The sequence below is a fragment of the Friedmanniella luteola genome (assembly GCF_900105065.1).
In the GTDB taxonomy this organism is placed as follows: domain Bacteria; phylum Actinomycetota; class Actinomycetes; order Propionibacteriales; family Propionibacteriaceae; genus Microlunatus; species Microlunatus luteolus.
In genome coordinates this window covers 2889990-3004586 of record NZ_LT629749.1, presented here as the reverse complement: position 1 = coordinate 3004586, position 114597 = coordinate 2889990, and the positions used below count along the sequence as shown (strand labels likewise).

Annotated in this window: 100 protein-coding genes, 6 pseudogenes and 1 riboswitch (2 of these 107 running past the window's edge); of the genes and pseudogenes, 60 read left to right on the top strand and 46 right to left on the bottom strand. The window is 69.4% G+C overall.

Going from position 1 to position 114597, the window contains the following annotated elements:
- The 3 genes from BLT72_RS14125 to BLT72_RS14115 form a co-directional block, all read right to left on the bottom strand.
- Positions 1 to 604 carry the 5' portion of a cation diffusion facilitator family transporter gene (locus BLT72_RS14125; protein ID WP_091413641.1) on the bottom strand. 503 nt of this gene lie to the left of the window's left edge, so the window shows 604 of its 1107 coding nt (coding positions 1–604); its start codon is at positions 602 to 604; its stop codon lies off the left edge, out of view.
- On the bottom strand, positions 558 to 938 hold the full coding sequence (locus BLT72_RS14120) for an ArsR/SmtB family transcription factor (protein ID WP_091413639.1): 381 nt from the start codon (positions 936 to 938) through the stop codon (positions 558 to 560). Before BLT72_RS14120 ends, BLT72_RS14125 begins: the two co-directional genes overlap by 47 nt.
- Positions 939 to 1006: 68 nt before the next feature.
- Positions 1007 to 1186, bottom strand: a complete 180-nt coding sequence (locus BLT72_RS14115; protein ID WP_091413637.1) for a metal-sensing transcriptional repressor — start codon at positions 1184 to 1186, stop codon at positions 1007 to 1009.
- Here BLT72_RS14115 and BLT72_RS23590 point away from each other — a divergent pair.
- A complete protein-coding gene (locus BLT72_RS23590; RefSeq protein WP_091417481.1) occupies positions 1145 to 1780 on the top strand; it encodes a class I SAM-dependent methyltransferase in 636 nt (211 codons plus the stop codon). The two genes, BLT72_RS14115 and BLT72_RS23590, sit on opposite strands and share 42 nt — an antisense overlap.
- Here BLT72_RS23590 and BLT72_RS14105 read toward each other — a convergent pair.
- The 5 genes from BLT72_RS14105 to BLT72_RS14085 all read right to left on the bottom strand — a co-directional run bounded on the left by BLT72_RS14105 (position 1721) and on the right by BLT72_RS14085 (position 6785).
- Positions 1721 to 2350 carry a maleylpyruvate isomerase family mycothiol-dependent enzyme gene (locus tag BLT72_RS14105; protein ID WP_197677037.1) on the bottom strand — a complete coding sequence of 210 codons (630 nt, stop codon included), beginning with the start codon at positions 2348 to 2350 and terminating at the stop codon, positions 1721 to 1723. The genes BLT72_RS23590 and BLT72_RS14105 overlap by 60 nt on opposite strands.
- A gap of 199 nt (positions 2351 to 2549) precedes the next feature.
- Complete coding sequence (locus tag BLT72_RS14100) at positions 2550 to 2924, bottom strand: site-specific integrase (RefSeq protein ID WP_091413636.1); 375 nt, start codon at positions 2922 to 2924, stop codon at positions 2550 to 2552.
- 530 nt (positions 2925 to 3454) lie between these two features.
- The gene (locus tag BLT72_RS14095) at positions 3455 to 4549 is read right to left on the bottom strand and encodes a hypothetical protein (protein WP_091413634.1); all 1095 of its coding nucleotides are present in this window, start codon (positions 4547 to 4549) and stop codon (positions 3455 to 3457) included.
- A 302-nt stretch (positions 4550 to 4851) separates the two neighbouring features.
- Entirely contained in the window at positions 4852 to 6198 is a 1347-nt protein-coding gene (locus BLT72_RS14090) for a hypothetical protein (RefSeq protein ID WP_091413632.1), read from the bottom strand.
- Positions 6195 to 6785, bottom strand: coding sequence for a recombinase family protein (locus BLT72_RS14085; RefSeq protein ID WP_231930061.1), 591 nt, complete (start codon positions 6783 to 6785; stop codon positions 6195 to 6197). Before BLT72_RS14085 ends, BLT72_RS14090 begins: the two co-directional genes overlap by 4 nt.
- 363 nt (positions 6786 to 7148) lie before the next feature.
- Here BLT72_RS14085 and BLT72_RS14080 point away from each other — a divergent pair, with 363 nt between their 5' ends.
- From BLT72_RS14080 to BLT72_RS14060, 5 genes are all read left to right on the top strand, one after another.
- Positions 7149 to 8108 carry an ABC transporter ATP-binding protein gene (locus tag BLT72_RS14080; protein ID WP_091413578.1) on the top strand — a complete coding sequence of 320 codons (960 nt, stop codon included), beginning with the start codon at positions 7149 to 7151 and terminating at the stop codon, positions 8106 to 8108.
- Entirely contained in the window at positions 8105 to 8995 is an 891-nt protein-coding gene (locus BLT72_RS14075) for an ABC transporter permease (RefSeq protein ID WP_091413580.1), read from the top strand. Before BLT72_RS14080 ends, BLT72_RS14075 begins: the two co-directional genes overlap by 4 nt.
- 2 nt (positions 8996 to 8997) lie before the next feature.
- Positions 8998 to 9495 carry a hypothetical protein gene (locus BLT72_RS14070; RefSeq protein ID WP_091413582.1) on the top strand — a complete coding sequence of 166 codons (498 nt, stop codon included), beginning with the start codon at positions 8998 to 9000 and terminating at the stop codon, positions 9493 to 9495.
- A 71-nt stretch (positions 9496 to 9566) separates the two neighbouring features.
- Positions 9567 to 10250, top strand: coding sequence for a response regulator transcription factor (locus tag BLT72_RS14065; RefSeq protein ID WP_091413584.1), 684 nt, complete (start codon positions 9567 to 9569; stop codon positions 10248 to 10250).
- Positions 10247 to 11728 carry a sensor histidine kinase gene (locus BLT72_RS14060; protein ID WP_091413630.1) on the top strand — a complete coding sequence of 494 codons (1482 nt, stop codon included), beginning with the start codon at positions 10247 to 10249 and terminating at the stop codon, positions 11726 to 11728. Before BLT72_RS14065 ends, BLT72_RS14060 begins: the two co-directional genes overlap by 4 nt.
- 870 nt (positions 11729 to 12598) lie before the next feature.
- On the opposite strand, the gene BLT72_RS23585 is transcribed toward BLT72_RS14060, so the two are convergent.
- From BLT72_RS23585 to BLT72_RS14050, 3 genes and pseudogenes are all read right to left on the bottom strand, one after another.
- On the bottom strand, positions 12599 to 12973 hold the full coding sequence (locus BLT72_RS23585; RefSeq protein ID WP_425349248.1) for a TraM recognition domain-containing protein: 375 nt from the start codon (positions 12971 to 12973) through the stop codon (positions 12599 to 12601).
- A 43-nt stretch (positions 12974 to 13016) separates the two neighbouring features.
- Positions 13017 to 13115 (bottom strand): annotated as a pseudogene (locus tag BLT72_RS23580) (hypothetical protein); the annotation flags it as partial.
- A gap of 652 nt (positions 13116 to 13767) precedes the next feature.
- A complete protein-coding gene (locus BLT72_RS14050) occupies positions 13768 to 14184 on the bottom strand; it encodes a hypothetical protein (protein ID WP_091413627.1) in 417 nt (138 codons plus the stop codon).
- A gap of 556 nt (positions 14185 to 14740) precedes the next feature.
- Here BLT72_RS14050 and BLT72_RS14045 point away from each other — a divergent pair.
- From BLT72_RS14045 to BLT72_RS14005, 9 genes are all read left to right on the top strand, one after another.
- Positions 14741 to 15550, top strand: a complete 810-nt coding sequence (locus tag BLT72_RS14045) for a hypothetical protein (RefSeq protein ID WP_091413625.1) — start codon at positions 14741 to 14743, stop codon at positions 15548 to 15550.
- A 56-nt stretch (positions 15551 to 15606) separates the two neighbouring features.
- Entirely contained in the window at positions 15607 to 15870 is a 264-nt protein-coding gene (locus BLT72_RS14040; protein ID WP_157720504.1) for a hypothetical protein, read from the top strand.
- Positions 15871 to 15950: 80 nt separating this feature from the next.
- On the top strand, positions 15951 to 16736 hold the full coding sequence (locus BLT72_RS14035) for a hypothetical protein (protein ID WP_157720503.1): 786 nt from the start codon (positions 15951 to 15953) through the stop codon (positions 16734 to 16736).
- Positions 16733 to 17062, top strand: a complete 330-nt coding sequence (locus BLT72_RS14030) for a hypothetical protein (RefSeq protein WP_091413620.1) — start codon at positions 16733 to 16735, stop codon at positions 17060 to 17062. The genes BLT72_RS14035 and BLT72_RS14030 overlap by 4 nt, the downstream gene beginning before the upstream one ends.
- Entirely contained in the window at positions 17059 to 17937 is an 879-nt protein-coding gene (locus tag BLT72_RS14025) for a hypothetical protein (RefSeq protein WP_172826077.1), read from the top strand. Before BLT72_RS14030 ends, BLT72_RS14025 begins: the two co-directional genes overlap by 4 nt.
- A gap of 11 nt (positions 17938 to 17948) precedes the next feature.
- Complete coding sequence (locus tag BLT72_RS14020; RefSeq protein ID WP_091413617.1) at positions 17949 to 19427, top strand: hypothetical protein; 1479 nt, start codon at positions 17949 to 17951, stop codon at positions 19425 to 19427.
- Positions 19428 to 19527: 100 nt separating this feature from the next.
- Positions 19528 to 21039 carry an SCO6880 family protein gene (locus BLT72_RS14015; protein ID WP_231930060.1) on the top strand — a complete coding sequence of 504 codons (1512 nt, stop codon included), beginning with the start codon at positions 19528 to 19530 and terminating at the stop codon, positions 21037 to 21039.
- Between the two features lie 248 nt (positions 21040 to 21287).
- Positions 21288 to 22604: an ATP-binding protein gene (locus BLT72_RS14010; protein ID WP_231930059.1), complete on the top strand. Its 1317-nt coding sequence runs from the start codon at positions 21288 to 21290 to the stop codon at positions 22602 to 22604.
- Positions 22605 to 22631: 27 nt separating this feature from the next.
- Positions 22632 to 23789, top strand: coding sequence for a lytic murein transglycosylase (locus BLT72_RS14005; protein WP_091413614.1), 1158 nt, complete (start codon positions 22632 to 22634; stop codon positions 23787 to 23789).
- Positions 23790 to 23913: 124 nt separating this feature from the next.
- On the opposite strand, the gene BLT72_RS14000 is transcribed toward BLT72_RS14005, so the two are convergent.
- A complete protein-coding gene (locus BLT72_RS14000; protein ID WP_091413612.1) occupies positions 23914 to 24348 on the bottom strand; it encodes a GNAT family N-acetyltransferase in 435 nt (144 codons plus the stop codon).
- Positions 24349 to 24645: 297 nt separating this feature from the next.
- Here BLT72_RS14000 and BLT72_RS13995 point away from each other — a divergent pair, with 297 nt between their 5' ends.
- From BLT72_RS13995 to BLT72_RS23110, 4 genes and pseudogenes are all read left to right on the top strand, one after another.
- A complete protein-coding gene (locus BLT72_RS13995) occupies positions 24646 to 25041 on the top strand; it encodes a hypothetical protein (RefSeq protein WP_157720502.1) in 396 nt (131 codons plus the stop codon).
- Positions 25042 to 25075: 34 nt separating this feature from the next.
- On the top strand, positions 25076 to 26539 hold the full coding sequence (locus BLT72_RS13990; RefSeq protein WP_091417471.1) for a type IV secretory system conjugative DNA transfer family protein: 1464 nt from the start codon (positions 25076 to 25078) through the stop codon (positions 26537 to 26539).
- Positions 26536 to 27132, top strand: a complete 597-nt coding sequence (locus tag BLT72_RS13985) for a hypothetical protein (protein ID WP_157720501.1) — start codon at positions 26536 to 26538, stop codon at positions 27130 to 27132. Before BLT72_RS13990 ends, BLT72_RS13985 begins: the two co-directional genes overlap by 4 nt.
- A gap of 575 nt (positions 27133 to 27707) precedes the next feature.
- A pseudogene (locus tag BLT72_RS23110) lies at positions 27708 to 27935 on the top strand (WhiB family transcriptional regulator); the annotation flags it as partial.
- A gap of 220 nt (positions 27936 to 28155) precedes the next feature.
- Here the strand turns inward: BLT72_RS23110 and mobF are convergent.
- A complete protein-coding gene (gene mobF / locus BLT72_RS13975; protein ID WP_091413605.1) occupies positions 28156 to 33753 on the bottom strand; it encodes a MobF family relaxase in 5598 nt (1865 codons plus the stop codon).
- A 756-nt stretch (positions 33754 to 34509) separates the two neighbouring features.
- Between mobF and BLT72_RS23575 the strand changes: the two are divergent.
- A pseudogene (locus BLT72_RS23575) lies at positions 34510 to 34794 on the top strand (response regulator); the annotation flags it as partial.
- 405 nt (positions 34795 to 35199) lie between these two features.
- Here BLT72_RS23575 and BLT72_RS13965 read toward each other — a convergent pair.
- Both BLT72_RS13965 and BLT72_RS13960 read right to left on the bottom strand, forming a co-directional pair.
- Entirely contained in the window at positions 35200 to 35823 is a 624-nt protein-coding gene (locus BLT72_RS13965; protein ID WP_091413601.1) for a response regulator, read from the bottom strand.
- Between the two features lie 493 nt (positions 35824 to 36316).
- Positions 36317 to 36997: a DUF305 domain-containing protein gene (locus BLT72_RS13960; RefSeq protein ID WP_172826076.1), complete on the bottom strand. Its 681-nt coding sequence runs from the start codon at positions 36995 to 36997 to the stop codon at positions 36317 to 36319.
- Positions 36998 to 37703: 706 nt separating this feature from the next.
- Here BLT72_RS13960 and BLT72_RS23570 point away from each other — a divergent pair.
- Positions 37704 to 37912, top strand: a pseudogene (locus tag BLT72_RS23570) (hypothetical protein); the annotation flags it as partial.
- Positions 37913 to 38004: 92 nt separating this feature from the next.
- Here BLT72_RS23570 and BLT72_RS13945 read toward each other — a convergent pair.
- From BLT72_RS13945 to BLT72_RS13935, 3 genes are all read right to left on the bottom strand, one after another.
- A complete protein-coding gene (locus BLT72_RS13945) occupies positions 38005 to 38643 on the bottom strand; it encodes a hypothetical protein (RefSeq protein ID WP_157720500.1) in 639 nt (212 codons plus the stop codon).
- A 406-nt stretch (positions 38644 to 39049) separates the two neighbouring features.
- Entirely contained in the window at positions 39050 to 39556 is a 507-nt protein-coding gene (locus tag BLT72_RS13940; protein WP_091413596.1) for a hypothetical protein, read from the bottom strand.
- 94 nt (positions 39557 to 39650) lie between these two features.
- On the bottom strand, positions 39651 to 41111 hold the full coding sequence (locus tag BLT72_RS13935) for an alkaline phosphatase (RefSeq protein WP_197677036.1): 1461 nt from the start codon (positions 41109 to 41111) through the stop codon (positions 39651 to 39653).
- Positions 41112 to 41877: 766 nt separating this feature from the next.
- On the opposite strand from BLT72_RS13935, the gene BLT72_RS13930 reads away from it, so the two are divergent.
- A complete protein-coding gene (locus BLT72_RS13930) occupies positions 41878 to 42612 on the top strand; it encodes a CHRD domain-containing protein (RefSeq protein WP_197677227.1) in 735 nt (244 codons plus the stop codon).
- A gap of 11 nt (positions 42613 to 42623) precedes the next feature.
- Positions 42624 to 43343: a class F sortase gene (locus BLT72_RS13925; RefSeq protein WP_091413592.1), complete on the top strand. Its 720-nt coding sequence runs from the start codon at positions 42624 to 42626 to the stop codon at positions 43341 to 43343.
- Positions 43344 to 43482: 139 nt separating this feature from the next.
- Here BLT72_RS13925 and BLT72_RS13920 read toward each other — a convergent pair whose 3' ends face one another.
- From BLT72_RS13920 to BLT72_RS13870, 11 genes are all read right to left on the bottom strand, one after another.
- Entirely contained in the window at positions 43483 to 44406 is a 924-nt protein-coding gene (locus tag BLT72_RS13920) for a cation diffusion facilitator family transporter (RefSeq protein ID WP_231930058.1), read from the bottom strand.
- Positions 44407 to 44479: 73 nt separating this feature from the next.
- Positions 44480 to 44920 carry an ArsR/SmtB family transcription factor gene (locus BLT72_RS13915; protein WP_091413588.1) on the bottom strand — a complete coding sequence of 147 codons (441 nt, stop codon included), beginning with the start codon at positions 44918 to 44920 and terminating at the stop codon, positions 44480 to 44482.
- 145 nt (positions 44921 to 45065) lie between these two features.
- A complete protein-coding gene (locus tag BLT72_RS22765; protein WP_197677035.1) occupies positions 45066 to 45326 on the bottom strand; it encodes a hypothetical protein in 261 nt (86 codons plus the stop codon).
- Positions 45327 to 45725: 399 nt separating this feature from the next.
- Positions 45726 to 47171 (bottom strand): ATP-binding protein, encoded by a 1446-nt coding sequence (locus BLT72_RS13905; RefSeq protein ID WP_091413586.1) that lies wholly within the window; start codon positions 47169 to 47171, stop codon positions 45726 to 45728.
- Entirely contained in the window at positions 47168 to 47851 is a 684-nt protein-coding gene (locus tag BLT72_RS13900; RefSeq protein ID WP_091413584.1) for a response regulator transcription factor, read from the bottom strand. Before BLT72_RS13900 ends, BLT72_RS13905 begins: the two co-directional genes overlap by 4 nt.
- A 71-nt stretch (positions 47852 to 47922) precedes the next feature.
- Complete coding sequence (locus tag BLT72_RS13895) at positions 47923 to 48420, bottom strand: hypothetical protein (protein ID WP_091413582.1); 498 nt, start codon at positions 48418 to 48420, stop codon at positions 47923 to 47925.
- Between the two features lie 2 nt (positions 48421 to 48422).
- Positions 48423 to 49313 carry an ABC transporter permease gene (locus BLT72_RS13890; protein ID WP_091413580.1) on the bottom strand — a complete coding sequence of 297 codons (891 nt, stop codon included), beginning with the start codon at positions 49311 to 49313 and terminating at the stop codon, positions 48423 to 48425.
- Entirely contained in the window at positions 49310 to 50269 is a 960-nt protein-coding gene (locus BLT72_RS13885) for an ABC transporter ATP-binding protein (protein ID WP_091413578.1), read from the bottom strand. The genes BLT72_RS13890 and BLT72_RS13885 overlap by 4 nt, the downstream gene beginning before the upstream one ends.
- A 148-nt stretch (positions 50270 to 50417) precedes the next feature.
- The gene (locus BLT72_RS13880) at positions 50418 to 51062 is read right to left on the bottom strand and encodes a DedA family protein (RefSeq protein WP_197677034.1); all 645 of its coding nucleotides are present in this window, start codon (positions 51060 to 51062) and stop codon (positions 50418 to 50420) included.
- On the bottom strand, positions 51056 to 51583 hold the full coding sequence (locus tag BLT72_RS13875; protein WP_091413577.1) for a YkvA family protein: 528 nt from the start codon (positions 51581 to 51583) through the stop codon (positions 51056 to 51058). Before BLT72_RS13875 ends, BLT72_RS13880 begins: the two co-directional genes overlap by 7 nt.
- Positions 51580 to 52170, bottom strand: coding sequence for a Chromate resistance protein ChrB (locus tag BLT72_RS13870; protein WP_197677033.1), 591 nt, complete (start codon positions 52168 to 52170; stop codon positions 51580 to 51582). The genes BLT72_RS13875 and BLT72_RS13870 overlap by 4 nt, the downstream gene beginning before the upstream one ends.
- Positions 52171 to 52255: 85 nt before the next feature.
- Here BLT72_RS13870 and BLT72_RS13865 point away from each other — a divergent pair, with 85 nt between their 5' ends.
- Complete coding sequence (locus BLT72_RS13865; RefSeq protein ID WP_091413575.1) at positions 52256 to 52465, top strand: hypothetical protein; 210 nt, start codon at positions 52256 to 52258, stop codon at positions 52463 to 52465.
- A gap of 154 nt (positions 52466 to 52619) precedes the next feature.
- Here the strand turns inward: BLT72_RS13865 and BLT72_RS13860 are convergent, their stop codons facing one another.
- Positions 52620 to 54593 carry a fibronectin type III domain-containing protein gene (locus BLT72_RS13860; protein ID WP_172826075.1) on the bottom strand — a complete coding sequence of 658 codons (1974 nt, stop codon included), beginning with the start codon at positions 54591 to 54593 and terminating at the stop codon, positions 52620 to 52622.
- A 1375-nt stretch (positions 54594 to 55968) separates the two neighbouring features.
- On the opposite strand from BLT72_RS13860, the gene BLT72_RS23105 reads away from it, so the two are divergent.
- The 4 genes from BLT72_RS23105 to BLT72_RS13845 all read left to right on the top strand — a co-directional run bounded on the left by BLT72_RS23105 (position 55969) and on the right by BLT72_RS13845 (position 59147).
- On the top strand, positions 55969 to 56160 hold the full coding sequence (locus BLT72_RS23105) for a hypothetical protein (RefSeq protein WP_231930057.1): 192 nt from the start codon (positions 55969 to 55971) through the stop codon (positions 56158 to 56160).
- 21 nt (positions 56161 to 56181) lie between these two features.
- Positions 56182 to 57636 carry an APC family permease gene (locus tag BLT72_RS13850; protein WP_231930056.1) on the top strand — a complete coding sequence of 485 codons (1455 nt, stop codon included), beginning with the start codon at positions 56182 to 56184 and terminating at the stop codon, positions 57634 to 57636.
- Between the two features lie 17 nt (positions 57637 to 57653).
- Positions 57654 to 57890: a hypothetical protein gene (locus tag BLT72_RS23100; protein ID WP_231930054.1), complete on the top strand. Its 237-nt coding sequence runs from the start codon at positions 57654 to 57656 to the stop codon at positions 57888 to 57890.
- A 303-nt stretch (positions 57891 to 58193) separates the two neighbouring features.
- Positions 58194 to 59147: a DUF389 domain-containing protein gene (locus BLT72_RS13845; protein WP_231930641.1), complete on the top strand. Its 954-nt coding sequence runs from the start codon at positions 58194 to 58196 to the stop codon at positions 59145 to 59147.
- A gap of 586 nt (positions 59148 to 59733) precedes the next feature.
- Here the strand turns inward: BLT72_RS13845 and BLT72_RS23565 are convergent.
- From BLT72_RS23565 to BLT72_RS13830, 3 genes are all read right to left on the bottom strand, one after another.
- Positions 59734 to 59919: a zinc ribbon-containing protein gene (locus BLT72_RS23565; protein WP_091417457.1), complete on the bottom strand. Its 186-nt coding sequence runs from the start codon at positions 59917 to 59919 to the stop codon at positions 59734 to 59736.
- Between the two features lie 256 nt (positions 59920 to 60175).
- Positions 60176 to 60433: a hypothetical protein gene (locus BLT72_RS13835; RefSeq protein WP_091413572.1), complete on the bottom strand. Its 258-nt coding sequence runs from the start codon at positions 60431 to 60433 to the stop codon at positions 60176 to 60178.
- A gap of 592 nt (positions 60434 to 61025) precedes the next feature.
- Positions 61026 to 61445: an ANTAR domain-containing protein gene (locus tag BLT72_RS13830; RefSeq protein WP_091413570.1), complete on the bottom strand. Its 420-nt coding sequence runs from the start codon at positions 61443 to 61445 to the stop codon at positions 61026 to 61028.
- Positions 61446 to 61572: 127 nt separating this feature from the next.
- Here BLT72_RS13830 and BLT72_RS13825 point away from each other — a divergent pair, with 127 nt between their 5' ends.
- From BLT72_RS13825 to BLT72_RS23090, 3 genes and pseudogenes are all read left to right on the top strand, one after another.
- The gene (locus BLT72_RS13825) at positions 61573 to 62475 is read left to right on the top strand and encodes a MerR family transcriptional regulator (protein WP_091413568.1); all 903 of its coding nucleotides are present in this window, start codon (positions 61573 to 61575) and stop codon (positions 62473 to 62475) included.
- 815 nt (positions 62476 to 63290) lie between these two features.
- Positions 63291 to 63830 (top strand): annotated as a pseudogene (locus BLT72_RS23095) (DNA glycosylase AlkZ-like family protein); the annotation flags it as partial.
- The gene (locus BLT72_RS23090) at positions 63830 to 64429 is read left to right on the top strand and encodes a DNA glycosylase AlkZ-like family protein (RefSeq protein ID WP_091413564.1); all 600 of its coding nucleotides are present in this window, start codon (positions 63830 to 63832) and stop codon (positions 64427 to 64429) included. The pseudogene BLT72_RS23095 and the gene BLT72_RS23090, both read left to right, overlap by 1 nt.
- 189 nt (positions 64430 to 64618) lie before the next feature.
- Here the strand turns inward: BLT72_RS23090 and BLT72_RS13810 are convergent, their stop codons facing one another.
- The 3 genes from BLT72_RS13810 to BLT72_RS13800 all read right to left on the bottom strand — a co-directional run bounded on the left by BLT72_RS13810 (position 64619) and on the right by BLT72_RS13800 (position 69416).
- Positions 64619 to 65260 (bottom strand): NAD(P)-dependent oxidoreductase, encoded by a 642-nt coding sequence (locus BLT72_RS13810; protein ID WP_157720498.1) that lies wholly within the window; start codon positions 65258 to 65260, stop codon positions 64619 to 64621.
- A gap of 736 nt (positions 65261 to 65996) precedes the next feature.
- A complete protein-coding gene (locus BLT72_RS13805; protein WP_172826073.1) occupies positions 65997 to 68087 on the bottom strand; it encodes a putative bifunctional diguanylate cyclase/phosphodiesterase in 2091 nt (696 codons plus the stop codon).
- A gap of 417 nt (positions 68088 to 68504) precedes the next feature.
- A complete protein-coding gene (locus BLT72_RS13800) occupies positions 68505 to 69416 on the bottom strand; it encodes an aminoglycoside phosphotransferase family protein (protein WP_231930640.1) in 912 nt (303 codons plus the stop codon).
- Positions 69417 to 70008: 592 nt separating this feature from the next.
- Here BLT72_RS13800 and BLT72_RS13795 point away from each other — a divergent pair.
- From BLT72_RS13795 to BLT72_RS13785, 3 genes are all read left to right on the top strand, one after another.
- The gene (locus BLT72_RS13795) at positions 70009 to 70719 is read left to right on the top strand and encodes a GAF and ANTAR domain-containing protein (RefSeq protein WP_091413556.1); all 711 of its coding nucleotides are present in this window, start codon (positions 70009 to 70011) and stop codon (positions 70717 to 70719) included.
- Positions 70720 to 70784: 65 nt separating this feature from the next.
- Positions 70785 to 71561 (top strand): GAF and ANTAR domain-containing protein, encoded by a 777-nt coding sequence (locus BLT72_RS13790; RefSeq protein ID WP_091413554.1) that lies wholly within the window; start codon positions 70785 to 70787, stop codon positions 71559 to 71561.
- A 799-nt stretch (positions 71562 to 72360) separates the two neighbouring features.
- Positions 72361 to 72723 (top strand): ANTAR domain-containing protein, encoded by a 363-nt coding sequence (locus BLT72_RS13785; protein WP_091413553.1) that lies wholly within the window; start codon positions 72361 to 72363, stop codon positions 72721 to 72723.
- 822 nt (positions 72724 to 73545) lie between these two features.
- On the opposite strand, the gene BLT72_RS13780 is transcribed toward BLT72_RS13785, so the two are convergent.
- The gene (locus BLT72_RS13780) at positions 73546 to 75012 is read right to left on the bottom strand and encodes a PAS domain S-box protein (RefSeq protein ID WP_157720497.1); all 1467 of its coding nucleotides are present in this window, start codon (positions 75010 to 75012) and stop codon (positions 73546 to 73548) included.
- A 150-nt stretch (positions 75013 to 75162) separates the two neighbouring features.
- Between BLT72_RS13780 and BLT72_RS13775 the strand changes: the two genes are divergently transcribed.
- From BLT72_RS13775 to BLT72_RS23555, 3 genes and pseudogenes are all read left to right on the top strand, one after another.
- Complete coding sequence (locus BLT72_RS13775; RefSeq protein ID WP_091413549.1) at positions 75163 to 76863, top strand: GAF domain-containing protein; 1701 nt, start codon at positions 75163 to 75165, stop codon at positions 76861 to 76863.
- 318 nt (positions 76864 to 77181) lie between these two features.
- Positions 77182 to 77601, top strand: coding sequence for an NUDIX domain-containing protein (locus tag BLT72_RS23560; protein ID WP_091413547.1), 420 nt, complete (start codon positions 77182 to 77184; stop codon positions 77599 to 77601).
- Positions 77602 to 78209: 608 nt separating this feature from the next.
- Positions 78210 to 78377, top strand: a pseudogene (locus BLT72_RS23555) (hypothetical protein); the annotation flags it as partial.
- 273 nt (positions 78378 to 78650) lie between these two features.
- Here the strand turns inward: BLT72_RS23555 and BLT72_RS13765 are convergent.
- Entirely contained in the window at positions 78651 to 79523 is an 873-nt protein-coding gene (locus BLT72_RS13765; RefSeq protein ID WP_091413545.1) for an NAD-dependent epimerase/dehydratase family protein, read from the bottom strand.
- 524 nt (positions 79524 to 80047) lie between these two features.
- Between BLT72_RS13765 and BLT72_RS13760 the strand changes: the two genes are divergently transcribed.
- The 4 genes from BLT72_RS13760 (at position 80048) to BLT72_RS13745 (ending at position 83888) form a co-directional block, all read left to right on the top strand.
- Complete coding sequence (locus BLT72_RS13760) at positions 80048 to 80842, top strand: GNAT family N-acetyltransferase (RefSeq protein WP_091413543.1); 795 nt, start codon at positions 80048 to 80050, stop codon at positions 80840 to 80842.
- A gap of 441 nt (positions 80843 to 81283) precedes the next feature.
- Positions 81284 to 81673 carry a nuclear transport factor 2 family protein gene (locus tag BLT72_RS13755; protein WP_091413541.1) on the top strand — a complete coding sequence of 130 codons (390 nt, stop codon included), beginning with the start codon at positions 81284 to 81286 and terminating at the stop codon, positions 81671 to 81673.
- 321 nt (positions 81674 to 81994) lie between these two features.
- Positions 81995 to 82684: a hypothetical protein gene (locus BLT72_RS13750; protein ID WP_157720495.1), complete on the top strand. Its 690-nt coding sequence runs from the start codon at positions 81995 to 81997 to the stop codon at positions 82682 to 82684.
- 109 nt (positions 82685 to 82793) lie between these two features.
- A complete protein-coding gene (locus BLT72_RS13745; protein WP_157720494.1) occupies positions 82794 to 83888 on the top strand; it encodes a YncE family protein in 1095 nt (364 codons plus the stop codon).
- Between the two features lie 111 nt (positions 83889 to 83999).
- Here BLT72_RS13745 and BLT72_RS13740 read toward each other — a convergent pair whose 3' ends face one another.
- Positions 84000 to 84662: a class I SAM-dependent methyltransferase gene (locus tag BLT72_RS13740; protein WP_157720493.1), complete on the bottom strand. Its 663-nt coding sequence runs from the start codon at positions 84660 to 84662 to the stop codon at positions 84000 to 84002.
- 354 nt (positions 84663 to 85016) lie between these two features.
- Here BLT72_RS13740 and BLT72_RS13735 point away from each other — a divergent pair, with 354 nt between their 5' ends.
- Complete coding sequence (locus tag BLT72_RS13735; protein ID WP_091413533.1) at positions 85017 to 85997, top strand: hypothetical protein; 981 nt, start codon at positions 85017 to 85019, stop codon at positions 85995 to 85997.
- A gap of 37 nt (positions 85998 to 86034) precedes the next feature.
- Here BLT72_RS13735 and BLT72_RS13730 read toward each other — a convergent pair whose 3' ends face one another.
- The 4 genes from BLT72_RS13730 to BLT72_RS13715 form a co-directional block, all read right to left on the bottom strand.
- A complete protein-coding gene (locus BLT72_RS13730; RefSeq protein ID WP_157720492.1) occupies positions 86035 to 86328 on the bottom strand; it encodes a hypothetical protein in 294 nt (97 codons plus the stop codon).
- 171 nt (positions 86329 to 86499) lie between these two features.
- Positions 86500 to 86766: a hypothetical protein gene (locus BLT72_RS13725; RefSeq protein WP_091413529.1), complete on the bottom strand. Its 267-nt coding sequence runs from the start codon at positions 86764 to 86766 to the stop codon at positions 86500 to 86502.
- Positions 86767 to 87180: 414 nt separating this feature from the next.
- Positions 87181 to 88068, bottom strand: a complete 888-nt coding sequence (locus tag BLT72_RS13720; RefSeq protein ID WP_157720491.1) for an excalibur calcium-binding domain-containing protein — start codon at positions 88066 to 88068, stop codon at positions 87181 to 87183.
- A 364-nt stretch (positions 88069 to 88432) separates the two neighbouring features.
- The gene (locus tag BLT72_RS13715) at positions 88433 to 88972 is read right to left on the bottom strand and encodes a hypothetical protein (protein ID WP_091413528.1); all 540 of its coding nucleotides are present in this window, start codon (positions 88970 to 88972) and stop codon (positions 88433 to 88435) included.
- A 610-nt stretch (positions 88973 to 89582) separates the two neighbouring features.
- Here BLT72_RS13715 and BLT72_RS13710 point away from each other — a divergent pair.
- Complete coding sequence (locus BLT72_RS13710; RefSeq protein ID WP_091413526.1) at positions 89583 to 90224, top strand: recombinase family protein; 642 nt, start codon at positions 89583 to 89585, stop codon at positions 90222 to 90224.
- A 107-nt stretch (positions 90225 to 90331) separates the two neighbouring features.
- Here the strand turns inward: BLT72_RS13710 and BLT72_RS13705 are convergent, their stop codons facing one another.
- Positions 90332 to 90679: a histone-like nucleoid-structuring protein Lsr2 gene (locus BLT72_RS13705; protein WP_157720490.1), complete on the bottom strand. Its 348-nt coding sequence runs from the start codon at positions 90677 to 90679 to the stop codon at positions 90332 to 90334.
- Positions 90680 to 91992: 1313 nt separating this feature from the next.
- Between BLT72_RS13705 and BLT72_RS13695 the strand changes: the two genes are divergently transcribed.
- The 6 genes from BLT72_RS13695 (at position 91993) to BLT72_RS13670 (ending at position 99281) form a co-directional block, all read left to right on the top strand.
- Complete coding sequence (locus tag BLT72_RS13695; protein WP_091413524.1) at positions 91993 to 92331, top strand: hypothetical protein; 339 nt, start codon at positions 91993 to 91995, stop codon at positions 92329 to 92331.
- Positions 92318 to 93760, top strand: coding sequence for a hypothetical protein (locus tag BLT72_RS13690; protein WP_157720489.1), 1443 nt, complete (start codon positions 92318 to 92320; stop codon positions 93758 to 93760). The genes BLT72_RS13695 and BLT72_RS13690 overlap by 14 nt, the downstream gene beginning before the upstream one ends.
- Before the next feature lie 1053 nt (positions 93761 to 94813).
- Complete coding sequence (locus tag BLT72_RS13685; RefSeq protein ID WP_091413522.1) at positions 94814 to 95569, top strand: hypothetical protein; 756 nt, start codon at positions 94814 to 94816, stop codon at positions 95567 to 95569.
- Positions 95570 to 95696: 127 nt separating this feature from the next.
- On the top strand, positions 95697 to 96524 hold the full coding sequence (locus tag BLT72_RS13680; RefSeq protein ID WP_091413521.1) for a hypothetical protein: 828 nt from the start codon (positions 95697 to 95699) through the stop codon (positions 96522 to 96524).
- Positions 96525 to 96701: 177 nt separating this feature from the next.
- Positions 96702 to 98114, top strand: coding sequence for a M1 family metallopeptidase (locus tag BLT72_RS13675; RefSeq protein ID WP_091413520.1), 1413 nt, complete (start codon positions 96702 to 96704; stop codon positions 98112 to 98114).
- A gap of 150 nt (positions 98115 to 98264) precedes the next feature.
- Positions 98265 to 99281: a cyclic nucleotide-binding domain-containing protein gene (locus BLT72_RS13670; protein WP_091413519.1), complete on the top strand. Its 1017-nt coding sequence runs from the start codon at positions 98265 to 98267 to the stop codon at positions 99279 to 99281.
- 90 nt (positions 99282 to 99371) lie between these two features.
- Here BLT72_RS13670 and BLT72_RS13665 read toward each other — a convergent pair whose 3' ends face one another.
- Complete coding sequence (locus BLT72_RS13665) at positions 99372 to 100559, bottom strand: lysozyme (RefSeq protein WP_157720488.1); 1188 nt, start codon at positions 100557 to 100559, stop codon at positions 99372 to 99374.
- Positions 100560 to 100810: 251 nt separating this feature from the next.
- Here BLT72_RS13665 and BLT72_RS13660 point away from each other — a divergent pair, with 251 nt between their 5' ends.
- Positions 100811 to 101512: a phosphotransferase family protein gene (locus tag BLT72_RS13660; protein WP_091413517.1), complete on the top strand. Its 702-nt coding sequence runs from the start codon at positions 100811 to 100813 to the stop codon at positions 101510 to 101512.
- A 104-nt stretch (positions 101513 to 101616) separates the two neighbouring features.
- A complete protein-coding gene (locus tag BLT72_RS13655) occupies positions 101617 to 102375 on the top strand; it encodes a class I SAM-dependent methyltransferase (RefSeq protein ID WP_091413516.1) in 759 nt (252 codons plus the stop codon).
- Between the two features lie 19 nt (positions 102376 to 102394).
- Here BLT72_RS13655 and BLT72_RS13650 read toward each other — a convergent pair whose 3' ends face one another.
- Complete coding sequence (locus BLT72_RS13650; protein ID WP_091413514.1) at positions 102395 to 103138, bottom strand: GNAT family N-acetyltransferase; 744 nt, start codon at positions 103136 to 103138, stop codon at positions 102395 to 102397.
- Positions 103139 to 103309: 171 nt separating this feature from the next.
- On the opposite strand from BLT72_RS13650, the gene BLT72_RS13645 reads away from it, so the two are divergent.
- The 9 genes from BLT72_RS13645 to BLT72_RS13605 form a co-directional block, all read left to right on the top strand.
- On the top strand, positions 103310 to 105289 hold the full coding sequence (locus BLT72_RS13645; protein WP_197677031.1) for an FAD/NAD(P)-binding protein: 1980 nt from the start codon (positions 103310 to 103312) through the stop codon (positions 105287 to 105289).
- Position 105290: 1 nt separating this feature from the next.
- Entirely contained in the window at positions 105291 to 106382 is a 1092-nt protein-coding gene (locus BLT72_RS13640; RefSeq protein ID WP_091413512.1) for an LLM class flavin-dependent oxidoreductase, read from the top strand.
- A complete protein-coding gene (locus tag BLT72_RS13635) occupies positions 106379 to 106618 on the top strand; it encodes a hypothetical protein (protein WP_091413510.1) in 240 nt (79 codons plus the stop codon). The genes BLT72_RS13640 and BLT72_RS13635 overlap by 4 nt, the downstream gene beginning before the upstream one ends.
- A 114-nt stretch (positions 106619 to 106732) precedes the next feature.
- A riboswitch (SAM riboswitch) is annotated at positions 106733 to 106847 on the top strand.
- 36 nt (positions 106848 to 106883) lie between these two features.
- The gene (locus BLT72_RS13630) at positions 106884 to 108284 is read left to right on the top strand and encodes an aminotransferase class V-fold PLP-dependent enzyme (protein WP_091413508.1); all 1401 of its coding nucleotides are present in this window, start codon (positions 106884 to 106886) and stop codon (positions 108282 to 108284) included.
- Positions 108281 to 109246, top strand: coding sequence for a glutathione S-transferase C-terminal domain-containing protein (locus BLT72_RS13625; protein WP_091413506.1), 966 nt, complete (start codon positions 108281 to 108283; stop codon positions 109244 to 109246). Before BLT72_RS13630 ends, BLT72_RS13625 begins: the two co-directional genes overlap by 4 nt.
- Positions 109243 to 110466: an LLM class flavin-dependent oxidoreductase gene (locus BLT72_RS13620; RefSeq protein ID WP_091413505.1), complete on the top strand. Its 1224-nt coding sequence runs from the start codon at positions 109243 to 109245 to the stop codon at positions 110464 to 110466. Before BLT72_RS13625 ends, BLT72_RS13620 begins: the two co-directional genes overlap by 4 nt.
- A complete protein-coding gene (locus tag BLT72_RS13615; RefSeq protein ID WP_091413503.1) occupies positions 110463 to 111866 on the top strand; it encodes an NtaA/DmoA family FMN-dependent monooxygenase in 1404 nt (467 codons plus the stop codon). Before BLT72_RS13620 ends, BLT72_RS13615 begins: the two co-directional genes overlap by 4 nt.
- Positions 111863 to 112954 (top strand): LLM class flavin-dependent oxidoreductase, encoded by a 1092-nt coding sequence (locus BLT72_RS13610; protein WP_091413502.1) that lies wholly within the window; start codon positions 111863 to 111865, stop codon positions 112952 to 112954. The genes BLT72_RS13615 and BLT72_RS13610 overlap by 4 nt, the downstream gene beginning before the upstream one ends.
- 136 nt (positions 112955 to 113090) lie before the next feature.
- A protein-coding gene (locus tag BLT72_RS13605; RefSeq protein ID WP_197677030.1) for an ABC transporter substrate-binding protein crosses the window boundary here: on the top strand, positions 113091 to 114597 show its 5' portion. The gene runs 98 nt beyond the window's last position; only the first 1507 of its 1605 coding nucleotides appear in the window; its start codon is at positions 113091 to 113093; its stop codon lies beyond the right edge, outside the window.

The following is a 114597-nucleotide window of genomic DNA, read 5'->3' as shown; positions in this document are numbered from 1 at the left end:
CAGCGAAACCGACCAGGCCGGCCGCGAGGACCCAGCCGAGGTTGGTGACCGGCTGCGGCTCCACGAACCGTCGCACCGCTTCGTAGCCGGCGACCACAGCGGACAGGGCGATCATGGCCACGATGAACAGCCCCGCCAGGTCCTCGACCCGCCCGTAGCCGTAGGTGTAGCGGCGCGACGCAGCCCGCCGCCCGAGGACGAACGCGATCCACAACGGCACCGCCGTCAGTGCATCGGAGGCGTTGTGAATGGTGTCGGCCAGCAGCGCCACCGAGCCGCTGATCACGACGACGATCAGCTGCAGAACCGCGGTCACCCCGAGCCCGAGCAGGCTCAGCTTGACCGCCCGGATGCCGGCCTCGCTGGCCTCCAGGGCGTCGTCGATCGAGTCAGCCGAGTCGTGGCTGTGCGGGACGAACAGGCCGTAGAAGAACCCCTTAACCCCCGCCGGGTGCTCGTGCCCGTGCTCGTGTCCGTGGTCGTGGCCATGGGTGTGCGGTTCGTCGGAGTGGGAGTGCTGGTGAGGATGCGGGTGCTCGTGGTGGGGGGCAGTCACGTCAGCCGCCCCCGTTGATGGTGCGTCGGTGATGACCGGGGTGGTCATCAACGGAGTGCTCGGCCTGGTCGATGGCGTCGGCGACAAGTCGGCGAGCGTGCTCGTTGGCCAGCCGGTAGTAGACGCGATTGGCCTCGTGGCGGGTGGCGACGATACGCGCCAGCCGCAGCTTGGCCAGGTGCTGCGACACCGCCGTCGGTGACTTGCCCACCAGCTCGGCGAGGGTGTTCACCGAGAGCTCGCCGTCCTGGAGTGCCAGCACGATGCGGACGCGGGTGGCATCGGCCAGCATGGTGAACACCTCAACAGCCAGCTCCACGATCTGCTCGTCGGTCCGCTCACTCACCTCCGACAGCGTTCTACTCTTCGTATCTTCAAGCATACGAAGATTCTCTCACATGAACCAGCTGCCGGACGATGCTCCCGTTGTTCGGCCGCGGCGGCAGCGGTTCAGGCGAGGGAGAGGAAGAGCTTCTCCATCTTCTGGGTGTCGAGGCTTTCGGCGCCGTCTTCGGCGAGGCACTGTTTGAGGCCGGTGGCGATGATGGCGAAGCCCGCCCGGTCGAGGGCGCGGCTGACGGCGGCGGGCTGGGTGACGACGGCATCGCAGTCCTGGCCTTCGTCGAGCATCCGGATGACGGCTGGCCCTGGGCAGTCCTCGACGCCGGCGGCGGTGCATCGCAGCTGGTGGACCGCCTTCTAGAGGCAAGCTATGCCGACGTGACCGTGGTCGATATATCGGAGGCGTCGCTAGCCCGGGTCCGCGACCGCCTGCCCGAGAACTCCCCGGTACGGCTGATCCGGGCCGACCTGTTGGACTGGGAGCCGACACGGACGTTCGACGTCTGGCACGACCGGGCTGTCTTCCACTTCCTGGTCGACCCGGCCGCTCGGCTCCGCTGCACCACGCTGGTGGCCCGATCCCTCCGCCCCGGCGGGGCCTTAGTGCTCGGAAGTTTCGAACCGCAGGGGCCCACCACCTGTTCGGGACTCCCCACCGCCCGCTACGACCCTGCCGGGCTCAACCGTGTTTGGACTGACGGATTCGTTCTCGAACACGCCGAGCAGGAAGACCACGCCACCCCTTGGGGAACGACGCAGCAGTTCACCTGGGCTCTATTCCGCCGACGGCAATCTGGACAGCCTTTCGCCACGAGTTTGCGGTCACTCCGACTCGAACAAGTGACGCAAGCCGGGGCCCGAACAGTCGCGGGCCGCTGCTGAGCGACCGGCCACCAACATGAGCAGAGCCTCGGCAGGCCCCAGGACCTTGGGGCCGTGACCAAGGTACCAGTCAGTGTCCGTTGCGACGAGTCGGACCCGCGAAGCTCGCCGACGGCTCGGAAGGGTCGGTGCCCGCAGCGCGATCTGCAGGCTCTTCAGGACGCGCGCCGGCGGGATTACCCGCGGAATCTGCAGGGGGCGACGAATGTCTTGCTGGTGGATCATCCCGTCGGCGAGGGCGATTCCGCCGCCGAGGGCGCTGGTGAGCCCCTGCGGCACTTGGTGTTCACGCATCCGATCCGTCAGCTGCTGCGACGTCGAGGCTTGGAAGGGTTGAAGGGCAAGATCGTTGATCCTGGCGAAGTTGAACCGGCCACGAATGAAGAGGGCAGCGGCAGAGGCCGGGCTGAGCTCCTCATAGCTCAGGACATGGGCGGCAACCTCTCGCACACTCCACCGGCCGCAGAGGGTCGGCGCGTCCCACTGGGCGGGAGTCAACCCCTCGATCAGGCGCAAGAAGTCCGACCGCTCGTTCTTGGCCATGTCCATGGTCGTGTGGTCGTCAGACATCACTACTCCTCCGGGGGTCGGTCGCATGGACACCTTGTCAGACCGGCTTGTGGCTACGTGTGCCGTTGTAACGGCAGAACGCTGGCCCCGCTGGATCAGCGTTGAACAGTGGGGTGGACCCCTCAAGACCGCTCCGCGCCGCTACGCGGTGGACTCCGTCCAGCCTTGACCGACCCACCCCACTGCTCAGGATCGGCAGCTAGCGGGACCGTGACTCGGTGGCGTGGGAGTGTCGGAGGCTGTGCGGGGTGACCCCGGCGGGGAGGCCGGCGGAGCGGCAGAGCCGGGCGATCTGCTCGTTAGCCGTCTTGTAGCTGTAGCGGCTCTCGCCATCGCGGCCAACGAAGATGCGGCCGGTGGTGCGGCCGGCCAGGTAGTCGTCGAGGGCCCGAACGACCGGTGGCGAGGGCGACGCGGGCGGTCTTGCCGCCCTTGCGATGACCTTGAGGACGCGGTGGCCGTGGTCGTGGCCGTAGTTGCGGACCTCAGCGTTGAGCGCTTCGGAGATCCGCAACCCGCAGAAGGTGAGCAGCGAGACCAGCGCCAGCGACCTAGGTGAGTCTGTGCTGCATATATAAGGAGAAGACGGAGCTCATCGGCAGTCAGCCCGACCGCCTGCGACTCGTCCGACACCCGCGGCCGGCGGACCGAGGCGGCGGGGGAGTGAGTGAGGACCTGGGCGTCGTGGACGCCGTAGTCGTAGAACCCGAACAGCGCCGACAGCTTCCGCGCCACCGTCGCCGGCGCCGCCGGTCGGCCGGTCCGGGGCTGCGGGGTGGTGGTGAGGTGACGGACCCACAGGTCGACAGGGTACCGTTCCGCGGCGAGCGGGTGCACCCCGAGATGGGTGCACCACCTCGCCCAGGCCTCGAGGTCGCGGCGGCAGGTGGTCGCGGTGTTCGCCGGGTGCCCGACCAGCCAGCCAGCGGCCAGCCGCAGGAACGGGTCATCGGCGCTCGAGCCGGACAGCCGGTCCAGCGGCTCCGCCCGAACGGGCGGACAGCCAGGTCGAGAGGCACCTCGAGGGGGGGCAGCGTCACCTGCAGCACGCTAGCTGCCGGCACCGACAAGACCGTGAGATAACGTCCTTTATCTGAGGGTGTGCTAGCCGGGTACGTCCTCATCGATGTCGTCTTCGTCCACGTCATCTTGGTCGTCGCGACTTGGTCGGTAGTCGTTGAGCCGCCAACCCGGCAGATCGAGCGCCTCGGATGCTTCGAGTAGTTCTTCCATCGCATCATCCCGCTCAGCATCGTCGCGGGAGCTGGCCAGGACGGCCATCGGGTCGGCGAAGGAGGGGTCGTGGCAGCGGGTACGCCATGTGCTGGCGTAGTGGGCTGCCCACCGGGGGATCGTGGCGGCGAAGGTCTTGATCATTGCCTTGCTCGGTTCTGCTCCCACCTTGAGGTCGATGAACTGCAGTTCCGTGCGGACCTCTCGAGCGTCTCGCTCGTCGACTGTGCCGATGAAGTTGGCCTTGGTCTCGATGACCATGAACCCTAGTTGCTGGCCCATCCATCGGACTTGGGCGTGAGCGCGTCGGCAGACCAGTACCGGGAAGACGTTGAGGCTGGGGTCGTGGAGTTGAAGGCGCTGAGCCTTGCGTAGCACTTGCCACACCTCTGGATCTTTCGCGTAGAGCCAGGTACGCAGGTTCTTCATCTCGATCAGCACTGCGACAGGAACGGGCATGGCTGTCGGACCGGGGGACAGGACGAACCCGCCGCTGTCGAGAGGGCCATCGAAGCGGTACCCGAACTGTTCGGCGACCTCGCCAGCGTCGGCGAAGAACGGGTTGACCTGTTGCGAGCGGATCACAGCCGCCCGCAGGGCGGCCTCACCTGCCGGTCCAATCTGGCCGCGCGGGTACCGGCTGCTGGCCTGCGACCAGCTCCGGAACCGGGCGTAGAGCAGTCGCTTCCTGGCTGCAGCGCGGTTGATGTTGGTAGCTCGCCCCTTGGTCTCCGAGAAGTGGATGGTGGGGATTACGGAGCTTCCGCGGGTCGCACCTTCCTCTGCGACCACTTCACCGGAGTCAGTGAGCTGCCGCAGAGCGGCGGTGGTGATGTGGGGGTAGATGTTGAATCGGTCGCTGCTGCTTTCGAAGTAGTACTCGGCGAGTCGCGCCTCGACCTCGCGCCGGAGGACGGCGTATTCCTGCTCGAGGACATCACGGATCCGCTGGGCGGCCACCGTCACCCAGCCCTGGTGGTTCGTGGGCTTCTGGCCGACCCAGTCGATGGTCCGCTCCCGTCGTCGGAGCAACTTTACGTTTCAGCGCGGGCGCCGTGTCATATACAGATGTCTTTCCACACCCCTCGGGCGGCGGCGACGGGCCGACTCGGGCAGATCCGAGGTCGGCACTAGGTGCTACGGCGCCTGGCGTCGACGTCGGTACTGCCGCTAGCTTCTTAGGGTCGGCATCATCGGCTCCTCCATCGGCAGTCCAACCGGCCAGTCGCGCTAGCGGCGGCAGGCCATCGTCGCAAGGTGGGTCGCCGTCACGGTGATGTCCATCTCGAAGGCGGAGCCGAGCGGCTTTTGTCGCGCAACAGCTCCTGCACCGTCTCGCGCAGCTGCCAGCGGTGCGCCGCGAGTCGGTTGCCGGGGACGGCTGTGCCTGCGACCTCGTTGAGGAGGTCGGCGAGCAGCATCGTCTCGGCCGCCCAGGTGAACCTTCGGACTAGCGTGTAGTCGACCTCGAACTCGGGGTTGTGCTTTAGCCAGTTGTAGTCGTTCCAGATCCGCTGGCTGAACGGCGCTCCGTCACGGACCCACGGCTTGAACGCTGGCTTGAGGTGGCGAATGAGGGCGTGCATCGGATTGACGGGTCCCGTACTCCAGACCTTCGCCCAGTCGGGTCGGCCTTCGTGGCGCTTCACCCAGTACTCGATGGCAGCCATGGCGTTGAGCAGCCTCGTCTCGGCGCTCGCCCCGACGTAGAGACCCTCGGACACTGCTCGCGTAGCTCGGGAGAAGTGTCGGCAGAGGGCTACCCACCGAACAAATGCTCGCGGACCGCCTAGGTCGGGAAGGTGCACTGCGGGGAACGGGTGAGACAGGTCAGCCAGTTGGACGTGGTGGTGCTTGAACAGGCGCTGAGACCAGAAGCGCCCCGGCTCCACCTGGACCGAGTTCACCTTGCTGGCCCCGGGGACGGGAAGGACCCGGCCGCCCCAGCAGTGCCCGATCAGGTCCTGCATCCACTCGAACGCCTCGACTAGTTCGGCCGTTGGCCTGGGTTCGGCGGCCGAGAGCTTCAGGCTCAGAGCTGGATTGATCCGGATCTGTTCGATGTCTCGGTCTGACCACCACGTCGGCCGCACAGTCAGAGTGACTCCATCCCCGATGGCCAGCCTCGTAGCCTCGGCTGTAGGAAGGTCCAGCGATGCGCCTCGTCCAAGCGGCTCGTCCGCATCGCGATAGCGCCAGTCAGGTCGCTCTGACCGGTCCCAGGGGTTCTGGTTCGGGAACAGAATCTCGGCCTCGATGATGCCGTCGGCTTCCACAGTGTTCACGTCGAGGCCTGTGGCAGCGGTCTCGAAGGTCGAACGGACGACATGAATTCGCTGGCCGGACCATAACGAGAAGTCGGTGAGCCGCCGTCGGTCAGATAGGAAGACTGTGCCCTTACCAAGCACTCCCATCATGGAATCCGGGTAGCGCTCGTCGTCGGACTCCGTGCCGTTCTCCATTGAGCGCCAACCCTCGACCTCGACGACCCAGTAGCCGTCCTCGTTCCGGCGGATGTGGCCGTTCGTGGGGGGCTGCTGTGGAACACCGTTGCGTAGCCACCAAAACCGACCTGTCATGCCCGCAGCCATCGTCTCTAGGATGTCGCCGCTCATTTTGGACCTAGCGGCTCGAGACCGGAACCGACTTTGAGTTCTTGCGGAGACGCTCGACGCACTGCCCGATACACCGTGGACCGGGTGACCCGGAACAGCTCGCCGACGGTGTGCTCGCGTGCGTGGTAGAGGCTGACGAGGTGGGCCTCCTGGCGGGGGCTGAGTTTGGGTTGCTTGCCGCGAAGGCGCCCTTTGGCGCGGCCGACCTTCATGCCTTCCCGGGTGCGCATGCGGGCAAGGTCGGCCTCGAACTCCGCGACCATGGCAAGCACGTTGAAGAGGAGCCGGCCAACGGGGTCGGTGGGGTCGTGGACGGAGCCGCCGAGGTTGAGTTTGACCTGGCTGGTTGTGAGTTCGTCGGCGATGGCGCGGGCGTCGGGGAGGGACCGGGCGAGCCGGTCGAGCTTGGTGACGACCAGGGTGTCGCCGTTGCGGCAGGCGGCGAGGGCCTGGCGGAGTCCGGGCCGGTCACGGTTGGTGCCGCTGAGGCCGTGGTCGGCGTAGACCCGGTCGGGTTGAACGCCGAGGTCGGCGAGGGCGTCGCGTTGGGCGGTGAGGTCCTGGCCAGTCAGTGGAGACCCATGCATAGCCGATCAGCACGGCATACCTGCGCCGTAAGTCCTCCGGTAACTGACACGCATCACCGAACCAGTGTTGCGGCACAACGGGCTGAGCGTGGGCGGCACGCCGGGGGAGTGGCTGTTTGGTGTGCCGTTGACGGGTCGGCTTACGGGCCGCTTCACACCTGCGCTGATGTCGGCAGTTGCGAGGCGAGGCGGGTCCTTGAAGGTGCGCGGATGAAGTGCGGCTTAGGTTAAGGTCCTGCGACATGCCATCCCTTGGCTCTGTTGACACGCGTTAGGCCGGGCCGCAGCGCGGCCGAGCCCTAACAGGCCGCCGCAAACTTAATTTCATCGTCCCTTCATGGTGGTCGGCCTAGCGTCCGGGACATGAGTGAACTCCTGGCCGTGCAGGCCGAAGGTCTGACGAAGCGGTACGGCGCCCTGACCGCCGTCGACGGCATCTCCATGCGCGTCGCCCAAGGCGAGGTGTACGGGGTGCTCGGCCCGAACGGGGCCGGGAAGACGACCTTCCTGCGGATGTTGTTCGGGTTGATCCGCCCCGACGCGGGCCAGCTCGAGGTCTTCGGCCGGACCTGGGCGGAGCACGGGACGGCCGCCCTCGACGGCGTGGCCGGATTCATCGAGAGCCCCCGCTTCTATCCCTACCTCAGCGGCCGACGGAACCTTCAGCTGCTGGCCGGTCTGGACGGCGGCTCCGGAGCCGACCGGATCGAGGAGGTCCTCGAGGTGGTCGACCTCACCGGCAGGGAGGGCGACAAGGTCGCCGGCTACTCCTTCGGGATGCGGCAGCGGCTCGGCGTCGCCGCCTCTCTGCTGCGAGACCCACGGCTGCTGGTGCTGGACGAACCGGCCAACGGGTTGGACCCGGCCGGGATCCGGGACATGCGAGCGCTGGTGAAGCGGCTCGCGGCGTCCGGTCTGACGGTGTTGCTAAGCAGCCACGACATGGACGAGGTCGAGGAGATATGCGACAACGTCACGATCATGAAGCGCGGGTCAGTGGCCTACCACGGGACGATCGCCGACCTGCGCCGGCAGGCGCCTCCCCAGGCCCACCTGCTCCGCACCAACGACGACACCGCCGCGCTCGCCCTGGCCGGGCGGGCGGATGTCAGTGTCAGCGCCGCTGACGGCCAGCTGGCGGTACATGGCCAGCAGACGGCGATCGACGCCTACGTCGCTGACGTCGTCGGGTCCGGGCTGGCCATCCGCAGCCTCACCCTCGGCGAGGCACCCCTGGAATCGCTGTTCTTCATGCTCACCGAATCCGCCCCCGCGACCACCGCCACACCGGCCCACACCGACCTCGAGGAGGCGACCCGATGACCACCACCGCCACGGAGCCCAGCACCGCGAACCCCGACTCAAGCCGTCCTCGTCGCGTCGCAGCCAAGCTGCAGCGCGCCGGGACCCGGACTGCCTACCACTGGGAACTCGTCAAGCTCGCCGCCCTGATCCGGGTCCGCGCCATGATCATCGGCTGCCTGATCGCGCCGCCGATCATCGTGTTGATCCTGCGCGGCCAACGACCTCCCGCCGACACGCTCTACGGCAAGCTGATCCACCTCAGCGGCTTCGCGGTCCCACTCCTGCTGCTGGGCTTCATCAGCCAGTGGGTCCTCCCGCTGCTGACCAGCCTGGTGGCGGGCGACATCTTCGCCAGTGAAGACCAACAAGGGACCTGGAAGACCATTCTCACCCGATCGGTCAGCCGTGCCCAGATCTTCCGAGCCAAGACACTCGCGGCGCTCACCTTCGCCGCCGTGGCCTACTCGGCCCTCGCGGTGTCCGCCATCGCCTCCGGCGTCCTGCTCGTCGGCCGGCAGCCGCTGACGGGCCTGACCGGGCAGACCATCACGCCATCGACCGCACTCGGACTCGTCATCGCCGCATGGGCAGCCGCATTCCCAGTGCTCATCGGCTTCACCGCCCTGTCCATCCTGCTGTCGGTCCGCACCCGCAACCCCGCACTCGGGGTCGTCGGGCCCGTGGTGCTCGGTCTGGCGATGAGCCTGCTCGGCTCGGTCGGAGGGATCGGCCTGCTCCGACGCCTCCTGCTCACGACCCCGCTCGACGCCTGGCACGGACTGCTCACCGCCACACCGTTCTACGGACCCCTCGTCCAAGGGCTCGCGGTCTGCGCAGCCTGGACCGCCCTCTGCCTCGTCCTGGCCTACCGCTCGCTGCGCAACCGCGACCTCACCGAAGGATGACCATGTCCAGCACCACCACGGCCCGCCGATGGGCCACCCCTCGACCCGCCACGCTGTTCCGAGCCGCCATAGCCCTCGTCGCCGCGCTAGCCGTCGCTCTGGCCTTGGTCATGCTCGGCAAGCCCGAGATCACCAAGACCCGCGTCGAGAACTCGCTCAACCCCGCCTTCAGCAACCTCTACATCCAGCAGCAGCAGATCCTGGGCCACCCCGGCATCAGCCCCGCTTCCATGAAGACCACCAGCACCTGCGACCGCGGCGGCGCGAACGTGCCCGACGTCGGCGCCGGACCCGACTGGCTCTGCCTCGTCAACTTCGTCGACAGCACCGGCACTCTGCAGGAAGAGGCGAAGTTCGAGCTGCAGGTTCACGCCAACAGCTGCTACACCGCAGGCGCCCCCGCCAAGCTCCTCGGCAGCTTCACCATCACCGACACGAACGGCCGCGAGGTCCCCAACCCGGTCAACGCCTTCGACGTCTGCTTCGACCCCGACGCCTGACCGTGCTGAATGCAGGCCGTCGAGCGGTCCCGCCCGTTACGGTCGTGGCCCGAGAGGAGGTCGGCACCCCGATGAAGATCCTGCTGGCTGAGGACGACATCCGGCTCGCCGACCTGCTCGAGCAGGCCTTCGTCGAGGCGGGCTGGCAGGTCGAGACCCACCACGACGGCCCCTCCGCCTACGAGGCCGCCCTCACCGGCCGCGACCACGACGTGTTGCTGCTCGACTGGATGCTGCCCGGCCTCGACGGAGCCACCATCAGCCGGCGGCTCCGCGAGTACGGGATTCGCACCCCGATCCTGATGCTGACCGCTCGCACCAGCCTCAGTGACCGGGTGGACGGACTGAACGCCGGCGCCGACGACTACCTCGCGAAGCCCTTCGAGCTCGAGGAGCTGCTGGCCCGGATCCGGGCCCTGCACCGCCGCGCGCACCTCGACGACACCGAGCAGCCGTTGCAGGTTGGCGACCTCGCGCTCGATCCGTTGTCCCGCCGGGTCACCCGGGCCGGCCAGGAGATCGAGCTGTCGGCCCGCGAGTTCGCCATCCTGCAGCTGCTGCTGGAACGAGCCGGCCAGGTCGTCAGCCGCTACACCATCCTCGACGAGGTGTGGGACGGCGACACCGACCTACGCAGCAACGTCATCGACGTCCACGTCGCCAGCCTGCGCGCCAAGATCGACCGGCCCTTCGACACCAGCACCATCACCACCCGGCGAGGCGCCGGCTACCGCGTCGAACCGGACCCACGATGACCGCGAGCAGACTGGCTCGGCTGCCCCTGCGAGTGCGACTGGTCGCCGGGTTCTCCGCCACCATGCTGCTGGTCCTGCTCGCCGCTGGCGGCTTCGTCTACTGGCGCGTCCACTTCGCCCTCGACCGACAGGTCAACGAGGACCTCACCGAGATCAGCACCCGGCTCACCCCACTCATCACCGACACCGGTGCCTTCCGCACCGACGCCTCCGCCAGCGACCGCAGCGAGATCTACCAAGTCCTCGACGCACAAGGCCAGGTCCTCACCGCCAGCCCCACCGCCGGCCCGGAACCACTCCTCGATACCGCCGACGCACGCCAGGCCCTGACCGCTCCAGTGCGTCGCGACATCGGCGCCCTGCTCCCGATCAAGAACCACCCGCTCCGCGCCTACGGCGTCCCCCTGCCGAACACTGGCGGACCAGCAAAGGTGCTCGTGGTCGCCGTCCGGCGCGACCACCGCGACGAAGCATTGCTCGAGCTGTTGCTCCAGCTCGGCATCGCCGGCCTCGGCGCGCTCGTCCTCACCTCAGCCGTCGGCTACCTGCTGACACGATCCGCGCTACGTCCCGTGGAGCGCTACCGCGCTCAGGCCGACCAGATCGTCCACGGAGTCCCCGGCGTCCGGCTCGGGATTTCCGAGCAGCGCGACGACGAGGTCACCCGACTCGGCCGCACCCTCAACACCATGCTCGACGCCCTCGAAACCGCCCTCGAACGGGAACGCGACTTCGTCCGCGACGCCAGCCACGAGCTCCGCACCCCGCTCACCCTGCTCACCACCCGCGTCCAGCTCGCGCTCCGCAGACCACGCACCGTCACTGAGCACGAAGAGATTCTGCGCGAGGTCCGGACGGACCTGGACCGGCTGACCCGGCTGGCGGAGCAGCTGCTCCGCGCGGAGACCCATGGCCTCTACGAGGACAGGAGTGTCGACCTGGCGCACGTCGCCGGGCAGGCGGTTCACGAGCGCAACCGCACCGCCGACGGCGAGCCGCCGCGCCCGGAGCCCCGCTTTCATCTCCAGGCTCCGGCGCCCGTTGAGGTGGCCGTGGGCGAGGTCGAGCTCGCGCAAGTTGTCGGGAACCTGCTGGATAACGCCCTGCTGCACGGGCAGCCGCCGGTGCACGTGCACGTCGACCGGGTCGGGGCGGTCGGGCGGCTGCAGGTGCAGGACGCGGGTCCCGGCATGGACGCCCAGCTGCTCGCCACCGCCACTCGGCGGTTCAGCCGCGCCGCCGAGTCCCGCTCTCGCCCTGGGTTCGGCCTTGGGCTGGCCCTGGTGGCGGCCGCCGTGACGCGCGCCGGCGGCGAGCTCCGGCTCTGCTCCGCCGGTCACCACCAGAGCTCCGGAGTGCCCACCCCATCGACCTGCGAGCACGGACCCGCGATGACCGTGACCGTCCTACTTCCTACGACGCAGAGCGCCAGCGGTGACTCAAGTCGCCTGACAGGGTCTCGGCATCTTCATGTATGAGTAGAGCCAAGCACTACAGCGGCCGCTCGTCGAGTCGAGAATGCTTCCTTGCGATCAAGCTCTCCGACACCCGCCAGGTGCCGCGTCTCGCTCAACGTTCCTCTACGGCACACCCATCCGACCCCATAGCCTGCCCTCAAGCGGAAACCATATCGGGTTCTCGATGTGCCCCGCCGCGTCGAGTGTTGGACAGGCTGGTGGGCTCCTCAAGGGCGGCTGCGCCGTCGCTGCGCGATGCCTGCGGCACCCTTGACTGGTCCACCATCCTGCTCAGGATCGGCAGCTACGCGGGGTCGGCAGGGGTGTGGTGCCCAGCCACCGGCAGGTGAGGGGCAGCCAAGTTGTCAGCCGGCTCGGCGGCTTGGCCAGGTCTCCTGAGCGGCGCAGGCCTGGACACCTTGTCCGGTTGTTCTAGGGCGTGGGGTCGCTGAACACGCCGGGTGGTGGTGGGTCGAGGACGAGTGGCGGCTGGTTGTGGTGGCGGCCGGGTTTGCAGCGGGCGAACTGTCCGGCCGGGTGGGTGAGCATGGCCATGGTGGGGTCGGCGTGGTCGCGGAGCTAGGTGCTGGCGCCGGTTGTGGGGTCGAGGCGGAGGGTTTCTCAGGCTTTCCAGAGGGCTTCGAGGCGGACGATGGCTTCGGTGTGGAGTCACCAGCGGGAGCACCAGCGGCGTTCGGTGTCTTGGTCGTGCCATCGCGGGCGTAGGTGGGGGCGAGGAACCCGGCCACGAAGGCGGCGACGTCGGGGTAGAAGTCCGCCGGCTTGGCCTGCTCCCGCATCCGGTGCTGCGGCCGCCGCGGCTGCGGCCGCCGTGGCCCGCCGGGCCGGCGGCGGCGGCTCGGCGCCGGTGGGGTGGGGGCGTCGTCGAGGTCAAAGAAGCCGTCGTCCAGGTCGACGCCGGGCTCGGTGGTGGTCACGCCGCTGCCTCGCCGGGTTGGGTGAGTGCGGTGTGGATGGTGGTGGCGTGGCTCCTTCCCGCCAGGGGATGGGGTGGGTGAGGACGGCGGGGGTGCCGGAGGCGAACACGACCGCTCGGCCTTGGGGGAGCTCGCGGAGCTCGGCGGGGGTGAGGATCGGCTTGTCTTGGGTGGTGCGGGTGATGGTGCGCCTGCCGTGGCCGATGCTGGCGGTGCGGTGCAGCCGTTCGGCGGTGCCGATGAGGTCGGAGAGCCGGCGGAGGAAGGCGGGGTCGTCGACACCACCGCCGTAGATGCGGGCGTTCGCGCTCGACCACAGCTTCTCGATGCCCTTCGTCGCGCCACGCTTCGGCGCCTTGGACCCAGGACTGCAGGATCGTGAGCAGGATGATGCCGCGGGACCCGAAGTGGGAGTAAGTAGGCGTCGAGGTGCCGGATCCGGCAGATGTTCGCCGCCTCGTCGAGGACACCGACGAACGGCACCACCAACCGGCCACCAGGTGAGCGGGTCGCTGCGTCTTCGAGGGCGTCCGGCGTCGAGGACGGCCATGGTGAGGGCGGCGACCAGCGGGCCGACCGAGCCCACACCCTCCTTGGTGAGCGCGTACAGGGTGTCAGTCGAGCCGGCGAACGCGACCGGGTCGAACGCCGGCCGGGCGAGGTCGTGGGTGATCCAGGGGTGGACGTCGCGGTTGCGGAGCCAGGACAGCAGTGAGCGGGCGGTCCCGTACACGCCTTCGCGCTGCTTGTCGGGGAGCCGGGTCAGCGCGAACAGCGCTTGGGCCTGCAGGGTGAACCGGTTGGACCGGAGCAGGTCGGTGGCGTCGTCGTCGAGGCTGGTCAGCCAGGAAGTAGACACAGGTCAGCGGTTGCTCGCCGCAGGCGGCGGCGAGCAGCAGGAGGCTGATGAGGTTCTCGGCCTCGGCCTCGGTGTCGAAGTAGGCGTCGACCCGGGCGCCGGCGGGGCGTGCGGAGGTGACCAGCTGCGCGGCGAGCCTGTCCGCCCGGGCCTCCGACGCCACCACCTGTCCCGAGGGCAGCCGGGCCGCCCGACCGGTGGCCGGGTCGGTGGGCGCGATGTAGGTGAGCGGGTTCCACCACCAGCCCGGCCCGGTGGCTGTACTACCAGGCGCGGCTATCGCTTGGGGGTCGAACAGCCACAGTCGGCCGTGCTCGGCGCGGAGGGGTGCGGGTGGTGTCGTACAGGTCCCGCTTGTTGCTGGTAGCTAGAGCGGCGCCGGGTGCGGCCAGCAGCGCAGGGACGGCGTAGGCGGTCGTCTTCTGGGTGCGGGGCTCTGCGACCAGGATGACCATGTCCTCCCAGCTGGTATGCAGCATCCGCCGCCCGGCCACGGCCTTTCCGATGGGCAGGCCTGGGCTCTCGGCGCCCAGTCGTTTCCCGATGCGCGCTGAACCGGCGGCGGTGAGGTGGTCGACGTCGCGGCCGCGGCCCATGTGGCGGGCCGATAGGTCCGGCCGCATCCGCCGTTGGCCCTTCGGCCACACCACGATCGTGCCGACGACCAGGATCACCAGCACGACACCCAGGCCGGGCAGCGGCGAGGGCGCCGCCGCCGGCCGGGAACCAGGTTGTCCCGGTTTCCGGTGTCGTTTACGCCACGTTCTATCAGGCGTTGTCGTCGCGCCCGCGGCTGTTGGTGTCGAACAACATGAGCTCGGTCCGGGTGGGCGGGGCTTGAGGCTGGATTCGACCGGTTCCCCGAGTTCGATCGGCACCTTGCCGGCGCGGCGCTGCGGGTGGGGTGGGGGAACGGGACGGCTAGGGCCGTCCTACTTTGAGGGCCCGCCGGAACCTCCAGCCCGAGGGCAGGGTGACAACCGGAGCCGGGGGGTGCACCCATAACTGGTGCCCTGCCGGTGACGGCAGGCGCAACACCGGGCAGAGCAGGCGCTGACGCCGGAAGCCAGCGTCGACCACGGGAGTGCCCGCTTAGCGTTCGGGGGACATGCTCTGACAAGGCCAGATTGTTTGTTCCCCGCTCTTGCACCCCCTTCCTGAGGTCTTCGGGGGTGCGCGCTCGGTGACGTCTGCTTGCCACCTTTTCGCGTAGCCGAGGGCGGAAGGGGTGGCGAGGTGACTGGTGTCGCGGAGCAACTGGGGTTGGACGGTGTAGACAGCGAGTTGCTGCGGGAGGCGGCGACGCTGTGGCCGGGGTGGGCGACCGAGGACGATCGTCTTCAGGCGGTCGATGGCTTATTGGAGCTGCGGCCGTGGCTCAGGGTGGCTGAGCCTGGCGCGGCGGATCGCGTGTTGCAGGCGTTGGCGCGGTTGGCGTCTACGTCGGGTGGTGACAGCGTGGCAGCTGCCGCGGTGTTGGCGTCGGTGTTGTTGCCCAGTGCCCGCTCGGTGGCCCGGCGGCTGCAGACTCTGTCCCCTCGGATCGATGAGCTGGTGGCAGCGCAGCTGTGGATCGAGGTGCGCACTTTCCCGTGGCAGCGGCTGGGCAAGGTGGCCGCAAACGTTCTGGCGAGTTTGCGGGTGGCGGTGATGCTCGACTGCGGGGTTGCCAGCCAGCTGCAACGGTCGGACCGGACGTGGAGCCGCACCCGATCGCTCGACCCAGCGAGCTACTGCTGGGCGGCCGTCGCCGCGCCGCCCACAGTTACGTCGGCGGAGGAGGAGCTCGCCTCGCTCCTGGCGTGGGCGTGCGAGGCCAACGTGATCACCACGGAGGACCGGTCGCTGCTGCTGTGCCTGGTGGCGACCGCCGATAGTGCTTCGTCGGTGACCCGGCGCAGCCGCTCAGGGCTGATGGGGGACCGGGTGTCGGCGGCGGTGGGGGAGGCGTTCGGTGTGTCGTCGGTGACGGTGCGCCGTCGAGCGCGCCGGACGATGACCGCCCTGAGTGAGGCGTGTGCCGAAGAAGAGTGGTTCGCGGCATGACCGGTGACCACCGAGCAGGTGTGGCGCCCCTTCGGTTGGTGGAGGTGACGCCGAGCGTGACAGATGAGAAGTCGACCGAGCGCCCGATGGTCGGTTCCGGCACGACCGTGACCGAGGACGTGGGGCGGTCGACGGCGGAGATCGCTCGGCTGTTCGAGGTGGCCAGCCGAGAGGACGAGGCGATCTACCGGCTGGACGGCTGCATGACCGAGCTGCGAGAGGTGCAGGCGGCCCGTCGGGCGCTGACGGCGTTCACGCCGGCGGAGCTGCAGGCGGCGCTGGCGTACCGGCGTCGCGCCCTCGACGGGCGTGCCTCATGACCGGCCGGGCTACGCCACCGCTCGAGGGTCGGCGCTCGAGCGGGCGGCGAGGGCACGGCCCTCGGCCGGTGGCAGTGGGGGTGGCGGAGCTGCGCCGCGCCTGGGAGGCGGTCGCGGACGGCCAGTTCCAGATCCCATCGTCGATTGACGCCTCAGCTTCGCCCCAGCAGCGGAAGGCGTTATGGACACCCAAGGATGGGGAGCGGGTGGTCACGGTGGCCGGCTGTGTCGGGTCGTGCGGCGCGTCGACGGTGGCGCTGGCTCTGGCCAGCACCGCCGACGGGCCGGCCCGGGTGGTCGAATGCTGCCCGTCCACCGCGTCGGGTCTGGCGGCCGCCACCACCGCCGAGCTCGGCGTCAAGCCGTCAGGCTGGGCGGAGGGGACCCGCGGCGACGTCATCATCCAGCGCACCAGCAGCGGGGTCATCCGACCAGAGGACGTGCCCTCGCCGCCATCGGGCGACCAGCTTGCGCTGACCGTCCTGGACGCCGGGTGGCGGACGGAGCAGCTGCTGGACACAATCTGCTGGCTGACCGACCAAATTCGTGGCGACGCACCGGCGGTGGCGGTAGCCGTCGCGACGGTGCCGGGGCTGCGTCAGCTGGAGGTGGTGCTGTCGGCTCTGGGTCCGGTCGCGGTCGCGGCGGTTGTCGGCCCCGCCTACCGCAGGTGGCCGACCGCGCTGAAAGGCAGCCGGGGCGCCGGTCTCCGGCGGCTCGAGGCGGCAGGCCGGCTGGTCGTGGTTCCGCACGACCGGCGGCTGGCGCTGCACGGTTTGGACTCCACGCCGCTACCGGCGCCGCTGCTCGAAGCCGCCCGGCAGATCCACTCACTTCTCGCGGCTGGCGAAGGGAATCAGCGATGACTGCCCACATCGGGTTGGTGCCATTGGAGGTGTGTCCGGTGGCGCCGGGTAACGCGCAGGTCTACGTCGACCAGATCACCGGATACGTGCTCTGGGGGGTCGGGATCCTGTTCCTGGTTGCGGTGATCGTGGCGGTGGGGGCGATCGTCGCCGGGCGGCTGTTCAACATGACCCATGCCTCCCGGGTCGGCGTCATCAGCATCGTCGTCGTCTTCATCGCCGCCATCGCCTACCTGGTCCTGCCCGGCATGCTCCAGTCCATCCTCGCCTCCGGCTGCATCAACACCAGCGGAAACCCGCAGCCTTCCGCTGCGGCGCCCCAATGACGCCCCCACCCATCACGCGGCGCCGTCAGCACCGCCGGTTGCTCCTGGCGGCCTTCGCCTTGGCCATCGTCACCGTGGTCCTGGTGGTGGAGCTGGGACCACCGCCGGCTGATGTCGGCCGCGAGCTCACCGAGCAGCAGGTCCTGCCAGCAGCATCGCCGCAGACCAGCAGCAGCACTGCTTCGAGCAGGCGTGACGCCATCGCCGCCGAGCCGATGCCCTCGGTCCGGCCCGCCGATAGCCGACCCACCACGACGGTGCCGCAGACCGCCGGGGTCGTCGAGGTGCCGCCGGCGTCGGTGGTGGGACCGGCGGGGGTGCCCTCGGGGTTCCCGCGCACCCCGGAGGGTGCGGTCGGCCAGCTCGCCGCCCTCGTGGCGAGGGTGCTGGAGCAGATGTCGCTGCCCAGGACAGCTGCCATCCATGAGGCGTGGGTGCTGCCGGGAGCGGTGCCGGCGGAGGGGTGGGAGCTGACCGGGCATGTGCGGGCGTTCCTTACCGCGGCCGGCGCGAGCACGGAGCTCGGCGCAGCCGGTGAGGTGGCGGCGGTCCCGGCGGCGGGGCTGGTGAAGGGGACGGACGGCCCGGACTGGGTGCTGGCCTGCGTCTTGCTCGAGGTGCGCGCCACCGTCGTCGTGGAGGCGCGGATGGGCTTCGGCCACTGTGAACGCCAGCAGTGGCACCCCGACCGGCCGCCGTCGGCCACCGACCGAACCCGTGACGGAACTGCAGAGTTGGGGCGGTGGATGGTTGCCCCCGGTGCGCCGCCGGCGGTGGCGCCGTCGACGTGGCCGGGCAGCGAGGCCAGCCGACGTGCGGGTTGGCGCCCCTGGGCCGAGCTTGTCTGGTCCGATCTTCCGGTCGAGGACCGGTAGAGGGCGCTGGGATGGTTCCGGAGGTGCCTTCACCGTTCGAGTGGCTGGCTGACAGCGCGGGCAAGGTAGCGGCGGACGCGTGGACGACGGCCATGTTGGGGTTGTGGAACGCCGGGCTGTGGGTGCTGCGGCTGGCGCTCCGCTTCGTCGACGGCCTACTCACCCCGGACCTGTCTCCGGACGGGCCCGGCGCGGCGATCTATGCGACCACCTTCTGGCTGGCCGGGGTGCTGGTGTTGGTCATGTTGATGGTCCAGCTCGGTGTGACCGCGCTGCGCCGTGACGGGAAGAGTTTGGCGACCGCCCTGATTGGGTCGGCGAAGTTCGTGGTGGTGTGGGCCGGCTGGCTGGTCTACGGGGCCGCGGTCGTCGCCGCGTGCGGCGGGATCAGCCGGGCCCTGATGCGCAACCTGCTGCGGGTGGACAGCTGGGCGGCGTGGCAGCCGTTCACCGAGCTGGACGTGGCGCACGTCACCGAGGCCACGGTGGCCACCGTCCTCGGGCTGCTTGGACTGCTGCTGTGGCTGGCGGCGATCGGGCACCTGCTGGTGATGATCACCCGGGCGGGAGCGCTGATTGTGCTGGCGGCGATGACCCCGGCGATGGCCGCCGGGCTGGTCGCCGACGCCGGCCGAACTTGGTTCTGGAAGAGCCTGCGCTGGTTCCACGCCGCAGCGTTCACCCCAGTGCTGATGGTGTTGATGCTGGGGGTGGGGGTGCAGATGACCAACGGTGTGGCTTATGGCCGCGCCGACAGCGTCGAACGTGCGGTCGGCACCGCACTGCCGGGGGTGCTGCTGATCGTGGTCGCCTGCTTCGCCCCGCTCGCGCTGTTCAAGCTGCTGGCCTTCGTCGACCCGACCACCAGTTCCGGCGCCGCCTTGCGCGCCGGCCTCGCCTCTGCCGACGGTGTCGGCGGCTTCCTGTCCGGGCGCAGCGGCAGCAGTGCCGGCGACGGCGTCGCCGCCGCCGCTGGTGGGGGTGACGGCCGGTCGTCGGGGGAGGCGGCGTCCGGTGAGGCGACCGACGCCCGGTTCAGCCAAGCCGCCAGCACTTTGGCCCTTGGCGCGGGCGGCGGTGCCGCTGGTCTCGCGGCCGCGGGCCTTGATGCCGCACGGCAGACGGCGGCGTCCGCCACCGCCGTCGGGTCGGACCTGACCAACCAGATGAGCGTTGGCCATCACAGCTACCACCCCAACAATCCGGACGTCTCTAGCGAGTACGACCGGCCCGAGGCCGACGACGGAACGGATGGCGGGTTGGGGCAGGACGAGCCGGGCAGCGCGCCCGACCATCGGGACTCACCAGCGGCCGGCGGAGGTCCTCGGTCGGAGGGGTCGCCCGCTGGACGTGGTGGCAGCGGACCGGGTGGCGGCGGGTCGGCCTCACCACCAAGACGTCCACCAGGTCCGGCCGCTGGCGGAACAGGCGCAGGGGCCGCGGAAGGCGCAGCCGGGGCAGCGGCTTCGGTGCCGATCGTGCCGGTCTGAAAGAGTCCGGCACGCCGCAGGCTCAGGCGCAGCAGACGAAGGCGGGCCAGCCCAGGAACAACGAGTCACGAGAACAAGGCACGAGGACGAAGGAGTGTGAGTGGTGGTGGCGACGTACAGCGAGTACCACCGGGACCGGATTGGCTGGTTCTTCGGTTTGCAGGGTTGGCAGCTGGTGCTGTTGGCGGTGGCCGCGCTGCCGGTGCTCGGGTTGGTGCAGCGCGGCGCCTGGACCGCCGCGCTGGCCGGGGCAGGGGTGTGGGTGTTGACGCTGGTGGTGGTGGCGGTGCCGGTCCGCGGCCGGTCGGCAACGGGCTGGCTGCTGGCCAGCCTGGCGTTCCTGCTGGGCCGTCGGGCCGGGTGGACGCGGTGGCGGAGCCGCGCCGCGACCGGCGCCGCCCAAGATCTGGCGGAGGCGGACCTGCCGGGGGTGCTGCAGGCCGTCCAGATCCACGACGGGCCACCGCACGGCCCCCACCAAGTCCGGGTGGCGGTGGCGCAGAACCACGCGCTCAGCACGTGGGCGGTCACCGCGCAGGTCACCCATCCCGGGATCGGGATGGCCGACAGCGCCGATCGAGACCGTCAAGGCCACGGTCTAGCGGAACTGCTCGACCTAGCCGCCCGGACCGAGCTGATCGAGGAGGTGCTGTTCACTGTCCGGACGGTGCCCGACGACGGCGCCGAACGCGACCTGTGGGTCCGTAAGCACCGCAAGCCCGGCGGACCGGAGCTGTCGCGGCGGGTGAACGACGACCTCCGGCAGAGCCTGACCGGGGCGTCGGTGCGAACCGAGACGTTCGTCACCCTGGTGGTCCCCGAGGCTCGGATGGGCCGGCCGGCGCGGGAGGCCGGCGGCCGGTTGGAGGGTAGGGCGCGGGTGCTGTACGGGCTGATGGGGGAGGTGGAGGCGCAACTGAGCGGTGGTCTCGGCATGACCCAGGTCGCGTGGCTGACGTCCCCGCAGCTCGCCCTGGTCTGCCGGACCGGGTTCGCACCCGGTGACCGGGCCGGGATCGTCGAAGCCCTCGCCGCCCACACACAAGACTCCGGGGTGAACGCGGACGTGCCGTGGGCGCTGGCCGGCCCATCCGGTGCTGACCCGGTCGCCCGGCACTACAGCCACGACGCCTGGAACTCGGTCAGCGTCACCCTCCAGCTGCCCACCAAAGGCGCGGTTCTGGGTGCGTTGGCGCCGGTGCTGACCCCCGGGGAGGCGGGGGAGCGGCGCAGCCTGCTGGTCGCGTTCCCGATCCTCGCCCAGTCGGTGGCTGATCGCCGCACCGCGAACAACGAGTGGGCCGCCGACCTCGGGGAGGAGCTGCGCGCCCGGGCGCGGATGAAGGTGCGGGCCCGGCAGCGCGCCGAGACCGCGAAAGCCCGCGGGGTCGACGTGCAGCTGGCCCGCGGCAGCTGCCTGACCCGCCCCTACGCCGTCGCCACCGTCACCGTCCCCAAGACCGCCCGGGTCGCCGAGTACGGCCGCCGGCTCGACGCCGCCGTCCGCCGGGCCGGGTTCGCCCCGCTGCGGCTGGATCTGGCCCACGACGTCGCGTTCGCCGCTTCCACCGTGCCCCTCGGCGTGAGCCTCACCCGCAAAGCCACCCGATGACCCGCCCCCACCCCCCGTCTACCCGGTCCGTCCGCTCCCAGTCCGCACATCCGCGCCGGGTGTACGCGCCGGGCGCCGGTCGGTCGGTGTCCCGGCTGCTCGCGGACTTCGGCCACACCCTCCCCGCCGCACCCCCGGCCAGCGAGGTGGGGCGGGAGGGTCGGATGTTCAATCCGTTCCCCGCTCGGGGGGCGATGCGGTCGGGTCGGGGGTGGGCGGCGGCGTCGGCGCCGGTGTCGACGTGGCGGATGACCTCGGACCAGGCGCCAGTGTGCTGGCCGTTCATAGCCGCTCCCGGCCTGCCGCCGTCGGGGGCGCAGATGGGTGTCGACCTGCTGTCCGGTGGCTCCTTCTACGCCGACCCGCTCGGCTGGGTCCTCAACGACCACGTGCCGGTCACCAACCCGAACATGTTCGTGTTCGGCAAACCTGGCCGCGGGAAGTCCGCGACGGTGAAGGCGTTCCTGCTGCGGATGATGGACTTCGGCTACCGCGCCCTCATCCTCGGCGACCCGAAGGACGAGTACGAACCGCTCTGCCGGGCCTTCGGAGTCGAACCGTTCACCATCGGTCCCGGCCTGAACGTGCGGATCAACCCGCTCGCCTTCGGCCCCCTCGCCGACGGCTGGGACACCCTGTCCGCAGGGGAGGCGCGGTCGCGGGCGGCGGTGGTGTTCGGCCGCTGGCTCACCCTGGTCCGCGGCCTGGTCGGTTCCCAACGCCTTGGCGAGCATCGGGTCCCGTTCGGGCCCTCCGACGAGGTTGTCGTGCAGACCGCCCTCGCCGACCTGACCGGCTACAACCATGCGGCCACCCGGATGACCGAGACCACCATCCCGCAGCTGTGGCGGCTCCTCGACAACCCGACCCCGCAGCTGGTTCGGGACTGCCGTTACGCGACCGAGCGGCAGTTCCTTGATGAGACCCGGCTGCTGCGGGACTCCCTCGGCCAGCTCGTCTCCGGCGCTCTCGCCGGGCTGTTCGACGGCCCGACCGCCATCGCGGTGGACTGGCAGGCCCCGATTCAGTCGCTCAGCCTGTCCCGGCTCGAACCGCTCGGCGACGAGGCGGTCGGGATCGCGCTGCTGTGTTTGAACAGCTGGGGCCGCGGCATCCGGGAGACGGCCGCACCGGGGGATGTGCGGATTGTGGTGCGGGACGAGTCGTGGAAGCAGCTGCGGCTCGGGGTGGAGGCGGTGAAGAGCTTCGACGCCGACCTGCGGCTGTCCCGCAGCACCGGCGACATCCAGATCGCCGTCGGCCACAAACCCTCCGACCCGCTGTCCGCCGGGGACACCGGCTCCCAGGCCGTCGCCATCGCCAAGGACCTACTCCATTTGGCCGACATCACCGTCCTGCACGGCCAAGACGCCGCGGTCGCCGAAGACCTCGACCGGCTCCTCGGCCTCGGACCGATCGCCCAACAACTGGTCACCGGCTGGGCGATGCAAGGCAAAGGCCGCGCCCTGTGGGGAGTCGGGGACCAGCTGTACAAGGTCCAGACCATCCTCCACCCGCTCGAGCACGCCCTCACCTACACCAACGACGCCCTTCAACACGCCTGAGCCAGAAAGACGAGGAGGGGCAGAGGCATGAAGGTTGCCGGCTGGGTCGGGATCGCGCTGACCGTCCTGTTCCTACTGCCGCTGGCGATGGTCCTCGCCGTTGCGGCCGTCCTCGTCCCCGCCGCGGTCGCCCCCATCTCGTGCGGCGACCGGGCAGCAGCGGCCGGCGCAACCAGCGCGGCGCCGCCCGGGAAGCCGCCGACCGAGTCGCCGCGTCCGGTGCTGCCGCCGTCGGTGGCCCGCGGCGCGGGGGAGGGCGGCATCGGTTTCCCGCTGCCGCCGCCCGGACGGCCGCGGCAGGACTCGCTGCACAACCCTCCACTGCCCATTCCGGCCAGGATCGAGCGGCTGTACCGGGCCGCTGCCAAGAGGTACCGGATCCCGTGGACGCTGCTGGCTGGGGTCGGGATGGCCGAGACCGGCCACGGCCGCAACAACCGGGTGAGCTGGGCGGGGGCTCAGGGGTTGATGCAGTTTCTGCCCGCCACCTTCGCCGCCATGGGTGTTGATGGCAACCGGGACGGGCGGGCGGAGATCGGCAGCGACGCCGACAGCGTGTTCTCGGCCGCGAACTACCTGACCCGATCCGGTGTCAGCGAAGGAGCGGCCGGGGTGCGGCGGGCGTTGCGGGCGTACAACCGGCCGGCCTGGTACACCAACGACGTCCTCTTCTACGCCGCCGCCTACGGCGGCGGCACCGTCTATGGGAACCCCCACCACTGCGGCACCACCACCCGCGCGACCGGCGGTCGGCCGGTGCCGCCGCTCACCGCCGGCCGGGTCGCCGCCGTGCTCAGGTTCGCGACCAGCCGCGCCGGCGGACCCTACGTGATGGGCGCCAACGGCCCACGCGCTTACGACTGCTCCAGCCTCACCCAGACCGCGTACGCCCGCGCCGGCATCCGAATGCCCCGCACCGCCGCCGCCCAACGGAGCTGGCTCGCCGCCGGCAACGGCACCCGCATCCCTCTCGGCCAAGAACAACCCGGCGACCTCGTCTTCTGGGACTCCTACCTCGGATCCAACCAGATCGGCCACGTCATGCTCGTCTGGAACCCCGCCACCAAGACCACCATCGAAGCCCGCAGCACCCGCGACGGCATCGGCCACTTCAGCTACGCCGACGGCCCGTCCCACCACATCTTCGAGATCTGGCGCGCCGCCAACCTCACCTCAGGATCCTGATCGTGCGGTGACCGTCCGGAGCCACGGCACCGCCTTCCCGACTGCAATCGACCGGAGCGCCCGGAGATTCACCGCCTCTTCGGTGACCGGCAGATGGCCCTGTTGCAGGGCCGGCCCCCGAGCGCTATTTCAGCTGCTTGCGGGCTACGATCTCGTCATCCGCGAGTTCGCCCGTCTCCACGAAGCCCATGCTCGCGTAGAGCGACCGAGCCACGGTGTTCTGCTGGTCGTAGCTCAGGCCCGCCTCTCGATGCCCTTCAGCGGCAGCCCGCTCGAGCAGTTGAGCAACTACCGATCGACCGCAACCGCGTCGCTGATGTCGGCGGTCGATGAGCAGTCCCCCGATCCAAAAGCTCTCGTCTTCCGGATCGATGCCCCACATCACGAAACCGACCACCTCCGCCCCGTCCCGGACGGCGAGGGGTCCCCACGGACTTTCCCCGTAGGCACACAAAGCCAGGTAGTAGGCCACCGGCGCAACAATGCGCCGCTGCGACTCATCCACCTCAAGAGCTAGGCATGCCCGCCAGTTCCCGGCGCCGACCTGTTCAAGGGTCACGGTGCGAGGCTAGATCAGGGCTGTGTCAACGGCGCCGTTCCGCAGTGCATTCCGGGTCGACTGGGGGAGGCCGGGTCGCCTGGTCCGCGCGATGTCGGCCGCTTCAGCTGCGCCGCAGGCACGCACCATTACATCTTGAGATCTGAGGGGTCGCCAACCTCTGAAACACACGACCTGCCGGGTGACCGCCGGAGCCTGTGCTGTCGCCTTCAGGGTGCTGTGAGCGGAACCTCCAGCCAACAGGCGCGTCGCCGTGACCCCTACCCGTGGACGTGGGAGCTGCCCCTCGGTGTCGTCGTGGCGGTTCTGCTGATCGCCGCGCTGGCGGCGCACCTGGGCCGGGCGGTCGCCAACCGCATCGCCGGTGCCGGCTGGGCCTTCCCCGACCGGGCCGACCTCTTCACCAGTCTGCCCGGCCTCCTCACCGGCGACGCCGCCGCCGGCCTCCCCGCGACCACCGCCCCGTTGGCCACCGCCGACACTGTCCTGACCTTGATCGTGGTGGTGGAGCTGATGGTTCTCACCGCCGTTTCGGTGGTGCTCAAGGTCGGGCTGGGCCGGTGGGGGCCGGGACGGATGCGGGGCATGGCAAGCCGGTCTGAAGCCAAGCAGCTCCTCGGCCGCACCCGGCTCCGCCGCAACGCCCCCATCATCCGCCCCGACCTGTACCCAACCAGGAGACGCCGTGGCTGACCCGCAGAACCTCTCAGCCAAGTCGAATCTGGAAGTGCGTCGGGGGAGAGCGTTCGACCCGAGCCAGGTGGGGTGGCGGCTCGGCCGCGGGCAGGAGCCGCGGGGTGGGGAGCTGTGGGTGCCGTTCGACCGGACCGCCGGGGTGATCGGACCCCAGGGCAGCGGCAAGACCCTCGACCTGCTCACCCCAGCCCTGCTCGGCGCACCCGGCCCGGCGCTGGTCACCCTGACCAAGGTCGACGACCTCCTCCTCAGCTGGACCAACCGTGCAACTGCCGGCCGGCCGTGTGTGGTGCTCGACCCGTTCGGGCTGGCGCCCGGGCTGCCGGAGCTGGTGTGGGACCCGGTCTCCGGCTGCGTCGACCCGATTGTCGCGGAAAGGCGGGCGAAGGCGTTCACCGCCGGCACCATCCGCAGCTCCGTCGCCGGCGGCCACGGCGACGACGCCGCCCGCTTCTACGCCGGCGAAGCCGCCAAAGTCATCCAGGCCTACTTCCACGCCGCCGCCCTGACCGGCCGCACCCTCGACCACGTGCTCCGCTGGGTCGCGCACCCCACCGCCGCCACCGACCCCGCCGAGATCCTCCGCGAACACCCCCACGCCGCACCGTTCTGGCACGGCCTGCTCAACGGGGCCCTGAACGGCGACCCGCGCACCGCCGGCAACACCACCACCACCGTGCAGCAGGCGCTCGACCTGTTCTTCCAAGCCGACACCCGCCGCCGCTGCACCCCCACGCCCGGTAGGCCGGCCACTGACATCGCCGACCTGCTCCGCCGCGGCGGAACCATCTACCTGCTTGGCCGCGACGACCCCTACGCGTCGGCGTCCCCGCTGATGACCGCCGTCACCGAACACATCCTCGACACCGCTCTCCAGCTGGCCAACACCTCACCATGGGGGCGGCTCTGCCCACCCCTGTTCGCCTGCCTCGACGAACTACCGTCCACCGCGCCTCTGCCCACCTTGCGGACTCGGATGGCCAACGAACGCGCCCTCGGCGTCTCCTTCATCTACGCCTCCCAGACCTGGCGGCAGCTCGCCGCGATCTTCGGCGAACACGAAGCCCGGGCGCTGGTCGGCCTTACCAACGTGCTCGTCGTCTTCGGCGGCTCCAAAGACGTCGGCTTTAACCAGGAGATCTCCGACCTGATCGGCCAAACCCGGGTTCCTCGCACCAGTTGGCAGACCGGACGGACCGGCGGCCGCACCACCTCCGGCGACGACATCGCCATCCTCCGACCAGAGGACATCCGCCAGCTCCCCGAACGCCAAGCCCTCGTCGTCGCCGAGAACGGCCGACCGATCATCGCCCGCCTCACCCGCTGCATCGACGGCCGACACGGACGCACACTCCTCGACCACCAACATCGCCTCCGTCACCAACTGGTCGACCGACAGACCCGAAACCGTGCCCCCGAGGCGCTCGCGGAGGATGCCCTGCTGGAAGCGCAACGGCACGGACTCACGCCCAACCCGACTGACCTCCTCCGATGAGCATGCAGCCGCCCGGCACCCGACCGCGGGATTCGACGCCGATGGTGCTGCCGTTTCCTCGGCCCGGCCGGCTCATCCAGGACGCCTACCAAGACCTCGAAGTGGCCGCCAACAGCAGCCTCCAGCGGCTGTCCACCTTCAGCGGCCTCGACGACCTGCCCCGCCCCTGGGACCCCGCCCGCTGCACCGACCGCGACCTACGGCTCGAACTCTGGGCATGGCTCGACGCCGTCGTCAGCTGGCACAACCATCAACAGGTGTGGGACGCCCACGCGACTATCCCCGCCTGCTGGCCCCACCACCCCCACCTGGTTCACCAGATCGCCGTTCTCGCCGACCAACGCCACCACGCCGGCCAAGCCCTCACCAGCGACCTCCTCGAGGACTGGCACCGCTACACCCTGCCCGCCTTCACCGACCGCATGAACAACCAGCTACGCGAACACTGCGCCGACAGCCACCAACCCTGGCCTGCCCAAGGCCGCCACAGCCGCTACCAAGCCGAATCAAGCCGTGCCGAGCGGCAGGGCCGGTTCGAAAGCGACACCAGCACCTGGACCTTCCCGCAGACTGCCACAGGCGGGCGGCTCTGACCTGAACCTCACAGGCCTGGAGTCACCGATGAGGCCCCGGGCCCCCTTGAGGGCTACCCGCCGCCCATTGGAGCGCGCGGAGTTTACCCACGTGGTGTCTCCAGCGCCGGTCAGTGAACATGCCGCTGTCGTCGACGGTTCACGACCGGGATCAGTGGCCATCTCCAGCCCCGAGGCGACGGAAGAACAGTTGTGAGACGAACGTGACACCACCCAACCTTTGGCCTTGTCCGGAAGCCAGCGTCGGATGTCTGATCCGATGCAGCACCAGACGTAGGGGCAAGGGTCAGGGACGCCAAGAGGCAGCGCGATCGGTTGTTTCGGGGTTCAGCCTTCTTCGGGGTGGGTAGCGCACCCTTCACTAGGCGGGCATCGGGGTTCGCCGTTACCTGCCATGGGCGGGCCATGACCTCCTCCATGCCGTCCCCAGCTGCCAGGGAGGTTCCCCCGTGACCACAGCACCTAGCTCCACTGCGAATGCCGAATCGGCCCGCGCCCGGCTGCCAGGCCAGAGGTCGGGTGGCCTTGGCGAGCCGAAGGCCCCGCGGCTCGCTTCGGCGCATGATGGCGCGACTTGGCACGACCAAGCCGCGTGCCGTTACGAGGACCCGGAGCTCTTCTTCCCCATCGGATCAACCGGTCCGGCGATGCGGCAGGTGGAGGAAGCCCGCAAGGTCTGTCGTGGCTGCCCGGCCAAGGACCCGTGCCTCCAGTGGGCCTTGGAGTCAGGCGTCGACCACGGCGTCTGGGGCGGACTCACCGAGGACGAGAGGCGCAGCCTCAGAAGGCGGCAGTCACGGTAGGAGCCGGCGGTCCGCCTAACCTTCGAGGCTCCGGTAGCCCGCACGGTCACGTATCACCAGCGACGGCTGTGGCGTCCGAGCTGCATCGAACCCGATCGGATAGTGCGGCGCGCTCGGAGGTAGAGCAGCACCCGGTCTAGCGGCTGTTGAACTTGCAGCCTGGCTGGGTCGCTTCGTGGCCGGGGTCATCCGCTCCTCGCATGGGTCGGCTGACGGTATATCAGACGCGGCCCATGGTCGGTGGCGGCGGTGGTTGCGTCCCGGGCCGGGGCGCCGGCATGCGGGTTGTCCTGGTGCCGCTCCCGGAGGAGGCACGGTTTCGAGTGGAGTTGGCAGCCCTGAACCGCGCGGCCGATGGACGAGCGCTGGCACCGGTCGGCGCGCTCAGTTTGGCGCCGACTTGTCGCTGGTCCTGGCCGTTCGAGGCGGCGGGCCTGGCGCTGCTGTGGCGCAGGGTTTGCAGAGCAGCTTCGGAGGCTGCGAGGGGGTCCACGTTTCGGGCTCGAGCCGCGGACAGTAGCTGGCGCGAGAGGTGGTCGACCGGCAAGCCGGACCGAGCTGCTGCACTGCGGACGGCGGGCTCCCACTCTTGGGCGGGTCGGGCGGCGATGATTTGGGCGAGCTCGGCGGCTGCTTCGGAGCCGGTGAGGTGCGCGAGTCGGACGTTGATCATGGTGTCGCCGAGCGGCTGTGCACGCAGCAGAGCTGATCCGAGGGCGGTCGGGCCCCTTTCGGCGAGGAGCTGAGCGGGGTCGGAGTTCGCGGGCAGCTGTGCGTGTCCAGGGTCGAGGTTGTGGGCAGTGAGCAGCCAGTAAGCCCGTCCGGCGGCGGTGCGGCCGGCGGCATCGTTGTCGGTGGCCACGACAGGATCGGCTCCGTAGGTGGCAAGTTGGGCAGCCTGTTCGTGGGTGAGGGCGGTGCCGAGGGGCGCGACGCCGATGCAGCGGGAATTAGTGGCGAGCGTGACGGCGATAGCGTCGAGGGGTCCTTCGACGAGCACCGGGACCGCGCCGTCGTGGAGTGGCTGGTCGAGAGCTCCGTAGAGCTGGTCGCCCTTGTGGAACAGCGGTGTGGTGGGGGTGTTGAGGTACTTCGGCCCGGCGTTGTCGCGGTCGGGGTGGCGGCGGCCGACGAACCCGAGGACTTCCCCGTCGGCGGTGATGGGGAGGAGGGCGCGGTCGCGGAAGCGGTCGATCAGTTGGCCGGTGCTGGCGATGGTGACTAGCCCGGCGGCGGTGAGCTCGTCGTCGGTGACGCCGTGGCGTCTGAGATGGGTGGTGAGGGCGGTCCAGGCGGCGGGGGCGTGGCCGGGTCGGTAGTCGGGGTGGCCGGTCAGGTCGGTGCGGAGCCGTTCGGTGAGGTAGGCCTGGCCCCAGCTGCCGGGTAGCTGGGATTGGTAGAACTGGCAGGCGAGATCGTTGACTGCGACCAGCCGCTCCCGCGTAACAGGGGAGTGGTCCCACGCTAAGGCACGTTGGTAGGCGCGTTCGTGGTCGGCCGCGCTGGGTGGCAGTGGTCCCAGGGTGTCGCGGACCATCGCCGCGACGGCGAGGTCGGCGTCTAGGTAGTCGGCGTTGCTGGTGGCTGCCGCTGGCTCGGCCGGTGCATCAGGGCGGCGAGTGTCGGTGGTCGAGGCGGAGCCAGGAAGCCTGTGGCCGCTGGCAGCGTCGAAGCCGTCCCAGAGGTCGGCGGGCGGCAGGTCCTGAGGGGTCGGAGGATTCTCTTCGGTCGGCGGCGGCGGCGGGGTGGTGAGGGTGGTGGCCCGTCGTAGCAGCGTCAGAGCTTCGGGCTCGCCGGGGAGGCCGGTGCCTAGCCGTTGGGGTGGAAGGAGGTCGTGGAGGGTCCAGCCGCGGTGGAGGCCCCGGTCAATGGTGTTGCTGAGGGCAGGCCACCACGGGCTGCATTGCAGCCCGGCTGCGCGGGTGGCGCCGACATGGCCGGCGAGACGTTCCGCCCAGCCTTCGCTCGATTGCGGGTAGGCGGGGGCCTTGGTGGCTGGAGTGAGGTGGCGAGTAATGCGCCACCAGAGGGCGGCCGCGGCATGGTCGTCGGGTAGCGCGCTACCGGCTGCAGCCTGCCGCAGGAGTTGAACGGCGGGTGTGCCGGTGCGGTTGAGGGCGGCGAGCCGGCCGGCTAGCACACCGGTGAACGGGTCACCAGCGAGTGATGGGTGCAGTTGGGTGAGCAGCGGCGCCCATTCCTTAACGGCGGGGGTGTCGCCAGCGAGCCGCCGGTTGAGCTCGTCCTGCCAGGCCCGGCCAACTCGGTCCTGTCCGCGGGGCCCGGTGGGGCGTCGATCGTCGGGGTCGACGTGGGTGGCGGCCCGCCACACCTGCACCGCGAGCACGAGCTCGGGTGCGAGCCGACCGGGCTGCTGTTCCGCCCACGACGGCGTAGTGATCCCAGGAGTGGTGCGGTCCGGTTCCGTGCTGATCCGTACCTGGTCCGCGAGCTGGGTGACGAGGGCGGCTCGGCGGGTGAGGTAGTTCCCCCATTGGGGGTGCGCGGCGAGCTGGTCGGGGATGCCGGGTAGCCAGGGAAGCGGCCCGGGGGTACGAAGTGGCCGGTCGTCCAGTCGGTCGTCGAGGACCGCCGCCCGGTCGAGCGCACTGCCCAATTCGCGTTGTCCAGCGACGGCGGTGAGCAGTTCGGTGAGGTTGTCGCCGTCGGCGGCGTGCAGGAGGAGGTGGGCTTGGAGGGTTGGCCAGGCGGGTTCGTCGGTGAGGCCGGGCGAGAGGGTCTCGGCGATGTGGTGGAGGGCGGTGAGGGTGTCTGGTCCGGCGAGATGTTCGGCGGCGACGTGGAGGGCGTCGCGGTAGCGGTCGCAGGCGTCCCCGAGCCGGCTCATCGGCTCGGAGTCGACACGGCGAAGGGTGGTCGCGGACAGGGGGGCGGCGTCGCGGGCCAGGATCTGCTCGAGCATATCCGTCGGGGTGAGCGGGTGGGTGGTCCCGGGGCGGATGACGGTGTGGGGGTCGCCGTCGCCGACGACGGGCAGGTAGAGGTGATTGGCGGTGCGGCCGCGGGTGAGCATCGTGTACAGCTGCTGCCGGGACTCCCGTCCGTCGGCAAGTCCATGCGTGGTGTCGGCGGTGACCCCTTGTGCAGCGTGGACTGTGGTGGCGTAGCCGAGCTCAACTGCGGTCTGCACGTAGTCGCGGGGGAGCGTGACGGTGCGGTGGGTCTGGGTGTGCTGGACGGTGAGCCCGCCGGTCGGGGGAAGGTTCAGGACGGTCCACCGGTCGCCGTTCTTCACCCAGTCTGTGGCGGTGACGCGTAGCCGGCGGTCGTTGCTGCGCGTCAGCACCAGGTCGCCGGCCGAGGCCTGGTTGCCGTCCGCCAGCACCACCTCCCGGGTGGGCGGGGTGTCTTGCGTGGTTGCGAGTCGGTGGGTGCGGGCCCGGCTGTTGAGGTCGGCGACGAGGTCGCGGGTGGGGGCGAGCATGACCGCGTCCAGGCCTTTGCTTCGGTCGGTCTGCCAGGCGGTGAAGACTTGGTCGGTCATGGTGGTTTGGTCGCCGACGTGGACGCGGTGCTGGTCGAGGTAGAAGCCGAGGGCTTCGGGTCGGCCGTCGCGGAGGGCGAGGCTGGCGGCGGCTTCGGCGGGGTCGGTGAAGCGGTGTAGCTGGTGCAGTCGGATGGCGCCGTGGGTGGTGGCGATGTCGCGGAGGACGCCGCCGGCGCCGATCGCGGCGAGCTGCTGGTCGTCCCCGACCAGCCGGACACTGCCACCCCGGCCGGTGACGAACGCGACCGCGGTGTCGAGAGAAAGGGTGTCGGCCATCCCGGCCTCGTCGACCAGCACCAACGTGCGTGGCCCGATCCGGGTTGCCCAGTCGGGGAGGTCGGTGTGGTGGTCGATGGCCCAGGTGAGCTTGGCGAGGGTGTCGGTCGGGGCGCCGGTGTGGCCTCGGAGCTGGCCGGCGGCGGCCGCGGACGGCGCGAGCCCGACCACCTGCCCGCCGTCGGCGGTCCACGCCCGGGTGAGCGCGGCCAGCGCGGTGGTCTTCCCAGCCCCGGCCGGCGCGATCGCCAGCTGCAGCCGACAACCCGAGCTGGCCATGGCCCGCACCAGCCCGGCCTGCCCGTCATCCAGGGCAACACCGTCGGCCGTGGACGCGGCGATCGCCTGTTCGACAAGGGCCGGGTCGAGCCGGCGGTGGTCGGTATGGCCGGCGATCGCAACCAGCCGCTGCTCCGCGGCAAGGATCCGGTACGACGTATACAAGGCGGATCCCGCGACTGTGTACACGGAGGCGCCGTCGACGCGGCGCAGCTCCCGCGGCTCCACGACCCCATCGCCCGGTCGGTCCACCCGAACAGAGCCGGTGAGCGAGTGCTGCACGATCCGGTCGACGAGTCGCTCAATCTCGGGTCCGGCGGTGTCGGTGCTGCGGAGACGGCGGTGTGCCTCGGCGCGGAGGTGCCACACCTGCCACGTCGCACGCTGCCCCTCCACCGTCGCCACCACGGCCCGAGCCGTCCGCTCCACCCACTCGGCGTCGGTCTGGACCGATGGCCTGCTGGGCGGGTTCAGGGTGTTGGTGAGCATGCCGTGTAGTTGGCGGGGGCCGCCGAGCACCTGGAGCGCTTGTGCTCGCCAGGTGGCGCGTTGGTCGGCGAGGCTCCGGGGTTCGTGTTTGTTGTCGCGAGTCTCCAAGGTGGCCCGCTGCGCGAGCTGGACGGCTTCAACCGACGTCGGCGGCCGGCCCTGCGCGTGCTGGAAGGCGGCGGCGAGCTCGGCCTGGCGGGATTCGATGGCCTGCCGGCGCGCCGACCACCGGTTGTTGAGTGTCGGGTCGACGCCGACGATCTCGCGGACCGGCCGTTTCCGCGGGTCCGAGTTGGGTCGTTCGGCGAAGCGGACGCCCACCAGGGTGGTGAGGTGGTGTTCGAGGGCGGTGTTGTAGGTCTCCGACGCCACCACGGTCGCCTTGAACAGGATCCGGCCGTCGACGGCCAGCCAGCGTCCGTCGAGGGTTTGCACCTTGTTGGCGACTGCGACATGGGTGTGCAGGTCCGGGTCGCCGGCCCGGCTGTCGCGGTGGGTGAACGCCGCCGCCACCAGGCCGCGGACGTTCACCTGACGTACCCCGTTCGTCCCCTCCCGCGTGAACAGCGCGTGCGATTCCAGGAACCGGAGCGCATCCGCCACTGCCGCCCGATGCGCCTCCTCAACCAGCGCCGCCACCGGCCGGTCGGCGACCGCCCACAGCGTCGACACCGACTTCACCGGGGAGAACGTCAAGTCGAACCCGGCGACCGCGGTCGTCTGCGGCCGCGACAGCTCCGCGATCGTCCCGGCGAGCTCCCGCGGCCCGGCCGGGTTCCGGCCGTGCTCGCGCCGGAAGAACTCGGTCGCCACCTCCGTCCGCACCCGCGCCCGCTCGGGCAACGGGACCGGCCAGTCCCCGGGCAGCCCCGCCGTTTTGTTCACCGCGGCGATGCGGGCGGCGACCTCCCGCCGGAACGGGCTGACGTCGGGGCTGTAGATCCTGAAGGGTGCTCCCAGCCGGGTCACCGCCCGGTAGTCAGCCTCGGTCAGGTCCGGACCGGCCAACCGTTCCCGGTTCTGGTCGGCGAGGGGGTGCAGGCCGTGGCCGAACAGGGCCTGCATCTGCTCCGCCGTCACCGGATCACCGACAGCCAGGCCGTCGATGCCGGCCATCCCGGCGCCCACCCAGACACCGGGCTGCTCACCGCGCTGGCTGTAATACTGAGCCAACCCGGTGTGGCCCTTGTCGGTGGCATCCAGGGCGGCGACCTGCCGGGTCAGGTAGTCATATCCCGACCCCGCCGTCAACTTGTGGATGCTCATCACGCCTACCGAAGGCGGCGGCCGCGGCTGGGCGATCAGCTCAGCCCGGGGGTACTTTCCGGCATGCAAGAGGTGTGTGGCACTGCGATCCTCGGGTCGTACCCCCTCGAAGCCCGGTCGCCCTTAGCGTCGAGGACGCTGGTGGATAGGTCGTCGAGCAGGTCCGGGTCGAGGCAGACCGGCTGCAACCCGTGCGCTGGATGCCAGCTGCGGTGGCCTCGGCGGTTGCTGATTCGTGGTCGGCCCAGCGGTGCAGCTCGATTCCTTCAGTCGGGGGGTAGGCCGACCCCCAGCCGGGTCGACCCCCCCGCTTTCGGGGCGTGGCTTCTCGATCACTCCGCCGAGGAGGATCGGCGCCGGCTTCGCCCGTGAGCAGATCCACGACCCTATCGGCCATGGGGCTGGGGTGTGGCCGTTCGCCGACCAGGTCAGTGGAGCGACTCCGTCCAAGCCGCATCGGGCCGCGTCCAGCACAGTTGAACCCGAACGTCCCCAGGGCCGAGCACGAGTCAGTTGTACGGCGGCAGTTGGGTTCGGGTCGGAGACCCGTGGGCGGTCCGAGGTGGGGGAGGGCCGCATGAGCATGTCGCCTAGTACTTGTGTGCAGGCTTAGTGGACATAGGTCGTAGCACGCCCCATTTGTAGGGGAATAACCCACCCCCACCAAGGGGTGTGAAGCACCGACTGGCCCGGGGAGTCTTCTCTCATGGGACTGGCAGCCGCTGCTTCCTGACGAGCGTGCAGGAGAGTCCACTGATGATCCGAGTCCTGGTCGTCGATGATCACGCGTTCTTCCGCGGCTGTCTGGTGAGCCTGATCGGGGACAGCGCGGACTTCGAAGTGGTGGGGGAGTGTGCCGACGGGGTCGAGGTCGTCGAGGCGGTGGCTGCGCTGCGGCCCGACATCGTCTTGATGGATGTCCAGATGACCACGATGTCGGGGATCGAGGCGATGGCGATGCTGCACCGCGAGGATCCTTCGGTGCGAGTCGTCATGCTGACGAGCGACGTCGCCGACAGCAGCCGGGCCGCCGCTCGTGGTCGCGGGGCTATGGGCTATCTGGTCAAGGGGTGCAGACCTGCCCTGATCCTCGCCGCTCTTCGTCGGGTTGCCCTCGGGGGCACGGCCCGGCCGGAGGACCTCCCCCAGATGAGAGCGGAGATGTCGCTCCAAGGCCCTGAGCGACGGCGTGTCGCGGGCGACCAGAGCAAGCGGGCGTCGTTCGTGCCGTGCATGCCCATGACCGGCGAAGATGATGCACTCCCGCCGCGCACCGAAGGGGACCGGCCGGCGGCGTTGGTGGGCTGGTCAGCACATGGACGAAGACGGCAGGAGCGAGGCTCCACGACTCCCCAGGCACCTCGGTTGCCGGAACATTATGCGGCTGGAGCAGGTCGCGCCTTTCGGTACGCCCGCTTGGCTAGTCGTCGGTCGAAGCCCACAGGCTCAGCCGCGCCGCAGAAGCCGGAGGATGTCCCGTCGTCGCCCTGGCTGCACGATCGCCGCCTTCGTGCTGCGAACGTCTCGCGCTACCTGCTGGTCCCCGGACTGGAGGGGCGAGGCGGGCTGTCGGTCGGCGCGGGTCGGATCGGTGACACGCGACGACGACCATGCTGCCTGAAGTGAGGAGGCGACGGCCATCGGGCCGGGGCGGGCGGCGCTGAGCACCGCGACCATCTCGCTGAGAGACCCGCTCTTGGGGATGTAGGCCGATGCGCCGGCATCCTCGGCGCGGGCGATCCACTCGGGGTCGCTGTGGGCGCTTACCACGGCGACCGCGGTCTCCGGGCTGAGTCGCCGCAGCTCGGTGGTCGCGGCGAGACCGTCGAGGCCGGGCATCATGATGTCCATCACGACGACCGTCGGGGCTAGCTCGACCACTCGCTGGAAGCCTTCGGAAGCGGAGCGGGCGGTGCCCACGCATTCCATGCCGTCGACTGCATCCAGGGCTGCGGACAGCAGGCTGGAGAACGGGGCGTTGTCGTCGACGATCAGCACCCGAACCGGTGCGGTCGGGCCCGTAGTGGGCGCCGCGTTCTGTGGTGTTCGGTCGTCGTTGTTGCTGAGCATGCGTACCCCCGGGAACGGATGCGGGTCGCCATCCGGTGAGAGGTGGCCTCGTCTTCGAGTGGTGACCTTCGGTTGCCAGTTCTTCTGTTTCCGCAGCTGAAGGAGATGCAGTGCGGAGGGCCAGCAGATCTGACCGCCTGATCGAGATCACTCTAGAACGCGCCGAACGGCGGGTGGTTACTGATGGTCACAGACTGGTAGGGCGCGGCTGCCTGTGACTTGCTCGTGGTGTTTTCGAGCCCCGTTTCGGGGGTCGCTCAGGCATCACCTGGTTTCTGCAATGTGTCGGAGCGGGTGCGGCGTCCTTGGCGACTCCCGTCGTCGACGAGAGGGACCCGAGCGGTAGATGGCTCGCAGCCTCGACTGGACGCCAACAGGCCGAAGGGTTCCGCGACCCAAAGGGTGCGCCGCACCGGGATGACGTGCAGGAAAGGGCATCGGCGCCGCCGGGATCAGCGTGTGTCCGATCCCGGCGATGCCTGCTGCTAAGGGCTCAGAGCTGGGTGAGCAGGTCCTTCATGTCTGTGATTTCCTGCTGCTGGGTGGTGACGATGGCCTCGGCGAGCTTGATCGCGTCGGGGTTCTCGCCGTCGGAGACCTCGGCCTGAGCCATCTCGACCGCACCCTCGTGGTGCTTCACCATGCCTTCGAGGAACATCCGCGACGCGTCGGCGCCGCTGGCCGCCTCGAGCTCCTTCATGTCCGTCTCGCTCATCATGCCGTCCATGCCGCTGCCGGCATGGCCGGAGTGGTCCATGTCGTTGTCCATCGGCTGGACCTTGAACCCCCAGCCCTCCAGCCACCCCGTCATCTGGGTGATCTCGGGAGCCTGGGCTGCCTTGATCTGTTGGGCCAGGGTGAGGATGCGCGGGTCGGCGTCGGCTTTGGCCAACATCAGGTCACTCATCTCCACCGCCTGCTGGTGGTGCGGGATCATCATCTGGGCGAACATCACGTCGGCGTCGTTCTGCGGCCCGGACGCCGGCGTCTTGGCCACCGACGGCTCAGGCGAGGAGGGGGCAGCCGTGCTTGAGCTCGGCGCAGCGGAGCTGCTTGCCATACCGCCCATGCCGCCCATACCGCCGGCGTCGGTGTCGTCGGCGCAGGCAGCCAGGCTAAGGGTGGCAGCTAGGGCGAGAGCGCCGAGGCCGGCCTTCATTGCGTGCTTGCTCATCATGAGAAGTCTCTTCTTTCGTACGGGGTCTGTGTGGGACATGCGAGTACTGACCGAGGCCCAGACCTCGCCGTAGCGGGTCTAGCAGGGCTGAGAGTGGCCAGAAGGCGTCAACTACACAGGTCTGCTCACGTTCGCCGCAGCGACAACTCCGTCAAGGAGAGTGAAGGAACCAGCCGTTTGAGGGTTGGCCGGATCGTTGGTGGGGCCAGGCGGGGAAGTAGGAAGGGTGGGAGGTGACGCAGCTGCGGCGGACGCAAGAACCAGCTGAACACGAGCAGCGTCAGAGCCAGCAGGCACGACCCCAACATCATCTCGTGGTCACCACAGGTCAGGCAGCCCTCGTCGACGGCACCCACCCCGCCGGTCCCGGTAGGAGCGGCCAGGTGCGACCCAGTCAGCGCAACTTCGGTAGACCCATGGCCATGAGGGGCGGCCTCGACAGGACCGGCAGCGGCTGTCTCGGTATGAGCGTGCCGGCTGTGCTGGCCTGTTGCGACGTCGTGGCCTACCGACAGTTGGTGCATGCCAACGACGCCTAGCGTCAGTATAACCAGACTCAGGACGTGTAGGAGGTGGCGTAGCCAGCTCTTGCGCGCCTGCCGCAAGAAGCCCAGAAGGGGTCCAGTCCCCGTCCGCTGCATCCCCACCTCACCATCCAATCTGCCGAATTGCCTCGACCCTACCAACCACACCCCAGGGGGGTATCAGGGCCAACCTGTTCTGGGCTTTACCTACAACGTCGCCGCCCTACCCCTGGCCGCCGCCGGTCTGCTCAACCCCATGCTCGCCGGCGCCGCGATGGCCTTCTCCTCGGTGTTCGTCGTGTCCAACAGCCGCCGGCTCCGCGGCTTCAACCCACTCCGGACAACTAGGCCGGGTCAACGCGGACTGCAGGGTTCTCGACCACCGTGAGCAAGTGGAGCAGCAAGAAGCCCGGACCCCCCGAAGGGTGTCCGGGCCGCTTGCTCAGCCGAGCCTGGTGTTCCGTCTGAACAGGACCAAGCTCAGCGCAGGACGCCGCAGACGGCGGGGTCGGTGGCCTCGGCGGGCAGGGCAGCGTTGAGCTCGCTCTTGCCGGCGCCGTCGAAGTCGTACTTGCCGTTGTTGTTGTAGTCGACACCGTGCACGACCAGGACGCCTTCGCCGTTGCGGATGGCGCGGGCGACGTCCTTGCTGGTCTTGATGGTGCGTTCGTAGTTGATGGTGCCCTTCGGTGCGGTGGCGAACCGGTCGACGGCGAGGGCGCTGGCCGGGCTGGTGTCGCCGCTGGTGGTCAGCGAGACCGCGATCGGGCCGTACCGGGGCAGACCTTCGGCGACGTTGAGCCGGAAGTCGCGGTTGGCGTCATCCTTGACCGTCGGGCACTCGTGGCTTGCCTGTGCGCCGTAGTGGATGTGCGCCGCGTGGGGGAGGTTCGGCGCCAGGTGTCTGGCCGTGTAGTCCACCTCGAGCTTCTTGCCTTCGACCTTGACCCGCGCGTCCCCAGTCACGCCGGAGTTGTTGAGGGTGTTCAGCCGACCGGACACCTTGTTGTCGTGGTGGCCTGGGTAGGAACCACTGGCCACGGCTGTGCCGCCGAGAGCGAGGGTGCTGAGCAGGACGGCACCGCTTGCTGCCGTCACCGCTAGGAGCTTGGTCTTCATTGACGTCCTCCGAGTCTGTGCGCGACCACTTCGCGCACTCGTGCTGGTTCGGAGCCCGCGTTCCAGCGGATTGGCCAGCCCTGTCCTTTGTGCTCGCGACTCTCCCGATGGTCGCCGACCCGCGACGGCTCTCCCCTCGGTGTCCGCGGCCCCACCATCCTCCGACTGCGCTGCTCTCGCCGCCTGAACAGCCGAGCCGAGAGCCGGAGCGGCCAGGGCAGCGATCTTATCCGTGGACGACGTCGTCACCGGGAGCCCTGATGAGCAGCAGGACCGCGATGCGAAGGACCACTACCGCCACCAGTGCGACCACCACCACCCGAGCGAACCGCAGGTCCGGCTGATGCGGTAACAGCGCTCAGTCCATCGACTCTGGCGCCAGGGCAACTCGAGCGGGCGCCTCCAGCTACTCGTTGACGAGTACGGGGACGCCGACGGCGGCAGAGACGGCGACGTCGGTCAGGTCCTTCGGCACCTGGATCGTGAAGGGGTGGGCCTCGCTCGGCGTTCCTTCTTCGTGGGCGTGGTCGTTCTTGCTCTCGTCGAGGTGGTAGACGTGGCGGGCGGTGCCGCGCAGCCGACCTTGGCGGTCGTAGAAGCCGGCCAGGGCCTCGAACTCAAGGATCTCGCTGACGTCGCTGGTGATCGTGGCGGTGCCGGTGAGCTTTTTGCCGTCGAAGCGCAGTTTGTCCAGTTCGAAGCGGTTGTCGAACGGGCCTTCAGCCTGGACGACTTCGCCGGCCGAGGGGCTGAGTCCGGCCAGGCTGGGCAGTATCGGGTCGCCCGTGGCGGGGGTGAGGTCGGGGAACGACGTCCGCGCCGCGGCTTGCGGGTCAGCGCTTGCGCCGCGGTTGCCCCAGCGCCACCACGCGCCGGCGGCGAGGACGACCACCACCAGCACCGCGACCAGCATGATCCGACGATTTGGTCTCACAGGAGGCTCCGTTCAGGGTCAGGCATGGCGTCGGGGCCTGCACCGCAGCGGTGCAGGCCCCGATCATCATGGTTTAGCTGTTGAGGCGCAGGGCCTCGGTGACGACGTCGAAGAGATCGGTGTTCTCGATCTCGGCGCCGACCCTGCTGGACCGCGGACCGTACGCGAAGATCGGCACGTCCTGGCCGGTGTGGTTACCGGAGAGGTAACTCAGCCACAGGCTTGCCTCGGCGGTGCCGTCCTTCACCGAGTCGGGGTCGTCGGCGGTGCGGAAGGTGGCGGGGCCGAAGTTCTTGGCGTCGGTCGAACCGGAACCGTTGACCGGGCCCGAGGAGCGGGCGGGGTCCTTGGTGCCACCGGTGGGCCGGCTGGGAGCAGAGTTGTTGGCGGTGTTGCCCGCGTCTACGTTGGCCGGCGGGGTCGTCGCCTCCGCGTTGGTGTAGGTGCCCTTCTCAATGATGTTGAAGCCGGCGCACTCGTGGTCCGCGGTGACGATGACCAGGGTGTGGCCGTCGCGGGCGGCGAAGTCCTTGGCCGCGGCGACTGCGTCGTCGAAGGCCCTCATCTCTTCCAGCGTTTGTGCGGCGTCGTTGGCGTGGGAACGCTTGTCGATCAGCGCGCCCTCGACTTGCAGGTAGAAGCCCTTCTTGTTGCGCCCGGGCCGGTTCAGCAGACTGATGGCTTTGCGGGTCATCTCCGGCAGCGAAGGCTCACGTGCCTCGACTGCAGCACGGTTCTCCCGCTTGTACTTCTCGATGGTCAGGTTGCCCTTGTTGAATAGGCCGAAGACCTTGCGGCTCGAGGTGTTGCGCAGGTCAGCACGGGTGGCCACCGTTTGGTCGGCGGGAGAGCCGAGGACGTCGTAACCCTGCCGCAGCAGGGCCCGCTCGTCGGCGGCGTCGAAGCGCGACAGCCCGCCGCCGAGGATGACGTCTGCGGTCCCGTTCCGGGCGATCTGGTCCGCGATGGGGGTGACCCGCACATCGCTGGTCGGCAGTGCCTCACCGGTGATCGTCAGGTCCTGGCAGGCCGCCGCGGAGTAGGTGGGTCCCTGGCAGCCGCGGGCCAGTGCGTGGCTCATCTGCCCGGCCGGGGTGGCGTCGGTGATCTCTGCGGTGGAGACGTTGCCGGTGCGGTAGCCCTCATCCTTGGCCAGCTCCATCACCGTCGGCACCACCGCGCCCTTCGCGTCGACCCCCAGAGCGGCGTTGTAGGTCTTCACCCCAGACGCCCAGGCGGTCGCCGCCGAGGCCGAGTCGGTGACGTAGTTGGGCTCGAAGTCCGAGTCGCCGGGCTGGCCCGAGTTCTTCTGCACCGCGTAGGTGCGGACCTGCCCGACCACCGGGAGCGACTCCATGTTGAGCTCGCCTGCCGCGCCGTAGTAGCGCTCGCGGGCGGCCGTGACGTGAGAGCGACCCATGCCGTCACCCAGCAGATAGATCACGTTCTTCACCCGCCCGCCTCCAGCGGTCTGCGCCGCCTCGGCCGCCACCACCGTTGTGGCGGTCAACGTCGCTGCGCTCAAGAGCGCCACTACTGCAACTCGTCTGTGTCTCTGCATGCCATGTCTCCGCTCAACAGTCCTTGTGCCACACCGACACACGCTTCACCTAAGACGTCCAGCAGGAACACAGGGGAGCCCACGGATGACGAACAGATGAACACCAACAAGGAACGTAAGAACACTGGGCGACGCCCGGTAGGAGATCAGGCAACGTTTCAGCAGGAACTGGTAGGGGGAGCGGGCCCTCGACCACGCTGCCCCTTCGATCATTAGCAGCGTTCTGCTTGGCGGCGTCAACGCCACCTCACGGGCTCACTTCAGGCCCGCCGAGGACCGATGGAGGGCCGCAGTTGGGCGACCCGATCGCCTGGACTCACCAGCGCCACCAGGTGGAACCACTTCACGAAGCTGTGACCTGCCTCGGAGCTTCCACGCCTGACCCTGGCGCATGATGCCCCCCACCTGCCAGCTGTGACAGAACCAGCCCCAGCGCGCAGGTGCCGCGACTTAGTGCAACTTTAGCCAAGGTCGATCACGACGGCCATCGAGCCAGTGGCGGCGTCTCCAGGGAACGGACGCTGGGCTCACCACCAACGCTCTCACGGTCGGTAGCAACTTCAGCCATCCGCACGGGCGCCCACCGGCGGCTGCTCTGTCATGGGGCCGACCAATCCTTTCCGTGGTCGGTGTCGAACCTATCTCGGTGAGGCCGTGCGGCTCGGAACATCCGGGCGTGACGCCGGAGCCTCCACCCTTTCAAGGAGGAAAGATGCGGAACATTCAGAGACTTGCTGGGGTGGCGTGCGGTGCGGCGGCTCTGGCCGCGTTCGGCGCTGGTCCCGCTCTTGCGGCGACGGGCAGTGTGCACGCGAACCTACGGCCGGTCGCGGAGAACGGCGTCGACGGCAGTGGCACGGCGATGGTGAAGGTGAGCGGCAACTCGATCACCGTGACGATGGCCGCCATGGGTCTGCTGGCCGACGCCCCGCACGCCGCGCACATCCACTTCGGCGCTGACGCCCGGCACGAGTGCCCGACCGCCTCCGACGACAGCGACGGCAACGGCCGCCTGAACACCACCGAGGGTGGCCCGGCCTACGGTGCCATCGTGGTGTCGCTGACCAAGACCGGGGACACCAGCCCCGACAGCGGCCTGGCGGTCGACCGGTTCGACACCGCCAAGGGCGGCAAGATCAGCTACGAGCGGGGCAGCATCAAGGTCTCTGACGACGTGGCCAAGGCCATCACCGACGGCCAGTCGGTGGTCGTCATCCACGGCGTGGACCACAACCACGACGGCAAGTACAGCGGCAAGGCCAAGAGCGACCTCAACCCCGACCTCCCGACCGAGGCCACCGACCCCGCGCTGTGCGGGGTGTTGAGCACCGCCCCCGACGGAGGGATGGCCACGGGTGGTGGCGCGACCGCCGCCGGACCGAACACCACGATGATCGCCCTCGGTGGTGGCGCCCTCCTGGCCGCCGCTGGCAGCGGGTTCGTCGCCGTCCGACGGTTCCGCACCCAGGCCTGAGGGACGCAACCATGGCAGACGGTGGCCGTCGCAGCGGACTGATCGCTGCGGCGGCCGCCGTCGTCCTGCTGCTCGTCGGGATCGTCGTCCTCACCCTCGGGGTGCAGGGCCGGGCTGGACCCCCGCAACCGGCAGCCGCCGAACCCGTCGTCACCGTCAGCCCGACACCGGAACCGACGAGGAGCACACCCAGCCCCAGCCCGGCGAGAAGCGGCGGAGGCCGGACCCCGGCGCGGCCCGCGCCGTCGGCTGAGCCCAAGACCCGGATCGGCGCCTTCCTGCCGGCCTCGGCACCGACGGCCCTCGACATCCCCTCGGTCGGCATCCGCTCCACCAGCTTCGTCGACCTCCAGGTGGCGAAGGACGGCACCCTGAACGTGCCCGGCAGCGCCGACGAGGTCGGCCTGTATGCCGACGGACCCACGCCCGGCCAGCTCGGACCGGCCGTTCTCGGCGCCCACGTCGACAGCAAGAAGGGGCCGGGCGTCTTCTACCGGCTCGGCGCGGTCGAGAAGGGCGACAAGATCCACGTCACCCGAAAGGACAAGACCCGGGTCACCTTCACCGTCGACAAGGTCGCCGTCTACCCCAAGGACGACTTCCCCACCGACGAGGTCTACTACGGCGACTTCGACCAGCCCCAGATCCGGCTCGTCACCTGCGGCGGCCCTTTCGACCCCGTCGACCACTACCTCAGCAACGTCATCGTCTTCGGCCACCGCACCAGCTGACCCATCGTGGTCGGCCACTCGGGCGAGCCCGAGGAGACCAACTTCGATCTGGCTGTCCGCTAGCGACCGCGAAGGCAAGTGCTGCTCCGACGCCGGCTGATGCCGGCTGGCGGGGAGTGCCGTGGAGTCGGCGGCAGCGTTACCGGTCCGAGCCGTGCAGATGCGAGGCCGGCACGAGTCGGAGACTTTGGGCGCTGGACAGCCGTTGGCACAGTGTGTCGGTGAGGTCGTGCTCGAGCTCGTGGAAGCGTCCGACGGGCATGGCGGGGTCCGTGGTGACGGTGGCTTCGCTGTCGAGCCGGTGCCCGACCCAGCGCATCCTCACGGCGGTCACGCCAGCAATACCGGGCGCGGCGGTGATCACATCTTCGGCGATGTGGACCATGGTGGGGTCGACGCCGTCGAGGAGGCGGCGGCCGATGTCGCGGGCGGTACTCCACAGCAGGACGAAGATGGCGACGCTGATGGCTAGGGCTACGAGCGGGTCGGCGAGGGGAAAGCCCAGCCAGATGCCGACCACGCCGAGCACCACCGCGAGGGAGGTGAACCCGTCGGTGCGGGCGTGCACGCCGTCGGCGACCAGGGCGGCGGACCCGATCCGGCGCCCGACGCGGATCCGGTAGACCGCGACCAGTTCGTTGCCGGCGAACCCGATCAGCCCTGCCGCCAGCACCCATCCGAGGTTGGTCACCGGCTGCGGCTCGAAGAACCGGCGGACCGCCTCGTACCCGGCCACCACGGCCGACAGGGCGATCATGGCCACGATGAACAGCCCGGGCAAGTCCTCGACCCGGCCGTACCTGTAGGTGTACCGGCGCGAGGCCGCCCGCCGGCCCAGCACGAACGCGATCCACAACGGCACCGCCGTCAGGGCATCCGAGGCGTTGTGGATCGTGTCGGCCAGCAGCCCGATGGACCCGCTGATCAGATAGATCACCAGCTGTAGCAACGCGGTCACCCCAAGCCCCAGCAGGCTCAGCTTCACCGCCCGGATGCCAGCCTCGCTGGCCTCCAGCGCGTCGTCGATCGAGTCGGCCGCGTCGTGACTGTGCGGGACGAACAAGCCGTAGAAGAACCCCTTGAAGCCCGTCGGATGGACGTGCCCGTGGTCGTGCTCACGCCCATGTTGGTGGCGGTCAGAGTGGGGGCGTGCGTGAGCATGAGGGCGCTCGTGCTCGTGCTGAGGCGCAGTCATGTTCGTCGTCTCTGCTGGTGATGCGTCGGTGGTGTCGGGGGTGATCGTCCACGGAGTGCTCCGCCTGGTCGATGGCGTCCGCGACCAGGCGGCGGGCGTGCTCGTTCGCCAGCCGGTAGTAGACGCGGTTGGCTTCGTGACGGGTGGCGACGATGCGGGCCAGCCGCAGCTTCGCCAGGTGCTGGGACACTGCGGTCGGTGACTTGCCCACCAGCTCGGCAAGGGTGTTTACCGATAGCTCGCCGTCCTGGAGCGCCAGCACGATACGCACCCGGGTTGCATCGGCCAGCATGGTGAACACCTCCACTGCCAGCTCGACGATCTGCTCGTCTGCGCGAACAGAATCCCCCTGTAATGTCTGATCCTGCGAATGTTCAAGCATGCGAAGATTATTGCACGTGCTCGTGTAGTGGTCATGGGAGCCCGCCTGGGACTTTCGCCAGCGCCGTCGCTGGCCGGTGGCGGCTGATCGACAGCGGAGTCCAGTCAGCGAGGGTTGTCGGAAACCCGGTTGTCGTTGCGGTCCCTCAACGGCGCTCGGTGACCTCGTCGAGCTCATGGCGGTTGAGCCGGCTGGGTCGAAAGCAGCTGATGGCGACGAGCGTCGGTTCGGCCGCGAGGGCGGGGCCACCAGCCCGCACCCAATCGATGATGCCCCGGGTGATCTCGGGGTCGTTGACTCCACCGATCCAGAGCGCTTCGCCGCCTGCCTCACGTCCGGGTTGACCGGGAAGGACGACGACCACGTTGGAGCGCTCGCAGGCATCGAGACAGGTGCTGACGAGCACATCTGCGGTGTCGGCGAGGCCGGTGCGAAGATCGCGGAGCTGTGTGGCGTGCTCGGTGTCGGGATGCTTGGTTCTTTACCGCAGTCCCCGCCCCGGCAAGCCACCACCACGGGCTGGGCTGTGTCGGCACTGGGCGAATGCCGGCTACGTGTCGTCAGTTTCCGCTTAGGCATATTCGCTCTCTGGTCGTGACCGATAGTCAGTTCATGGTCGAGGCTTCGCGTTGTAGCAGCGGGAGGCGGACGAAGGTCAACGGTCACGGAGCAAGTCTGGTGAGCAGCTGGCGGGCTTCCCGTCGGTGTCATCGGAGGGAAGTGCAACGGCGGCCGGAGCCGTTCCCTGGGCCGGTGGGAAGTGGTGACCGCTGCTGATTGCTGCGGCTGTCCCAGCGGCTATCGGTCAGCCGTCTGCTAGGTGCGTTATGGGTAGCAGGACGGTGACGGTCATCGCCGGTCCGTGCTGGCACAGTGGCGGCATGGCTGCGCCGTACAGCTCGTGGTGGCCGGCGTAGCAGAGCCGCAGTTCTCCTCCGCGGCGTGCCACGACCGCCGCCACGACGGAGAGGCCGAGGCCGAATCCGGGCTGTGATCGGGACTCGGTGGCTCGGGCGAATCTGCGAGTTGCGGTGGCGAGCAACTTCGGGTCCATGCCGGCACCAGCGTCTTGTACCTGCAGCCGGCCGATCCCCTGAACCCGGTCGACGTTGACCTGCACCGGTGGTTCCCCGTGGAGCAAGGCGTTATCCAGCAGGTTCCCGACGACCTGGCCGAGCTCAACCTCCCCGACAGCCACCTCGACAGGGGCGAGCGCCTCAAGGTGGAGGCGCGGTTCGAGGTCCGATGGCTCACCATGCTCCGGGGTGCGGGCGCGCTCGTGCACAGCCCGCTCGGCTACTCGCGTGAGGTCGACCGTTCCCTCCGCCTCGGGGCCGGGTGTTTCGGCGCGGAGCAGTTGCTCGGCCAGTCGGGTTAGCCGGTCCAGGTCCGTCCGGACCTCGCGCAGAATCTCTTCGTGCTCGGTGACGGTGCGTGGTCTGCGGAGCGCGAGCTGGACGCGGGTGGTGAGCAGGGTGAGCGGGGTGCGGAGCTCGTGGCTGGCGTCGCGGACGAAGTCGCGTTCCCGTTCGAGGGCGGTTTCGAGGGCGTCGAGCATGGTGTTGAGGGTGCGGCCGAGTCGGGTGACCTCGTCGTCGCGCTGCTCGGAAATCCCGAGCCGGACGCCGGGGACTCCGTGGACGATCTGGTCGGCCTGAGCGCGGTAGCGCTCCACGGGACGTAGCGCGGATCGTGTCAGCAGGTAGCCGACGGCTGAGGTGAGGACGAGCGCGCCGAGGCCGGCGATGCCGAGCTGGAGCAACAGCTCGAGCAATGCTTCGTCGCGGTGGTCGCGCCGGACGGCGACCACGAGCACCTTTGCTGGTCCGCCAGTGTTCGGCAGGGGGACGCCGTAGGCGCGGAGCGGGTGGTTCTTGATCGGGAGCAGGGCGCCGATGTCGCGACGCACTGGAGCGGTCAGGGCCTGGCGTGCGTCGGCGGTATCGAGGAGTGGTTCCGGGCCGGCGGTGGGGCTGGCGGTGAGGACCTGGCCTTGTGCGTCGAGGACTTGGTAGATCTCGCTGCGGTCGCTGGCGGAGGCGTCGGTGCGGAAGGCACCGGTGTCGGTGATGAGTGGGGTGAGCCGGGTGCTGATCTCGGTGAGGTCCTCGTTGACCTGTCGGTCGAGGGCGAAGTGGACGCGCCAGTAGACGAAGCCGCCAGCGGCGAGCAGGACCAGCAGCATGGTGGCGGAGAACCCGGCGACCAGTCGCACTCGCAGGGGCAGCCGAGCCAGTCTGCTCGCGGTCATCGTGGGTCCGGTTCGACGCGGTAGCCGGCGCCTCGCCGGGTGGTGATGGTGCTGGTGTCGAAGGGCCGGTCGATCTTGGCGCGCAGGCTGGCGACGTGGACGTCGATGACGTTGCTGCGTAGGTCGGTGTCGCCGTCCCACACCTCGTCGAGGATGGTGTAGCGGCTGACGACCTGGCCGGCTCGTTCCAGCAGCAGCTGCAGGATGGCGAACTCGCGGGCCGACAGCTCGATCTCCTGGCCGGCCCGGGTGACCCGGCGGGACAACGGATCGAGCGCGAGGTCGCCAACCTGCAACGGCTGCTCGGTGTCGTCGAGGTGCGCGCGGCGGTGCAGGGCCCGGATCCGGGCCAGCAGCTCCTCGAGCTCGAAGGGCTTCGCGAGGTAGTCGTCGGCGCCGGCGTTCAGTCCGTCCACCCGGTCACTGAGGCTGGTGCGAGCGGTCAGCATCAGGATCGGGGTGCGAATCCCGTACTCGCGGAGCCGCCGGCTGATGGTGGCTCCGTCGAGGCCGGGCAGCATCCAGTCGAGCAGCAACACGTCGTGGTCGCGGCCGGTGAGGGCGGCCTCGTAGGCGGAGGGGCCGTCGTGGTGGGTCTCGACCTGCCAGCCCGCCTCGACGAAGGCCTGCTCGAGCAGGTCGGCGAGCCGGATGTCGTCCTCAGCCAGCAGGATCTTCATCGGGGTGCCGACCTCCTCTCGGGCCACGACCGTAACGGGCGGGACCGCTCGACGGCCTGCATTCAGCACGGTCAGGCGTCGGGGTCGAAGCAGACGTCGAAGGCGTTGACCGGGTTGGGGACCTCGCGGCCGTTCGTGTCGGTGATGGTGAAGCTGCCGAGGAGCTTGGCGGGGGCGCCTGCGGTGTAGCAGCTGTTGGCGTGAACCTGCAGCTCGAACTTCGCCTCTTCCTGCAGAGTGCCGGTGCTGTCGACGAAGTTGACGAGGCAGAGCCAGTCGGGTCCGGCGCCGACGTCGGGCACGTTCGCGCCGCCGCGGTCGCAGGTGCTGGTGGTCTTCATGGAAGCGGGGCTGATGCCGGGGTGGCCCAGGATCTGCTGCTGCTGGATGTAGAGGTTGCTGAAGGCGGGGTTGAGCGAGTTCTCGACGCGGGTCTTGGTGATCTCGGGCTTGCCGAGCATGACCAAGGCCAGAGCGACGGCTAGCGCGGCGACGAGGGCTATGGCGGCTCGGAACAGCGTGGCGGGTCGAGGGGTGGCCCATCGGCGGGCCGTGGTGGTGCTGGACATGGTCATCCTTCGGTGAGGTCGCGGTTGCGCAGCGAGCGGTAGGCCAGGACGAGGCAGAGGGCGGTCCAGGCTGCGCAGACCGCGAGCCCTTGGACGAGGGGTCCGTAGAACGGTGTGGCGGTGAGCAGTCCGTGCCAGGCGTCGAGCGGGGTCGTGAGCAGGAGGCGTCGGAGCAGGCCGATCCCTCCGACCGAGCCGAGCAGGCTCATCGCCAGACCGAGCACCACGGGCCCGACGACCCCGAGTGCGGGGTTGCGGGTGCGGACCGACAGCAGGATGGACAGGGCGGTGAAGCCGATGAGCACTGGGAATGCGGCTGCCCATGCGGCGATGACGAGTCCGAGTGCGGTCGATGGCGTGATGGTCTGCCCGGTCAGGCCCGTCAGCGGCTGCCGGCCGACGAGCAGGACGCCGGAGGCGATGGCGGACACCGCGAGGGCCGAGTAGGCCACGGCGGCGAAGGTGAGCGCCGCGAGTGTCTTGGCTCGGAAGATCTGGGCACGGCTGACCGATCGGGTGAGAATGGTCTTCCAGGTCCCTTGTTGGTCTTCACTGGCGAAGATGTCGCCCGCCACCAGGCTGGTCAGCAGCGGGAGGACCCACTGGCTGATGAAGCCCAGCAGCAGGAGTGGGACCGCGAAGCCGCTGAGGTGGATCAGCTTGCCGTAGAGCGTGTCGGCGGGAGGTCGTTGGCCGCGCAGGATCAACACGATGATCGGCGGCGCGATCAGGCAGCCGATGATCATGGCGCGGACCCGGATCAGGGCGGCGAGCTTGACGAGTTCCCAGTGGTAGGCAGTCCGGGTCCCGGCGCGCTGCAGCTTGGCTGCGACGCGACGAGGACGGCTTGAGTCGGGGTTCGCGGTGCTGGGCTCCGTGGCGGTGGTGGTCATCGGGTCGCCTCCTCGAGGTCGGTGTGGGCCGGTGTGGCGGTGGTCGCGGGGGCGGATTCGGTGAGCATGAAGAACAGCGATTCCAGGGGTGCCTCGCCGAGGGTGAGGCTGCGGATGGCCAGCCCGGACCCGACGACGTCAGCGACGTAGGCGTCGATCGCCGTCTGCTGGCCATGTACCGCCAGCTGGCCGTCAGCGGCGCTGACACTGACATCCGCCCGCCCGGCCAGGGCGAGCGCGGCGGTGTCGTCGTTGGTGCGGAGCAGGTGGGCCTGGGGAGGCGCCTGCCGGCGCAGGTCGGCGATCGTCCCGTGGTAGGCCACTGACCCGCGCTTCATGATCGTGACGTTGTCGCATATCTCCTCGACCTCGTCCATGTCGTGGCTGCTTAGCAACACCGTCAGACCGGACGCCGCGAGCCGCTTCACCAGCGCTCGCATGTCCCGGATCCCGGCCGGGTCCAACCCGTTGGCCGGTTCGTCCAGCACCAGCAGCCGTGGGTCTCGCAGCAGAGAGGCGGCGACGCCGAGCCGCTGCCGCATCCCGAAGGAGTAGCCGGCGACCTTGTCGCCCTCCCTGCCGGTGAGGTCGACCACCTCGAGGACCTCCTCGATCCGGTCGGCTCCGGAGCCGCCGTCCAGACCGGCCAGCAGCTGAAGGTTCCGTCGGCCGCTGAGGTAGGGATAGAAGCGGGGGCTCTCGATGAATCCGGCCACGCCGTCGAGGGCGGCCGTCCCGTGCTCCGCCCAGGTCCGGCCGAAGACCTCGAGCTGGCCCGCGTCGGGGCGGATCAACCCGAACAACATCCGCAGGAAGGTCGTCTTCCCGGCCCCGTTCGGGCCGAGCACCCCGTACACCTCGCCTTGGGCGACGCGCATGGAGATGCCGTCGACGGCGGTCAGGGCGCCGTACCGCTTCGTCAGACCTTCGGCCTGCACGGCCAGGAGTTCACTCATGTCCCGGACGCTAGGTCGACCATCATGAAGAAACGATGAACCGGTGAGAACTCTTCTTACTGGTCCGGGCGCTTCCGCGCTCAGCCTGGCTGTGGTCCGTGTCCTCGCCGAAACGCGATGAGGGGCTTGTTCACCGAGGGTGCTGACATCAGCGGTCACTTCCGTTCTGCTGTTGGCCGGTCCTTTGTCGGATTCGACGTGCGATCAGCCAGACGAGCAGGCCGGCGATTGCGGCGTAGACTGCGTAGTTGAGGTAGACGGAGTAGCGGTCGACGAGCTCGTACTGGGTGCCTAGGGCGGCGCCGAGGGTGATGAGCAACGTGTTCCAGAGTCCGCTACCGGCGATGGTGGAAGCGCTGAACACAGCCAGGTTCATTCGCTGCGCCCCGGCCGGCAGGGAGATGACGCTGCGGACCCCGGGAATCAGGCGCCCGAAGAAGATCGATGCTCTTCCGTGGCGGGAGAACCACTTGGTGCCGCGGTCGAAGTCTTGACGGTCAACCAGCGGCAGCTTGGCGAGTATCCGTACTGACCGGTCGAGGCCTACAGCGGCGCCGAGTGAGTAGAGCAGCAGCGCGCCGAGGTAGGCGCCCAGGGTGCTGGCAATGATGGCGGCGATGATGTTCATGCGGCCCTGCTGGGACAAGAAGCCGGCGAGCGGCAGGATGACTTCGCTGGGGATGGGCGGGAAGACGGTCTCTAGCAGGGTGAAGAGCCCGACGCCCCAGGCTCCGATCCTGTCCATCAGGTCCGCTGCCCATCCTGTGATCCCGGTGAGTTCCAGCGTCAGCACCGGTTTTCGCCCGCATCGCGTCGAGTCGCCACAGCTGCTGGGTTCGCGGCTGATCCTGGGTCCGCCTGCGTCGGGGCGACATGGCGCCCCTTCGTGTGGCTCGGACCGTCGGGACTGAGGCCGACGAGCCGGCACAAGGCGTGGAACCCGTCCTCGGTGCCGGGCCAGTGGCGGTGCAGCTCGCCTACTCCTGTGCGTCGGGCGACGCTTCGAAGCGTCATCGTCACGATGATCGCGTCATCGGCGTAGCCGAGGACGGGAATGAAGTCAGGGATCAAGTCGATCGGCATGGCCAGGTAGACCAGCAGCAGGCCGAGCCGGACACGCACGCCGGTCGGCTGCGCCCGATCAGCAGCCAACCGTCTGAGCAGGCGAAGAAGGTCGGGTAGAAGCCGCAGCGACTCACTCAACAGCTTGCCCTGAGGTCGGCCGACAGCAAGAGCGATAACCAAGAGGAGCCAGCTGAGAGCGAGCGCGACGGCGGCTCCGAGACCGAGGTCCAGCCAGGGGTGGCCGGTCACAGCTGGTCCTCAACCACTCGGAGCTGCACCACGCTTTCACTGCTGTTGTCGGCGACCGTGTCGGCAGCGAGCGCGGCCCCCTCGAACGCGGCCAGTGCCTCGCGGCACTGCTGCACCGCTGCCCGCGCGTCGGCGCCTCGACCCGCTTGGAAGTAGTCACGGTCAGCGATGCTGGCCAGCCACTTCGCGAACCGTTCGAGGTCCGCTCCAGACTCCTCCACCTCGGCGTAGGTGGCCCGTCCCCGGGCCGTTTCCATCACGATCTCCTCGAGGAACTGCGGTACCCGTTCGACCACCTCGGCGTACTCCTCGTTCCGGTCGTCGCGCTGCTCAGCCACCAAGGCGTCGTGCTCGTCGGCGGGCACGGTGATCGTGAGGGTACGCACGCGCCCTCCCTGGCCGCGGATCCGCGCGGTCACCGGCGCGAGTGCCTCCCGGACCCTGGGCAGGTCCGGCAGCAGGCAGACGGACTGATGGAAGTACACCGCCCCCAGCTTGCGCAGCCGCCGCCAGGCGAAGACCCGCAACGACGCGTCTTTGCTGGTGCTGACACTGAGCAGCACCCACTTACCGCCGTCCTGGTTCATGTAACGAAGGTAGCAGCGGATGTTACGCTCGCGACAGCAAGCATCTCGGGCCGGGCTGGCCCCTCGACTCCAGGAGCATCAGGGCATGAACGACCTAGACGAGTTCGTCGAAGTGGCCCTCGCCATCTTCGTGGCGATCAGTGGGCTCGTCGCGCTGCTCACCCACTTGGAGCGCACCCTATACAGCGACGTCCGCCTCGTTGCGGGCAGCCGGCATCGAATTAGCCAGCCTGAGCAGCCTCCCATCGCCGCCCTCACGCCAGTCAACGGAGAGGATGAGGAACCGCCCGCGTAGCCAAGGGGCTCCGGCAAGCCGATGCGCGACCGGTAGTGGACCAGCTAGCGCCGGCGAGCCGGTCGCACGGCGTGATGTGGTTCCTTACTCGGGAAGAAGATCAGATGTGAAGGGGCGAGCTCGGTCGAGCCCGCCCCTTCCTGGTGCCGTCCCGCTAGCCGGTGGGCAGGGTGAAGGGGGCGCTGGCGCCCAACACCTTGTTCGTGCTGTCGGAGAGGACAGCGACCAGCTTGCCGGGGTTAACGGTGCCCGTCAGGGCTGTAGTGCGGTAGCGGCCGCCGAACGTTGACCCGGTGGCCGGAGCGACGGCCGCGGTTAGTACCTGGCCGAGGGTGCCGCCGTAGGGGCTGGTGGTGTCGGCCTTGCCGTCGGCGGTGGCCTTGTAGAACCGGATGGTGCCGGCGTTCGGGGCCGTGTCGGTCGTGCCGTTGATGGTGGTGTCACCGTTCTTCCACTTGCCAGTGGTGAACGCCACCTTGGCGGTGACCGGGACCGGGGTTGCGGTCGCGGTGTTCGAGGCCACGCTGGTCCGGGTCCCGTCACTGGCGGTGACGGTAAAGGAGTAGGGCGTGCCAGCGGTGAGGCCCGTGACCTTGAGGTTTCGCGCGGTGAGGCTGGCTGGTTGCCCGGCCGCGGGTGTCGGGCTGACGGTCACCTGGTATGACGTGGCTCCGGTGACCGCACCCCAGGTGAGGGTGGCTGACGCCTCACCGGCGACAGCGGTCAGGTTCGCCGGTGGGTCGAGTGCGGTGGCGGGGGCCGGGGAGTAGGTGCCGAACTTGGCGTCGAAGTTCCCGGCCCGGTCGAAGGCGACGGCATGGACCTCGGTCAGGTCCTTGGTGATCGGGATCGCTGTCGTGTACAGCTTGGCGCTGTCACTGGGCAGGCCGCCGGTTACAGCGGCCGAGCCGTCTGTCGTGAAGTAGATGTCGGAGCCGGTCTCGCTCGACAGGGTCACCTTGTCGGCTGTCACGGAGATGTTGGGGTCCGCGTTGGGTGCCGGGGTGATAGTGAGCTTGGGCGCGACCTGATCGCCCGGCGCTGGGGTGGCCACCGCTGTGAACGGTTCGCTGATCCGCGGTCCAGCGATCGAGCGGACCTCGTAGGTGTAGTTGGCCACGGCCGGGTCGACGGTCAGAGTCGTCTTGGTGGCCGTGGCGGTCGTGCGTGCGACGACACCAATAGAGACCCCCCCGCCGTTGGCCGGGGCGATGGCGTCGATGTTGTAGCCGGTCACCGGGGCTGCTCCGGGAACTGCGGTGGTCGGGGTCCAGCTGACGGCGACCTGGGACTTGTCAGTCGCCGAGCGGACGACGGAGAAGCTTCCGGCGGGCGCAGCCTGGTCGGCGGGGCCGGCGGGGCAGCCGCCCATACCCGGGCCGCCGAGTTCGCCGAACTCGGCGATCGTGACCCCCTCCCGGTTACCGGCCGGGTCCAGGACCTGCCAGGACATGGCCCGTTCCCCGAGGCTGGCCTCGGAGGCGATCTTGGCCACGGCCGGGTCCTCGAACTCATAGGTCGCGGTGAAGGTGCCCGCACCGAACGTGAGGCTTGAGGCGTAGCCGCCCCGGGGTGCCGGGGTGAGGGGTCCAGGGACCGCGCGGATGTCCCGCTTGCCGACCGTGGTGCCCACCAGGTCGGGGTTGATGATTCGCTGTTCGGTGAAGTCGGGGTTGACCTCGGAACCCAGGGTTCCATTCACCGTCAGGGTGCTGAGCGTGGGCCCGCTCAGGGTCGCATCCGCTGTCACCGTCGCCGATTGCACCGTCATGTCGTCGGAGGTGCCGTCGGCCAGGGTGAGCTTCGCGACATCGCCCGGCTGGACGTCGGGCGTTACGGCGAGTCCGGTGCCCGCACCCCAGCAGATGCCGCCGGGGTGGTTGACCTCGAAGGCGACGTCGCCACCCGAGATCGTGCCGATTGCGGAGCCGACGACCTTGCCCGCCCGGACCAGCTCGACGGTGGCCTTCTCGCCGGCGTGGTTCTGGTAGCCCTCGACCGTGATGAAGTCGCGGTTGGGAAAGACCAGGAGGTTGTCGGGCGCAACTGGTACGGCGCCGGCAGCCAAACCTGTAGTCAGAGCGGCGAGTCCGGTGACGCTGAGCGCACCCACCACCAGCAAGCTCACGCCGCGGCTGGCGCGGCGGCCCCGTGGCTGCAGCCTCAGACCTGGCGGCTGAGCCACCTTTTTTGTTGTTCCTCGTCCATCTTGCATGTCAAAGCACCCCCGGGGGGTTGGGGCCGGGCGCCGACGCCAGGCCGGATGGTGGACCGAAAGCGGTCCTTCCCTAGCCATGCTGCGCACAAGCAAGCACTGACGGCAGCCCTCAGAGGGGGGGTGTTAACGGCACAAAATGGGAGGGCCGGCCAAGGACTCGTCAGGCCGCACGCAGGCCACACGAGCTTGCGCATCCGGCCTGAGCGGTACCAACAAGCAAAAGCCGAAGCCAACTCAGATCTAGCGCTGACCAGGCCAGACAGCACTCTGCACCGCGTCGCCGGACGACGAGAAGCGGTCCCGGTCATACTCCTTACCTGTGTTGAAGGTTCGAACCCTGCTGAGGGCGCCACCTGTCAGGCCTAGTCGGGCCACTCATCGGCCGGGGCGACTCACCACACACGGCTCCGCGACCGGGCTCGCAGGGCGCCCTGAGGCTGTACTGCGGTACGCCGAGGCCGTGCCCAGCCGGTCGGCGACGTCGTCTAGGTCGTCCTCGAACATCGACGCGTACACGTTCAACGTCATCGCCGCACCCTTCTGACCGAGCATCCGCTGCACGTGCTTGACCGATGCCCCCAGCCGATCGCCAGCGACGCGGCGGTATGCCGTAGGTGGCGCGGCGTCAGCCCGGCTAACTCGCCTCGGCCACCACGGGGTCCCACACCCACGGCGCCCTCTCAGGGATCGAAGGGCTCGCGAAGGATGTTGACGGATTTCCATGAACGTCAGCAGCTGAGGCCAACACTGAGACCGCTCTAGGAGGCCGCCCACACTGCGCTGAGTTTCGGAGGCGGCTCCATCTGGCGGTGCGTTGCGGCCCGCTCTCTTTGCCCCCCTTTCCATCGGCGCCGACGTGCCGGAGCGCCCGAAGCTGACAACAGGCTGCACCTACCCGGCAGCTCTGGGCGTCCGTCCTGGCGGAGCACGACCCCCGGCCATGAGACCTCGCGATTGGTCCGGGCGTCGAGCAGTGGGCACCAGCGCAGGCGGCAGCCGTGATCTTGACGAAATCTTGACGCTCTTCGAGGAGCTGGGGACCGGCTACGGGTATATAGGCGGGCGTAGCGTTGAGCGTTGTGCCCGTTGCCCTTGTGAGCCAGGAGTCTTCCGTCGTGCCAGCACCAGGTGAGCTTTTTCGAGCGGACCACTCATGTCGGACCACCGCGGGTTCTGGAACGCGCGGTGATGAGCGAGGTCCAGTCGGGTTCGCTGCAGGGCTGGGCGGAGGACCCGGATGAGTACGACGACCGATCACAGCACTGGCCTTCCCGACCACTCGGCGATGACCCCATCACCCAATCGACTGGGGCGCTGGCTGCTGGCGAACCGGGTCCAGCCGGTCGGGCCGGAGGCGGGTGAGGAGCACACCGAACCGCAGTCGTGGTGGAAGGTGATGTGCCTGACCGGTGTCGACTACTTCTCGACGCTCTCCTACCTCCCGGGCATCGCCGCCCTGGCCGCGGGGGCGCTGTAGCCGCTGGCGACGTTGCTGATCGTGGCGCTGACGCTGCTGGGGATGCTGCCGATGTATCGGCGGGTGGCGCAGGAGAGCCCGCACGGTCAGGGGTCGGTGGCGATGCTGGAGAAGCTGCTGCCGTTCTGGCGCGGGAAGATCTTTGTCCTGATCCTGCTCGGCTTCGTCGCCACCTCCTGGATCATCACCATCACCTTGTCCTCAGCCGACGCCACTGTGCACATGCTGGAGAACCCCTACCTCCCTGGGTTCCTGCACGGGCACGCCGTGCTCATCACCGTCGCGCTGCTGCTGGTGCTCGGGTTCGTGTTCCTCCTCGGCTTCAACGAGGCGGTCGTGGTCGCCATCCCGCTCGTGGCGGTCTTCTTGGCCCTGAACGCCGTCGTCGTGGCCGTCGGGATCGGCGAGATCGTCGCCACGCCGCAGCTGCTGGGTGACTGGACGCAGGCACTCACCTCCCGGGGAACCGGGTTCTTCGACATCGTGGGACCAGCCGTGCTCGCGTTCCCGCTGCTGGTGCTGGGGCTGTCGGGGTTCGAGACCGGGGTCAGCATGATGCCGCTCGTCGCCGCGAGAGGGCGCAGTCCCGAGGAGGTGCTGGCCAGCCGGGTGGGGAACACCCGCAAGCTCTTGACCGGCGCGGCGCTCATCATGTCGGTGTACCTGGTCACCACCAGTTTCATCACCACCGTCCTCATCCCAGCCGAGGCGTTCGCCGAGGGCGGCGAAGCCAGTGGCCGGGCCCTGGCCTACCTGGCGCATGAGAAGCTCGGCGAGGGCTTCGGCACGGTCTACGACATCAGCAGCGTCGCCATCTTGTGGTTCGCTGGAGCCTCGGCGATGGCTGGCCTGATCAACATCGTCCCCCGGTATCTGCCCTCGTACGGGATGGCTCCGGACTGGGGTCGGGCGGTCCGCCCGGTCGTCCTGGTCTACACCGCGGTCAGCATCGCCATCACCGTGGCGTTCAACGCTGACGTCAACGCCCAGGCGGGCGCCTACGCCACCGGCATCCTCGCGATGATGGTGTCGGGTGCGGTGGCAGTGACGGTGAGTGCCATCCGCCGCCGGCAGCGCCGATCCATCGTCGGCTTCACCGTGCTGACCCTGATCCTGCTCTACGCCCTCGCTGAGAACGTGCACGAGAAGCCCGACGGCATCACCATCTCCGCCTTCTTCATCGCCGGCATCCTGGCCATCTCGATCTGGTCCCGGCTCTCGCGGGCCTTCGAGCTCCGGGTGACTGACGTCCACCTCGACCACACCGCGCAATGTTCATCCGTGACTGCACACGCCGCACGGTCCGGCTCGTCGCGAACGAGCCGGACGAGGGCGACGCGAAGGAGTACGCCGAGAAGCGCCTGCAGATCATGCAGGATCACGACCTCACCGACGAGCAGGACTTCGTCTTCGTCGAGATCACGGTCGCCGATCCCTCAGAGTTCGCCACCAGCCTCGAAGTCCACGGAGAGGTGAAGCATCGCCAGTTCCGGGTGCTCACGATCCAGAGCTCGACCGTGCCGAACGCTCTCGCCGCGCTCCTGTTCCACATCCGCGACGTCACCGGCCATCGGCCCCACATCTACTTCGAGTGGACCGAAGGTCATCCGCTGGTCAACCTCCTCCACTTCCTCCTGGGCGGCGTTGGAGAGGTCGCCCCTGTCACCCGGGAGGTGGTCCGCCGGGCGGAGCCCGACCGGTCCCGCCGACCGCACGTCCACGCGGGCTGATGCACGTCATGGCGAGAAGGGTTGTCGATTGACCAGCCGGAGAACCGTGTGCGCGTCCGGGGTCATCGCGACGGTGGTCGGTGCTGTTCAGCTGCGGGTGACGAGGGTCAGTGTTCCGAGGACGCACCCGGTCTCCGTGATCGCCGCGCCTGCAGCTGTACTTTCTGCGGGTCGCTCCTGGTCGTCGGCGTCGGCATCGGCGTCCTCGTCCTGGCGACGTCGTGGCGGGATTGCGGGGGGTGTGGTTGAGGATGCCCACGAGCGACCGAGGGCCCGGGTTCGGTCTGTCGGGGTGACGGCGTGATGATGACGCTCCGGCTGATCGTGCCGTCGGACCGCACACGGCGAGTGGCCGATCGGCTGGCGGGCGATGCTCGCACGACAAATCTGGTCGTCCTGCCCGGCGGCGGGGTCAGGCCGGCCGGCGATCTCGTCCAGTGCGAGGTGACCCGAGAAGCCGTGTCCGACGTGCTCGGTTGGCTGCGCGGTGAGGGCGTCTACGACGACGGGTCCGTGGTTCTCAGCGACGTCGCGTCAGCGCCCTCGGCGAACGCTCGCGCGACCGAAGCTGCTGCTCCCGGTGCTCCGGACGATGCCATCGTCTGGGACGCCGTCCTCGACAGCGCCTACGGCGAGGTCCGTGGCTCGTGGTCGTTCTACGCCTTCCTCACCCTCGCGACCGCCATCGCTGCCGTCGCCGTCATCACGGACTCCGCCATCCTCGTCGTCGGGGCCATGGTGGTCGGCCCTGAGTTCGGGCTCGTCGCCGCCCTCGCGGTCGGCCTCGTGGGCCGGCGGCGAAGCCTGGTCAGCGGTGCTGCGCTCCTCCTGCTCAAGGGTTTTGCTCACGCCATCGCCGCCACGGTCGTCCTGGCTCTGCTGGCTCGCCTCGTCGGTTGGGTCGACCTGGCCGACGTCACCGGACCACGGCCGCTGACCGGCTTCATCTGGCGGCCCGACAAGTGGTCCGCCGTCGTCGCCGTCCTCGCTGGCTGCGCCGGGGTGCTCTCCCAGACCGCAGGTCGCTCGAACGCCCTCGTTGGTGTCTTCATCTCCGTCACCACGGTCCCGGCTGCCGGCGACATCGCCCTCTCTCTCGCGCTGGGCGCACCAGGACACCTGCTCGGCGCCGCCTCCCAGCTCGGGATCAACCTCTTCGGCATGACGATCGCCGGTGTCCTCACCCTGGTCACCCAGCGGACGTTGTGGACGCTCCGAAGCCGCCCTCAACGCGCCAGGCCGCCGGCTGCTGACTAGGGAGGCGGAGGTCGAGACATCAGTTTGCCCACGCCTACTCAGCCAGCCTGCCGACTCCGAATGCTAAGCACCGCTCACGGAGTGAAGGTTCGGGGGCCCATTTGGTGCCGCAGTAGTGTCGGGTCCGCGAGCCATCAGCGGCTTGTTCGTCCGGATCGGGCTGGGAGGTCAATGGGTCCGTCGCTGGGGCTCGCCGGGGTAGGCGCTCAATGATGCGCCACCGTAGTGCTGAGGCTGGGTGGTCGTCCGGCAGCGGTCCTTGGGTGCGTGCTTCTTCAGGAGCCGGCGGCCCTCGAGCCGGCGGATAGCAGGCCGGCGACTCAGCGTGCGAGGACTGGGTGTGGTTGTCGCTGGCGTGAGTGCAGTGATCGCCTCGACGAGGTCGGCGTGCCGCTGTGCAGTGTGGCTTGAAGGCGCTGTTCGAGGTGCTGTTACCTGGCCGACGGGCCTCTGCGACAGCGTCCCGCCTGGCCGCGGGCTGGCTAGACCGCCCTAAGAGAGAAGCGGTGGATTAAGCACGGGTGGCATGGCGTGCCGAAGAATAGGGGAGAACCGGTTCGACGTTGCACGCCCGGCTACCGCCCAGCTACTTGCGCTTGGGGTAGGGGTCATCCTTGGAATCGCCACCACTGAGCGCCTCCCAGTGGCCGTTGCTGCAGCTCGGGCACGGTGGAAGGTGCTTGGTCGAGGCAACCGAAAGCTTGTAGCCACAGCTGGTGCACTTATAGGTGCCGGAGGAGACGTCACTCCCAGCGGGAACGGGATCTGCCATTCGCTGATCATTCCAGAGACCGCCGGCAGACAACATCCCGCCCTCGTACCACCCTGGTGAAGGGCGCACGCGGTAGTGGACCGTGGTGCGGGACGGACGCAGTGGCCGGCTGTTGTGCGGGACGGACGCAGTGGCCGGCTGTTGTGCGGGACGGATGCAGTGGCCGGCTGTTGTGCGGGACGGATGCAGTGGCCGGCTGTTGTGCGGGACGGACGCAGTAGCCGATCATCGTGAGGGACGCAGTGACCCGTCGGTTTCAGGCCAGCACCTCGCGGAGCTTGGCCGCGAACGCCTCTGGCTGGCCGGGGAAGTCGCCGTCGGCGCTGGCGAAGCCGGCGTGGTGGCTGGGGAAGACGTCTACGTCGCGGCCCAGACGCTGGGCCAGGCCGTGTCCGCCGCGCGCGGCGACCTCCTGGCCGGAGTCCGCACCGACTGCCACGTGCAGACGCTTCCCGAGGGCGGCGAGCGCGGTGTAGTCGGGCACGTAGGCGTTGCAGGCGGGCATGTTGCGCATCAGCGGGTTGGTGCGGTCACCGTCGTCCTTGGCGCTCAGGCCGAAGGCGGCCGGGTCGGGCGCCGGGCGGTCGAGCGAGTCGGCCGCAGCGGCTCGGGTCGACTGGGCCTCCCCGAGCGCTTCGATGACGCGGTGTAGGTCGTCTGCGTGCTGCTCGAGCGTCAGCGGCTGGTCCCGGTCGGATCAGCGAAAGCGACGAGGCGTCATCAACTTCGTATGTCCACCAGTTGTGCGGCACGCACGCAAGCCGACACTGATGCGGGCGCACGCGAACCTGTAATTGTCTGCAATGTCGTCGCGGCTTGCCACGGATGACATTCCCGTCTCTGGCCGGACCTCAGTCGGTACTTCGCTCAATTCTGCCCGGACTGCTTGGGGAGGCGGTGTGGCCCAGCTGACTGCTTAACTGAACCAACCAGGTGCAGCGGTTCAGCGCTGTACCTGTGTGATCCCTTACCCAGGGCGGTCTCGTTTGCCTCGATCGGTGGCACGCGATTTGATTGGCAGCGCTTCAATGGGGCTGCAGGGCCGACGGGTGCGCGCGGTGACCCGATGACGAAGTGGTGGTGCTGGGACTCTTTGGTGCTCGTCGTCACCGCGACGTCGTCCCGAAGTCTGGTATCGGCGACAGCCTGGCCGTCGAATTGGGCAGTTGGTCGATGAAGATGCGAAGTTGTGCGTGCGGGTGTCCCGAGGTGTCGTTGGCTGCGGTGATGAGGTCGGAGGCGAGCCGGTGCAGCTTGATGTTGGTGTGCTGTGACCAGCGCACGAGGAGTGCGAAGGCTGCGTCCGCGTCGACGGCGTAGAACCCGATCAGGACACCCTTGGCCTGCTCGATGGCCGGCAGGTTGGCCAACCGGCGACGCAGCGCCTCGATCTCCTGGCTGAGCTCTGCCACCTCTGGGGCCACTGCGACATCCGTCAGGCTCGTCCCCACGAGTGAGAGATGAGCAGCATCAGTGGGCGGGCCGTTGTGGCGGTCCTTGATGAGTTCGATTTGATTGGTGTGCACGGCTCATGCTCCTTGTCGCGGATGAGACGCCTCGCGCGGCACGCCAGGCGATGCCGCCCACCGAGCCTCCCGCAGGGATCAGCAGACCCGGCGATGCCAGCTTTCGTTCACGCCCTAGCCTCGCCCTATGCAAAACGAGTCACCCTTGCATAGGGACGACCCCAGCGGCGAGACGGCTTCGACCGGCCGCACGCTCAGCATCGGCGAGGTCGGCCTGCTGCTCGGCCTGCCAGCACCGACCATCCGGTCGTGGGAACGTCGCCACGGCTTGTCCACCACCGCCCGCGACGAGCGCGGCCACCGCCGCTACACCGACAATGACGTCGCGGTCCTGCGTCGGATGCGGGACCAGCGCTCGACGGGGATGGCGGTCGGCGCGGCTGCCGCCGTCGCCCAGGCTCCCTCATCCCTTGAGCTGTGCGGGCAGATGCTCGCGGGCACCCACCACTTGGACGGTGACGAGATTAGCGCCGTGCTCGACGTCAGCCTCCGCGCGCACGGCCTGGCAGCCACCCTCGAAGAGGTGCTGCTGCCCGCGATGCGCGAGGTCGGGGTGCAGTGGTCACGCGGTCACTGCGACGTCGCGAACGAGCACCTGGCCACGGCCGCCGTCCTCGCCTGGCTCGCACGACGTGCCCCGGACGCGCCGCCGCCTCTCCCTGGCCGACCCATCGTGCTCAGTGGCGGCCCCCAGGACCAGCACACCATCGGACTCGAGGCCTTCGCCGTGCTGCTCCGGCACCACCGCTTCGACTGCCGCAACCTCGGCGCGCAGACCCCCGCCGCCTCCCTCCGGTTCGCAGTGGAGAGGTCGTCCGCCGCCGGTGTGGTCGTCGCCTCACAGCTGGCCAGGAACCGCCCGGCCGCGGTGGCAGCGCTGAAGGCGGTCAGCGACACCGAAGCGGTCCTCTTCTACGCCGGCGCCGCCTTCCGCAGCGCCCGATCACGACAATCACTGCCCGGGCACCACCTCAGGGGCAGCCTCTCCCACGCCGCCGACCTCATCAGCAGTCACCTCGGCCGGGCGTGAGCGGAGCCCGACGCCGGGGCAGCAATGCCCAGGGTCTCCGGATCGGCCTTTTTCGGGGTTTCCCTCGCGCCGGTGCACGTTGGCTCGGCTGCTTTCCGTCAACTCGTGACCAACGCGGCCGGGTCGTCGAGCCAGGTCCGTCGATCGGCCGGTGCAGCTCCAAGGTCCGGACTCGACCAGCGACGAGACCGCCGTGGAGGGGACGTGCTTGTTGTCGAGCAGGCCTGAACTCTGATGAAGGACTGCACGTCCGGCTACGCGGGGCGCAGTTGCGTGGTCTTGGCGGTTGCTGAGTCAGGGTCAGGCCGGTTGTGTAGCTCGGACCTTGCGTGCTGGGGTAGGCCCGACACCCAGGCGGGTCGATCCCCGCTTTGGCCGCGCCGTTTCTCGATCGCCCCCCGAGGAGGATCGGCGTTGACTTCGCCGGTGAGCGTATCCACAACTCGATCGGCCCGAGCCCACGGTGGCCGATCGCCGGCCGTATCAGAGGGGCAACGACGACTCGGCGGCGTCGGACCGCCTCCAGCGACAGCGGAGCTCGAACGTCCCCAGGGACGAGCATGAATCAGTTGTCGTGCGATATCTGAGTCTGAGTCGGAGTCAGGACTTGGGCCCGATTCTGGGTGGGCGAGGGCCGCGGGAGCGTGTCGACTTGTACTTGCGGGCAGGCTCGGTGGACATAGGTCGTAGCAGGCCTCATTTGTAGGAGAATATCCCCCTCACCAGCGGGTGTGATGCATGGACTTGGCCCGGGAGGATTTTTCCAGGGACCGGCAGCCGCTGGTGCCTGACCAGCGTGCCCGCGGAGCCCACTGATGATCCGCGTCCTGGTTGACGATAATCATCGGTTCTTCCGCGGCTGCATGGTGAGCCTGATCCAGGCAGTGGAGACTCTATCGTGGGGGAGTGTGCCGATCGCGGCCGACGTGGGCCGACGCGTGTTGGCTATCCGCGGCTGGCCTCTGGACGCGGCTGACCTCGCGGTCGCCGTGCGGCAGACTGAGCCCACTCCCGGCGACCTGGAGCGTGCCCTGCTCAAGGGTGAGATGGTCCGCAGCTACGCGTTTCGCGGCGGGAGCTATGCATTCACCCCCGACATCGCCGCGCTGGTGCTCTCGGTCCGCACTGCGACCCGGGTACGGGAGACCCCGCGCTGGCAGCAGCAGGGCGGGTTCGCGCTCAAGGACTGGGACCCACTGCGGGAGACCGTTCGTGATGCGCTCGCGGACGGACCCATGACGCGCAGTGAGCTCTCGGCACGGCTCGCACGCACGCCGCTCGCGCACCTCAGCGCCGCGGCTACCGGGGCAGGAGCCGACAGCTTGTACAAGCCGCTGCACTGGTGGGGTGACATTTGCTTGGCCCGCAGCGAGACGGCCAGTCCACCTTCCGTCTGCTCCGCGACGACCCTGCCTGGCCTGGCCTACTGGACGTCGAGGACGCAGGCCGTGAGTTGGTCACCCGGTACCTCGGCAGCTACGGCCCCGCAACCAGCGCAAACCTCCATTACTGGTTCACCGACGGCCTCGGGGCGCCCCGACGGCGACTCGACAGCTGGCTGAGCGACGTGGCGGACCATGTCACGGTCGACGGCGACGGCGGCGGCGGCGGCGAGGAGTGGTACGTGTTGAACGCCGACCTGGAGGCGCTGCACGCGGCAGAGCTGAGCGTGACCGTCCGACTCCTCCCGCCCTTCGACCCCTGGATCCTCGGTCCCGGTACGGCAGACCCCCGACTCATCGCCCCCGCTCGCCGAGCCCTTTTCTCTCAAGGGGCTAACCCGGTCATCGTCGGCGGAGCGGTCGCGGGGACATGGCGCCTCCGCGCCCGGATGGTCGAGGTGTCCTGCTTCCACGAAGCCGGCGCCCTTCCTGAGGGAAGTTTCGACGCCGAACTCCAGCGCCTGGCAGCGATCTCTGCGAATGGTCTGAGCATCACCTCCTCGACCGCCTAGAGACCCGAAGGTCCAGGTGCTCACTTTCCGGGCGCCGCTCCCGACATCGTGGTTGCCAGCACGGGCGGCCAACCCCTCACCGACCTCGACCGTGACCACTTCGGCATCGACGACGGCGACGGCGACGGCGACGGCGACAGATCTTCGATCACCCACCTCGCGCGGGAGGAACGCAGTACCAGACCGCGACTAGGCGGGGTCTTGGGTGCGCGTGTGGATGCCGACAACGGGTCCTTCTGTGGTCGGGTGGGTGGCAAGGTCGACGAGGCTGGCGGCGACAGCGGGCCCGGGGACGTTGCTGAGGAGGGACGGCATGCGATCGGTGAGTTGGTAGAGATCGGGGCCGTTTGGGGTGATGGTGGGGGCGCAGACAGCCGTCCAGTTCACGGTGGTGGCCGCGACGATCGCGAGGGCGGTCTCGGCGTCGGCGACAGCAGTTCGGTCCATCACGGTGAGGACAAGCCGGTTGAGGTGGGTGCGAGGCGTGTTGCGGTGAGCGGGGCGTCGAATCCCGGCGCCGGTCAAGATGACCAGCCGGTCGCAGCTGTGCTGCTCCATGGCAGCGGTGATGGTGCGCAGGCCGGGGGTGAGGACGGCGCCGGTTCCGCGTCGAAAGGCACCGAGGGTGCTGATGACCGCGTCAGCCCCCGTGACAGCAGAGTTGACGGCGTCACCATCGGCGACGTCGCCAGCGGAGACATGTAGCTGGGGGTGGGGGTCGAACGGGTCGCGGCTGTGGACGAAGGCGTGGACTTGGTGGCCCTGGTCGAGGGCTCGTCGGACAACGAGGGTGCCGACGTTGCCATTAGCGCCGAAGACGGTGATGTTCACCAGCTCAGCCTGAGGGGAGAAGCCTCAGAGGTTGCATCCGGGGTCAGATTCAAAGGGTGATCGCGCCATGCACGGCAAGGGCAGTGCCGACGGTGTGCAGATGCCCCGCCACGCGAGATCCTGGCTGGACCCGCCGAGGTGCTGCTCCGCCGGTCCCGACAGGAGGCGCCGGTTGTTCGGGAGGACGGTCGCGACGGTGAGACCGAGTACTCCCGCTGGGAGCAGTCCAGCAACAGCGACCGTCCATCTCGGCGCCACCAGGAGGTGTAGGGCAACCGCGAGCAGGCAGGAGATGAGCAGCGGGGCCTGAACCTTTTCGGCTCGGGGAATCACAGCCCGGAGGTCTGCCAATGCGGCAACCGGACTCAGCCTCGCCCGCACCGGGTGCTGAACCAACCCGATGTAGAGGCAGACGCCCGAGAATGCGGCAGCTTGCAACTGGGCGATCGCCAGCGTCACATTCCCCAACACACTAGTTTTTCCTCTAGCAACCGGGCAGGCGTCCCTAGCCCAGCGACCCATGCGAACACGCGCAGCGGACCCTCGTGCGGAGCACGGCAGTGTCCGACTTGTGCAGGACACAGCCATTAGGCGACTCTGGTGTGGGACGCACGCAGTGGCTGACCGGTGCTGTCCGGAGGGGGAGCTGGTGTTCAGGCCCGACAGGTTGCAGGTTGGTGGCCGTTGGCCATGCCCGCTCGACGACGCCAACGCCGCCGGCCGACAAGGCTGGTGGTCAGCGGGCGACGCCCTGGGGGGTCGGGTCGTGGTCATCGTCTGCGTCGATAGCGACGCGGACCTGACCGGCCGGGTCAGGAGGCGGGCAGGGGAGCGGCGTGCGGGCGGTGAGCAGGGCGGTGGCGGCGGCGGCGGGGAGGGGGCGGGAGAGCAGGTAGCCCTGGCCGTGGTTGCAGCCGAGGGTGCGCAGCCGGTCGAGTTGAGCGTGGTCCTCGATGCCCTCGGCGGTGACCTCGAGGCCGAGGGCTTGGGCCATGGTGAGCACCGCCTGGACGATCTGGGCGTCGGAGGCGTTCCTGGTTAGGCCGTCGACGAACTCCTTGTCGATCTTGACCACGTCGATGGGGAAACGTTTGAGGTGGCCGAGCGAGGAGTAGCCCTGACCGAAGTCGTCGAGGGCGAACCGGACGCCGTGTGCGGCCAGCCGGCGCATGGTGGCGGCAGCTTTAGCCGGGTCGCCCATCACCGCCGTCTCCGTGATCTCCAGCAGCAGGCTGGCCGGCGGCAGCCCGGTCGTGCGCAGCACCGTCGCGACCTGCTCGACCAGGTCGACCTGCTGGAACTGCCGGGCCGAGACGTTGACGGCGACCTGCAGCGTCGGGTCGCCGAGGGCCAGCTGCCACAGCCGGCCCTGCCGGCAGGCCTCCTCGAGCACCCAGCGGCCCAGCACATTGATCAGCCCTGTCTCCTCCGCCAGCGGGATGAACTGGTCCGGCGGCACCAGGCCGCGCTCGGGGCTCTGCCAGCGGACCAAGGCTTCGAACCCGGTCACCGCGCCCGTCCGGAGGTCGACGACGGGCTGGTAGTGCAGCAGGAACTCTTGGCGGGCGATCGCGGCGCCGAGGGCGGTCTCGTCGCTCATCCGCCGCTGGGCCCGTTCGTTGAGCTCGGGCTCGAAGATCTCCCACCGGCCGCGGCCGCGCTCTTTCGCCCGGTACATGGCCAGGTCGGCGTGGCGCACCATCGTGTCGGGGTCGGCGCGGCCGACGGCGATCCCGAGGCTCGCGCCGACGTGCATCTGACGGCCGTCCACGGTGAGCGGCCGGGCCAGCGCGGCCAGGATGCGGTCGGCGACTTGGACTGCGTCGGCGGCCTCCTCAGTGCGGTCTAGCAATACCACGAACTCGTCGCCGCCCAGCCGGGCGACGCTGTCCTGGGGCCGCAGCTCGTCGCGGATGCGGGTTGCCGCGTGGACCAGCAGCCGGTCGCCGTAGTCGTGCCCGTAGCTGTCGTTCACGGTCTTGAAGCGGTCGAGGTCGACGTAGAGCACCGCCAGCGCGGACGTCGCGGTGTCGGTGCCGAGCTGGGTCTGCGCATGGGCGAGCCGGTCCATGAATAGGATGCGGTTCGGCAGCCCGGTGAGGGCGTCGTGCAGCGCTTGGTGGGTGAGCCGGGCCTCGAGCGCGCGGCGTTCGCTGATGTCGCGGCCGACGGCCGAGAGGTACTCCAGTGCTCCGCCGGGTCCGCGGTGGGTGAGGATCAGCACTGACGCGGGGACGGCGCGCCCGTCGGCGCCGACCAGTTCGGTGTCGACGGACCAGCGGTCGTCCCGCTCGACCGCGGCGGCCCCCTCCCGCACCCAGGCCGCCTGGCCCTCGGCGTCGAGCAGCTCGATGAAGCGCACCGGTGAGGCGACGATGTTCAAGCCGAGACGGTGGGCGGCTGAGCGGTTCAGGTAGAACAGCAGGCCGTCCGGGTGGGCCAGGGCGACGAAGTCGGTCGTCTCGTCCAGCACGGCCTGAGCGCGGCCGAATCCCTGCACGACGGCGTGGAGCTCGTCGGCCGTCCGTGCGGCTTCGGCCTCGGCTGCCTGCCGGTGACCCCGCTCGACGAGGAGCTCGTGCTGGAGCCGGTCGGCGGCAGAGGCGTGCGGGACGGCGGAGGTCAGTGGCTCCGGGATGTCGATGAGGCGACCTTTCCGGTCGGTCGAGCGGTGCGACCCCGAGCCGCAGCAATCGGACGGCACCACCTGCGCAGACGCCGGCCCGACGGCCGTGGAGACAGCATAGGCACTGCGAGCCGGATCCGGGCCGCGGCCGCACCGTTCAGTCGGCTGGCTCTCCTGTTCGGGCCGGCGTTGCGCGGGCACCCGTGGACGCTCCAACGGCTCGCCCTAGGGCTGTTCAGCGCTGCTGGGTCATAGTCCCCCTGCGAGCAGCACGATGATGCCGCTGGGTCGCGGCCGGCGGTGAACTCGAAACGTCTTCATAGGTGGCCACGCGTGGACCTGGTGGCAACCATCTCCGGCGGCCGTCCGCAGGGCTTCGCCGATGTCGTCAACGGAGAAGGCACGCGCTGCATGCCGATCCGTTGGTCTGCCCTCGGACAACTCAGGCCCTGCTCGACGACCTCACCCCCTGCACCCCCAGCGGCTGGTGGCCGCCCTAAACGCCCTCCGAGGAGGCGGACCCTCGTGCGGAGCACGTCAGTGGACAACTCCTATACGGGACGCGTGTGGCGGCTCCTAGTGGGAAACCAAGCCGGGATGCAACGGCTTGGCTGCGGCTCAGCCGACTTCTCCGCCGCTGAGGGCTAGGACTTCGAGGAACTTCAGGTCGAACCAGTTGCCGGGCACCTGTTGTTGGTAATAGTAGGAGCTGACGGCTCGGGCTTGGCAACATGCGAGGGCGTGGTCGGGGTCGATCCCGGCGGCCGCGGCGAACCGGTTGATCCGTCGGACGATGCCCTGGTACAGCCCGGGGCCTTGGTCGATCTCTTCGCGTCGTCCAGCGATCACTGTGAACGTGTCGAAAGCGCCGGTGCCTGACCATCCTTTCGGGTCGATGCTCAGCCACCCATCTCGTGTGCTGCGGAGGATGTTGTCGAAGTGCAGGTCCCCGTGCAGCATCGTCGCCGTGGTGTCGGTGGCGAGCTGCTCGATGGTCTCCTGCGCCTGGTCAATGGCCGCCTGCGGCAGCGCCCACGGTGATGACTCGGTCTGGCGAGTGAGCTCGTCGATCCACGCCGTGGTGGTCTCGGCCAACGCGGTGACACCGGGCAGCGGCTTGACCGCAAGCCGCCTGGCGAGGTCGCCGGCGATCTCTATGGCCTCCTCGACGAGTTCCGGGCGGACGGCGTAGTCGGTCAGGGTTTGCGGGGAAGCTCGTTCGAGGACCAGGACCAGCCGGGTGTCGTCCACCTCGAACAGCTCGACCGATCCGCGACCGCCGAAGGTGGCCAGCCCGAGCGCCTCCCCAAGGTTTCCCGGGTGGGGATACGACACCTTGAGCATCGCCGGTCCTCGTGGGTGATGGATCGGCACGATCAAGGCGACCTGACCATGCTGGGGCGGGCCGTCGATGGCGCAGCGCCACCGGCCGCAAGCGTTGTCGACCAGCGCTGGCAGCCCGTCCAACCAGGCCCGACCCTCAGCTCCCTCGCGCAGCGTCGTGGCCTCCACGAGGCCGGCTGGAACCATCACCGTCACCGCAGCAGCCTACGAAGAGCGCGGCTGAGGCCCGCATAGGTGGCGCCATCAGTGACCGACCCTCGTACGGAGCAAATCAGTGGACAACCCCATGCGGAGCACGTCAGTGACCGACCCTCGTGCGGAGCACGTCAGTGGACAACCCCCATGCGGAGCACGTCAGTGACCGACCCTCGTGCGGAGCACGTCAGTGGACAACCCCCATGCGGAGCACGTCAGTGACCGACCCTCGTGCGGAGCACGTCAGTGGCCGACCCTCGCGCGGGAGGCATGTCAGTGGCCGACCCGCGTGCGGAGCACGGCAGTGCACCCCCAAACGAGTCAACCGGCGAGTCACGCGGTGTTGGGTTGGCGCCTTGCGGTGAAGATTCGGCGCTTGCATGCGCCGCGACGGCCTCGTTCGGTCAGCGCAAGCCCTCAGCAACGTCGAGAGCTGATTGAGGGTCAGCGGTCAAGGCCTTGTTCTGCGGTCGATGGTCCACACTGACAGCATGTGCGCCCCTCCTGCCAAGCGGCCGAACTCGGAGATTGGTCGGCCGACGCTTCTCGGGAGGGTGCTCATCTGGTTCGACGGCGGATCTTGATGTCGATCGAGGGGTTGTTGATCTCGGCGGTTGGCGGCCAGCGGGGGGTCGCGGCGGCGGACCGTCTCTGCCGGGCCTGCGTGAACTTGCTCGCGGTGGACGCGGCGGCGATCTCGTTGGTGTTTGACGGCGTCAGCACCGGCACGCTCGGATCAAGCAGTGAGCTGGCCCGGCAATACGACGAGCTGCAGTTCACCGTCGGTGAGGGGCCTTGCCTGGAGTCGGTGTCCACGCGAGCCCCAGTGCTGGTGTTTGACCTCGCCGCCGACATCGGCACCGGCCGCTGGCCAGGCTATGGGCCAGCGCTGCTCGCTTACGGAATTGTTGGAGTGTTCGCGATGCCGGTTCTGGTGGCCGGGGAGTACGTCGGGGCACTCGACCTCTTCCGGACGAGGACCGCCAGCCTGGAGGGTCAGGACCTTTCGGGTGCACTGGTTGCGGCCGAGCTGGCCGAGATGCCGTTGCTGGACCTGCTGACCGACAACCTGGAAAAGTCGGTGGCTGACCCAAGCACGGCCGCCTGGGCCGAGCTGAACCAGATCGCTCGCGCCGAGGTCAATCAGGCCACCGGCATGCTGGTCGCACAGCTCGATGTCGGGCCCGCGGAGGCGCTGGTCCGACTCCGAGCACATGCGTATGCCACCAACCGGTCCGCCACCGAGGTGGCCCGCGACATACTCGAGCGTCGTCTGCGCCTGGCACCTGACTGAAGCCGTCGGTTCCGCAACCATCCGTGCTCGGCCGAGAGCAACAATGATTGTGACAAGGAGGGCTTATGACCAACGGTGATCGTGAAGCGCGGGTGCTGGGGGCGGTGGTAGCACTCGTCGACAACCTGTTGCACGATTTCGACGTCGTCGACCTGCTCACCGACTTGACCGAACGCTGCGCAGACTTGCTCGACATCTCGTCGGCCGGGCTGCTGCTCGCCGATCCGCGGGGCCAACTGCACCTGATGGCCGCCACCTCCGACCGCACCGTAGGGCTTGAGCTGTTCCAACTGCAGGCCGACGAAGGTCCCTGCTTGGACTGCTACGTTAGCGGAGAGCCGATCTCGATCGCCGACCTTGACACCGAGACAGGCCACTGGCCACGTTTTGTGCCGGCCGCCCGGGAAGCCGGGTTCGCCTCCGTGCACGCCGTACCACTGCGGGCGGCCGGCAGCGTTCTCGGCGCCCTCGGGCTGTTCGGCACCAGTACCGGCGCGTTGAACGACGCTGACCTGCTGGTCGGACGCAGCTTGGCCCACGTGGCCAGCGTGGCCATCGTTCAGGAACGCCCACCCACACCCGAGACCGTGCTACCGCGGCTTCGGAGGGCACTGGCCAGCCGCGTCGTTGTCGAGCAGGCCAAGGGCTTTCTGCGGGAACGCCTCGACACCAGCCTGACCGACGCTTTCACCCTCCTCCGCCAGTATGCGCACCATCATGACGTCCACGTGTCCGAGGTCGCGCGCCGGCTCATGACCCGACCAGACGCCCGGCCCACGATTATCGCCGGCCTACTGGAGCTAGCCGAGGCATCCGGTAACGAAATCCGCCGAACCAGTTGAATTGCGCCTGGACTTTTGCTTGGAACGAGCACGGTGTGTCTGACTTGTATTAACAGCAAGTTTGCTTCGAGAGCGGCGTCTGCGGTCGAGGATGTTGACGGACGCGCTAGCGGGGCGCAGCACCGTCCTCGTCCATCGGATCTGAGATTTCTCAGGGCTCGATCGCCGACAGTCAGCGGCCGTTCAGGTGGCTCGTCCGATTCGGAGGTGGCCGATACCAGGCCGCGTGAGCGGGTTGATGGAACCGTCTCACCACTCCGTACGAGCCCGTGCTGGTTTGCTCACCAGCCCAGTTTGGTGCGGAGCGAGCGGGGCAGGTAGGCATCAAGGGACGCCGCCAGCATGGTCCTGCCGGCTCGGCCAAGCTGAGCGGCGGTAGACATCCGGGCTCGCCTTTAGTCAGCGGGACCTCTTCTGACGAACTACTCGGCTGGGACCAGAGGTTGCCAGCAGAGTGTCTGCCACGTGGGATCTGCCCGCTCAGGGGAGGTCCTTGTGCGGACCTCGGTATGAAGGTTGAGATCCCGATTGTCCCAGTCGGAACCGCCACTCTTCTCGATTCGGCGTGCTGTGCATGCCCATCGCGGGGCTGTCTGAGCGAGGCGCAAACGGTACCTGGATCACTAAGTTGCTGCCGGGTCAAGCTCGGTTGCGGCCTAGGCTGAGATGTGGTTGAGCAAACAGCCCATCCAGCCGCCTCCTAGGCGACGGTTGTTCAGCCCGCAGCCGCCCAGCAGCAGGTCCGCAGGCCTCGGGCGGGTTCTATGCCTAGCGGCTCTACCCGTGTAACGATGACAGGGTGGAGTCGAAGAGTTGGGATGTCGAGGCGGCCGCCGACCCCCCTGGACCAGCGCCTGCGGAAGCGGAGCGTGGCGGCCAGCGCGAGTTGAGGCTGGATGCGGTTGCCGGTAGTCACATGGGGGCGGTCGACGACATGCGGGCTGCGAACCAGCAGTTGCGGGCTGCTGTTGCCAGCAACCGCGTAATTGGAGCGGCGTTGGGCATGGTGATGGAGCGCCTTCATCTTGACCGTGAGGCCGCGCTTGCTCATTTGATCAAGCTATCTCAGAACAGCAACACCAGGCTGGCTGCTGTCGCCGAGCAGATCCTTGCTGCGTCTGAGCAGGACTCGGCGAGGCGAATTGCCTCTTCCTCAGAGTGACTATCGACTTCCAAGAGGTCTAGCTGCGAGTATATATAATTTGAGGTACGGACCGACGACGAAGTTTCGCTTTGCCGCCAGCAGGTGCGCTCCCGAGCGCAAACAACCTACTGAGCAAGTGGTATTCGTATGGCAGTGCTTGATCATCGTGAACTGATCATCTGGCGACGGCTATGGCCGGAGGTGGGCGGTTGGACGACCAGCGTCGTACTTATTGGGCGTCGGCCGAGGGTGTCGACTGTTCGCGACAGCTGAGATAGGTTCTGCTGCGACTCAAAATTCGCCCTATGAAGACAACAAGCTTGACCCGCTGGAGGCACGTCCGCCTAGCTGGCTGTTCATGCCGTGCTTTCGGGGGATGGCGTGGGATTGCAACTCCTCGGAGGAATGAGCGACTCATGGAGGCTGTGTAGCCTAGGAGTCCCGACGTGGCCACTCCCTCTGTCTGGGCTCCGGTACGAGAGCTTCCTGGGTCGTTCATAGAATTTTTGGGCGCGCTCGGACCTCAGTATGCCCCTGATGATTATATTGTTCGTCGGCCTGAGGCGCAGCTCGGATCGCGAGATTGCCGAAGGGTCTTACCAGGTCGACCTCGGCACAAGCACTCGACTTGACGGGGCCCTTCAGCACCCCGCAGGCTGGTATTCCGGGCTGGGTCGGTCGGGGATAGTCGAGCGACAGTATCGCAGTGCACGGCTGGCTTCGAAGCTGCGAACGCTGAAAAGAGGTGGAGGCCAAATGGGGGCCGAGTGGCAAGTCTGGAAGTGAAGTGTATTGAGTGGGACCTCTGGCTTGTTGTGGCCGCCTTTCGGATCGATTTTGTCACGTAGCCGCGGCCTCGGGTGGGGTAGCGATGGGTACGATTTGGGAGATGAAGAACCTGACTGAGGTGTCGGGGTTGCGTAGGCAGGCGACGTTGAGCTGCACCCACACAGCATGGCCGTCGATGTGGACGTAGCGCTTGGTCATTTGGTAGCGGTCACGATGCCCATCGACTACTTCGGCGAGGAGCTCCAGGTCGAGGTTGAGGTCGTCGGGGTGGGTGATGTCTTGGAACGTGCTGGCGAGCAGTTGGTCCTGAGTGCGGCCGGTGATGGCGGCGACGGCGGGGTTCACGGTGAGCCAGCGTCCGTCGGGTCCGACTAAGGCCATTCCGATGGGGGCTGCGGTGAAAGCTTGCTCCAGGGTGTCCTTGGCCTCGGCTAGGGCTGCTTGGAGGTGGCGGCGTTCCGTGATGTCGCGGGTGGTGACGATCACCATGTGGTGAGCAGAATTGGGCGCGAGTGGCTGCGCCGTGTCTTCTACCCAGCGGTAAGTGCCATCAGGGCGGCGGTAGCGGTATTCGACGGCCACTGCGGTCTGGCGATCGTTGGCTGCCTTGCCCCTTTCGAGGATTCGTCGGTCGTCGGGGTGGATGAACTCCGGATGCGGTTGTCCGAGCAGTTGCTCGGGCAACCAGCCGGTGACACTTAATGACGACGGGCTGACCCACCGGTAGCAACCGTCGCTGTCTTGGACGGTGATCAGGTCAGCGACGTTCGCGGCGACGATCTCAGCCGTCAGCGCGTACGACGCCCCCAGGTTCTGTGGTCCGTCCCCGGCCGGTGTATCGGGTTCGGCGCGCTCGAGGCGGAGGATGGACCGGATTGCCGTCAACACGGCGTCGATACCGCTAATGGATTTTGCTGCTTGGCGACGAACAGTCGGATCGGCGTGCTGCATCAAACCGCTGAGGTCCAAGGTGGCACCGAAAAGTGGGTGCATCACTTCACTGGTCATTCTGCTCGCAAGCAGCGCGCGCTCGCGCTGTCCGGCCCGCAGTTCGCTCTGCCGACGCATTTGCGCCTCGGTGTTGACCCGCTCGGTGATGTCGACCATGTGCACCACGACCCCAGCGGTTTTCTCGCCGCTCGAGCGATAGGGCGTGAAGCTGAGTTGGGCGTGTCGCACTCCGCCGTCGGGGTCGAGCAGGGTTCGCTGAAACTGCTGAGGGGCGCCCGACAGCGCAGCCCTCAGGTAGCCTTGATCTGCAACCATCACCCCGTCCGGAGCCAGGTCATCGAGCGCATGGCCGACGAGATCGCCTGGAGCGGTCGCTCCGGCCCACTGGGCGGCTGCCGGGTTAGCCGCGACACAACGCAGGCTGTGGTCGACCAGCAGTACTGCCGCAGGCATGAGATCAAGCCATGGCCCGACCAGTCTTTCGATGCCCTCAGGGGGCGGGTTGGGGTCCGGCGCAGGACGGGCACGCTCGCCCGATCCGTTCGGGCGCGTTGCGCTGGCGTCCACGTAGTTCTCCGGTAGGTCCGCCCCGAGCCTGAACTGGAACGCGACGGTGACGACGAGGGAACCTGTCGGTGGTTCGCGTGAGGCAAGAGTAGCCTGCCGACGAGATGCGAGATCAAGGATCGTCGGTGGTCGACGGGGAAGGTTGGCACGGTGGTCAGTCCGGGCGGGACCGCTGGTTCGGCCGGTTCTTCGTCCCCCGATCAGCAGGCGGCTCCGGGTTGGACCGGTGCTGTCGAGTCGGCTCGGCCGCTGCGCTTCGGCGAGGGTTCCGATTCTGCCGCGGCTTTCCTGCAGATTCGTTTGGACGCCTTGGGCACCATGATGCGCCGGCTACGGGCGACGCAGCTCCTCGACGACCTGGGAGTAGATCAGGTCGCCCTTCAGCTACTCAGGATGCTGGAGGCCACTTTGCCTGGAGTCGCCGCCACTTTCGTACTGGACCGACCTGACGGACAGCAACAACGGTTGAGCACGCTGAGCGATCAGTCTCGCCACCATGACGGACTTGGCGATGCTGGCGCCGATGGGTCCGCCTCGCGGACTGCCGGCTGGTCAGCGATCGGGAGGCACGATCGCTTCATCGCTTCAATGGCGGTGCAGGGCGTGATGTTCGGCGAGCTCACTCTTGATTGGGGGGCGACCATGGCTCCGCCGGCTGCGGACGACCGTTTTGTGGTCGAAGACCTTGCGGCGGAGGCCGAGCTGCTCCTCGCTCAGGGCTGGGTTAACGATCGTAACCGGCGATGGCAGCAATGGATGCGCGCCAGCCGACAGATCACTGCCACCCTCGTCTCCCGCCGACGGCTCTCCCTCACCACCATTACCGAAGTCCTGCTCGCGCTGAACACCGCCGACCTGGTTTGCGTCGTCGTGCCCGCCGACGGGCACGTGCTTCGCGTCGCCGCGGCCAGCTCGAGCAGCCAGCCCGCTCTCGCGGCGAGCCTTCGAGGAACCCAGTTCGACAACACAGTAGAGAGCCTTGCGGGCATGGCACTCCGAACCGGGCGAAGCCACCAACAGGCCGTGTCCCAGCTTCAGCACCCGCACGCCGCCTTGATCCGGCAGCAGGCCGCTCTTGGCCCCTATCTGGTAGTGCCGCTCAGCAGTGATAACCCTCAAGGCGTCCTCACGCTGACGCGCCTCGACGGAGCGCCAGCGTTCACTGCCGAAGAGATTGAACTGACCGAGCTGATCGCTCACCAGGCCGGACTCGCCTGGCAGCTCGGACGCGTCGACGCCGACCAGCACCGCCTTACCACGCTAGAAGACCGTGATCGAATCAGTAGAACCCACAACGACGAGACCCTCCAGCGACTGTTCGCCCTGAACACCACCCTCCACACCCTTGTCGCAGAGACAACGGCGGCTACTACCGCTGCCACCCTCCGTCGAGCAGTGTCCGACATCGACGAGCTCGCCCGCCACCTTCGCCCCACCGTCAAGCCGGCACCCTCGGACGCGACAACTCTCGGGGCTCTGGAGTCCATACTTCAAACCTCTCTTTCTCCCCTCGCGGCCTCTCTGGACTTTCAACCGCAGCTCGTTGTCGACACCACTCAGCCGGCCACCATCCCTAACTCCTTGATCCCGGTGGTTATCTCCGTCGTGTACGACATTGCCCACCAAGCCGCTTCCAACATCGAGGTCGACGCCCTCGAATGCCAAATCTCGATCGTCGACGGGTGGCTCGTCGTTGACAACATCGAGCACGGTACGAACGCCATTGAAGACTGGACCTACCCGCTTCGGGCCGATCTCGAAGAGCGAGCCGAAGAATTCGACGGCCTGTGCACCCTCACCAGCGCCGGCCCCCATCAACGGCGCCTTACTTGGCGTGCACCGTTGGCGTAGCCACGGGAACCACTACTCCAGATCACGGGCTTTTCGTCCATTCACAACCAGCCCGATGGGCAGTTCACGCGGTGAGGACAAAGGAGAGGGCCTCGCCACCAAGTGGCAGGCCGCTCCCGCTCGCAGGGCACAGCCACGGGTGTGTGGTCGACTCCAGGCAGCTAGGACTGCCCTTCGACCTGCATTGAGCAACCCCCGCTGCTGAGGTCAAAGTGGCCGGACGGCAGCTAGCACGGGCGCTCTCCGCTCGGCTGTGGCGCTAGGCTCGCGGCAGGCTGTTCTACCTGGTTGTCGCTCGTGCCAGCCACACTGGTTGGCATGTGTGAACCAGTGCCGGTTCGTCCCGTGGTGCACGTGGTCGTGGTCGACGCCGCCCAACGAGTGCTGCTCTTCCGGACCACCGGTCACAACGAGGTGAGTTGGGTGGTTCCGTTCGGTGACGTCCAGCCTGGAGAGGAACCCACCGCGGCTGCGCGGCGGGCCATCGAGACCGCAACGGGTCAGTCCGTCAGCCACTTGAGCGGACCCATCGCATCCCCTCGGCGGAACCTCGATGAGCTTCCCATCGATTTGTACTTCCTGTGCCGCGCCGAGGCATTCCGTGTCCAGCGAGGTGATCACACCCTGGTTGTCCGCCATGCTGAGTGGTGGTCAATGCGGCAGCTTCCCCCGCTGGCCGAACCCCTACCCCTCGGAGCGCTGGCTGCCCTTGCCAGCCATTCCGCCTGGCGCTCGTGACCCTCCGGTCCGAGCCGCCGACTTCGCTCTGACGCTGCCCGTCAGGAGGGCGCCAACGGGCCGCGCCAGGTTCGGCTCCGCTGGCATCCCTCAGGGAGCAAGCATCGGACAGTTGGGTGGGCCGTCACCTGGGGCGCTGACCCAGTCCTCGGTGTGTGGGTGGACTAAGGTCCTTCTCCGACCATGTTGTCGGACGTCCTGCCGCGCTGATGTGACGCCCTGGAGAATCCCGATCGATCTGGGGTCGGTCGTGGTGGGGTGTGCGCGCCAGCTGACTGGGGTGCCGGACGCGTGCCGCCGTTGGCAGCGCTGTCGGGCAGACTCGGTGCCTGGATCGGGAGCAGGTCGGAGACGGGTGGGTATGACGAGCGGCGACAAGGCAGAGCAGAGCTTCAATTGGAACGTGCGGTCGAACAGGAGGACCTGCAGGCGAGTTCGGCCGGCTTGTCGGGATTGGCGTCGAACTGGCTCCCTCTGACCGCTCTGCTGACCCGGGTCGCGGAGTTGGCCGTCCAGGCGATCCCGGGGGGATGGCGCCGGGCTGGCGCTGCTGGAGGCGTGACTTCCTTTAGTCCCGGCTCCTCCACGGATCCACCGGTCGCACCGGCGACGCCGCTCTCCGTGCCGGACTCGCCGCCATGCTCGTTGGCATCGACACCAGTCGGCAGATTATCGGCGATCCCGTCCTCCTGGACGCCGATCACAAGCAGCTTGTCGCCACTGTTGCCCCACGATCCAGCAGCTCCTCTCCCATCCGAATGCCTGACTGCCGATGACATATGGCTTCTCATCCTGGTGCGTCATCCGGGTTGCTCGGATAGCCACGGTCCCCAAGGGTTGAACCTCTCCTTCACGTCAGGCGCAGTAGGGTTGAGTTAGTCGAGCGGCTGAGCGTCCCGTGCAGCGTCAAGGTGGTGCTACCGCTCGACGAACGCGCTGCGATCCCGCTCCTTGACGACTCGTGAACGGCCGTCGAAGCCCACCTGTCAGCCTCCGGACGCCGGTGATGGAGTTAAGCCCTGTCGTCCAACGCGGCTCGCCCAGCCCGGTCAGGCGATGACGGTGTCCCGCCAGCTGTGGCTCGGCGCGAACCCGAGCAGTCGCTTGGCCTTCGCGTTACCCAGCAGCGTCTCGTGTTCCCCCAGCTCGTGCCGGAGCTCGACACCGGGGAAGACCTCCGCCATCAGCGAGGCGCTGGACCGGCTCATGACGGTGTCGTCGTTCGCGATCACGAAGACCTCGGCGCCGGTGAGGTCGGACACGAGCCCGAGGCGGACGGCCTGAGCGCCGTCGCGAGCGTCGATGTAGCCCCAGAGATTCCACTTGCGAGTCAGCGGGTCGGCGTCGAAGGACGGGAACGACCCGTAGTCGGCCGGCTCCATCACGTTCGAGAAGCGCAGCCCGATCATGGTCAGCTGCGGGTCCCAGCGGCAGAGCTGCTCGGCCATCCGCTCCTCGAGCGCCTTTACCAAGGAGTAGGTCGAGTTCGGCCGCGGCGGGTACTCCTCGTCGACCGGGGCATAGGGCGGCGGCTCGTCGAAGGGCAGCCCGAGCACGGTTTCGCTGGAGGCCCAGACGATCGTCGTGGCGCCGGCCCGGCGGGCTGCAGAGTAGACGTTCCAGCTGCCGTTCATGTTGTTGGCGAAGGTGGCGTGGTCCGGCACGATCCCCGGCGCCGGGATGGCCGCGAGGTGCACCAGGGCGTCCACGTGGTCATACCGCTCCTGCACGCCGAGGAAGGCGTCGAGGACCTGTCCGTAGTCGGTGAGGTCGATCGGGATGTATGTCGCCGCCGCGTTGGCCTTCTCCGCTGGCGGTCGGGCCCGGTCGAAGACCACCACGTCCCAGCCGTGCTCGACGAGCTCATCCACGACCGCCCGTCCGAGCTTGCCCGAACCTCCTGTCACCACCACACGTGCCATACCGCCAACCTATCCCGGTCCCAGCTAGCCGCACCTCGGGCACCAAGCTTGTGGGTTCCCATCGAGCCGTGAGGAAGTGCCGTGCTGGTAGCCGAACGTGTGCGGGACGCATCTAGTAGCCGACCGTTGTGCGGGGCGCACTCAGTAGTCGACCCTCGTGCGGAGCACGTCAGTGGACGACCCTCGTGCGGAGCACGTCAGTGGACGACCCTCGTGCGGAGCACGTCAGTGGACGACCCTCGTGCGGAGCACGTCAGTGGACGACCCTCGTGCGGAGCACGTCAGTGGACGACCCTCGTGCGGAGCACGTCAGTGGACGACCCTCGTGCGGAGCACGTCAGTGGACGACCCTCGTGCGGAGCACGATCAGTGGACGACCCTCGTGCGGAGCACGATCAGTGGACGACCCTCGTGCGGAGCACGATCAGTGGACGACCCTCGTGCGGAGCACGATCAGTGGCCGACCGCTGCGCGGAACAGTGACAACGTCCCGGGCCGAGACGAAGTAGAGCACGATGAGGGTCATGGACCTCGCTGGCGCTGAGTCGAGCCTGCACGAGCGGTTCGAGCTCGCCTGCGCTGCAGCCACCACTGCCGGGCTGCCCGGAACGTTCGGGACGGCGAAAGTCCGCGGCTTGCGTGTGGTGATGACGACCGCCGTTGGCTTGGGCTTTCTGAACTCGATCACGGTATTGGACGAGTCCTCTACGGCCGACCTTTCGCCCGTGCTGGACCACCTTCGAGCCACCGGCATGCCGCCGACCTGCGTGGTGACCGGATCGGTGGCCCCGGAAGTTTCCCGGCTCCTGGCCAGCCTCGGGTTCGTGGCGACGGGGCTCAGGCCGCTCGCTGTCCTGGACCTATCGGCTGACGATGTGGCGCTCACTACCAGCCGGTTGACGGTGACTGAGGTGGTCAGCGCCGCCGAACGGGCGACCTTCTTGGACGTGTTGACCGCCGGATACGCCGCCTCGGAAACCGTCGAGCGCTTCGTCAGGGCGGAGCACTCGATGGGAGCGATTCGCGGATTTCTCGCCTGGGACGGCAGTACGCCGGTAGGCGCCGCCGCGCTGTCCATCCACGGAGAGTGGGTCGTCCTGGGTGGCGCGGCCACCCTCACCCAGCACCGCGGCGCCGGTGTCCAAGCCGAGCTGCTGCGGTATCGGCTGGGGGTGGCCGCTGCGGCGGGGGCCAGGTGCGCTACGGCCACCGCTGCGGCGAATTCACCGAGTGCGCGCAACCTCGTGCGAGCCGGCTTCCGAGTCGTCGAGCGGACTGCGTGGACCCGATTCCTACCGTCAGACCCGCGCACCAGCTAGCTCTTTTCAAGGCGACCCGTCCCTTGGTGGATCAAGCGGCCGACCCTCGTGCGGGACAGGTCAGTGGCCGACCCTCGTGCGGAGCACGTCAGTGGCCGACCGGCCTACGCGCCGCAGGGATTGCTGGCAGTTCCGGCGTCCCGACCCACCCACCCGCGCTACCTTGCTTGCGTGAATCGCGCGCCTCTACCGAGCGCACGTAGCCCTCGAGCCCAGTACCTCGCAGGTGCCCTAGGTGCTCTCTTCTTCATCGTCACCCTTGGTCTCGCAGCGGGCCTACTGCTCTTGTCTACGCTGACGTCGCTCGGGCTAGCCCGAAGCCGCGCTGCGCAATGCCGCATGGACCGGGCTTCCTAGCCGTTCGCGCAGGATCCCCAAGAATGGACGGTCTACCGGTGCGCCGCAAGCGGAAGGCTGACCGAGACGGGGTTAGCGTTCGGCATGGCCGCCAACTCTGAGTCCGCCCGGCTTCGAGAATTGGAGACGCAACGTCTCGCGGCCGTTGTCGCGGGCAACGCCGAGATGCTGGACGAACTCCACGCCTCAAGCTTCGTCCTGTGCACGCCCAGCGGGGACGTCTGGAGCAGGCAGCACTACCTGGACGGGCTGGTCGACGGCACCATCAACTACCTGCGCTTCGCCCCCGTCACGCCGATCGAGGTCATTCCGGACCTTCACCTGGCTGTGCTGCGCTACCGGTCAGAGATCGAGATCAGCGTCGGGGGCGGCACTCCCGGTCACCTCGCGTGCTGGCATCTCGACGTCTACCAGCGCGAGGGCAAAGCTTGGCGCTGCCGGTGGTCCCAAGCGACCGACACCATCACCGACTGAGCCACCAGGGACAGCCTGGGGACTGCCAAAGCCAGACGAGCGGAATCAAGAGGCTGTAGGCCGAGTAGCTGGGTGGAGTGGTTGGCAGCCAGTCGCCGAGCAGCCGCTCCGTAAGCCGACCCTCGTGCGGAGCACGTCAGTGGCCGACCCTCGTGCGGGACGCAGGCACAGGTGGCGCCGGGTGCTCGTTGACGGGCGAGAGTCTGGGGCGCCAAAGTGAGGCATGAGGGTCGCTGCCGTCGGGTACTTGAGATGACGGGTCACCCCGGTCCGCGTGGTTGCAGGACGCTGGCTATGCCACCCTGCGTCGCCGGCGCCGCGATGACCGTCCTCATCGGCGCAGGTATCACCAGCGGCTGTTCCTCCATTCTGTCCGAGGATCACGGTCCGGCTAGTCCTGGGGAGCCGGGCATCTCGTCGTCACCAGCGTCGACACCCTCGGCCGCCGCTACTGCTACCGAGGGACCCGGCAGAGCTACCGCCTACTTCGGCGGAGCCGCACCGGAGGTGCCGGTCGTCGTCACCCTGCCGCCCGGCTGGCGGTCGGAGGACGTGTTCATCTTGAAGTCGGGCTCTGAACCGCGCATCGGTATCGACTTTTTCGACGTGGCCAACATCTACGTCGACGGGTGTCAGTGGAAGTTGCTGGATCCTCCACCTGGGGACGCAGTCGAGGATCTCGTCGCGGCTTACGGGCACCTGCCGGGCTCGGCTGCCGCCCGCGACGTGAGCGTTGACGGCTTCCGAGGTCAGCGCGTGCGCTACAGGGTTCCCGCCTACAACCCGAAGGACTGCAGGGAGGGGAAGTATGGGCTCCTGCAGGAGGACCATCTCGTCGGCGTAGGCGAAGCTCCAAGCCTGTGGGCGCAAAGTCCTAACCGGCACAACGAGGCGTGGATCCTTGACGTTGAGGGCACCCGCCTCGTGATCCTGGCCGGGTACCCACCCAGCATCTCGGCGCAAGACCGTGCCGACATCGAGACGATCATCGGCTCGGTCGAGATCGGCTGACGACTCGCCGCCGCAGCGCTCATCACCACCCTGGACAGACCTCTCGGAGGTGGAGCACCATGCAGGTTGGAGGTGCGCCATGGCCGCGCTATCGCAACAGCGTGTGCCGATGCTGGTCGCCCTCCTGGCTCTCCTCGCCCTCGCGATGCCAGCCTGCACCGTGTCAGGCACCCGTTCTCCTTCGGCGAGATCCAGTCCGGCGCCGTCGACCTCGGCGACCCGCCCTGCGGTCGAGCCGACGTCCAGCACCGTGAAGATCGCGGGCCGGGTCGCAGTGGCCCATCCGCCTCCGAAGATGGCCATCGACCCAGACAACGAGCTCTACACCAGCGACCACGGCACCGTGACCATCACCGACATCGACAAGGCGGAATCGGGAGAGTTTCCACGGGACAGCATCGAGATCGGCGTCGTGTCGGGCGGGCTCGCCGTGGACCCGGCATCCGGTCTGCTCTACGCAGGCACCCAGACCAGCACCGGGCAGGGTGTCGTCGCGGTCGTCAACATCGACCGGCGACTCGACAACCAGACGGGAGCTCCGCGCAAGTTTGAGGTCGTTGACCGAATCCCGCTACGGAGCAGGGGAGTGCCGCACCAGCTGGCGCTGGATCGTGAGGCGCACTCCCTCTTCGTGCTCACCAGCGCGCTCGGCACCGTCGCGGTCATCGACACCCGCAACCGAGAGATCGTGGCCGCCCTCCCGGTCGGCTTCCGCCAGAGTGGTGGCCACGAGGCCGTGGCGCTCGGCGTCGATGTCGACACGCGGGCCGGTACCGCCATCGTCAGCGGGAGCGCACGAAGCTGGATCATCGATACGACCTCACTCACCATGACAGCGGTCGAGACAGGTGGCGGCGGGCCAGTGACCGTCGACTCCACCACCGGGCAAGCCTTCATCCCCAACGAAGGGGATGGCACGGTCACCGTTCTCGACACCACCACCGGTGCCATCAAGAAGACGATCCAAGCCGCCTTCCACAGCGGCACGGGCGCTCTCGCAATCAACCCGGACCTCCAGCTCGCCTACCTGCCCGTCGCGCAGGACGGGATGCTGCTGGTGCTCGACACGAAGACACTCCGACTCGTCAGGAAGATCCCCCCTCCTGTCCACGCACACTCCTGGGGCGAGCTCGCGGTCGACACCACCACCAACTTCCTCTACGCCGCCGACGGCGGAACCGTCACCATCGTCACCAGCATCTAGAGCAAAGTCCTCGACGGTGGGCTTCACACCGTTGTGGGTGACCGTCCCGGTGGCCGACCCTCGTGCGGGACGCGCGCAGCAGCCGGCCGGCTGTGGCATGGCCGGGCTCGATCACGGGGCGGGTCGAGCAGCCGCGATGAGGGCGACGCTGGGTAGAACTAGCGTTCCGTCGATGCTCAGCGCAGCGGCAACCTCCTCGTAAGTAGCGCGCATGCGCCTTCTGCCGCTGAGATCTTGTGCCTGGTAGGTCTGGCCGATGACGGCGATGCCCGCCTCGACCGCGCCCCACAAGTCGTCGGCCTCAATCTGGAAGGTCCACCGGACTTCGTGACACTCGACCTGCCCGAAGCCGGCCTCGGTGAGGAGTAGGGCGAATCCTTCGACCGTGCGGTCGAAGTCCAGTTCGGCCGCTAGCCGCAGCCCCGGTGGCGGTGAGACCGACGCGTGCCGCATGACGTCGTTCCACATCTGGTTGAGCGGCACCAACTGAGAAGTCCAAATGGTGGCCACCAGCCGGCCGCCGGGTCGCAGAACTCGTCGCAGCTCTCGGGCGGCGGCGCCTGGATCGGGGGTGTGGTTGAGGACGAAGTTAGCGGTGACCGCATCGAGGATCCGGCCTGCACACGGAAGCGTAGGAAGAGCTGCGCGGGCGAAACTGATGGTCGGGTGGCGACGTGCAGCCAGGTCCACCATCGACTGGTCCTTATCCATGCCGATCACCGCGCGGCCGCTGCGCTTTGCTTGCAGCAGCGACGGTGCCTGGCCCGGTCCCAATGTCCAGCACGGTCTGATGGTTCTCCTCGAGCCTGCTGACCATCTCTGCCGCTGTACCTGCACACAGCCGCGCGAAGGACCGCTCATAGGCGCTGGCACTGTTCTCCCACGCCTCGGCCACGATCCGAAAGTAGCAGCGGTCACTTGGCCGACCTCGTTGCCGAGCGCGCAGTGAGCGACCCTCGTGCGGAGCACGTCAGAGGACGACCCCTCGTGCGGAGCACGTCAGAGGACGACCCTCGTGCGGAGCACGTCAGTGACCGATCGATGTGCGGGACGCACGCACTGGCCGACTCTTCTGGGGGACCAACAGAGACCGGCCCCTGTACGGCGTCAGTGCTGTTGAATCGCCTGGTGCTGAGCTTCGAGATCGTCGGGTACGCGCCGCGCTCGCCCCGGGACTGGTACATCCACCCCTCTAAGGGCCGCGATACCGCCGAGCCTCTTGCATCGCGGCTCATGGGCAGAGGACCCCTGTTCCGAGGAGTGGGGAAGGCGTCGACAGTGGTCGGCCAGGACGTTGTCGGCATCTCCGTGTGGGGACCGGTCGTCCTCATCATCTGGTCCGGCACGCCAGCCTCGGCGTTCAACTGGGACGACTTGCAACGAGACCCGAAGTGCCAGCGGTTCTCTGTCTCGGTCACCCCGGCGGCGAATGCGATGGAGGCTCGCTGGGAGGACGCCAACGGCCAGGTTATGCGTCACGTAGTCGTCAGCGACGGCGAGCTGGTCACCAACGTTGGAGACGCAAGCCTGGTTGACGAAGGCGCCGACACCGACACGAGCCTGGCTCCCGTATGGGATAACCGGCTGCCGGCGACGACGGTGAAGCGGCTTCTCGCTGATGCGTCCGAGGACGAGATCAAGGTGTATGACCGACGCCGCTACGTGCGGAGCGACGATCGTGACCTGCTGTACGAGGCCCGGATCGTGCACACCGACCGCCGCAAGCGCACCTGGGTGGCCGTCGACCAGACGGGGAAGATCAACACTCTTTACGACCCGCTTGCCGACCTCAGCGGTGACCTGGACCCCGACGATCTTGCCGTCAATGTTGTCGCGGCTTGGTTCCGCATCGGCCTACTTGACGAGGGAGTGGAGCCGCCCGTCAGTCGGTATGCGTGGCCCGAAGCTCCCGGCTCTCGAGGACTGGCTGCCGCGATCCGCACCATCCAGGAAGACCAATCTGGGTTCTTTGACGTCCTCGCCGCCTCCAGCTGGGCGGACGCAGACGAACGAATCGCAAGCCACTACGGCCTCCACTGGCGCGACGTCAATGACCTCCTCAACGAACCCCTCCGCAACCTGCTGCCGCACCGACCAACCGACGACTAACCGACCCTCCTGCGGGACGCGCACCTAGGCCGGGGTGCTAGTCGGAGACCTCTTGAAGGAGGTCGCCGGCGAAGCGCCGCTCACTCCGCTCCCGCGTCCACTCAGCGAACCCGCCCTCGTGCCCCCACTCCCGTCGAGCAGCGCTCGCCTGCTTGCCGAGCAACGCCCGATCTCGGAAGTCCTCAATCCCCGCCCTCTGCAGGTACGTGCCCAGCTTGTGCTGCCGGATGACGGCTACCGACCAGGGCGCGTCGGGCGCTACTTGGGTCGCCACCCGAACCCTGCCCCAACCCCAGTCGCTGTCATCCAACTTCTGCAGGCGCAGCCTCATGAAACCCACTGTAGGGACGCTCCGCGACCAATTGGTCAGGTCGAGATCTGCGGACCATGCCGTCGTGGCTCGACCTGTCCTATCGGGACAGACGCAGTGGCGACCCTCGTGCAGAGCTCGCCAGTGACCGGCCCTCGTGCGGAGCTCGTCCAGTGGACGAGCACGTCGGCGCTACTCGACCTCACGGAGTTGGTCCAGCAAGCCGCTGATCTGGGATCTGAGGGCGCGGGCTGCCTCGTGCGACTCTCCTAGCCTGGTCTGGAACTCCCAGTCCTCGATTGCCTCCAAGGACTCGTTGAGCGAGTTTGCGATCAAGGCAAGCTCGTCCGGTGTCGCCGCAATCACGACCTGCCGAGCGTCGATCTCGGTCGAGTAGACCCACCGAGGATCGAGACGAAGCAGTTTCATAAGGAACTTAAGGTAAACCAGTCCGAGCACTCGGGCGCCCGTCGGTCTAGGTGAAGCCTCGCGCGGAGCGCGTCAGTGGGCGACCCTCGTGCGGAGCACGTCAGTGGCCGACCCTCGTGCGGAGCACGTCAGTGGCCGACCCTCGTGCGGAGCACGTCAGTGGCCGACCCTCGTGCGGAGCACGTCAGTGGCCGACCCTCGTGCGGAGCACGTCAGTCACCGACCCTCGTGCGGAGCATGTCAGTGACCGACCCTCGTGCGGAGCACGTCAGTGGCCGACCCTCGTGCGGAGCACGTCAGCGACCGACCCTCGCGCGGGACACACGCAGCAGCCGGCTCCCCGTGCGGCACGTCGCGGCTGACAGTCACGTGGGGAGGTACGGGGTTATGGTCAGGAAAATGGCAAGGGCCCCGTTCTGAAGAACCGGGCCCTTGCTCAGACTGCTAATGCTTCTCGCAGGCGATCCCGTCGTTGTCACGATCGAGATCGTACTGAGAGCCGGCCCGCGGGCCGTTGTTCAGATAGTAGGTGGTCACAGCCACTTTGAAGTTCGTCACTGGCGTTGTGGTGGTCTTGTCCTTCGCGTTGAACCGTCCGACTCCATGCGGGAAGTCCTTCACGAGCGCGGTGCAGCTCTTGTACGTCCGCGGGATAACTTCGGAGTCGATGGGCAGTCCCTTGATCCGCCAGCCGTAGATCGCCTTGGCCTTCGCAGCACTGGAGTAGCGCGCAGTCTTCGTTGACTTTTTCACCCACTTGCCGCCACTCCACGCGTAGGTGATGTTCTTGCCGGTATAGCCGGAACCTGTGTCGTTGCGCAGCGCATACTTCTCGACGAGCGAAACGGCTCCGGTAGACGAAACGGTTCGTGAGTACCCCGCGTAGGCACTGAACGACGCCTGAGTTCCCCAGCGGTTGGGAACGGCCGGTGACTTCTGGCCGGGGTTGAGCGTGACGAGCTTGCCTGACCGATGCGTGATGACTCGATACCAATAGGTGTTGGCCCCCGTGAGGTCCCCGATGACGATCTCGTTGCCCTTTACACCGTCGATTGCGGCGATGCCGTGAAGCGGCTCAAACGACCACGCGTCACGGCTTGTCGTCTGCATCGTTCTGGTGGCCGTTTTCACGCGCACGATCGTCGAGGTCTTAGTCAGAGCGATCCCGACCTGATCGGGCTCCTTGTCGCCGTCGATGTCAGACGAGGCGACGACACGACAGCTGGACACTCCTGCGCAGACGTTGGTGGCGGCATCTGCGGCGGGTGTGGTAGCCGCGAGCCCCGTTAGGGCGAGCGCTGTCGCCGTGAGCAGCGCAGGGAGTTTCTTCATTGGGTTCCTATTCCTTCGGATACATTGAACTTATGATATTTCCAAGCAGATCTTGAAGTGACCACGGGCTGGGCTGATCCTTCGATACACCTCAAGCGCCACCTGGTCGCTCGCCGCCTTAGGTCGGCCTCACCGACGAACAGCGGATCGTGGCCAAGGTCGCTTCGAGCGAAGCGCGTTGAACGTTCTCGGCTCTCGGCCCGTGAGATCCGCGATGCTCTGAGCGAAGTTCCCGCCGGCTTGCCGGACTGGACACATTCGCGACCTGCTACAAGAGCGAGCAGAGAGCCGCCTACGACCCGTTCTAGACGAAGCCGGCAGCAGCGCAGGAGCCGAGGTCTAGCTCACGGACTTGTGAGGGGGATCAGCCTTTTGCGACCCAGCCGAAAAACTCATTCTTACCGGGCCCCCAGTCCGACTTGATGGCGTCCGCGAGTTGGTAGCGAGCTTTCACCGCCACTCGGATTTTTCCCGGTTGCTTCATGCACGACCGCTTGACCTTGAAGGTGACCGTCGGCTCAGAGTTTACATCGGCTGTGCCCATTACCCAGCAGTTCTCGCCAGAGAGGGCCTTGCCGCTGTCGCTGAAGGAGCCGACCCTGCGGAGCTTCTGCCACTCTGAGTTCGGGATCGCAGTCCCCTTGTACTCCGGGCCGGCGTTGTTCACGTCGGTGTCCACCCACAGGTAGAAGCGGTCCTCGGTGGTCATCGAGCCGACATCGGCGGTCACGGTGAGGTAAGTGGTGCCGTTGTTGACTTTGACGCGGGTGAGGTCGGACCACCAATCGGAGGACTTGGCATCGTGGAACGTGCGGGTTGCCGCGTTTGCAGGAAATGAGGTCAGGGCCAGGGAAGCGGCGGCCGCAGCCACAATCGCCCCGGTCCGGGTGAGAAGACGGTGCACAGGAAGCCTTTCGGGGGCTGGGGATGGTAGGACGAGACTGCCGGACACGTGAGAACTGAGCCGAGCATCTGGGTCCGGCTATAAATTCCTGCCCCCCCCCTTTCGCGAAGAGACCAAGTAGACGGGCTGCGTGTCAGGCCTGAACTATATGAACGCCTTGGCCGTCGCGCAGCCGTTTCCATTTTTCTGGCCCTCGCCATATACAAGATGTGGATGCAGCCGTCACCGAACTGGCCCGCTGCACTGACCGGGTGAGCGACCGTCCTCGAGGACACCACCGACACTCCGCATTGAGCCAGGGTGCTCGACTACGGGGCAGCGGCCGAGGCGGGCCGCCTCGGCCCAGGCGTCGACATTCCTAGCCGACCCTCGTGCGGAGCACGTCAGTGACCGACCCTCGTGCGGAGCACGTCAGTGGACGACCCTCGTGCGGAGCACGTCAGTGGACGACCCTCGTGCGGAGCACGTCAGTGGACGACCCTCGTGCGGAGCACGTCAGTGGACGACCCTCGTGCGGAGCACGTCAGTGGCCGACCCTCGTGCGGGACAGGGCACGCGCCGGCCTGGGGAGGGGCTTGCCTTGAGTTGTAGGCCGTGTCAGGCCAGGTAGATGGACAGACTCCTTGTCGGGTACGCACGCGTTTCAACCGAACATCAAGACCTCACGGCTCAACGTGATGGCCTCCACGCCCTTGGAGTGGGCGACGACCGCATCTACGTCGATCATGGGCTTACAGGCACCAACCGGGACCGGCCCGGGTTGCGGCTTGCACTAGCTGCGTGCCGCGAGGGCGACACCTTGGTGGTCACGAAACTCGACCGGTTAGCGCGGTCGCTGCCCGATGCTCGCGACATCCTGGAGGAACTGACCTGCCGCGGCGTCCGGCTCAGCATGGGCGGTTCGGTCCACGACCCGACCGATCCTGTAGGCCGGCTGCTGTTCAACGTGTTAGCGATGGTGGCTGAGTTCGAGGCGGATCTGATTCGGCTGCGCACCAGAGAAGGCATGCAGGTCGCCCGAGAGAAGGGTCGGCTTCGCGGGAAGCAGCCGAAGCTGAAGCCGAACCAGGCCAAGCACCTGTTGGAGCTGCACAGCCTCGGGACCTACACCTGCGCTGAACTTGCCGAGATGTTCAACGTGAGTCGTTCGACGATCTATCGGACGCTGGACCGACTTCGCCCGTCGCCCCCGCTCGAGCCGGAAAGACCCTTCCTCACGTCTGCGGCCGCCGATCGACAGGCGCCAGACTGATGGTCTGGCGCGGGCGAACTCGGCTGTCGTCTGGTGCCGAGTCACCCACGCCGCGTAACCGGAAGTGGCAGTAGGACAGCAGAGAGCGGCGTCCTTCAACTAGAGGGCTAGCCCTGTGCGGCTTGGTAGGCGTCGAGGACTTCCTTCTTGATCCGTCCGCGCCCGCTGACCTGAATGTTGTTGGCCTGAGCCCACTCTCGGATCGCTTGCGTGTAACTGCTCTTGCTCGCTGCGGCTGCCCCGGAGATGCGGCGGCGACGGCTGGAAATGCCTCCGCCCCCAGCCTTCCGTCCGGCGCTCAGGTACGGCTCAAGCACGGTCATCAGCTTGGCGACGTTAGCAGGCGACAGGTCAACTTCGACCTGCTGGCCGTCCACGGCGATCGCGATGGTGCGGACATCCCCGGTGCTGCCGTCGATGTCGTCGAACTGCGTTACTTCGGTGCGGGTGCCCATGCGTTTCATCCTCCGGCATGGAGGCCCCGAGCACAACCAACCGCATCTACGGCCAGCGGGTTGGCTGCGCACAGATTGTTCAGAAGGAGGTGTATGCGTGGCTGGTCCGTGCGACGCTTCACGGGTGACTTAACCCGTTTTCGACAAGCAGGAGCAGTTCGATGCGATCGCACTGGCGTGATGCACGGTGAACAGATCCTCGGCGTGTATGACGCAATAGGCGTCGGAACCGGCTTCATCGGACTCTCACATCGCTCTGCGTGATGTTCAGGACAACTCGTTCGTGAGGAAGAAGGTGGCTTTGACAAGGGTCCCTTACTCGAGAGTGACTGCCGTTTCTTTCATCAGCGACAAGTCAATGTTCGGCTAGTTCGCCTCAACGTCTTCGATCAGTATCTGCGTCGGGGGCCGCGATTATGGCGTTGACTCCGTGGTGAGGAGAAGGCGCGCCACGCCCACGATGTCGTGCTTCGGCACGATACTCGTTGAGTCTCGATGCTGAGAGCTGCCTTGTGTACAAGCCGGCGGGTGACAATTGCTGAGGCATCCTAGGCTTCAAGCTGCGCCCATTCAGCGGTTGGCGGCGATACCATCCTCGTGCGGGACGCGCAATAGTCGACCGTCTACCCTCCGCCGCCCGCACGACGGCCTCGACGACGCCTCGCCTGCGGGCCTCCTAGTGGCCGTCGTTGGATGGCATCTGAACGGACGCCGAAGTTCTCGAGGGCTGCCGCGGCGCGATTTGTCCCGCCTTGATGGCTTTGCTTCGGCGCTCAGGATGGGGAGCTAGAGAGCCATAACGAAGTGGCCCCGCTTCGCGGGTGGGGGAGTAGGTGGCGACCGGCCACGGGCTGACCTCGCGCGTCCCGGTAGACCCGCCCGGGGACTTGTCGCAGTGAGCGGGGGCTAACCGGAGTGTTCTCCGAACTCGTTAATGCTGGTGTTGGCAACGACTCCCGCGGGGGAGGTGGTTGGGGAACGGTCGAGGTTGTCGCTGCTGTGGCCGTCACGACGGGTGGTGCGCGGGTCGGAGTGGCCGACAGCGTCTTGATCGTTTGCTCGAAGCAGCGGTGCTGCGCGGCGATCGAGCACCCCTGGATGCGTGCCTTGGTCGCCGCGACTATCCGCCCTTGGCGGCTGAGGAGGTGTGGCGAGGGATGAACGGTTGAGCTGGATCATCCCCTTCTGGCCGGTATGAACAGCACTTCGATGCCGGAGAGGCAGCGGCGCCCCGGGGACGGGTCGGAACTCGGGATCCCATCAAGCTCTTCACGGCCCCTTGTGGCCCTCGCGCTGGTCAGAGCGGCTTGGCGTTGACCGGCGAGGAGCGCGAGGCGCTGGAGGCGGCGATCCCGCTCTTAAGGGATGCGAGCGTGCTGACCCGACTCGGACGCGGGGTACCAAACGGGCTCGCCGGGCATGTATTGGCGGTGGGGATCGACATCGCCGCTGACGATGCGGTTGAGCTCCTGCTGCCTGACCGAATGACGCCTCGACCGCCGCCGGCGGAAGGCGACGCTCCTGCTCTGCTGCGCGCGGCTGAGCAGCTGCTCGCCCAGCTGTGGTCGGCAGCAAGGGATCGGCGGTTCGGGGACCTTTGCGACGAGGTATCAGAGTTGGTGGCGGAGGCGGCTGGTCATGCCGTCGGGTGATCGCCGATCGGTGGGGGAGCTTCTTGCCGATAGCGACCTGCTTGCCCGCGAACTCTTGGCCGACCCGGCCGCTGAGGTGGCAGCGGGCCTGGTCCGCAGCTGGCCTGGCATGATCCAGGCCGCCGTGCGCGTCTGGGCAGCTCTGCCGACTGCTCTCGCGCCTGCCGAAGTCGACCCGATGGCGCGGCTGGCCGGGATCGGGGCGGGGGTTGGCCAGAACATCTCCAGAGCAGCGTGGCCGGGCCCTGGCTTGCCAGACGAGCGGCTGTTCGAGGTCGGCGCGAACCTGGCGCGGGCGGCGTTCCTGGTCGAGCGGTACGGCGGTGACGTCCAACCGACCACGCCAGCGGTCCGTGGTGACCTGGCCGCAGCGAGGGCTCGGGTCATCCACACCCTCTACGTGGCCACCCACGCCACCACCATCGCCGTCCGGACACAAGCCGCCTACCAGGAGCATGAGTCGCATCGACGCCGACCCAGGGGCCGGCGGGTGCGGACGGCGGAGCTCCGCGTTCTGGAGGCGCTCGCCGACCGGTTGACGTCCTTCGAAGAGATCGCCAGCCGTTACGTCACCTCACACCCCGTCACCATGGTCGCCTTGGGAGAGGTTCGAGCCGAGCAGCCGCCGGGTCGTCTCCCGTCGGTTCTGCAGCATTGGGACGCTCAAGTGCATCGGACGTTCGGCAGCCGGGTTGACCTGCCCGACGTCGTCCGGGTCGCTCGCGTCAATGCGTTGGTGGCGTCGGCCACCGGCGCGCTCGCCGCAGCGGCGGGCGACTTGGCAGTAGCGGATCGCCCGGCGGCGGCCCGGCTGTCGGACACCGCTGGCAGTCTCGAAGTGGTCTGGACGCAGCTGGCGGAACTGACCGGGCAGTTCGTAGGACCGGACGCTCGAACCGACCCACTGCTGGTTCGGGCGGCGGCTGGGACCAGGGCGGCAGTCCGTGATGTGGCCTGCGGCCCAATCGGCTTCAAGCAACCACAGCAACTCACTGATCCTTCCAACCTTCTCGGGATCGTGCAGGCCCTCCAACAGTCGCTCGCCAGCTCGATCGACGTCGCCTACCTCGTCAGCGACATGGCCGCAGACCCGGCACGGCTGACCACAACGGCCCGTAGCTCGAGGGCTCCAGCTGCCGAAGCATCCAAGGCCGGGTTACTGGAATCGACTCAACCGCACGCCACCTCCCCAGGTAGCGGACGCCTTGCCGTGATGCGGCGACCGTTGCCGAGCGACGCGCGCGATGAGATCGACATGCTGGTGGCTACCGCAGTCTCTGCCTCCCGACGGGCCGCCTCGATCACCTTGGAACCTGAGCAGACCCGCGAGCTCAGCGGCCCGTCGCAGCAACGCAGGCGCACCCGACCGCAACCCATGCCGGCGCACAACCGCAGCGTGAGAACGGCTCCCGCTCCCTTCACCAGGTAAGGATGCGGGGTTGCCGACACACATGGGTGGATAACGCCGGACCGACGTAGTTTGAGGGTCGCGTCAACCTTGAGGGGAGAGATCCCGCGGAGTAGGCACTGTTGGCTGCGCGTTCACCAAGACAATGGGCCGTGTCTCGGCGCCCGCACGACGCCTCTGAGCCTCGGTGCTTCTGGTCCGGCAGACTCAAGAGCCCGCAGAGCACTCGAACGGCTTCGCCGTTGCTCATGGTCGCGACCCTCGCGGCATGGCCCTCTGACGAGGAAAGGCTGGGATTCTTGCTTCCAGCCGCCATGGCGTCAAGTGTCGGATCGCCTCTGTCAGGGCGGCAGCCTCAAGCATGCGGCCCTGATGTTGGGCTGCCTCTGAGGGGTGAGACTAGGAACAGTCACGACCAAGGGATTCGACCGATTACGGTTGCGGTCGGCTCGCCCGTCAGGCGTGGTAGTACGGCGCTGAGTGGGATCGCCCTCATAATCCCTGGGTCGCGGGTTCGAGCCCCGCCCGCCCCACCACGGAAGGCCCGGTCAGAGCGGGTCCTGCCCTGCTCCCGGGTCCTCGGGCGGCGCGCCGGATCGGTGTCCCCAGATCTCCCCACCGGATCGCCTGGCTGCTGCACCCAGGCCCTGCCGCGCCGTCGCGCTCATCACCCAGGACGCCCCCGGGAAGCCGAGGGTCGGGGTCGGGGTCGTCGCAGGGTGTCCGATCATCGCCGGGACGTGCAGGCGAGCCCAGCGGACCGCTGACGTGCCGGCGGGCGCAACCCGTGGTCCTGCTCGGGCGTAGTGCCGGTGAGCGAGAAGTGATCGGGTCGACGCAGTGTGCGAGCAGTGTCGGGGCTCTGTGCGTCGATGACTGCCCCGCTCCCCGGCAGAGTCATCAGTGCCGACCCCGTGCGAAGGGCCGGTGGGGAGGGCCGTCCGGGTGCGTGAACGCCTCGTCCAGAGCGCACCGGCGGGTTGCCCCTCGCGGCCCGTCCTTCGCCCGGTTCCGGCTGCACCCGGTGGGGGGCAGCCGGGAGAACACCGCCACACGACCACGATGGGAACGACCATGGATCGTCTGCTCGCCGGACTCAGCACCGTCGCTGTCTCCGCCGCCCTGCTCGTCGCCGCGCCCTCGATCGCCGGCGCGGACGTGCGTACCGGGCCGGTGCGCGCCACCGCCGCCTGCCCGGACCCGACCCAGATCATCGACGAGGAAGCGACCATCCCCCAGGAGGTGGTCGTCGGCACCAGGTACACCCAGCGGATGGTGCTGGACGTGTGGGCGGACGCCGACTGCGAGGTCACCGAGGCTTCGGCCGTCGTCGACGCGCCCCGCCGGGACTTCGGGGTGAAGCTGACCAAGGTCGGCACGATCAACGGCTACGACCACTGGCAGGGCTCGCTGCCGGTCCAGCCCCGCACCCTGCGCAACACCGACGCCGGGACCTGGCCGACCACCTATCGGGTCAACGGGGCAGGCGTCGACGAGCTGACCGTGAGCAACCGGGTGCTGCGGGCCAGCCGGCTCACCTTCAACGCCGGTCCCGAGCCGGTGAGGAACCACCGGATCACCTACAGCGGCAAGCTCGAGCGGGCGAGCTGGAACAGCCTGCGCTACCTCGGCTGGACCGGCCGGACCGTCCGGGTCACCGCCTTCTACGAGGACCACGGGAACAGCGAGCAGGTGGCGGCCCCGGTCACCCGGAAGGGCGGGACCTACCGGCTCAGCCAGCGGTTCCCCGGCTCGGCGGAGTACCACGCCGACGTGGCCCGCACGTCCACCACCGCAGCGGCTCATTCCCGGACCGACCACGTCAGCTGACTCGGCCCACCCCAGCGGTGGCGGCGTCGGACCCGCTCACCCGGACCACCGCGGCGAACACCGCGCGCCCGGCTCGAGGGCCGAGTCGAGCTCTCTCCCACCAGCACCCTCACCCAGGAGCATCTCCGTGCATCTCACCCCGTCCCCCGTACGGCCGAGCGGGCCGATCACACCCTCGACGCGTCGACCGGACGCGTCAGCGACGCCGCGCCGAGCGCGCGGCCTGCTGGTCGCGGCCATCGCAGCGCTCAGCCTGGTCCCGGCCCTCGCCACCCCGGCCGCCGCCGCCGACCCGGCTCCGGTCCCGCCCTGCCCGGGGCCGGCGCAGACCATCCTCGACGTGGGCGACGCGCCGTCGGTCGCCGTCGGCACCACGAAGACCCAGAAGCTCCGGTTCACGCTCTACACGCGCACCGGTTGCGATGCCGCCGCCGCGACCGCGGCGGTCCGCACGCCGCAGGGGACCCGGACCGTGCGGCTCGAGGAGGTCAGCCGGGACGCCGAGCGGGTGCAGTGGAGGGGTGCGCTCAGCATCGCGCCCCGCTCCCTGCGCAACGAGGACGCCGGCCGGTGGCGGACGACCTTCCGCGTGGCGGGGCCGAACCCGGACAGCAGGACCGTCAACAGCAACGTCCGCCGAGCGGTGCGGATCTCGTTCAACGCCGGCCCCGAACCGGTCCGCAACGGACGGATCACCTACAGCGGCCACCTGGAGCGGGCGAGCTGGGACACCCGGACCTACCGCGACCTCGCCAGGCGGGTGGTGAGCATCTACCAGATCCGTCTGGACGAGGAGGACATGGACGAGATCGCCGCGACGAGGACGGGAGCGGACGGCCGGTACCGGCTGACCCGGCCCTACTCCGGTCCGGGCTTCTACGTCGGCGTGTACGACGGCACCCGCTACACCTCCGCCCGGTGGTCGCGGCGGGACCGCGTCGACACGCCGGGGTGACGTCGTCGCCCACGGCGTCGTGACACCGCCGCTCCCTGACCCCGGGCCGGGGGCGCCGCCCGGCGCTGACCGCGATCGGGCTCCCGGCCCACGCCGGGAGCCTGATCTCCCGCGCACAGCAGGGACCGGGACGTCCGACTCCCGGGCGCTGGCGGCGGCGGTCTAGAGTCCCGGGGCATGGGACGCCCCCGGGTCCGACTGCTCGCCGCCGCAGGTCTCGTGCTGGTCGGCCTGATCGCGCCAGGCACGCCCGCCGGTGCCGATCCGACCACGGCTGTGGTGGGCAGCCCTTCCGGCGGCGATCCCTACTTCCCGGCGGCCGGCAACGGTGGCTACCAGGTCCGGCACTACGACCTCAGCCTCCGGTACACGCCCGCGAGCCGGTCGCTGACCGGTCGCGCCCGCATCGAGGTCACGACCCGGCGGGAGGACCTGCGGAGCTTCAGCCTGGACCTGCGCGACCTGACCGTGTCCTCGGTCCGCGTCGACGGTCGGCCGGCCGACTTCCGGCAGGAGGGCCCCGAGCTCGTCGTGACGCCGGGACACGTCCTGCGGGCGCGGCAGCGGTTCACCGTCGACGTGCGCTACGGGGGGACCACCGGCCAGCCGACCGATGCGACCGGCGCCCTGTACGGGTGGGTGTCCCACCCGGACGGCGCGTTCGTGGCGAACGAACCCGACGGCGCGTCGACCTGGTTCCCCGTCAACGACGCGCCGTACGACAAGGCCACCTACGCCTTCCGGATCCGCGTGCCGGAGGGCACGGTGGCCGTCGCCAACGGGGACCTGCTCGGTACCCGGACCCGCGCGGGTTGGACGACGTCCCGGTGGTCGGCCGAGGAGCCCATGGCCAGCTACCTCGCCATGGCGGCGAGCGGGAACTACGTGCTGACCGCCAGCAGGACCGCCGACGGGCTGCCCATCGTCAACGCCGTCGACGCGGACCTGTCGCCGACGGACCAGGCCGAGACGGCTGAGGTCCTGGCCCGGCAACCGGAGATGATCGCGTACTTCGCCGGCTTGTTCGGGCCGTACCCGTTCGGCTCGTTCGGGGCGGTGGTCGACGACGACGAGGACGCGGACTACGCCCTCGAGAACCAGACCCGGCCCATCTACTCCGGTCCCCCCTCGGAGGGCACGGTCGCCCACGAGCTCGCCCACCAGTGGTACGGCGACAGCGTCACGCCGGAGCGCTGGCGCGACATCTGGCTCAACGAGGGGTTCGCCACCTACGCCGAGTGGCTCTGGACCGAGCACCGCGGTGGCGCCTCGGTCCAGGAGCAGTTCGACACCGCCTACGCCCGACCCGCGACGAGCGCGTTCTGGCAGGTGGAGGTCGGCGACCCGGGGGCAGCGCGGCTGTTCGACGCCGCCATCTACGACCGGGGCGCGATGGCGCTGCAGGCCCTCCGCACCCGGGTCGGCGACGACGCGTTCTTCCGCGTCCTGCGCGCCTGGGCCCAGCGCCACCGGTACGGCGTCGTGTCCACCGACGACCTGGTCCGGGTGGCCGAACGCGTGTCCGGTCAGCCGCTCGACGACCTCTTCACCACCTGGCTCCACGCACCGGGCAAGCCCAGCCGCCCCTGACCCGTCCTGGGACGGCGGCCCGGTGGCCCGGGGTGGTCACCGCCCGCCGCGACCGCTGCGGTGGTCCGTGTGCGGGGCATCGCCCGCGCCCGCTCGCCGGTGCCAGACTGGGACCGGCGGCAGCGGTGTCTGGGAAGTCAGGAGCTCAGGATGCGTCGGTCAGCGTCGGTCACGTCCGTCTCGTGGATCCCGTCCGAGGCGATCTCGGGGCTCATGAAGATCCCGTTCTCCCTCGGCGTGGGGCAGTACGACGACCCGCCGCCTGCGGAGCTCGGGGACCTCGCGGCCTGGCGCGACGCCGACCGGTTCCGCTTCGCGAACCGCCTGGAGGCCTGGATCGAGGTCGACGACCGCGGCCAGGTCACCGCGCACGGCTACGCGGGCGGGGGCCTGATGGGCTCCACCACGGTGCGCGTCGGACCGAGGTCGATCACCTTCGCGGCGATCGCCTACCCCGACCTGCAGAGGGAGCCGGAGCGGGGCGACGGCTGCGTCCGCTTCGAGCAGACGGTCGGCGGACGGACCGGTGCCCCGATGCCGAGGGCCGTGAACCGGCCACCCTTCCTCCAGCTCATCGCGCCGACGGTGTGGACGACGCTGCAGCTCACCCTGCACGCCGACGGACGTGCCGCGTGGCAGCTGGCGGGGGCCAGTCCCTTCCCGCGCCACTGGGTCTACGACGAGGGCGGGGCGCTCGTGGCCAAGAGCGGGCTCACCGACTTCAGCCGGTGGTCCCAGGAGTGCTTCGGTGACCACAGCCCGTGGGGGGACGTCGCCAGCCCGGCCGTGGTGACCCTGGCGGAGACCGCGCTGGAGCGGACCCTGTCCGCGGCGATCATGCGCGGCGGCGCCAAGCCGCGGGTGCGCACCCTCGCCCCGGGCGAGGAGCTGGTCCGGCAGGGCGATCCGGCGGGTCCGGTCTTCCTGCTGCTGGACGGGGTCCTCGACGTGCTGGTCGACGACGTCCTGGTCGCTGAGGTGGGACCCGGTGCGGTCGGCGGTGAACGGGCCCTGCTCGAGGGCGGCCGGCGGACCGCCACCCTGCGCGCCCGGACCCCGGCGCGGGTCGCGGAGGCGTCCGGCGACCAGGTGGACCTGCACGCGCTGCGCCGGCTGGCGGAAGGGCATCGGCGCGAGGAGCGACGGGGTCACCAGCCCGTCGGGTGAGGGTCTGGGGCGATGGGCGCCGGCCGTCCTCGTGACCGCCCCGCCTGCCCCGGCCCGCGGTGCCGCCGCCCCGCGCGATCCCTCCAGCGCTCAGGACAGGCTGTAGGGGCGGGCCGGGATGATCGCGTACGAGCCGGTGCTGAAGAGCCTGCCCTCGTTGAGCCGGCGCCGGCGCAGCCCGGGGAGCTCGACCCCGCTCGAGGAGACCCACCTCAGCATCAGGTCAGGCACCGCCGCGTGGTCCGGGGTGCTGCCGGCGAGGCTCGCCCTCACCGCGCTGCCGCGGAAACCGCCGTTGCCGATGTTGTAGGACAGGCTGACCAGGGCGTCGAACTGGGCCTGCGAGAGCGGGGTGCGGGGGAGCGCGGCCCGGACCCCGGCCGCGTAGGTCTGCGCGTCCTGCCACAGCAGGGCCAGGGCCTCGTCCTGGGTCAGGCTGCCCCAGCGGGCGGCGTCCGCTCGCGAGCAGCCGCCGAGGTGGACGAGGTGGCCGTACCCGATGGTGCAGTGCCCGCCGGCATCGTCGTAGGCCGTGGAGCGGTAGCCCTCGTAGGCCGCGATGAACGAGGCGCCCTGGACGCTGAGCTGCCGGTCCTGCCCGGCCCGGGCGGGGGAGTCCGCAGCGGGTGCGGGTGCGGGTGTGACGGTGTCGCCCGCCTCGCACCGGGGGAGGCCGGTCACCCAGCCCGCGGTCCCGGTCCTCAGGAAGTGGTCGGGTATCCACAGGCCGTCGACGGTGCGGTCCCACAGGGAGGATCCGTGGTAGGTCGGGCCGCCCAGGGCCTGGCAGGTGATCTGGACGCGGCTGCCGCGGGGATAGCGGTCGGGCCGTGCATGGTTGCTCAGCACCCGTGCGGTCCGTCCGTCGAGCGTTCGAGCCGCGACGTAGGTCTGCGGGATGGTGCACCGGGGCAGGTCGGGTGCGTAGGAGCCGCTCGTCCCGGTGGGGACCAGCTCGTCGGGGACCCAGAGCCCGTCGGAGGTGAGGTCCCAGATCCTGCTCCCGCCGTACGCGACGTCGCCGGTCGACTGGCACACCACGAGGACCGAGGACCCCTCCGGGTACTGGTCGACGACCGCGTGGTTGGCGAGGTTGCGGGCGGTCCGTCCGTCGATGTCGGCGGTGACCCGGTACAGGTGCGGACCGACGACGGTGGCGGAGCTGGGGTCGGTGCCCGAGCCGGCCGTGGCTGGCGCCGCCACGGCGCCGGGTGCCCACGCCGCCGCGGTCAGCACGGCGGTCAACGCGACCAGCCCCGTCCGCAGCCGTGCCCTCATGGGGTGCCCCCTCCGTCGGAACCGCCTCGGTGGGTGGGGCCGTCCCCGGCGGCCCGACCCGCGCGGGACCCGACCAGCTCCGGCTCCCGACACCCCGATCATCCGCCCGGAGGACCCGCTGTGCACCCCCCGTCGAGGGGGGCCCGTCGCCCCTCCGGCGGGGCGGTCCGCACCCCGTCGTCCACCGTCGGGCTGGACCGGGTCGCCGCTCTCGGCTTGGGTCCGGCTCGAGCGTCGCGCAGGATGGTCGGGTGCGGCAGGGGGCGGTCGGGCACGTCAGGTCGGTGGAGCGGCACGGACGCTTCCTCGTCGAGAAGCGCTTCGCCGATCCCCGCCGCCGTGACACCGAGGTGCTCGCCCTCCGGGAGCTGCTGCACCAGGGCCTCCCGGTCCCCGAGCTGGTCGAGGTCGGGCCGGAGGCCGTCCTGATGACCCTCATGCCGGGCGAGCGGCTGGACGCCGGCAGCGCTGACCTGCGTCTCGACCGGCTCCGGGCGTCGACGACCTGGTTGCGTCGGCTCCACGAGCTCCGACCTCCCGGTCGGCTGCCGAGCGCCCCGGACGACGCGCTGACCGCTCGCCGCTACCGCGACGCCGGCGGGCCCGCGCTGCCCCTCGTCGTCCCGCCGGCCGGCCGGCCGGCGTTCTGCCACGGCGACTGGACCGACGGGAACCTGCTGGCGGTGGACGCCGGCATCACGGCGGTCCTGGACTGGGAGGCGGCGCACCTGGGCGACCCCCTCCGCGAACTGTCGCGGGCGGCCTGGGCGGCGGCGCGGAAGGACCCCCGGTCGTTCGACGCCCTGGTGTCGGGCTACGGCGCCGACCCGTCCGCCGTGCGGGCGTGGTTCCCCGTCCACGCCGCCGAGCTCTGGCTGTGGTTCGCCGGAGCGGGACCACCGGAGTACCTCGAGCAGCTCACCCGCGAGCTGGTGAGGTGGCCCGACGCCTGAGGAGGACGGCGGTGCCGATGCCGGTGGGCCGTCGACCGCTGCGGGGTCGACGGCCCGCCGCACCCGGCCAGCGGTCGGCGCCCGCCGATCTCCAGAATGGGGCCATGCGCTCCTTCGACGAGCTCGTCACCGAGGCTGACCACGCCCCCGTCGAGGGCTGGGACTTCTCCTGGCTGGACGGACGCGCGACGGAGGAACGGCCGCCGTGGGGCTACGCACGCGCGCTGGCCCGTCGGCTGGCGGAGGCAGGAGCATCGCTCGACCTGCAGACCGGGGGCGGTGAGGTGCTGGCCGAGGCGGGCACCTACCCCCCGCTCGCCGTGGCGACGGAAGGCTGGCGGCCCAACCTCGTCGTCGCCGCGGCCCGGCTGCGCCCCCTCGGCGTCGCCGTGCTCGGCCACGACGAGGCGGCGCCCCTGCCGTTCGCCGACGCCTCGTTCGACCTGGTCTCGAGCCGGCACCCGGTGAGCACCGACTGGGCGGAGATCGCGAGGGTGCTGGTGCCGGGTGGCCGCTACTTCTCCCAGCAGATCGGTCCCGCCAGCATGGTCGAGCTGAGCGAGGCGTTCCTCGGCCCGCTGCCCGACGCGGATCGGTGGCGCCGGCCCGAGGACGCCCGCGCCGCGGCGGAGCGCTGCGGGCTGGAGGTGGTCGATCTCCGGTCGGCCAGGCTGCGGGCTGAGTTCTCCGACGTCGGGGCGATCGTCTACGTCCTGCGCAAGTGCGTGTGGTGGGTCCCCGGGTTCACGGTCGAGCGCTACCGGGACACCCTGCGCCGACTCCACCAGCAGATGGTGGACGACGGGCCGTTCGTCGCCCACTCCAGCCGCTTCCTGGTCGAGGCCCGCCGGCCACCGCGCTGACGTCGACCGCGCGGGGCGGTCAGCGGGCCGGGGCGGCCGGGGTGCGCAGCGCGGCGAACTCCACCTCGCGCCGGAGCGCGTAACCCAGGTCGAGGTAGAGGTCGATGGCGCGGGTGTTCGCCGCGCCGGTGTGCAGGAACGGGGTGTCCCCGCGCTCCCGGACGAGGTGCCCCACGGCCCGGATGAGCCGGGTGGCCAGACCCTGGCGTCGGTGGTCCGGGTCGGTGCAGACGGCGCTGATCTCGCTCCAGCCGGGCGGGTGCAGCCGCTCGCCGGCCATCGCGACGAGGCGGCCCCGCCGGCGCAGCCCGAGGTAGGTGCCCAGCTCGTGGGTCCGGGCCCGGAACGGTCCCGGCTCGGTCCTGGCGACCAGTTCCGCGGCCTCGACGGCGTCCGCGGCACTGATGACGAACGCCTCGTCGTCGGGCTCGGTGCGGTGCGCCGGGGTCGCCACCAGCTGGACGCCGGGGATCACCGCGTCGACCGCCCACCCGCGGGGGAGCGCGTCGGTGAAGCCGGGCGGGCCCGCCAGGAGGACGGCCTGGTCGGGCCCCTGCAGGTGGTGCAGGTCGGCCCAGGCACGCTCGTCGTCGGGAGAGGAGAGGGCGGCGAACGGGGAGAGGTCGGGCGGGTAGCGGCGCGCCCGTCCCCGACCTTCCGCGAGCCGGCGGTGGGGGCCGGTCAGCGAGGCCCAGGTGGCCGCGTCCAGCGGGTGCGCCGCCGCGGTGCCCTGCGCCGCGGACTCGGCGGTGGGGAGGGTCATGGGGCGGCCAACCGGGTCGTCACCGGGTCTATTCCTCCGTCCCCCGGGGTCGCGGCGCGGTCCGTGGGCCCAGGACCTCCCCGGCCCCCCTGCTCGGTCCGCGGACACCTCTGGCCCCGACGGCCTCCGTCGGTAGTATTCCCTACCAAGTCTGCAGAGATTGGTGACGAAGTGGTGGAGCCTGAGGACGACGGCACGGGGACGGCGGGCGCCGCGTCCCTGGTGCTCGTCCTGGTCGGGCTGGGCCCGCGGGGCGCCGGGTTGCTGGAGCGGCTGGTCAGCAACGCCGCAGTCCTGGACCGGGGCCCCGTCGAGGTGCACCTCGTCGACCCGTTCCCGCCCGGCCCCGGCCGGGTGTGGCGCGACGACCAGTCCGAGCTGCTCCGGCTCAACACGACCGCCGAGGACCTGACGGCGTTCGTGGACGCGAGCGTCACGATGGACGGGCCGGTGACCAGCGGGCCCACCCTGTTCGCGTGGTGCCGCAGCGAGGGGGCGGAGCTCCCCGACGCCGCCCTGGTGGCCGAGGCGGCGGCGCTGGGTCCGCTGGACTTCCCGAGCCGCCGGCTGGCCAGCGCGTACCTCGCCGCCGCCTTCGACCGGGCCGTCGCGCGCGCCCCGGCCGGGATGACGATCACCAGCCACGCGCAGCGGGCGGTCGACGTCGTGCGGTCGGACGCCGGAGGACGCGACCGCGTGGTCCTCGACGACGGTGCGACGCTGCTCGCGGACGCGGTGGTGCTGCTCACCAGCCACGTCGACGTCGCGCCGGCGCCGCCGTACGCCGCCCTCGCGGCGTTCGCGGACGACCACGGCCTGACCTACCTGCCACCCGCCTACGGCGGTGACCTCGACCTCGGCCCGGTGGGGGCGGGCGAGGACGTCCTCGTCCGCGGCTTCGGGCTCGGTTTCGTCGACCTGATGATCCTGCTGACCGAGGGCCGGGGCGGGAAGTTCCTGACCGACCCGACCGACGACGACGGCGCGCGGCTCCGCTACGAACCCTCCGGTGCCGAGCCCCGGCTGCTCGTCGGGTCCCGTCGCGGCGTCCCGTACCACGCCAAGCCGATGTACCGCCTGCAGGCGCCGAGACCCGCCGCCACCACCTTCTGCACCCCCGGTGCCGTGACCGCGCTGCTGGAGCAGGGCCGGCCGATCACGTTCCTCCGCGACCTCTGGCCGCTGGTCGGCCGCGAGGTGACCTGGGCCTACTACCTCGAGCTGGCCCAGGGCCACCCCGGGCGGGTGAGAGTGCCCTGGCCGCAGTTCGCGGCGACCTTCGCCGACCTGGAGTGGGGGAGCGCCGGGTACGCGCAGTGGATCGCGACGGTCGTGCCGGACCCGGCCGACCGCCTCGACCTGGCGGCGCTCGACCGACCGTTGCGGGACCGCCAGGTGGCCGACCGCGCCGAGCTCGCCCGGCTCGTCCGCTCCTACGTCCGGGCCGACCTGGCCCGGCGGCAGGACGTCGCCTTCAGCGCCGACCTCGGGGCGTTCCACGCGCTGCTGGCGGTGCTGCCCGTGCTGGGACCGGCCCTGGCCTCGCCGCAGATGGACCCCCGCTCGCTGGTGCAGGAGTTCCTCGGCTGGTTCATGGGCTTCTTCAGCTTCTACGCCAGCGGCCCCCCGCCCGACCGGCTGGAGCAGCTGCTCGCCCTCGAGGAGGCGGGGGTCGTCGCCTTCCTCGGTGGCGGCCTGGAGATCAGCACCGACCCCGACCGCGGCGCGTTCGTGGCCCGCTCGACGACGGTCCCCGGGGAGGTGCGGGCCCGCACGCTCGTGGACGCCACCCTGCCGGCCTTCGACCTCGGCCGGACCGAGGACCCGCTGCTGGCCGCCCTCGCCGCCCGCGGGGAGGCGGTCGGCCAGGTCCTCACCGCAGCCGACGGCGAGCGCCTCGAGACCGGGCAGCTGGCGGTCGACCCAGCCCACCGGCTGCGGCGGGCCGACGGGTCCAGCGCGTCCCGCCGGTTCGCCCTCGGCATGCACACGACGGTGAAGTCCGCCGCCTTCGCCCGGCCCGCCAGCAACGGGCCGGTGCACCGCCACAACGACCAGGTCGCGCGGACGCTGCTCGCGCTCGCGCCCCTTCCCGACCCGCCCCCGATCGACGACCCGACCGCCGCGCCCGGCGGCCCAGGAGGACAGTGACATGCCCATCGAGTTCCTCGGCATCGGAGCCACCCACGACGGCTCGGAGACCAACCCGCGCTCCGGCGGCAGCTTCGACCCGGACTACACCGTCCGGCTCGCGCGGGCCCACCAGGACCACGGGTGGGACCGGGTCCTCACGGCCTACGGGTCCGGATCACCCGACCCGGCCCAGGCGGCCGCCCTGATCGCCGCCCGCACGGACACGCTGCAGGTCCTGGTCGCGCACCGGCCGAACCTCTCGATCCCGACGTTCGCCGCGAAGACGCTGGCCACGCTCGACCACATCGCGGACGGCCGGGTGACCGTGCACATGATCACCGGGGGCAGCGACCACGAGCAGCAGCGCGAGGGCGACTTCCTGGGCAAGGACGAGCGGTACGGCCGCACCCGGGAGTACATCCAGATCCTCAAGCAGGTGTGGACCCGGCACGAGGCGTTCGACTTCACCGGCGAGCACTACCGGTTCGCGGACTTCGTCGCCGACGTCTTCCCGGTCCAGCAGCCGCGGCCGCAGATCAGCTTCGGCGGCTCCTCCGACGCGGCGTACGCCGTCGGGACCGCCGAAGCGGACGTGTTCTGCCTCTGGGGCGAGCCGCTGGCCGACACCCGGGAGCAGATCGAGCGGGTCCGTCGCGAGGCGGCGGCGGCCGGCCGGACGACCCCCCCGCGGATCCAGGTCGCGTTCCGGCCGATCCTCGCGCCCACGGAGGCGCAGGCCTGGGCCAAGGCCGAGGAGACCGTGCGCCGGATCGAGACGCTGAAGTCCGGTGGCCAGCAGTTCCGGCGCGCGCCCGGCGCTCCCGAGAACACGGGCTCGCAGCGGCTGCTGGAGATCGCCGACCGCGGCGACCGGCACGACACGATCCTGTACTCGGGGACGGCGAAGGCCACCGGCGGTGCCGGGAACTCCAACGCCCTGGTCGGGACGCCGGACCAGGTGGCCGAGGCGCTGCTGGCCTACGTCGACCTGGGCGTCGACATCATCTCCGCCCGCGGCTACGACACCTTGCAGGACGCGGTCGACTTCGGCGACCAGGTGATCCCCCTCGTCCGGGCCGAGGTGGCGCGCCGGGACGCGGTGGCGGCATGAGGTCCGCAGGTCCCGACCGGCCGCCGGAGCAGCGGCCGGCCGCGGACGGCCCCCGCCCCGGACCGGGTCGGCCGTGGCTGCCGGGCGTCGGTGACCTCGCGGCCATGGTCGGGCTCGCCGTCCCCGGCGCGCCACCCCGGGGGCCGGCGGGCGGAGCCTGGGGCTCGGCCCCACGCCGCGGGGACGACGCGGCGGCCACCGTCTGGGCCGCCCGGCTGTCGACCCTGTTGAAGTAGGGAGCGGCCGCTCCCACCCGGGCTGCGTCGCGCGGCTCGTCGGTTCCCGTGAGACGGCTGTCCACGATCTGGAACCGGGTAATCCCTACAGGAACGCATGGGTATAGTTCCTGGTGTCACGAGCGCCAGCGTCAAGCCCCGGCTTGCTGGCCGGCAACCCTCCTCCGCGGTGGGGTGCCCCGGGTGAGGACACGGCTGGCGTCTGACCGGGCGCCGGCAAGCGCGGACCCCGGCCCCGGGGTCCTGATCCCGGAGGTCGTCCGCGATGAGCCTGCTCACCCACCCCGTCGAGACCCGCGCGGCGGACGACGTCGCCCCGCTGCTGCCGGTCGTCGGCCGCGGCCAGTCCGTCCCCCTGGTCGACGGGCGGAGCGCCCGCTCCGTGCACCTGGACAACGCGGCCAGCGCTCCGGCCCTGCAGGCGGTCGCCGACCACGTCACCGCGGTGCTGCCCTCCTACGCCAGCGTCCACCGCGGCGCGGGTTACCTGTCGCAGGTCTGCACCCGGCTCTACGAGCAGGCCCGCACCGAGGTGGCGCGGTTCGTGGGCGCTCGCGACGACGACGTGGTGGTCTTCACCCGCAACACCACCGACGCCCTCACCCTGCTCAGCGGTGCTGTCCCGGGGGAGGTGGTGGTGCTGGACGTCGAGCACCACGCCAACCTGCTGCCGTGGCAGCGGGGCACGGCGCGCGTGGTCCGCGCCCACGACACCGTCGTCGCGACCGAGGCCGCCCTGGCCGCCGAGCTCGGCCGGCGGCCGGCGGCCCTGCTCGCGGTCACCGGCGCCTCCAACGTCACGGGCGAGGTGCCACCACTGGCCCGGCTGGCGGCCCTGGCCCACGCCCACGGCGCCCGGATCGTCGTCGACGCCGCGCAGCTGGTCCCGCACCGCGGGGTCGACGTGGCCGGGCTCGACCTCGACCACGTCGCCTTCTCCGGGCACAAGCTCTACGCTCCGTTCGGGGCGGGCGCCCTGGTGGGCCGCCGGGACTGGCTGGACGCGGCCCCGCCGCACCAGGCCGGGGGCGGCGCCGTCCGCGAGGTGACCACGACCGCGACCGCGTGGGCCGCCAGCCCGGAGCGGCACGAGGGCGGGACCCCGAACGTGCTCGGCGTCGCGGCTCTCGCCGAAGCCTGCCGCGCCCTGCGCGCGGTCGGGTTCGACCGGGTGCGGGCCCACGAAGCGGTCCTGCACCGCCGCCTCGTCGACGGGCTCCGCGACCGCGGCCTCGAGCCGCTGCGGATCTGGGCGGACGCGGCGGACGTGGTCGGCGTCGTCAGCTTCACCGTCCCCGGCTTCGCGGCGGCCCAGGTGGCTGCCTTCCTCTCCGCCGAGCACGGCGTGGGCGTCCGCGACGGCCGGTTCTGCGCGCACCCCCTGCTGGCCCGGCTGGGAGCGTCCGACGGCGCCGTCCGCGCCAGCCTCGGGGTGGGCAGCAGCTCCGCCGACGTCGACCGCCTGCTCGACGCCCTCGACCGCTTGCGGGCCGACGGGCCCCGCTGGACCTATACCAGCGCGGCCGGGAGCTGTCGACCCTCACCCGACCCCCGACCCCTGCCCGCCTGGTGGACCGGCGCCGGTCGTCTCGACGAGCCGTCCGCGGCCCCGTCCTCACCGTGCACCCCCGCCGACACCCCTGCACCCACCGGAGAACCCCGATGACCCTCACCACGCCCAGCACCCGCTTCGCCAGCCCCGTCGACACCGAGCGCCACGGCGAGTACCGGATCCACCAGCGCCCGGAGGACCCGCGGCCGCTCTACCGCTTCACCGGCCGGCTCAGCTCCGACGGCTCCACCGCCTTCCACGCCGAACCCGGCCGCTACCACCTCTACGCCGGCTGGTTCTGCCCCTGGGCGCAGCGGGTGGTGCTGCAGATCGCGGCCAACGGACTCCTCGGCTCGTCGGGGGGTGAGGGGGGTCGTCCCCCCTCCGGGGTTCCCGGGGCGATCGGCGTCTCCTACGTCGACGACGCCCGGGACGGCCGCGGCTGGGCCTTCCGCGAGACGCACGGACCCGACCCGGTCAACGGCTTCACGCTGCTCCGCCAGGCCTACGAGGCCACCGAGCCCGGCTTCGACGGCCACATCAGCGTCCCGACGCTGTGGGACACCACGACCGGACGGGTGGTGAGCAACGACTTCGTGACGCTGGGGATCGACATCGCCACCCAGTTCACCGGCTCCCGCTGGCCGGGGGTCGACACCTACCCCGCGCACCTCCGCGCCGAGATCGAGGAGCTCGACGCCTGGGTCGGTCCGGCGGTCAACCGGGGCGCCGGCCGGGCCCGCGGCCAGGGTCCCGCGGCCGAGCAGGCCCGGACCGACCTGCTCGCCGCGTTCACCCGGCTCGACGACCTGCTCGCCGACCGGAGCTTCCTGGTCGGCCAGGGGTTGACCGAGGCCGACTTCCGGCTGTGGGTGACCCTGGCGCGCTACGACGTGCAGACCAACGCCACCGGTCAGGTCGGCCCGCCCCTCACCGCCTGGCCGCACCTGGCCCGGTACGCCGGCTGGCTCGCCGAGCTGCCGGCCTTCCGCGCCACCACCCGCTGGGCCAGCTTCAGCGCGCCCGGCACCTCCCCGTCCTTCCTGCCCTCCAGCCCCGTCAGGAGCCACCCGTGACCCGCCCCCTGCACCTCGCCGTCGCCCTGGACGGCGCCGGCTGGCACCCCGCCGCCTGGCGGCTGCCCTCGGCCCGCCCCGCCGAGCTGCTGACCGCCGGCTACTGGGTCGACCTCACCCGGCGCGCCGAGGAGGGCCTGCTCGACCTCGTCACCTTCGAGGACGCGCTGGCTCTGCAGGGCTCGACCGGTCCCGGAGGACGGCCCGACGGCCGCACCGACGAGGTCCGCGGCCGCCTCGACGCCGTCCTGGTGGCCGCGCGGGTCGCCCCGCTGACCTCCCGCATCGGGCTGGTGCCGACCGCCACGGTCACCCACACCGAGCCGTTCCACGTCTCCAAGGCCATCGCGACGCTGGACCACGTGTCCGAGGGCCGGGCGGGCTGGCGGGCGCAGGTCTCGCCGCGGCCGGAGGAGGCGGCGCACTTCGGCCGGCGTGACGTCCCGCGGCTCGACCTGCGGCAGCGCGACGACCCCGCCGTCGCCCAGCTCCTGCAGGACCTGTTCGACGAGGCGGGCGACGCCGTCGAGGTCGTCCGCCGGCTCTGGGACAGCTGGGAGGACGACGCCGAGATCCGTGACGTCGCCACCGGCCGCTTCGTCGACCGCGACAAGCTCCACCCCGTCGACTTCGCGGGTCGCTGGTTCCACGTGCGGGGTCCCTCGATCACGCCGCGCCCGCCGCAGGGGCAACCGGTGGTCGCGGCCCTCGCCCACGCCGCCGTCCCGCGGGCCTTCGCCGCCCGCGCGGCCGACGTCGTCTTCGTCACCCCGTTCGACAACGCGGGCGTGGCGTCCGACGTCGCCGAGATCGCGTGGCACCGGGAGGCCGCCGGACGCGAGGGCACGGGGCAGGGGGGAGCGGGCCACGTGTGGGCCGACCTGGTCGTCTCGCTGGACCCCGACGCCGACCGCGCCCAACGCCGCTGGCAGCAGCTGGAGGCCTGGTCCGGCCGGCCGTTCAGCAGCGACGCCGACGTCTTCGTCGGCACCCCGCAAGGGCTGGCCGACCTGCTGCTGGCCCGGGCCGAGGCCGGCCTCACGGGCTTCCGGCTGCGGCCGGCCGCCCTCCCGGACGACCTCGACGCCATCGTCGACGCCCTCGTCCCCGAGCTGCAGCACCGCGGGGCGTTCCGCACGGCCTACGAGGCCGACACCCTGCGCGGCCTGCTCGGCCTGTCCCGCCCGCTCAACCGCTACGCCGCCGAGGAGCTCCGATGACCCGCCCCCGCAAGCAGATCCACCTCGCCGCCCACTTCCCGGGCGTCAACAACACGACCGTGTGGAGCGACCCGGCCGCCGGCAGCCACATCGAGTTCAGCTCCTTCCGGAAGCTGGCGCAGACCGCCGAGCGGGCCAAGTTCGACTTCTTCTTCCTCGCCGAGGGGCTGCGGCTGCGGGAGCAGAACGGGAAGATCTACGACCTCGACGTCGTCGGCCGCCCGGACACGTTCACCGTCCTGGCCGCGCTGGCCGCCGTCACCGACCGGCTGGGCCTGGCCGGCACCATCAACACCACCTTCAACGAGCCCTACGAGGTGGCGCGGCAGTTCGCGAGCCTCGACCACCTGTCGGCCGGCCGCGCGGCCTGGAACGTCGTGACCTCGTGGGACGCCTTCACCGGCGAGAACTTCCGCCGCGGTGGCTACCTGCCGCAGGACGAGCGGTACGCCCGGGCGCAGCACTTCCTCGACGCCGCCTTCGCGCTCTTCGACTCCTGGCGCGGCGACGAGGTGGTGGCCGACCAGGGGTCGGGTGCGTTCCTCAGCCGGCCCGAGGTGGGTGGGTTCTCCCACGTCGACCAGCACTTCGACATCAGCGGGGCGTTCAGCACGCCCCGCAGCCCGCAGGGCCGTCCGGTGATCTTCCAGGCGGGGGACTCCGAGGAGGGCCGGGAGTTCGCGGCGGCGTCGGCCGACGCGATCTTCACCGGCCACGCCACCTGGGACGCCGGCCGCGCCTTCTACGCCGACGTCAAGGGCCGGCTCGCGCGGCACGGCCGACGGCCGGACCAGCTGGTCGTGCTGCCCGCGGCGACGTTCGTCCTGGGCGACACCGACGCCGAGGCCGCCGACCTCGCCCACGACGTCCGCCGCCAGCAGGTCAGCGGGCAGACCGCCATCAAGTTCGCCGAGCAGCTGTGGAACGTCGACCTCAGCGACCACGACCCCGACGGCCCCCTCCCGTCCTTCGACCCGGTGGTGGGGGAGAACACGATCGCCCGGGGCCGGGCCAGCGTCCGCCGGTTCCGCGACCCCGTCGGCACGGCCCACGCGTGGCGCGAGCGGGCCGAGGCCGAGCACCTGTCCCTGCGCGAGCTGGTCATCGAGGTGACCGGGCGCCAGTCCTTCATCGGCTCGGCGGAGACGGTGGCGACGAGGATCGACGACTTCGTCCAGGGCGACGTCAGCGACGGCTTCATCCTCGTCCCGCACCTCACGCCCGGCGGGCTCGACCGCTTCGCCGACACGGTCGTGCCCCTGCTGCAGGAGCGGGGATCCTTCCGCACCGAGTACGCGGGCACCACCCTGCGCGACCACCTCGGGCTCGCGCTCCCCGAGCCCGGTCCTTCGACGGGATCAGGGCACGGGTCACTGGTCGACGGGCAGGTGGCCCGGTGAAGTTCCTGGCCATCACCCTGATCACCCACCTCCCCGACCCGGTCACCGGGGTCCAGAGGTCGACCACCGACGCCTACCGCGCCGTCGTCGACAACGCCGTCCTGGCGGAAGAGCTCGGCTTCGACGGCTACGGCGTGGGGGAGCGGCACGAGCGGCCGTTCATCTCCTCGTCCCCGCCGGTGGTGCTCAGCCACATCGCCGCGAGGACCGAGCGGATCCGGCTGTTCACCACCGTCACCATCCTGAGCCTGCTCGACCCCGTGCGGGCCTACGAGGACTACGCGACGCTCGACCACCTGTCCGGCGGTCGGCTGGAGCTGATCATCGGCAAGGGCAACGGCACGGCCCAGCGCGACCTGTTCGCCGTCACGCCCGAGGACCAGTGGGCGCGCAACGCCGAGGGGTACGAGCTCTTCCGGCGCCTGTGGCGGGAGGAGAGGGTGACCTGGTCGGGCCGGTTCCGACCCGCCCTCGTCGAGGCCGAGGTCTGGCCGCGGCCGCTGCAGCAGCCGGTCCGGGTCTGGCACGGCTCGGCGACCAGCCGGGAGTCGGTCGACCTCGCCGCCCGCTACGGCGACCCGCTGTTCTCGGCCAACGTCACCCACGCCATCGAGCCGTACGCGGCCCTGGTGGACCACTACCGGGAGCGCTGGGTGGCCCACGGGCACGACCCGGCGGACGCCGTCGTGGGAGCGGGCACGGCCGGCTACCTCGCCGCACCGACCTCGCAGGAGGCGGTCAGCCGCTACCGGCCGGTCTTCGAGGCCGGCCTCGCGGGCCTGACCCGCGCGGGCCTGACCCCGAGCTTCACCACCCTGGAGGACCACGTCGAGCGCAGCTCCGCCCTGGTCGGCAGCCCCGCGCAGATCGTCGAGAAGGTGCACCGCTACCACGCCCGGCTCGGGCACACGGTGCTGCACGTGCACGCCGACGGGGCCGGGCTGACCCCCGCCGAGCACCGCACGAACCTCGAGCTCTTCCAGTCCGACATCGCCCCGGTGCTGCGCCGGACCATCCCGGACCCGCCCTGGCCCGGCACGCCCACCCCGACGCCGGACCGGCGCCCCGCGCCGGTGCCGGTGGGCTGAGCCCGTTCCCCGGCCCGTCCCCCGTCCCCCGAGCCCGTCCTCCGTTGCCTGAGCCCGTCCTCCGTTGCCTGAGCCCGTCGAAGGGCCACCCCTCGCCCCGCGTGCCCCGCACGCCCACCCACCTAGGAAGCACCTCGTGAGCACGTCCCTCCGCCGTCCCGGCGCCCTGCTGCTGGTCCCCGCCCTCGCCGCCGCCCTCGGGCTGAGCGCCTGCGGCGGCGCCGACTCGGCCGCCGGCACTGGTGACGCCGACACCTTCACCTTCGCCCTCGCGTCCGACCCGGGCTGCCTCAACCCACGGGTCGCCGGCAACAACGACGCCGCCTACCCGTCCCGTCAGCTCGTCGACTCCCTCACCGACCAGGATCCCGAGACCGGGGAGATCAAGCCCTGGCTGGCCGAGAAGTTCTCCGTCAACAAGACGGCCACCCAGTTCACCTTCACGCTGCGCGACGGCGTCACCTTCAGCGACGGCACCCCGCTGACCGCGGAGACCGTCCAGCAGAACTTCGACGAGATCATCACCCACGGCGCCGCCCAGGCGCAGTCGCTGCAGTTCCTCACCGGCTACGCCGAGACCGTCGTCGTCGACGACCGCACCGCCCGCGTGGAGTTCGACCAGCCCAACGCCCAGTTCCTGCAGGCCACGGCCAGCCACTTCCTCGGCCTGCTCGCCCCGTCGTCCCTCGCGGCCGACCCGGTGACGCGCTGCGACGGCAACATCGTCGGCACCGGTCCGTTCGTGCTCGACCACTACACGAAGAACACCGAGGTGGTGGAGACCCGCCGACCCGGCTACGCCTGGGGGTCCTCGCTGTGGGAGCACACCGGTGAGGCCGCGTCCGCCCGGCTCGTCTTCAAGGTCATCCCCGAGGCGGGCGTCCGCTCCGGCTCGCTGCGCTCGGGTCAGGTCGACGCCATCGGTGGCGTGCCGCCGCAGGACGAGAGCTCGCTGCAGACCGGGGGCATCACCCTGCAGATCCGACCCAACCCCGGCCAGGTCTTCACCCTGACCCCCAACGTCCAGCGGCCGGCGCTGGCCGACGTCCGGGTCCGACAGGCGCTCAGCCACGCGGTCGACCGGTCCGCCGTCGTCGCGGCCGCGCTGAGCCCCAGCTACGAGGCCGCGTCCAGCGCGGTGGCCTCCACGACACCCGGGTGGACCGACCTCGGCGACGAGCTGACCTACGACCCGGCGGAGTCGAAGAGGCTGCTCGACGCGGCGGGCTGGACCCCGGGCGCGGACGGCATCCGGGAGAAGGGCGGCCAGCGGCTCACCCTCGTCACCTACTGGGGCACCAACTTCAACCCGAACCAGGCGGCGCTGGAGCTGATCCAGCAGCAGGCCAAGCAGGTCGGCATCGAGATCGACCTCAACTCCGTCGCCATCGGCGAGCTGCAGGCCAAGCTGGCGACGGGTGACTTCGACCTGTCGTGGGGCAACAGCACCCGGCCCGACCCCGACATCCTGCGCAACACCTACTGGCGTGACGGCACCGCGCCCTACGGCATCGACGACCCCGCGCTGGTCAAGGCCCTCAAGGCCCAGCAGACGACGACGCAGCAGAAGGCCCGGTTCGCCGACGCGGCCACCGCTCAGGAGGTGATCGTCGAGAAGGCCTACGGCGTGCCGGTCTTCGAGC

Bases quoted from the DNA above. Each gene is read 5' to 3' on its own strand.
- BLT72_RS14120 (WP_091413639.1), bottom strand. From the start codon at position 938: ATGCTTGAAGATACGAAGAGTAGAACGCTGTCGGAGGTGAGTGAGCGG.
- BLT72_RS14115 (WP_091413637.1), bottom strand. From the start codon at position 1,186: ATGCTCGACGAAGGCCAGGACTGCGATGCCGTCGTCACCCAGCCCGCC.
- BLT72_RS14105 (WP_197677037.1), bottom strand. From the start codon at position 2,350: ATGTCTGACGACCACACGACCATGGACATGGCCAAGAACGAGCGGTCG.
- BLT72_RS14090 (WP_091413632.1), bottom strand. From the start codon at position 6,198: ATGAGCGGCGACATCCTAGAGACGATGGCTGCGGGCATGACAGGTCGG.
- BLT72_RS14085 (WP_231930061.1), bottom strand. From the start codon at position 6,785: ATGCATGGGTCTCCACTGACTGGCCAGGACCTCACCGCCCAACGCGAC.
- BLT72_RS14080 (WP_091413578.1), top strand. From the start codon at position 7,149: ATGAGTGAACTCCTGGCCGTGCAGGCCGAAGGTCTGACGAAGCGGTAC.
- BLT72_RS14075 (WP_091413580.1), top strand. From the start codon at position 8,105: ATGACCACCACCGCCACGGAGCCCAGCACCGCGAACCCCGACTCAAGC.
- BLT72_RS14070 (WP_091413582.1), top strand. From the start codon at position 8,998: ATGTCCAGCACCACCACGGCCCGCCGATGGGCCACCCCTCGACCCGCC.
- BLT72_RS14065 (WP_091413584.1), top strand. From the start codon at position 9,567: ATGAAGATCCTGCTGGCTGAGGACGACATCCGGCTCGCCGACCTGCTC.
- BLT72_RS14060 (WP_091413630.1), top strand. From the start codon at position 10,247: ATGACCGCGAGCAGACTGGCTCGGCTGCCCCTGCGAGTGCGACTGGTC.
- BLT72_RS14030 (WP_091413620.1), top strand. From the start codon at position 16,733: ATGACTGCCCACATCGGGTTGGTGCCATTGGAGGTGTGTCCGGTGGCG.
- BLT72_RS14025 (WP_172826077.1), top strand. From the start codon at position 17,059: ATGACGCCCCCACCCATCACGCGGCGCCGTCAGCACCGCCGGTTGCTC.
- BLT72_RS14020 (WP_091413617.1), top strand. From the start codon at position 17,949: ATGGTTCCGGAGGTGCCTTCACCGTTCGAGTGGCTGGCTGACAGCGCG.
- BLT72_RS14010 (WP_231930059.1), top strand. From the start codon at position 21,288: ATGACCTCGGACCAGGCGCCAGTGTGCTGGCCGTTCATAGCCGCTCCC.
- BLT72_RS14005 (WP_091413614.1), top strand. From the start codon at position 22,632: ATGAAGGTTGCCGGCTGGGTCGGGATCGCGCTGACCGTCCTGTTCCTA.
- BLT72_RS13985 (WP_157720501.1), top strand. From the start codon at position 26,536: ATGAGCATGCAGCCGCCCGGCACCCGACCGCGGGATTCGACGCCGATG.
- mobF (WP_091413605.1), bottom strand. From the start codon at position 33,753: ATGAGCATCCACAAGTTGACGGCGGGGTCGGGATATGACTACCTGACC.
- BLT72_RS13965 (WP_091413601.1), bottom strand. From the start codon at position 35,823: ATGCTCAGCAACAACGACGACCGAACACCACAGAACGCGGCGCCCACT.
- BLT72_RS13960 (WP_172826076.1), bottom strand. From the start codon at position 36,997: ATGAGCAAGCACGCAATGAAGGCCGGCCTCGGCGCTCTCGCCCTAGCT.
- BLT72_RS13945 (WP_157720500.1), bottom strand. From the start codon at position 38,643: ATGAAGACCAAGCTCCTAGCGGTGACGGCAGCAAGCGGTGCCGTCCTG.
- BLT72_RS13940 (WP_091413596.1), bottom strand. From the start codon at position 39,556: ATGCTGGTCGCGGTGCTGGTGGTGGTCGTCCTCGCCGCCGGCGCGTGG.
- BLT72_RS13925 (WP_091413592.1), top strand. From the start codon at position 42,624: ATGGCAGACGGTGGCCGTCGCAGCGGACTGATCGCTGCGGCGGCCGCC.
- BLT72_RS13915 (WP_091413588.1), bottom strand. From the start codon at position 44,920: ATGCTTGAACATTCGCAGGATCAGACATTACAGGGGGATTCTGTTCGC.
- BLT72_RS13905 (WP_091413586.1), bottom strand. From the start codon at position 47,171: ATGACCGCGAGCAGACTGGCTCGGCTGCCCCTGCGAGTGCGACTGGTC.
- BLT72_RS13900 (WP_091413584.1), bottom strand. From the start codon at position 47,851: ATGAAGATCCTGCTGGCTGAGGACGACATCCGGCTCGCCGACCTGCTC.
- BLT72_RS13895 (WP_091413582.1), bottom strand. From the start codon at position 48,420: ATGTCCAGCACCACCACGGCCCGCCGATGGGCCACCCCTCGACCCGCC.
- BLT72_RS13890 (WP_091413580.1), bottom strand. From the start codon at position 49,313: ATGACCACCACCGCCACGGAGCCCAGCACCGCGAACCCCGACTCAAGC.
- BLT72_RS13885 (WP_091413578.1), bottom strand. From the start codon at position 50,269: ATGAGTGAACTCCTGGCCGTGCAGGCCGAAGGTCTGACGAAGCGGTAC.
- BLT72_RS13870 (WP_197677033.1), bottom strand. From the start codon at position 52,170: ATGAACCAGGACGGCGGTAAGTGGGTGCTGCTCAGTGTCAGCACCAGC.
- BLT72_RS13865 (WP_091413575.1), top strand. From the start codon at position 52,256: ATGAACGACCTAGACGAGTTCGTCGAAGTGGCCCTCGCCATCTTCGTG.
- BLT72_RS23105 (WP_231930057.1), top strand. From the start codon at position 55,969: ATGACCCCATCACCCAATCGACTGGGGCGCTGGCTGCTGGCGAACCGG.
- BLT72_RS13845 (WP_231930641.1), top strand. From the start codon at position 58,194: ATGATGACGCTCCGGCTGATCGTGCCGTCGGACCGCACACGGCGAGTG.
- BLT72_RS23565 (WP_091417457.1), bottom strand. From the start codon at position 59,919: ATGGCAGATCCCGTTCCCGCTGGGAGTGACGTCTCCTCCGGCACCTAT.
- BLT72_RS13835 (WP_091413572.1), bottom strand. From the start codon at position 60,433: ATGCGCAACATGCCCGCCTGCAACGCCTACGTGCCCGACTACACCGCG.
- BLT72_RS13825 (WP_091413568.1), top strand. From the start codon at position 61,573: ATGCAAAACGAGTCACCCTTGCATAGGGACGACCCCAGCGGCGAGACG.
- BLT72_RS13800 (WP_231930640.1), bottom strand. From the start codon at position 69,416: ATGGTTCCAGCCGGCCTCGTGGAGGCCACGACGCTGCGCGAGGGAGCT.
- BLT72_RS13795 (WP_091413556.1), top strand. From the start codon at position 70,009: ATGTCGATCGAGGGGTTGTTGATCTCGGCGGTTGGCGGCCAGCGGGGG.
- BLT72_RS13790 (WP_091413554.1), top strand. From the start codon at position 70,785: ATGACCAACGGTGATCGTGAAGCGCGGGTGCTGGGGGCGGTGGTAGCA.
- BLT72_RS23560 (WP_091413547.1), top strand. From the start codon at position 77,182: ATGTGTGAACCAGTGCCGGTTCGTCCCGTGGTGCACGTGGTCGTGGTC.
- BLT72_RS13765 (WP_091413545.1), bottom strand. From the start codon at position 79,523: ATGGCACGTGTGGTGGTGACAGGAGGTTCGGGCAAGCTCGGACGGGCG.
- BLT72_RS13760 (WP_091413543.1), top strand. From the start codon at position 80,048: ATGGACCTCGCTGGCGCTGAGTCGAGCCTGCACGAGCGGTTCGAGCTC.
- BLT72_RS13755 (WP_091413541.1), top strand. From the start codon at position 81,284: ATGGCCGCCAACTCTGAGTCCGCCCGGCTTCGAGAATTGGAGACGCAA.
- BLT72_RS13750 (WP_157720495.1), top strand. From the start codon at position 81,995: ATGACCGTCCTCATCGGCGCAGGTATCACCAGCGGCTGTTCCTCCATT.
- BLT72_RS13745 (WP_157720494.1), top strand. From the start codon at position 82,794: ATGCTGGTCGCCCTCCTGGCTCTCCTCGCCCTCGCGATGCCAGCCTGC.
- BLT72_RS13730 (WP_157720492.1), bottom strand. From the start codon at position 86,328: ATGAGGCTGCGCCTGCAGAAGTTGGATGACAGCGACTGGGGTTGGGGC.
- BLT72_RS13720 (WP_157720491.1), bottom strand. From the start codon at position 88,068: ATGAAGAAACTCCCTGCGCTGCTCACGGCGACAGCGCTCGCCCTAACG.
- BLT72_RS13710 (WP_091413526.1), top strand. From the start codon at position 89,583: ATGGACAGACTCCTTGTCGGGTACGCACGCGTTTCAACCGAACATCAA.
- BLT72_RS13705 (WP_157720490.1), bottom strand. From the start codon at position 90,679: ATGGGCACCCGCACCGAAGTAACGCAGTTCGACGACATCGACGGCAGC.
- BLT72_RS13690 (WP_157720489.1), top strand. From the start codon at position 92,318: ATGCCGTCGGGTGATCGCCGATCGGTGGGGGAGCTTCTTGCCGATAGC.
- BLT72_RS13685 (WP_091413522.1), top strand. From the start codon at position 94,814: ATGGATCGTCTGCTCGCCGGACTCAGCACCGTCGCTGTCTCCGCCGCC.
- BLT72_RS13675 (WP_091413520.1), top strand. From the start codon at position 96,702: ATGGGACGCCCCCGGGTCCGACTGCTCGCCGCCGCAGGTCTCGTGCTG.
- BLT72_RS13670 (WP_091413519.1), top strand. From the start codon at position 98,265: ATGCGTCGGTCAGCGTCGGTCACGTCCGTCTCGTGGATCCCGTCCGAG.
- BLT72_RS13665 (WP_157720488.1), bottom strand. From the start codon at position 100,559: ATGAGGGCACGGCTGCGGACGGGGCTGGTCGCGTTGACCGCCGTGCTG.
- BLT72_RS13655 (WP_091413516.1), top strand. From the start codon at position 101,617: ATGCGCTCCTTCGACGAGCTCGTCACCGAGGCTGACCACGCCCCCGTC.
- BLT72_RS13650 (WP_091413514.1), bottom strand. From the start codon at position 103,138: ATGACCCTCCCCACCGCCGAGTCCGCGGCGCAGGGCACCGCGGCGGCG.
- BLT72_RS13640 (WP_091413512.1), top strand. From the start codon at position 105,291: ATGCCCATCGAGTTCCTCGGCATCGGAGCCACCCACGACGGCTCGGAG.
- BLT72_RS13635 (WP_091413510.1), top strand. From the start codon at position 106,379: ATGAGGTCCGCAGGTCCCGACCGGCCGCCGGAGCAGCGGCCGGCCGCG.
- BLT72_RS13630 (WP_091413508.1), top strand. From the start codon at position 106,884: ATGAGCCTGCTCACCCACCCCGTCGAGACCCGCGCGGCGGACGACGTC.
- BLT72_RS13625 (WP_091413506.1), top strand. From the start codon at position 108,281: ATGACCCTCACCACGCCCAGCACCCGCTTCGCCAGCCCCGTCGACACC.
- BLT72_RS13615 (WP_091413503.1), top strand. From the start codon at position 110,463: ATGACCCGCCCCCGCAAGCAGATCCACCTCGCCGCCCACTTCCCGGGC.